Consider the following 114,316-nt stretch of genomic DNA (forward strand, 5'->3'; position numbering starts at 1 on the left):
CCCGAGTACGTCCAGTACTCGGGCGCCCCTCCGCCTTGCGATGCACGGCACCGGACGACGCGGGCTTGACCGGCAAGATCCGAAAGAGACGACCTAGGAGCGTCCGTCAGAACTCCACGAGGAGTTCTTCCAGACCGCGGATGACGTACCCGTCCCGCCACCGAGGCTCCCGTACGAGCTTCAGGGGCGGGACCCCGTCTGCCAGCAGGGCCCCGAACGAGGCGGTCAGCTCGCGGCGCGCGAGCGGAGCACCCAGGCAGTAGTGGATCCCGGCCCCGAAGCTCAGATGCGGATTGTCGGCCCGTGCGAGGTCCAGGGCGTCGGGGTCGTCGAACCGGGCGGGATCCCGGTTGGCGGACCCGAAGAGCAGCGCGACCTCGGCTCCGCGGGGGACGACCGTGTCGCCGATCCGGATGTCGTCCAGCACCCACCGCTCGAACATCTGCAGGGGAGTGTCGTAGCGCATCAGTTCATCCACAGCTGTGGACAACTTTTCGGAATCGAGCGAGGCCCGCTGCTCGGGATGCCGGAAGAGGGTCCACCAGCCGTTGACGGTGGTGTTCACGGTCGCCTCGTGGCCGGCGTTCAGCAGCAGCACGCAGGTGGAGATCATCTCCTGCTCGCTGAGCCGGCCCTCCTCGTCGTGGGCGGCGATGAGACCGGAGATCAAATCCTCGCCGGGCTCCTTGCGCCGCTCCGCGATCAGCTCGCGCAGATAGGCGCTGAACTCCACGCTCGCCCGCACCGCCCGCTGCGCGGTCTCCTCGTCCGGCCGGAGCTCGTACATCCCGCAGATGTCCGCCGACCAGGGCCGCAGCAGCGCCCGGTCCGCCTCGGGCACCCCGAGCAGCTCGGCGATCACCGCCACGGGCAACGGCTCGGCGACGACGGTCAGCAGGTCCCCGCCCCCGTCGGCGAGGAGCTGCCCGACCAGCTCCCGGGCGAGCCGGTCCACCGCGGGTGCGAGCTGCTCCACGGTGCGCGGGGTGAACGCCTTGGACACCAGCCGCCGCACGCGTGCATGGGCGGGATCCTCCAGGTCCAGCAGGCCGTGCCCGTTGAGGACGTGGAAGGGCTCGTGCTCCGGGGGCGGGGCCTCGCGCCCGAACTCCTCGTGCGAGAACCGGTGGAGGTAGGTCCGGCCCAGCCGGCGGTCGCGCAGCAGCGCGCTCACATCGGCGTGGTGCGGCACCAGCCACTGCCCGGTGGCCTCGAACCACAGGGCACGGCCCTGCTCGCGCAGCTCCCGGTAGGCGGGGTACGGATCGGCGACGAACGCGGCGTCCCACGGATCAAAGCCCATCCCCGAAGCCTAGTGCCGTGACCGGGTGTGACGCATCGTCATGCCGCTCACGACGGAGTCACCAGACGGGTCTCGTAGGCGAAGACCGCGGCCTGGGTACGGTCGCGCAGGCCCAGTTTCACCAGGATCCGGCTCACGTGCGTCTTGATCGTGGACTCCGCGACGATGAGCCGGTCCGCTATCTCCGCGTTGGACAGCCCCTGCGCGATCAGCACCAGCACCTCCGTCTCCCGCTCCGTCAGCTCCCCGACCCCTGCCGGATCCGCGAGCTTCGGCGGGGTCGAGAGCTTGGAGAACTCCAGGATCAGCCGCTTGGTGACCGTGGGCGCCAGCAGCGCCTCACCGGACGCCACCACCCGCACCCCGTCGGCCAGCTGCCGGGCCGAGGCGTCCTTGAGCAGGAACCCGGAGGCCCCGGCCCGCAGGGCCTGGTACACGTACTCGTCGAGGTCGAAGGTCGTCAGGACCAGCACCTTCGCGTCCGTGTCCGAGGCCACGATCTCCCGTGTCGCCTCCAGCCCGTTCATCACCGGCATCCGGATGTCCATCAGCACCACGTCCGGCCGCAGCGCCGCGACCTGGGCAATGGCCTCGCGGCCGTCCACCGCCTCGCCGACCACCTCGATGCCGTCCATCGCGTTCAGCAGGACGGAGAAGCCCTCCCGGACCATCATCTGGTCGTCGACGATGAGGACCCTGATCGTCATGCCGACTTCCCCGATTCCTGTCCCGACCCCTGCGCCGGCTCCTGCGCCCCGTTCTGCCGCCCGCGCACCGGTATGAACACCGCCACCTCGTACCCGCCCGCCGCGGTCTCCCCGGCCGTCATCTCCCCCTCCAGCATGGCCACCCGCTCCTGCATCCCGGTGATGCCGTGCCCGGCGCCCGGCGAGGGCCGCACGTCCCCGGTGGCCACCGCATTGACGACCCGTATGCCCAACCCGCCCAGCACGTACGAGACCTCGACGGAGGCCGCCGCCCCCGGCGCATGGCGCAAGGTGTTGCTCAGCGCCTCCTGGATGATCCGGTACGCCGACAGCTCGACGCCCGGCGGCAGCTCCCGCACCGCACCCGTGACCGTCTTCTCCACGCTGAGCCCGGCCTCCCGCACATTGGCCAGCAGTCCGTCCAGCGAGGCCAGCGTCGGCTGCGGGGCGTCCGGCGCCTCGTAGTCCGCGGAGCGCACCACACCCAGCACCCGGCGCAGCTCCGTCAGCGCCGCCACCGCGTTCTCCCGGATGGTGACGAACGCCGCCTCCAGCTCCGGCGGCGGATTCTTCACCCGGTACGGCGCGGCCTCCGCCTGGATCGCCACCACCGACATGTGGTGGGCCACCACGTCGTGCAGCTCCCGCGCGATCGTCGTCCGCTCCTCCAACAGCGTCCGCCGGTCCCGCTCGACGGCCGTCACCTCCTGCTGCGCGCTGACCACCTGCTCCGCCTCCCGGCGGATGTTGCGGACCGTGACCACCAGCAGGGAAACCGCCAGGAGGAAGGCCATGGGCATGATTTCGACGGGCTCCCCCCGGCCGAGCACGGCCGGTACCGCGAGCCCGACCCCCAGGGTGATCACCCACATCCAGCCGGCCGCCCGGGGCCTGGTCCGCATCGCCGCGATGGTCACCGTGACGAAGTACGAGGCGAAGGCACCCGGCGACCAGGGCCACACGTCGTTGCTGGAGCCGACCACCGCGAGCACCCCGGTGGCGGCCCCGGCCGCCCAGAACGCCCCCACGGGCCGCACCAGGGTCATCAGCACCGGCGTGGCCGCGATCAGCCCCATGATGAGCGAGTTGCTCGGTGCGGTGAACTCGCCGGTGTCGGTGGCCGTGAGCATCGCCACGAGGAACGCCAGGAAACCCACGACCGCATGCGGCAGATGGGCCAGCGTCGGCCGTATCCGCTCCGGCAGCCGCCGCGTCACCGGCCCGTCGGTGCGCATCGGCGCCAGCGGCCGGTACGCGAGGGCGTCCGTGATCAGATCCCGGCGCACGCTCTGCACCAGGCCGGAGGCCATCCGGAACTCGGGTGTCCGGGGGGTCGCCCGGGAGGTCGTCTCGCTCATGCACACACCGTAGGTCTGCCGCCCCCTCGTCCGCGTCGCCGCTGAAGGGGATATCCCGGCCTCCCTCTCAGGTACTACACGGGTTCCTCAGTACCCCGTCGGACGGACCAGCCCGGTCTCGTACGCGAACACCGCAGCCTGGGTGCGGTCCCGCAGGCCCAGCTTCACGAGGATCCGCCCCACATGGGTCTTCACGGTCTGCTCGGCCACCACCAGGTGCGCGGCGATCTCCGCGTTGGACAGGCCCTGGGCGATCAGCGACAGCACCTCGGTCTCCCGCTCGGTCAGCTCGTCGATCCTCGCCTTCGAGGGCGCCCTCGGCGCCCCCATCCGGGAGAACTCCGTGATCAGCCGCTTGGTGATGTTCGGCGAGAGCAGCGCCTCGCCGGCCGCCACCACCCGGACCGCCTCCGCGAGCTGGTCGGCCGACGCATCCTTCAGGAGGAACCCGGAGGCCCCGGCGCGCAGCGCCTCGTACACGTACTCGTCGAGGTCGAAGGTGGTCAGCACCAGCACCTTGACCGTGGCGTCCGGAGCGGCGGTGATGACGGAGGTGGCCTCGATGCCACCCATCCCGGGCATGCGGATGTCCATCAGGACCACGTCCGGGCCGAGTTCTGCCACCTTCGCCACCGCGTCGGCGCCGTCCACGGCCTGGCCGACGACCTCGATGTCGGGCTGGGCGTTGAGGAGGACGGTGAAGCCCTGCCGGACCATCATCTGGTCGTCGGCGATCATCACCCTGATCGGGTCGGCCGGAGTGCTCATGCTTCCTCTTCGTCCTTCTTCGTCCCGGGATCCATGGGGAGCACGGCGCTCACCTCGTACCCGCCGCCGGGCCGTGGACCGGCGGCGAGCTCGCCCCCCAGCATGCCCGCCCGCTCCCGCATCCCCAGCAGCCCGTGCCCGGTCCCGTGCGAGGGCGGGGCCGGCCGGGTCGGAGCGCTGTTGGCGATGCACAGGTGCAGCTCCCGCGGCCCGTACGCGATGCCGACCTCCACCCGCGAACCGGGCGCATGGCGCAGACAGTTGCTCAGCGCCTCCTGCACGATCCGGTACGCGGTGAGTTCGACGCCCGGGGCGAGCGGCCGCCGGATGCCCGCGATCTCGGTGGTGACGTCCAGCCCGGCACCGCGCACGTTGTCCACGAGGCCGTCCAGTTCGGCGAGGGTGGGCTGCGGATGGTGAAGGTTCGCCGGATCGTCCGGCTGCTCGGAACGCAGTACGCCCAGCACCCGGCGCAGCTCCGTCAGGGCATCCAGGGCGTTCCCCCGGATGCCGGCCAGGTTCTCCTTGAGCTCCTCGGAGGGGTTGTCCACCAGGTGCGGGGCGACCTGCGCCTGGATGGAGATCACCGACATGTGGTGGGCGACGACGTCGTGCAGCTCGCGGGCGATCCGGTTGCGCTCCTCCAGCAGGGTGCGCTGGGCCCGCTCCTCCTCGGTGAGCGTCTCCTGCTCGACGAGCTGGCCGCGGGCCAGGCGGGTGGCCCGCAGGGCGTACCCGAGCAGGCCCACGAACCCGTAGAGGAGGAGCGCCACCAGGACGCTGCTCTGGCCGTGCTCCGGCTTCCAGAACACCTCGGCCAGACCGGTGAGGACGACGGGGACACCGACGACCGCGACGGTCACCCGCGGCGGCACGCGCAGGGCGACCAGCAGCAGCACCGGTGCGAAGGCGATCAGCCCTCCGCCCGTCCAGGGCCAGGTCTGTCCCGCACCGACGTCGGCGTGGATCAGCCAGGCGCTCAGCCCGCCTGCCAGCAGACCGAGCCACCAGCCGGCGATCGGCCGGAACATCGCGAGCATGATGGAGGCGCCGGTCAGGAGCGCCGCCACCAGCGGTGGACCGCCGGTGACGTCGTAGTGGTCGCCCAGCTGCTCCGTGGTGAGGAAGCCGAAGAAGAGGGCGGCATAGCCGACCGCGACGTGCGGCAGCCGGTTCAGCCAACGCGGCCGGGACATCTTGGGCAGCGGGTCCCACTCCAGGGTGAGCAGGTCCTGACCCACGGCTCGCAGCAACCCGCCCCGAGGCGCGGGGACTCGGCCGGGCTGCGGGTCCCGCGCCAGGGCTTTGACCGCGCCCGGACCGAGGCCCTGTCCTGCGGACTCGGCCGACGGCTCGCTGTGCTCGTTCACGCCGTCCACCCTAGGCATGGTGGATCACCTCGTCGGGTGCCATCCGGGCGCGGGGCGCCGTCCGGGAGGCCGTGACCGGGCGGGAGGGTGTGGTCCGCTTCGGCCGCCTGGTCTGCTCGTACGTGCGAAACGCGGCCCAGCAGACGCCCAGCGCGGCGGCGAACACCGGCAGCCACAGCAGCCGGGCGGCCATCCACTGCGCGGAGTCGGGCACGGTGTGCAGTCCGGGCAGATCGGCGGGGGCCAGCAGCCCGAGGGCGGTGACGGCCATCATCGCGGTCTGGTGCCACAGGAAGATGGTCATCGCGGACAGGTTCACCAGGGCCACCTTCGCCCAGGCCCGGGGCCGGCGCACGGCCCGCTCCAGCGGCCCGCGGAGCAGCAGGGCCAGCCCGCACTGGGCCAGGCCGAACGCGACGGCGGCCAGCGTCGGCGGGTTCAGGTTCGATATCGGGGCCCCGGGGACACCGACCATGGACGCCGGATACCCGCCCCACACAAGGAGCCCGAAGGTGGCGGCCGCGCCCCCGGCCACCAGCAGCGCGGCCGGGGTGCGCCGGGCGAACGCCCCGCGGGACCAGGCGGCGCCCAGGGTGTATGGGACGAGCCAGCCGGCGGCCACGTTGACCCAGCCGATCCACTCGGGCCCGCCGAGGCCGAACCGCCACACGTCCACGCCCGCCACCACCGCCAGCGGCCACAGCGGATTGAGCCGGGCCACGAGCGGGGTGGCGGCGGTGAGCACGGCGAAGACGAGGAGGAACCAGAGGGGGGAGAGGACGAGCTTGACCAGGGTCTGGACGGTGCCCAGTTCGGCCCCGCCGAGCAGCATCCCGCCCGCCGTGACGGCCCAGAGGGCGAGCACCGCGGCGACCGGCCGGAACAGCCGCGACAGCCGCTGCCCGACCCACGCCCCGTACGGGATCCCCCGCTCGCGGGCCGAGGCGTGGCCGCGGGCGGCCACATGGCCGCCGACCAGGAAGAACACGGCCAGCGTCTGGAACAGCCAGGACACCGGCGCCAGCCAGGGCATATGGGCCAGTGGACTCGTGGTGCTCAGGCCGCCGTCGGCGGTGGTCAGGGCGGTCACCAGCCAGTGGCCCAACACCACGCCGAGGATGGCGAAGGCCCGCAGCGCATCCACCGTCCGGTCCCGGTCGGGCGGTGTGGCGGCGTCGATGCGGTCCGCGAGGACGGACCAGCGGGCGCGGAGCTTACGCACGGGGTGCCTCCGGGGTGGTCGGGGCGGTGGTGGCCAGGGCGATTCGGGTCAGGCTGTCGAGGGACGCGGTGCCGGGCTTGAGGTAGTCGCTGTGCCCGCCGGGGCCGGCGTCGAAGGGCCGGGCTCCGAAGGCGGGGTCGACGGGGTCGGTGCCGAAGCCGATCCCGCCCAGGCGGACATGGGGGACATGGCCGATCCAGTCGGCGCCGCCCCGCCCGGCCCAGACCCGGGCGCCGGTCGGCAGCTCGGCGGCGGTTGCGGCGCCCGTGCCCGGACTGCCGAACAGGGCGATGTCGGTGACCTGGGGGCCGGTGCCGGTCCGGGCGCACACCACGGAGCCGTACGAGTGGCACAGCAGCGAGAGCCGGGCACCGGGAGCGGCGGCCTGCCCCAAGCGCTCGAGGAAGGGCCCCAGTTCGGCGGCGGCCGCATCCGCCCGGTCCGCGGTCAGGACGGTCGCGCTGACCGTGCCGGGGGTGTCGTACCCGAGCCAGGCGACCACGGCGGAGCGCGGGTGCTCGGCCCGCAGGCGCTGCTGCAGGGCGACCGCCCCGGCACGGAACCTCTGGTAGGTGTCCAGCGTGGTGTCGGAGCCGGGCACCAGGACGGCGACCCGGTCGGCGCTCTCCAGATCGCCGATCACCTCGACGGCCCGCCCCTTGCCGCGGCCGTCGAAGGCGAGGAACCGGGCCGCCCCGTCGGCCTCCATGGCGCGCAGCTTCGCGGCACGGCCCGTGCGGCCGGCGTCCTGCGCCATGCGGGCCGCCTCCGCGAGGTTGGCGCGGTTGGCGGCGTACCGGTCCGGGAGCGCGGTGCGTTCGGCGAAGGCGACGGGCGCGGGTGCGGGGACGTCGGGAGAGGCGGCGGCGGACACGGGCAGCACGACGGCCGCGGCGACGAGGCCGGCCAGCAGGGTGCGACGCAGACGGCCGCGGGGGCGTCCGGCGCGGCCGCCTTCGGGGCGGCCTGCTGTGCGTCCTGAGAGGCGTCCTGAGAGGCGTCCTTCGAGGCGGGTCATGGCGGGTCCCTGTTCCTTCGCTCGATCCGGAGGGGCTGAACGCGCGAGGGGCTGACCCCGCGTCTTCTCCGGTTCCGAAGTTAGGAATTGAGGGGCATCGTCGGCGTCCCGCTGGGGAGCGGCCTTTGCGCATGGCTCTCAGGTATGACAGGGGAAACCTGAGAGCCACGCGCGCAGCGGGCGGTCATCCCCCGGCAGCCATCCCGCAGATGGTCGACTAGGGTCCCGGGATGACCAACGGCAACAACGGCAACAACGGCAACAACGGCACCAACGGCACCAACGGCAACAACGGGAACCGCAGCGCCGGTGGCCCCGCCGACTGGCGGGGCGACCGCATAGGCAGCGCGCACCGGGGCGAGAACCCGACCGTCCTGCGCCGCCTCGACCAGGGATTCGCCGTGATCGGCGACCGGCAGTTCCTCCCCGGGTACACGGTGCTGCTGACCGACGATCCCTCGGTGACCCGGCTCTCGGACCTGCCCCGGGCGCGCAGGACGGCATACCTCGCCGACATGGACCGGCTCGCCGAAGCGGTCGAACGGGCCTGCCGCCGGCTCGACCCGGCCTTCCGCCGGGTGAACATCGAGATCCTGGGCAACACCGACCCGTACCTCCACGCCCACATCTGGCCGCGCTACGCGTGGGAGCCCGCCGACATGGTCCGGATGCCGGTGTGGCTGTACCAGCAGGAGGAGTACTGGAGGGGGAGCCGGTACCAGCTGGCGGACCGGCACGACGCGCTGCGCGTCGCCATCGGGGAGGAGCTGGATCGGCTGGCCGGCAGCTGACGCCCCCAAGGTGCGCGGGCCCGTGGCTCAGTCCGCCGCCAGGGGCTCCGCGAGCGGTTCGACGAGGGCCGCGCGCCAGCGGGGAGCCGGGTCCTGGCCGGGGCTGGTCCAGTACTCGCGGGCACCGACGATCTCTCCGTCCCGGACGGTCCACAGGGACACGGCGCGGTACACGACGTGCTCCAGGGGGATCTCCACTTCGGTGACGACGAGGTCGCCGTCCGCGAGGATGCGCAGGAGTTCGACGGATCTCTCGTCGGTGTAGGCCTCGTCGCTGTTCACGGCGATGAAGTTGTCCCGGCCGACGATGCGTTCGCCGCTGACGGGCCATTCGATGACTGCGTCCTCGGCGATGAGGCGGGCCACGGCGGGCCAGTCGCGGGCGTCGATCCGCTCCCACAGTTGAGTTATGACGGTCAGCGGCTCCATGGGGGGCAGTGTGCGATGGGGGCGGCCGGGCCAACAAGCTTTGCCTGCAGGATTATTGACCTCGACACAATCCGGTGCGGCGGCCGTGGGCCGCCCCGCGTTCACGTCACGCGTCGGCCAGCAGCGTGTCCACGGCCTCGGCGAGCCGGTCCAGGACCCGGACCGTTTCCGCGAAGGCGGCCTCGCCCAGTTCGTCGGCCAGGCGGGCGGCCAGGGCGGCGTGGGCCGGGGTGATGCGGGCGACCGCGGCGCGGCCCTCCTCCGTCGGGCGGAGCAGCTTCGCGCGCCGGTGGGCCGGGTTCGGGACGTACTCCGCGAGGCCCTTGGCCGCCAGCAGGTCCGCGATGCGCTGGACGCTCTGCCGGGTGATGCCCATGACCCGGGCGATGCCCGCCACCGGCAGGGGCTCCCGGAGCACCGCGCCCAGTACCTGCCACCAGGCCGCGGTCAGCCCGGCCGGCCGGGCCAGTTCCTCCGAGAGCGCGAGGAACCGGCCGTTCAGCCCGAACACCCCGAGCGCGGTGCGGCTCAGCAGGTCCTGCCGGGCCCGTACCGACAGGGGTTCCGGCGGGGAATCAGGCATCGCCGCGCTCCGCAGCCGCCATCAGGACCGGGAACGCGCTCGCGTCCGAGTCGTGGAACAGGCGGTACCAGGCGTCCAGGACGTCCGGCCCGTAGACGTCCAGCCGGGCGAAGACCTCCCGGGCGAAGGCCACCGGTTCCGTCGGGCCGGCCGTGATCAGGTCGCCGTCCGTCACCGCGTCGGCCTCGACGTACCGCCCGGCGCCCGCGTAGCCCCGCTGGTGCGCCAGGTAGACGGGGGCCGCGCTGGTGTGGGCGCGGGCGTCGAGCAGGCCCTCGCGGGCGAGCCCGGCCGTGGCCCCGCAGATCGCCGCGACCGGGACCCCGGCCGCGAGGAACTCGCGCGCCTTCGCCGCGAAGGGGGCCAGGTCGTCGCCGGAGTCCCAGAGCGAGGCGCCGGTCAGGATGAGGAGGGAGGAGTCCTCGGGGGAGAGGTCCGCGAGGGCCACGTCGGGCTGGATGCGGACGCCGCCCATGGTGGTGACCGGTGCTTCGGCGGCGAAGCCGACCGTACGGATCCGGTGGCCGCGCTGGGCCAGGTGCGCGGTGGTGTGCCCGGTCTCCCAGTCCGCGTACGTGTCGTAGACCGCCAGGTGGACCGGCTTGGTGGTGGGAGTGGTCATCTCGTCGCCTCCTCCGTCTGCACTTCATCGGGTATGACAGCAGGCTGTCATATGGGCAGTGTGCTGTCAATCACTCCCGTCGTCACCGCCGCGGATCGCCGCTGTCAATCAGTGCCTTCCTCGCAGACATGTGCAGACACGTGCAGACAGACTGCCGAGACCCGGCCCCCACGCGCAGACAGTCCGCCGATATCCCTTCCCACCTGCGCACTTCTAGCGTGGCCGCATGACCCCTCACGTCGCCTCCGACGCCGCCGGCGCCTCCCGTGCCGACGGCGCGGCCGTCAAGGCCGCCGACCGCGCCCACGTCTTCCACTCCTGGTCCGCCCAGGCCCTGATCGACCCGCTCGCCGTCGCCGGGGCGGAGGGGTCGTACTTCTGGGACTACGACGGCAACCGCTTCCTCGACTTCTCCTCCCAGCTGGTGAACACCAACATCGGCCACCAGCACCCCAAGGTCGTCGCCGCGATCCAGGAGCAGGCGGCCCGGCTCTGCACCCTCGCGCCCGGCTTCGCCGTCGACGTCCGCTCCGAGGCCGCACGCCTCATCGCCGAGCGGACCCCGGGCGACCTGGACAAGGTCTTCTTCACCAACGGCGGCGCCGAGGCCGTCGAGAACGCCGTCCGCATGGCCCGGCTGCACACCGGCCGCCAGAAGGTGCTCTCGACGTACCGCTCGTACCACGGGGCCACCGCCGCCGCGATCAACCTGACCGGCGACCCGCGCCGCTGGCCCTCCGACACGGCCGCCGCCGGGGTCGTGCACTTCTGGGGCCCGTTCCTCTACCGCTCGCCGTTCCACGCCACCACCGAGGCCGAGGAGTGCGAGCGCGCCCTCGCGCACCTCGCCGACACCATCGCCTTCGAGGGGCCGGCGACCATCGCCGCGATCATCCTGGAGAGCGTGCCCGGCACCGCCGGGATCATGACCCCGCCGGCCGGCTACCTCGCGGGCGTACGCGAGCTCTGCGACCGCCACGGCATCGTCTTCGTCCTCGACGAGGTCATGTCCGGCTTCGGCCGGACCGGCAGGTGGTTCGCCGCCGAGAACTGGGACGTCACCCCCGACCTGATCACCTTCGCCAAGGGCGTGAACAGCGGTTACGTGCCGCTCGGCGGCGTCGCCATCTCCGGCGCCATCGCCGAGACGTTCGCCACGCGCCCCTACCCCGGCGGCCTGACGTACTCCGGCCACCCCCTGGCCTGCGCGGCCGCCGTGGCGACGATCAACGCCATGGAGGAGGAGGGCGTCGTCCAGCACGCCGCCCACCTCGGCGAGAACGTGATCGGCCCGGCGCTCGCCGAGATCGCCGAGCGGCACCCCTCGGTCGGCGAGGTCCGCGGCCTGGGCGCCTTCTGGGCCCTGGAGCTCGTCCGGGACAAGGAGACGCGCGAGCCGCTCGTCCCCTACAACGCGGCCGGTGCAGACAACGCGCCGATGGCCGAGTTCGCGGCGGCCTGCAAGGCCTCCGGCCTGTGGCCCTTCGTGAACATGAACCGGACGCACGTCGTCCCGCCGTGCACCATCACGGAGGCGGAGGCCAAGGAGGGCCTGGCCCTGCTGGACGAGGCGCTGACGGTCGCGGACCGGCACACCACCTCGGCCTGACGGAAAACCGTCCGCCTTCGATCGGTTTCGGCCGCGCTGCCTGGCCTAAGGTGTCCGAAGTTCACTTAAGGAGACGGACCCCTATGTCAGGCAGCGGCGCTGTCACCCGCAACACACTTCGCCAGCAGATCGCGGACGCGCTGCGTGACGAGGTGCTCGCGGGACGCCTGCCACCGGGCACCGAGTTCACGGTCAAGCAGATCGCCGAGCAGTACGAGGTCTCCGCGACCCCCGTACGCGAGGCACTGGTCGACCTCGCGGCCCAGGGGCTGCTGGAATCGGTCCAGCACCGGGGCTTCCGCGTGCGTGTCTACACCGTGGACGACTACCGGGGGATGATCGAGGCCCGTACGCTCATCGTGGACGGGATCTTCCGGCGGCTCGTCGAGCGCGGCACCGCGCCCGGCTCCGGCGAAATGCTGGTGTCGGTGCGCCGTCGTGCCGAGGAGGCGTGCCGGGCCGCGCAGAGCGGCTCGCTCGAAGTGCTGATCGGCTACGACCTGCGCTTCTGGAGGGAGCTGAGCGGGCTGGTCGGCAACACGTACATCTCGGAGTTCCTGCACCGGATCCGGGTGCAGTGCTGGGTCTTCGCCGTACCGCACCTGAAGGCGGCGCCCGATCTCCACACCGGACTGTGGTCCGGCCACAACGAACTGGTCGACGCGGTGACCCGCGCCGACGCCGACGAGGTGCGCAGCCTCGTGTACGCGTACAACCAGCACGGGCTGGACTGGGCCGCGGGCCTGAAGGCGGTCGGCGCATGACCGGCCGGGCAGCGCCCGACGCGACCGCCGGCACCGGCGCGACCGGCAGCGGAGCAGCCCCGGCCTGGCTGGGCGCCGTCGGGCTCTCCGTCGTCATCCCCGTCCACGACGACGGGCACCGGATCGGCGCGACCCTCGACGCCGTCCGCGAGTACTTCGACGCCCGCCTCGGCACCGGACCCGGCGACTGGGAACTCCTCGTCGCCGTCGACGGCTCCGCCGACGAGACGGCCGCCGTCGTCGAGGCCGCGGCCGCCGACGAGCCCCGGATCCGACTGGTCCGCTCCGAGCACCACCGCGGCAGGGGCGCCGCGCTGCGCGCCGGAGTACTGGCCTGCGCCGGGGAGCGGGTGCTGCTGACCGACGCCGGGCTCAGCACGCCCCTGACCGAGCTGGACCGGCTGGAGCGGGCCCTCGGCCAGGAGAGCCGAGAGAGCCGGGAGAGCCGGGAGAACCAGGAGAACCACGAGAGCCAGGAGGGCCGGGAGAACCGGAACGGCGGCGAGCCCGCGGCCGCCGCCCTCGGCCGGACGGGAAACCGCCTGGTCCGCGCCCTGGGCATCCCCGGGATACCCGGTTTCCGCACCGACACCTGCGGCTTCGCGCTCTTCGACGGGGACCGGGCGCGCGCCGCTTTCGCTGCCTCCGTACTCGACGGCCCGGCCATCGACGCCGAGGTGCTGCGCTGGGTGCGCCGCCAGGGCTGGCCCGTGGCGGAGGTACCGGTGCGCCGCACCGCGCAGCCGGCTCCCGGGCCCAAGCCCCGCCGGGCCCCCGGGGACCGGCGGCGCGCGCTCGCGGAGCTGTTCCGGCTGAACGCCGGCGGCCTCGCCGTCGCCGCCGTCTTCCTCGTGCTCTCCGGCTACGTTTTCCACGGCCTGTGGGCGGACCTCGACGGCCGTTACCTGAAGGACGCGCTCCAGGACCAGAACCAGTGGGAGTGGTTCGTCGGCGTCGCCACCGACAACATCACCCACCTGCGCAATCCGCTCTTCACCACCGCCCAGGGCATGCCCGACGGCGTGAACCTGATGGCCAACGCGACCATGCTCGGCCTGACCGTCCCGCTGATCCCGGTCACGCTCCTGTTCGGGGAGACCGTCACCTTCGCGCTGGTCCTCACGCTCGGCATGGCCGCCAGCGCCTGGACCTGGTACTGGCTGATCCGCCGCCGCTTCGTGCACAGCCGCTGGGCCGCCGCCGCGGGCGGGGCGCTCGCCGCGTTCGCGCCGCCGATGGTCTCGCACGCGAACGGCCACCCGAACTTCGTCGTCCTCTTCATGATCCCGCTGATCATCGACCGGGCCCTGCGCCTGTGCGAGGGCCGCCGCGTGGTCCGGGACGGCGTCCTGCTCGGCCTGTTCGCCACGTACCAGATCTTCCTGGGCGAGGAGCCGCTGCTCATCGCCGCGCTCGGCATGCTGGTCTTCTCGCTCGCGTACCTGCTGGTCGACCGCCGGCGCGCCCTCGAGGCCGCGCGGCCGCTGGGACTGGGCTTGGCCGTCGCCGCCGGCGTCTGCGTGCCGCTGCTGGCCTTCCCGCTGTACTGGCAGTTCTTCGGCCCGCAGAGCTACCACTCGGTCCTGCACGGGGACAACGCCGGGAACAGCCCGCGCGCCCTGGTCGAGTACGCCGCCCGCTCCCTCTTCGGTGACGCCGAGACCGCGGGCCGGCTCTCGCTGAACACCACCGAGCAGAACGCCTTCTACGGGTGGCCCCTGCTGGCCTTCGGCGTGGCCGTGTCCGTGTGGATGTGGCGGCGTACGGTCGTCCGGGCCCTCGCGATCACCGGCGCCGTGGCGCTGCTGCTGTCCCTGGGGCCGTGGGTGCCCGTGCCGCGGACGGACGTGGTGCTGCCGGGGCCCTGGCGGCTGATGGTGAAGCTGCCGCTGTTCGAGTCGGTGATCGAGGGGCGCGTGGCGATGGTGTGCGCCCCCGTACTGGGCGTGCTGCTCGCGCTCGCGCTGGACCGGATCGTACGGGTCCGGACGCGCGAGCTGCGCACGCTCGGCCTGCTCGGGGTGGCGGCCGCGCTGATCCCCGTGCTGCCGCTGCCGCTGGCCGTACGGGAGCGGGCGCCGGTGCCGGCGTTCATCGCCTCGGGCGCGTGGAAGGGCTACGTCAAGGACGGCGAAGCGCTCGTTCCGGTACCGCTGCCGGACCCGGGCCAGGCGGACGCGCTGCACTGGCAGGTCGAGGCGGACTTCGGCTTCCGGCTGGCCGGCGGCTACTTCAACGGCCCGTGGGGACCTGACCGGATCGGCATCTACGGGGCCACCCCGCGGCACCTCTCGAACCTCCTGCGGGACGTCCGGTACGGGGCGCAGCCGCCGGAGATCACCCCGCAGTGGCGGGAGCAGGCCCGGCTGGACCTGGAGTTCTGGAAGGCGGGTGCGGTCGTGCTGCCGTTCCAGGACCGGGACGCGGAGCTGCGGGGCATGATCAGCGAGCTGCTGGGGCGGCAGCCGGAGAAGGTGCAGGACGTCTGGGTCTGGAGGGTGGGGCCGGGGCAGGTGTAGCGGGCGGCTCCGGAGCGTGTTCTGCCTGTTCGGGGCACGTGTGCCGCCGAAGGTTCGCCCGGGGTTCCGCCACAGGTTCTGCGCAGCCCTTCGCGGAGGGTGTTCGGCGCACTACGCTGGCCGAATCGGCGACACCGACTGATCGGAGCCCGCGTGGCCTGTGACCTGTGGCTGGTCCCCCTTGTCGACGTGCTGTGCCACAGCCCCGACAACCCCTTCGCGGAAGAGATCGCCTCGTACGACAAGGCGCTGGGCGAGGCGGGGCTGCCGTCCGTGCCCGTGTTCGCGTACATGCCGGGTCTGAGCGGGGACGTGGCCCCCGTCGCCGGCTTCGACTACGACGCCCTGCACTTCCTGCGGCGGGCCTACCTGCTGCAGATCTGCGGCCTGCCGGTGACGCCGGTGGACGAGCTGGGCGGGGACTACGAGCAGCTGCTGGAGATGTTCGAGCCGACGGCACAGCAGTCGCATCTGGTGTGGCACTACGACCATGCCGGGGCGTACGTGCCGGTGGACTTTGCGGTTCCGCTGGCCAACGAGGAGCTGTTGGCCGGGGGCGGGCCGCTGGGGTCGGCGCAGGGGTTGCTGCGGGAGCTGATGGTGGTCGCGCCGGCGATCGGGATCGACCCGGGCAATCCGCCGGTGGCTCCGGTGGCGCCGGGGCGGGCCACGTCCTTGGAGGAGCCGGCCGGGCCGATCCCCTACGACGAGAGTCCCTTCGCGCGGGAGCGGCACGTCTGGCTGGGGCTGCATGCCGCTGCGACGCGGAGCCTGGGCCAGGGGTCGATGATCATCTTCAGCTGAGCGCTGCATGTGCCGGGGCGGGGGTGCCGGGTTCCGCTGCGCGGAGCCTTCTCCCCGCCCCGCCCTTTCTCCGTGTCCCGGGGCAGGGCCCCGGACCCCGCGTCCGGGTGCGGCGCCGTTGCGGGGGCGCTGCCCCCGCACCCCCGCGCCTCAAACGCCGGCGGGGCTGGATTCGGGTGCGGCGCCCTTGCCCCCGCGCCCCTGCGCCTCAAGCGCCGGCGGGGCTGGATTCGGGTCAGCGGGGCTGTTCCGGGGGGCGTTGGCGGGGCATGTTGGGGCGGGTGCCCGGGGGGAGCGGGAAGCGGGCCGGGGGCAGGCCCGCATCCGCCCGGGACGACGGGGCGCCGAGCGACTGCATGACCAGGGGCGCCGGACCCGAGGAGAACTCCACCATCCACTCCGCCGTCTCGGAGCGCACCAGCTCCGTCACGTCCTCCGAGAACCGCCGCAGGACGGTGAGGCAGCGCTCCGCCGCCTCGCTCGCCGTGCCCTCCGTGGGGCCCAGGACCTCCCGTACGTTCTCCGAGGCCCAGTCGAACTGGAGCGTCTGGAGGCGGCGCTGCACCGCCTGCGCCGTCGCCACGTCCCGCATCCAGCCCGAGGTCAGGCCGAAGAAGCGGTCGCAGGCCAGGCAGGCCGCGGCCAGCAGCAGCGACAGGTAGCCGTACGGCAGCGCGCCCGTGGCGGCTCCCGTGAGCTCCAGCAGCGGCATCGAGGCACCCGTGATCGCCCCCACCGCCGCACCGACCCGCAGGACCCGCGCGCCCCGGCGCTTCCACGCCCGGTCGGACAGATACCACTCCGCGGTGCGCAGCGCATCGGCCTCGACCCGCCGGTAGAGCTCGTCCAGCCGCTCGGCCGGCTCGCCCCAGTCCCCGAGGGGGAACGGCCCGCCGGTCAGATCGCCCGCCGCCATCGGTCCGCTGCCCTCCTCCCGGGAGTCCCGGGGCTCCCGGGGATCCCGGGGTGGCCCCTCGGGCTGCATCTCCGGCTGGCTCACCCGGCACTCCCTCTGCCTGCGCTGACGTGTGGTGGTGCGCGTGTGCGCAATGATGCGCATGCTCTTCCTACCTTCGAATGGCGGTCGATGGGCGGCGAATCCCCGGTTTTCCGCCCGCAAGGAGGTCTCCATCAGGTACGCGCACGCCCCGTCTCTCACTCGAAAGAGTTGGTCCTCACGGCGTAGGGCGCGCCGCGCGGTGAGCACGTAGGCTCGGATTGACCAAGCTGCCCCAGGCTTGGACGACGCTACGGAGTGAGTGACCTGTGATTCCCGGTGGTGGCCAGCCCAACATGCAGCAGCTGCTCCAGCAGGCCCAGAAGATGCAGCAGGACCTCGCCGCGGCGCAGGAAGCACTTGCGCAGGCCGAGGTCGAGGGTCAGGCCGGCGGCGGCCTGGTGAAGGCGACCGTCACCGGTTCCGGTGAGCTGCGTGCACTGGTGATCGACCCGAAGGCCGTGGACCCGGCGGACACGGAAACCCTCGCCGACCTGGTCGTCGCGGCGGTCCAGGCGGCCAACGAGAACGCCCAGGCGCTGCAGCAGGAGAAGCTGGGCCCGCTGGCCCAGGGCCTGGGCGGCGGCAGCGGCATCCCCGGTCTCCCGTTCTAGTTCCCCTACCCCTACCCCTACCGAAAGAAGGCAGTCCGTGTACGAAGGCGTGGTCCAGGACCTGATCGACGAACTGGGCAGGCTGCCCGGCGTCGGGCCCAAGAGCGCGCAGCGGATCGCCTTCCACATCCTGCAGGCGGAGCCCACCGACGTCCGGCGCCTCGCGCACGCGCTGCTGGAGGTCAAGGACAAGGTCCGGTTCTGCGCCGTGTGCGGGAACGTGGCGCAGGAGGAGCGGTGCAACATCTGCCGCGACCCGCGCCGCGACACCACGGTCATCTGCGTGGTCGAGGAGCCGAAGGACGTCGTCGCGATCGAGCGGACCCGCGAGTTCCGTGGCCGGTACCACGTCCTCGGCGGCGCGATCAGCCCGATCGAGGGCGTCGGCCCGGACGACCTGCGCATCCGCGAGCTGCTGGCGCGCCTCGCGGACGGCGAGGTGACCGAGCTGATCCTCGCCACCGACCCGAACCTGGAGGGCGAGGCGACCGCCACGTACCTCGCCCGCATGATCAAGCCCATGGGCCTGAAGGTCACCCGCCTGGCCAGCGGGCTCCCCGTCGGGGGAGACCTGGAGTACGCGGACGAGGTCACGCTCGGGCGGGCCTTTGAAGGAAGGCGACTTCTCGATGTCTGACGCAACGCTGCACGCCCTGGGCCAGGATCCGGACGACTTCGCCGTCCAGATCGCGGACCAGATCGAGTCCTTCATCGTCGCGGTCACCGAGGTGGCCAAGGGTGAGGACCCGGACAGCGCGGTGCCCTTCCTCCTCCTGGAGGTGTCCCAGCTGCTGCTGGCGGGCGGTCGGCTGGGCGCGTACCAGGACGTCCTGCCCGACGAGCGCTACGAGCCCGACCTCGGCCCGGAGCCGGACGTGGAGGAGCTGCGCGAGCGGTTCGCGTACATGCTGGACCCGGTCGACGTGTACTCCGAGGTCTTCGACCCCTACGAGCCGCGCAAGGCGCCCGTCGCGCACCGGATCTCCGACGACCTGGCCGACGTGGTGGCGGACCTCCGGCACGGCCTGGGGCACTACCGGGCGGGCCGGACGACCGAGGCGCTGTGGTGGTGGCAGTTCTCGTACTTCTCCAACTGGGGCCAGACGGCCTCGGCGACCCTGCGGGCCCTGCAGTCGCTGGTGGCGCACGTACGCCTGAACCAGCCGCTGGAGGCCCTGGACGGTCTGGACACGGACGAGGACCTGGCCGAGGACGACCTCGCCGAGCAGGCCGGACGGGTGATGGCCGAGGAAATCGGTGCGCGGCTGGGTGTGCACGGGAAGTAGGGCCACGGCGGGCGGTCGGCCCGTCGCGAACCAGCCGTGCGGGGAACCCGGGCTTTGATCTTTTCGTCTCATGATGCGGTACGAAGCGGTCGGATCGCGGCCGCTCGTTACACTGCACCAGCAATGAGACGGACTGAGCGAGGAGCGCACGTGGGCCTTGTCGTGCAGAAGTACGGAGGCTCCTCCGTAGCCGATGCCGAAGGCATCAAGCGCGTCGCCAAGCGGATCGTGGACGCCAAGAAGAACGGCCACCAGGTGGTCGTCGTGGTTTCCGCGATGGGCGACACGACGGACGAGCTGATCGATCTCGCCGAGCAGGTATCCCCGATGCCTGCCGGGCGCGAATTCGACATGCTGCTGACCGCCGGAGAGCGTATCTCCATGGCCCTGCTGGCCATGGCGATCAAAAACCTGGGCCACGAGGCCCAGTCGTTCACCGGTAGCCAGGCAGGCGTCATCACCGACTCGGTCCACAACAAAGCGCGCATCATCGATGTCACGCCGGGCCGGATCCGCACTGCGCTGGACGAGGGCAACATCGCCATCGTCGCCGGCTTCCAGGGCGTGTCGGCGGACAGCAAGGACATCACCACCCTCGGGCGGGGCGGCTCGGACACGACCGCCGTCGCGCTCGCCGCGGCGCTGGACGCCGAGGTCTGCGAGATCTACACCGATGTCGACGGCGTCTTCACCGCGGACCCCCGCGTCGTGAAGAAGGCCCGGAAGATCGACTGGATCTCCTCCGAGGACATGCTGGAGCTCGCCGCCTCCGGTTCCAAGGTGCTGCTGCACCGCTGTGTCGAGTACGCACGCCGATACAACATCCCGATCCACGTCCGCTCGTCCTTCTCGGGACTGCCGGGCACGTGGGTCAGCAACGAGAATCCGCAAGGGGACGAGCAGGTGGAGCACGCCATCATCTCCGGAGTCGCTCACGACGTCTCCGAAGCCAAGATCACGGTCGTCGGCGTCCCGGACAAGCCGGGCGAGGCCGCGGCGATCTTCCGCGCCATCGCGGACGCCGAGATCAACATCGACATGATCGTGCAGAACGTGTCCGCCGCGTCCACGGGCCTGACGGACATCTCCTTCACCCTCCCCAAGACCGAGGGCCACAAGGCCATCGAGGCCCTGGAGAAGGCGAAGGGCAAGATCGGCTTCGACTCCCTGCGCTACGACGACCAGATCGGCAAGATCTCCCTGGTCGGCGCGGGCATGAAGACGAACCCGGGCGTCACCGCCTCGTTCTTCCAGGCGCTGTCCGACGCGGGCGTGAACATCGAGCTGATCTCGACCTCCGAGATCCGCATCTCGGTCGTGACCCGCCAGGACGACGTCAACGAGGCCGTCCGCGCCGTGCACACGGCCTTCGGCCTCGACTCCGACAGCGACGAGGCCGTCGTCTACGGAGGCACCGGACGATGACCGCGACCCGGTCGACCCCGGCTCCGGCGCTCGCCGTGGTCGGGGCGACCGGAGCAGTCGGCTCCGTCGTGCTCCAGATCCTGTCCCAGCGGGCGGACGTCTGGGGCGACATACGCCTGATCGCCTCCCCGCGCTCGGCCGGCCGCATGCTGGCCGTGCGCGGCGAGGAGAGCGAGGTGCTCGCCCTCACCGAGGACGCCTTCGAGGGCTTCGGGCAGGGCGACGTGGCGCTGTTCCTGACCCCGGCCGAGGTCTCGGCCCGCTGGGCCCCCGTCGTCGTCACGCGCGGAGCCGTCGCCGTCGACCAGTCCGCGGCCTTCCGGGAGGACCCCGAGGTGCCGCTCGTGGTGCCCGAGGTCAATGCGCAGGCCGTACGGATGCGGCCGCGCGGGATCGTCGCGAGCCCGGACTGCGTCACCGCCTCGATGATCGCGGCCCTGGGCGCGCTGCACGCCGAGTACGCGCTGGCCGATCTGACCGTGTCCTCCTACCAGGCCGCGAGCGCCGCCGGCCGGGCCGGCTCCGAGGCGCTGCGCCGCCAGCTGTCGCTGGTCGCCGGGACCTCCCTGGGGGAGCAGACCGGGGACGTGCGGCGCGCCGTCGGCGAGGATGCCGGCCCCTTCGCGGCCCCCCTCGCCCTGAACGTGGTCCCGTGGTCCGGTGAGCTGCGGGGCGGCGGCTGGTCCTCGCACGAGCTGGCCGTACGGGCGCAGACCCGCCGGGTCCTGCACCTGGACGCGCTGCCGGTGTCGGTGACCTGCGTACAGGTGCCGGTGCTGACCGGGCATTCGCTGAGCGTACGGGCGCGGTTCGAGGCCGAGGTGGACGCCTCGCACGCCCGGGAGATCCTGGAGGCCGCGCCCGGCGTGGTGGTCGTGGACGACCCGGCGGCGGGGGAGTTCCCGACTCCGGTGGACGCGGCCGGGACGGATCCGGCCTGGGTGGGGCGGCTGCGGGCCTCGCTCGACGATCCGCGCTCCCTGGAGTTCTTCGTGTGCGCCGACAATCTCCGCAACGGGGCCGCCCTGAATGCCACTCAGATCGCGGAACTGATCGCTGGTGAATTCGCGTAATTCACTTTGTAGGATCAGTGCTGATCCCTTGATCAAGGTGATGGCCTGACTGCCGCCTGGGGACGGGCGGGGCAATCAGGAAGAGCGGGTACGCATGAGGGCAACAGGGATTTTGCTGGCGAGGCTGCCTCACGCGTACAACCCTGGTGGGGGGACGCGTGTCCAACTGGCGTGGCAGAGGCACTTCTCGACTTCGCCGTCGTACCGGCGCGCAGCGCAATCAGTGCGCCGCGCCGGCCTTCCCGTGTGCCCGCGTCCGGCGGCTTCCCGGTGATCGTTCCCGTCCCTCCGGCCGTGCCGTCCGCGGCGGCGCCGATCGCCGCGCCCTCCGCCGTACCGACCCGGGGCGGCCGCGTGCCCGCGCCCCGCGATAGCGCGGAGGCCGCGGGAAGCGGGGAGGAGGCGTCCGCCGCTGCCGAGCCGGTCACCGCCGAGCCGGCCGCTGCCGAGCCGGCCGCTGCAGAGCCGGCCGCTGCAGAGCCGGCCGCTGCAGAGCCGGCCGCTGCCGAGCCGGCCGTCGTCGCCGGCACCACGGTCGACCACCTCACCGAGACCTACCAGGCCCACTACCGCTCGCTGCTCGGCCTGGCCGCGCTGCTCCTCGACGACACCGCCTCCTGCGAGGACGTCGTCCAGGAGGCGTTCATCCGCGTCCACTCGGCCCGCAACCGGGTTCGCGATCGGGACAAGACACTGGCGTATCTGCGCCAGACCGTCGTGAACCTCTCGCGCTCCGCGCTGCGCCGCCGCATCCTCGGCCTCAAGCTGCTCTCGAAGCCGATGCCGGACATGGCCAGTGCCGAAGAGGGCGCGTACGACCAGCTGGAACGGGACGATCTCATCAAGGCGATGCGCGGACTCCAGCGGCGTCAGCGCGAGGTGCTGGTGCTGCGGTACTTCGCGGACATGACGGAGGTCCAGGTCGCCGAGACGCTCGGCGTCTCGCTCGGCTCGGTCAAGGCGTACGGATCGCGGGGCATTGCCGCGCTGCGGGTGGCGATGGAGGCTGCGCAGTCATGATGGACGACCACACTCCGCCGGGCGGCGCGGACGAGGAGCAGGCGCTGCGGAGCCTGCTGCGCGGGGCCGTCGAGGGCCTGGAGCCCTCCGAGGGCGCGCTCGAGCGGCTGCGGTACGCCGTCCCCGTGCGCAGGACCCGCAAGCGCCAGGCCCTCGTCGCGGCGGCGGCGGCCGTGCTGCTGGCCGGGACGGCGATCCCGGCGGCCCTGCACCTGCACATCACCGGCGGCGAGGGCGGCGCGGCCGACAACTCCGCCATGGCCGGGCACGGCGAGGAGCCCGGCACCACGGTGGGCGGCAGCACCTCCGACCCGCACCAGAACGGCTCGGGCTCCCCGTCCAAGTCCGCCGAGGCCGCCGGCAAGGGCGTGGAGACGGGCGGCTCCGGCGCGCAACGGGAACCGGAGCACGGCGGATCCCCGACCGGCGGCGGTACGGCCGGCCCGGCCACCGCGGGAGCCTCGGCGGGCGCCTCGGCCGGCACCGGCCCGATGCCCCCGGCAGCGGCGTCCGGACTGCCCGGGTGCAGCGCGGAGCAGCTCGGAGTGCAGGGCACCGCCAAGGCCCCGGAGGCCGACGGCAAGGTGTACGGCAGCTTCAAGGTCACCAACGTCTCGGCGCGCGGCTGCACCGTCATCGGCCCGGACACCGTGACCGCGGCCTCGGTGACGGCCTCGGCGCCCGGCCAGGGCTCGGGGGTCACCGTGGTCGGCCACATGGCGGGGGACCCGGCGGCCGGGCTGCCCGACCCGTCGGCGGAGACGCCGCTGCTGCTGCTCCAGCCGCACACGGCGTACGAGGTCCGCTTCGCGTGGGTGCCCTCGGCGCAGTCCTGCCCGGCGGCCTCGCCCGACCCGGGGCCCAAGCCCCCTGTGGACGGCACCCAGGACACCGGGCAGCGCGCGTCGGGCGCCGCTGCGACGGGCCCGGAGCCGGACAGCGGCAGTCCGGCCCGGGACCGCAGCGGGGTGGAGGTGACCCACACGCCGAACACGGCGCTGCCGGGGGCGCCGACCACGCAGACGACGATCCCCGCGGCGTGCGGGGGGACGGTCTACCGGACGGGCGTCATTCCGCTGGACGCGCCGAAGCCGTAGCCGGGGCGGCGGCCGACTCCCGTACGGCAGGCTCCGCCAGCAGCCCCGCCTCGGCGTCGCGCAGGGTCTCCACCTCGCGGCGGTAGAGCCGGAACCACATGAACAGCACGAAGGCGGCGAAGACGAACCACTCGCCGGTGTAGCCGAGGTTCTGGAAGGCCTTCAGGTCGAGCCCGGTGTTGCTCGGCGCCTGCGCGGGCACCGGGGTCAGCCCGTCCGCCGGGGTCTGCACCGTCAGCCAGGCGTCGTACAGCCCGTACGGCACGAGGTTGACCAGCGAGGCCGCCCCGATCACCCCGAGCTGCCCGGCCGGGAGCCCGCCCGAGGCGTACACGCCCTTGCTGCCGCCGCTCTCGGACGCCTGGAGCGCGCCGGTCACCTCGACCCGCCCGGTCGGTGCGGCCGGAGCCCGGGCCGCGTCCGCCGCGCCCGGCAGCCAGCCCCGGACCACCGGGACGGCCTTGCCGGTGTCGGTGCGCAGCAGGGTCAGCACGTAGAAGCCGGACTTCCCGTCGAGCCGCCGCTCGGGGACGAGCAGCTGGTCGGCGTACTCGCCGGAGACCGAGGCGAGGCGCCCGGAGGTCTTCCTGTCCACCGGGAGCAACGAGTCCAGCGGGGCGGCCACCTGGTCGGCGGGGCGTGCGCCGGCCGCCTCCTTGTGGCTGTCGACGCGGTCCTCGAACCGGCCGAGCTGCCAGGTCCCCATGAACAGGCAGACGGGAACGGCGAGCGCGACGAAGACGTTGATCCCCCACCAGCGCGGGGTCAGGAGAAACCGGTGCACCCCACCACCGTACGGGGGGTGCACCGGATCACCGGGGCCGGGGCCGCCGCTCCGGCTGCGTCAGGGGCTACTGCGGCAGGTGCTTCTGCACGAACTCGAGCTCCATCCGGACCTGCTTGATCCGCTCCTCCACGACGAGCGAGCCGTGCCCGGCGTCGTAGCGGTACACCTCGTGCACCGCCCCGCGCGCGGCCAGCCGGTCGACGTAGTTCTCGATCTGCCGGATCGGGCAGCGCGGGTCGTTCACGCCCGCCGCGATGTGGACGGGGGCCTTCACCGCGTCGACGTACGTGAGGGGGGAGGACGCCTCGAACCGCTCCGGGACCTCCTCCGGCGTACCGCCGAAGAGGGTGCGGTCCAGGGACTTCAGCGCCTCCATCTCGTCGTGGTACGCCGTGACGTAGTCGGCGACCGGTACGGCGGCCAGGCCCACGGCCCAGGCCCCGGGGTGCCTGCCCAGGCCCAGCAGGGTCAGGTAGCCGCCCCAGGAGCCGCCGGAAAGCACGAGGCGCTCCGGGTCGGCGAGGCCGGAGGCCACCGCCCACGCGCGGACGGCCTCGATGTCCTCGAGCTCGATCAGGCCGACGCGGTGCTTGAGGGCGTCGGTCCACTCGCGGCCGTACCCCGTCGAGCCCCGGTAGTTGACCCGGACGACCGCGAAGCCGTGGTCCAGCCAGGCCGCGGGGGTCGCCGCGAAGGCGTCGCTGTCGTGCCAGGTCGGCCCGCCGTGCACCTCGAAGACGGTCGGGAAGGGGCCGTCGCCGTGGCCCTCGGGCCGCTGCGCCAGTGCGTGGATCCGCCCGCCCGGGCCGTCCACCCACACGTCCTCCACCGGCACCGAGCCGGGCGGCCGGAACCCCGGGGGATCCAGGACGACCCCGCCCGCGGTGGACCGTACGGAAGAGGGCTCGGCCGCCGAGGACCACTGGTACTCGACCGTGCCGTCGGGCCGGGCCGTCGCGCCGGAGACCGTACCGGGCGGGGTGTCCACCCTGGTGAGCTCCTGCGCGGCAAGGTCGTAGCGCCAGAGCTCGCTGCGCGCCTCGAAGCCGTGCGCGATCAGCAGGGCGGAACCGTCCGGGTACCACTCGGCGCTCACATCGCCCGGCAGCTCGATCGCCAGGTCCTGCTCGGCGCCGGTGGCCACGTCCCACACCATCGGCTCCCAGCGGCCGCGCCGCTGGTGGCCGACGAGCAGCCGGGTGTCGCCCGAGACCGGCGCGAAGCCGAGCACCTCGAGGCCCAGCTCCACCGTGCCGCCGCGGGAGTCGTCGAGCTCGGCGACCGTGGCGCCGTCGAGGGTGACCACGCGCAGGGCCGAGTGCATGGCGTCCCCGTGCTCGGTGTGCTCGATCGCGATCAGGGTGCCGTCGTGCGAGAGGTCGCCGACGCCGGCCGACTCCCGGTGCCGGTAGATCACCACGGGCTCGGTGCCGTCCGGCCGCACCACGTGGATGGTCGAGCCGTCCTCGTCGGTGGAGCGGCCGACGACCGAGGTCCCGTCGCGGCCGATGGCGAGCCCGCCGGGGTAGGAGGGCTCCAGCCCGGGGGTGGCGGGCTCGTCGGGGCCGCCCGCGAAGGGCTGGCGCACCCAGGTGCCGAACTCGTCGCCGTCGGTGTCGGAGAACCACCAGATCCACTCGCCGTCGGGGGAGAGGGTTCCGTCGGTGGTCCCGTTGGGCCGCTCGGTCGCCTGCCGCTGCGTGCCGGTGGCGCGGTCCCAGGCGTAGAGCTCGTACGTCCCGGTCGCGTTCGAGACGAAGAGCGAGCGGTCCGGGGCGTCCTCGGCCCAGTCGGGCAGCCCGACGCGCGGCGCCCGGAAGCGCTTCTCCCAGTCCGGCATGGCCGTGTTGTCAGTCATACCCCCCATGTAACCCGATTGGCGCTGTCGGATGGTCGTGAAGGGCAGGAGGAGGCAGCGTGGGCGGGGTCCCACCCAGCCGTTTTCCAGTGAGGAGCGATCATGGCGAAGAAGCGCAAGGAGTCGACTCAGGAGAACCTTCGGTCGTCGGAGTCCGGGACCCCGCAGAAGCCGGCGCAGCTGATCGAGGACGTCCGACAGGCCCAGACGGAGGCCATGAAGGAAGACCGGATGCGCGAGCAGCGCCGCAAGGGCGGGCGCGGCTGACCCTGGCCCCCTGCCCCGGATGCCGCCTCCTGCGAACGGAGGGACAGTGGAGGGCGTAGGCCCTCCGGCGTGTCCCGAGGAGGAGTGATCATGGCCAGGAAGGCTCGTACCGGCACGGCGCAGGCCGCGGAGCGCGCGCACGAGCGGGCGAAGAACACCGCGGCCGAGGCGCGCGCCAAGGCCGCGGTCAGAGACGTGCAGTCCGTCTCGGCGAAGACGAGGGGCATGCAGCAGAAGGCCCAGGCCAAGCGTGGCTGAGCCGCTGCCGTTGCCGATTCACCGGTCGTGGCCTGTGGTTTCCCCGGGAAACCACAGGCCACGGTCGTAGGGTGGCCGCATGCGGATGATCGTCCGGGGTGCCCGGCTGCTGCACACTGACGGCCTGTACGACGTCGAGGTCGCCGAGGACGGCCGGATCGCCCGGGTGGTCCCGTACGACGACCAGAAGGAGCCGCCGGCCACCGGCGTGCTGATCGAGGCGCACGGCGGGCTGCTGTCGCCGCCCTACGTCGAGCCGCACATCCACCTGGACACGGCCCTGACCGCCGGCGAGCCGCGCCCGAACGCCTCCGGGACGCTGTGGGAGGGCATCGCCTGCTGGAGCGAGCGCAAGGCGACGCTGACCCGCGAGGACGTCGTCGCCCGGGCCACGGAGGTGCTGCGCTGGCAGGCGGCCCACGGCGTGCTGCACGTACGGACGCACTGCGACGTCACCGACCCGGCACTCACCGCGCTGGACGCGCTGCTGGAGGTCCGCGACCGGGTCAGGGAGTTCCTGACCCTGCAGATCGTGGCCTTCCCGCAGGAGGGCATCGTCTCCTTCCCGGACGGCGAGGCGCTGCTGCGCGAGGCGGTCGCACGCGGCGCGGACGTCGTCGGGGCGATCCCGCACTTCGAGGACACCCGCGAGGACGGGGTGGCGTCGCTGGGCATCGCCTTCGCCGTGGCCGAGGAACACGGGCTGCGCGTGGACGCCCACTGCGACGAGATCGACGACGAGCAGTCCCGGTTCGTGGAGGTGCTGGCCGCGCTCGCGCTGCGCACGGGGCTGCGGGAGCGGGCGACGGCCTCGCACACGACGGCGATGGGCTCCTACGGCGGCGCGTACAGCTTCAAACTCCAGCGGCTGCTGTCCCGTTCCGGGATCAACCTGGTCTCCAACCCCTTCGCGAACCTCAACCTCCAGGGGCGTTTCGACGGCTACCCCAGGCGGCGCGGCCTCACCCAGGTCAAGGAGATGCTGGCGGGCGGGGTCAACGTGGCCTTCGGCCACGACGACGTGATGGACCCGTGGAACGCGCTCGGCACCGCCGACCCGCTCCAGACCGCCCTCGTCGGGCTGTACGCGGCGCAGCTCACGGGAGCGGACGAGATCCCGGTGGCGTTCGACATGGTGACGGAGCGCGCGGCGCGGGTGCTGGGGCTGACGGCCTCGGAGTACGGCATCGCGCAGGGCGCGCCCGCCTCCTTCGTGCTGCTGCCGGCCGAGACCCCCGCCGAGGCGCTCCGCCGCCAGGTCCGGCCGCGGTACGTGGTCTCGCACGGGACGGTCCTCGCCGAGACGCGGCCGGCGCCGACCCGGCTGAACTGGCCGGGGGAGCCGCCGTCGGAGGTCGACTTCCGCCGGTCGTAGGCCCGCGCCCCCGGCGGCGGTAGCCTGCGCGCATGTCGTGGGACGAGGACGGAACACCGCACCCGCTCGCGCTGCGCCGCACCGGCCGCAGCGAGCAGGAGCCGGACCGGCTGCCCGAGGTCCGGGAGCTGGAGGTGCTCGGCTGGGAGCCCGCGCCCGAGGACATGCTGTGGGTGTTCCTCCCGTACGTGTGGCCCCCGGCCGCCCGGACCTGGATCCCGGACCGCTCCACCCACTGGGCGGTGGAGACCCGGCTGGACGGCCACGGGCACATCACCGACGTGGAGGCCGCCCCGCTCGCCGAGCCCGACCTGCACGACCTCGACTGGGAGGCGGAGGAGGTCCTCACGGAGCTCGGTCTTCCGCACCGGCCGCCGGGCCGCCTGTGGCTGCTGCGCCCGATCGGCTCCCTTCCCACGGTCGGGGCGGTCCTCGACCGCCTCCGGGCGGTGGCGCAGGAACGCGGGGTGGAGGTCCGGGCCTCGGCCGCCTTTCTCGCGCTGACCCGGGCCGAACTCGCCGCCCTGGCCGCCGGGTCCGGCAGCGGCACGTAGGCCAGGACCGGCCAACCCGCCGATTTCGCCCGCGGAATCCTCGTCACCGGTGGCGAGAACCCGTACTCGCCCGTACGCCGTCCGCGCCTGCGCGGGGCTCACCGCGGCGCCGTCGCAGGGCCCGGGGCGGGGCTGCGCCCGCCGTCCGCCCCCGGATCGCCGCGGGTCGCCGGGCCCCCACCGCATTCTTGATGCTCTCCTTACAGACCTCATGGTGCCTTCAATGTAAAGTCCAATTCTCGCCACGAGTTGCTTCTGGACGCATCTGAAGAAGCGTCAATATGCTGGCCTGCAAGGAAGTTCAAGAGTTGTGTAATGTGACTGACGTCGCATCATTCGGACTGCCGCGGCGTTAACGATCATTGCTAGAGTCCAAAAATGGCCAGCCGATTTTTCGGGTGTGCCGGAATTGGCCTCGGGATCGGAGATCACCTTTCCGAGGCGCGCCGCCCGTTCGGACTCCGTGGCGGCGACCCAAGTGGAACCAGAGCGCGCCGCCGGCCGATGATCTCGGCCGCGGCGGGCCGAGACGGGGAAGGGCCGTGCCTCATGACGTATGACACCTCCGGGGTAATCGCCGAGTTAGGGAGCCGCAACCTGCTCCCGGACGCGTACGAGACGGTGTTCGCGAGCGGCTCCCTGATCAGAGGCTGGGGCAACCCCACCAGCGACCTCGACGTCCACGTGGTCACCAGGGACGTCTGGGTCAGCACGATCGACGAGACCAACCACGTCGCGCTCGAACCGAACACGCTCCAGTACGAGGGAACGTTCGTCGACGGCCGTCGCTGGGACATCGAGTACTGGACCTCCTCCCAGCTCGAGCAGGTCCTCTCGAAGGTCTCCCAGGAGCAGTTCGCCGACGATCAGGGCGCCTGGCGCACCCTCAGCTACCACGAGATCGCCATGCTGGAGCGGCTCCCGTACGCCGCCGCAGCCGACGACGGCGCCTGGCTGGCGGCCACCCGCGAGCGGCTCGCGGCCTCGGCGCACCGGTCGGTGCTGATCGTGAACTCGCTCAAGCAGGCCGACAGCTACACCGAGGACGCGGCCGGCCAGATCGCCCGGGGCGACCTGTACAGCGCGGTCATCGCGACCAAGAACGCCTTCAACCACGCCGTCGACGCCCTGCAGGCGAGCCTCGGCCAGTTCGGCAGCCTGTGGCCGAAGTGGCGGGCCCGGCGGATGGAGATCCTGAACCCCGGGCTGCTGCCGTTCGACGCGTACTGGGCCATCGAGACGATGCGCACCTTCGACCCGGACAACCCGCAGAAGTGGGTCGAGGAGACCATCGCCGTCTGCCAGCGGATCTCCATGGAGGTGTCGGTCTGATGCCGCTCGACGAAAACATGCAGGTGGGACCCGGTTCGGTGGCCTCGCTGCCGCTGAACGTGAAGATCCGCAACCACCGCGGCACGACGGTGGTCGGCGGGTACGAGCACTTCTTCGAGCTGACCCCGTCCGCCGCCCACATCTGGCGGCAGATCGACGGAAAGCGGACCGTGCGGGACATCGCCGCGCTGATCGCCGAGGAATACGAGATCGATCAGGAATCCGTGGTGCAAGACATTGTCGAGCTCTTCACGGAACTCGCACAGCACGATGTCGTGAACATTGCGCAAGGCGATTCTCGGAGCTGAATTCCACCAGGGGTCACCGCCTCCTGCACATTTGCCCGTGGGTTTGAAATTTCGGGGGCATCACATGCTGGACGATCTCCAGTTCGATGTATTCGGTCCGCTGACCGTTCGACGGAACGGCGAGTTATTAGAGATTCCGCAGGCGAAACACCGGGTCGTGCTGGCGGCCCTGCTGCTCCGCGCCAACCGCACCCTCACCGCGGAGGAGCTCATCCAGCAGCTGTGGGGCGGCGAACCCCCGCTGACCGCACGCAAGACGCTCCAGGGGTACATCGCCCGCCTGCGCAAGGCGCTGGGCGCCGACGTGGTCGTCAGCCGGGCCTCCGGCTACGCGATCGCGATCGACGGCGAGCGGCTCGACCTCGACCGGTTCAATCTCCTCCTGCACAAGGCGGAACTCTGCACCGAACCGGCCGAACGCGCCCGGCTGTTCCGGTCGGCATTGGAGCAGACCAATGGCACCCCGCTCGTCGACATCCCCTCGGAATACCTCCACCAGGGCGACGGTGCAGCCTTGCTTGAACGCTGGTTGAATGCCACGGAAAGCTGGGCCGACGCCGAAATGGCGGTGGGGCGCTGCGCCGAGGTCCTGCCCCGGCTCAGGGCCCTGGTATCCGAACACCCCTTCAGGGAAAGCGCGTGGGGCCGTCTGATGACGGCCCTGTACAAGGCGGGCCGCCAGGGCGAGGCCCTCGCCACCTACCAGGAGGCCCGGCGCCTGCTGTCGCAGGAACTCGGCGTGGAACCCGGCGAGGAACTCCGCGCCGCCCACCGGCAGATCCTCGCCGGGCCCGCCGCCCGCTCCGACGGGGAGCCGGATCCGGCGCCGCGAGCCTTCGCCGCAGCCGGCAGCGGTGGCAACGGCGGCGGTGGCGGTGGCGGTGGCGGTGGCGCGAGCCTGCGCCCGGTCGCCGGCACCGCCGAGCATGCGGCCTCCCCGTACACCCTCCCGCCGCGCCTCGCGGAGTTCGCCCGGCCCGGCATCGAGGCCGAGCTGATCCAGCGGCTGCGGGACGTCGCCGGGGACGGCGCCGAGCGCACCGCCCCGCAGACGCTCAACCTGTACGGGGCCGCCGGGGTCGGCAAGACCACCATGGCGGTCCGGGTCGCCCACGCCGTCAGCGCGGTCTTCCCCGACGGCCAGCTGTACGTCGAACTCCAGCGCGGGGACGGCTTCCGCGAGCCGGCGGACGTGCTCGGCGAGCTGGTGCGCGCACTCGGGGTCGCCCCCGGCGCGGTGCCCGCGGAGTTCGCCGAACTGGTGGCCCTGTACCGGGGGCTGCTCTCCCACCGGCGGGTGCTGATCGTGCTCGACGGGGCGCGCGACGAGGCCCAGGTACGGCCGCTGCTGCCGGCCTCGCCGACCTGCGCGGCCGTGGTGACCAGCCTGGAGATGCTGTCCACCCTGGGCGGCACCCGGCACGTACGCCTCGGGCTGCTGTCCGCGGAGGAGTCCCGGGAGATCCTGGCCCGGATCATCGGCCGCGAGCGGGTGGCGGCCGAGGAGGGCGCCGCGCAGGACCTGGTGCGGTACTGCGGGCGGCTGCCCCTGGCCATCCGGATCGTCGGCGCGCGGCTGCTGGAGCGGCCCCACTGGCGCCTGGAGACCCTCGCCCGGAGGCTGGAGTCGGACCGCAGGAGGCTCGACGAGCTGGTGGTCGGCGACCTCGGCGTCCGCGAGAGCCTGGCGGTCGGCTACGCCGCCCTGGACGCCCCCGAGCGGCGGGCGTTCCGGCTGCTCAGCCTGCTGGAGATGGCCTCGTTCCCGGTACGGGTGGCCGCGGCCGCGCTGGGGCTGCCGGACGACCGTGCGGAGGAGACCCTCGAGCGGCTGACCGCGCAGCACCTGCTGGACGCCGACTTCGTCAAGGGCAGCGGGGTGCGCTTCTCGTACCACCCGCTGGTCCGGCTGTACGCCCGGGAGCTCACGTTCGACGTGGACTCCATGCAGAGCCGGCACGGCGCGGTGGAGAACGCGCTGGCCGCCTGGTACACGAGGCCGGCCGGAGCGCTGGTCCCGCTACGGGCCGCTGCGCCCGCGACCGGACCGGCCGTGCGCGCCGCAGCCGTTCCCGCCGCCCTGCCACCGGAGCTCGGCTTCACCGCCTGAGCCCCACGACCGCACGTCCCCACGACCGCACGACACGCCACGATCCCCACACCCCCCACGTCCCGTCCCCCGCCGTGCCGCCCGAGGTGTGTCCGCCCCTGGTTCCCGGCCCGCGGGGAGATCCGAGGAGAACCGACGTTGATCGAACGCTATTCCACTCCGGAGATGGCCGCGCTCTGGACCGAGGAGCACAAGTACGAGACCTGGACGCGCGTCGAAGTGCTCGCGACCACGGCCCAGGTCGAACTGGGCGTCGTGGACCAGGGCAGCCTGGACGACATCCGCCGCGCCCCCGTCCCCACCGTCGCCCGCATCCGGGAGCTGGAGCTCACCCGCGACCACGAGATCCTCGCGTTCCTCGCGGCCTACACGGAGACGATGCCGCCCGCTTCCGCGCGGTGGGTGCACCACGGGATGACGAGCTACGACCTCGTCGACACCTCCCTCGGGCACATCATGGCGCGCAGTTGCGACCTCGTGCTGAACGCCGCCCGTACGTTCGCCGAACTGCTCGTGGAGCGCGCCCTGGAGCACTGGGACACGGTGTGCATCGCCCGCACCCACGGCATCCACGCCGAGCCCACCACCTTCGGGCAGAAGCTCGCCGTGCACGCCTTCGCCCTCAACCGCAGCATCGCCCGGCTGACCGCGGCCCGCGCCGCCGTCGCCGTGGGCACCCTCTCCGGTCCCGTGGGCACGTACGCGCACATCTCCCCGTACGTCGAGGAGTGGGTCTGCGACCGGCTCGGGCTCGGCGTCGAGGCGATGCCGACCCAGGTCGTGGCGCGCGACCGGCACGCCGAGCTGCTCTCCGCGCTCGCCGTGACGGGGGCCGTCGTCGAGCAGTTCGCCCTCGAGATGCGCATGCTCCAGCGCACCGAGGTCGGGGAGGTCGACGAGCCGCGGACCAGCGCGTACCAGGGGTCGAGCGCGATGCCGCACAAGCGCAACCCGACGACGAGCGAGCGGCTGTGCGGCCTCGCCCGGATCCTGCGCTCCAACGCCGGGGCCGCCTACGAGAACGTCGCGCTGTGGCACGAACGGGACCTCGCGCACTCCTCGGTGGAGCGCGTCATCCTGCCCGACAGCCTGACCGTGGCCCACTACCAGCTCGTCTCGGCCGCCGGGCTGCTGCGCGGGCTGCGGGTGTTCCCCGAGCGCATGGCGCGCAACATCGACGCCACCCGGGGCCTGGTCTACAGCTCCGAGGTGTTCCTGGACCTGGTCGACCGGGGCCGGGACCGCGAGGAGGCCTACCGGCTGGTCCAGGCCGCGGCCACCGAGGCGTGGGAGACCGGCACGAGCCTCGCCGAGGGCCTCGGCTCCCGCGGTGTGGACGTCACCGGCGAGCACATGGACCCGCGGCGCTTCCTCGGCAACCGCGACCACCTGAAATCCCGACTGATCGAACTGAGCAAGGAGCTGCAAGACCATGTGGAAGTGTGAGCCCGTCGTCGGTGCCAGCCTCGACGTCACCGAAGTCACCGCCCTCTACCGCGCGTCCACCCTCGGCGAGCGCCGTCCCGTCGAGGACGTCGAGCGGTTCACCCGCATGCTCGCCGGTGCCAACCTCGTGATCACGGCCCGCCTCGACGGCCGGCTCATCGGCATCGCGCGCTCGATCACCGACGGCTCGTACGTCACGTACCTGAGCGACATCGCCGTGGACGCCGAGTTCCAGCGCAGGGGCGTGGGCCGGGACCTGATCCGGGCCACCCGGGAGGCCGCGCCGCAGGCCAAGCTCGTGCTGCTCTCGGCACCGGCGGCCGTCGCCTACTACCCGCACATCGGGTTCACCCGCCACGAGTCCGCATGGACCCTCGATGCGCTCGGCTGAAGCCGGGCCCCGCGGGGTCGGCCGTCCCTCCCCGATCCCGAACCGCCGTCGAATGACGTTCCGTAGGTGACGACAATGCAGCTGAAGACGCCCGGATTCGATGCCCAGGTCAAGGCGGCCGCCGAGCGGGCCCGTGCCTGCGGCCTGGCCGCCGACGCGATACGGATAGCGGCCACCCTCGACGGGATGGTCCCCGAGCAGGTCGGCCGAGCGGCCATGGGGCTCGGTGAGCGCGTGTACACGGAGATCGCCGAGTCCCAGGTGGCCGGTTTCGCCCCGACCGGCGGCCCCGAGGCCGAGGACGGGGCCGGTGCCCCGGCCCCGGCCGAAGCCGGCACCGGGGCCGACAGCGGCGCCGGAGACCTGCTGATGCTGACCGGGACCGGGCGGCTGCGCGTCGTCCCGGCCGGCACGCAGCCCGCCGGGACCGAGGACGGGGAGCCGCTCGGCACCCTCAAGTGGCAGTCGCGGCCCGAATCCCTGGGCAGGCTGTGGGCCCTGGCCCAGGACGTCCAGCGGCTGCAGTTCGAGGAGATCCACCGCTGGCTCGCGCAGCAGGGCGCCGAGCCGGTCCGCGAGCGGATCGACGCCGTCGCCCACGCGCTGGTCCACATGGCCCCCGTGCTGCTGTACGTCGGCGACCGCTTCTACAGCAACCTCGGCAAGTTCAGCAATCTGCCCGGGCGTTCGATGGCCCCCGGCGCCGAAGGGTCGGTGCTCACCGCGCTCCGCGACACCCCGGCCGCGCGCTGGTCCCCCGAGGACGCCACCTTCGTCGTGTGCATGTACGCGCTCATCAGCTCGGGCTCCCCGGTCCGGGCCGAGGAGTTCAACGGGGTACAGCTGGCCCCGGACAGGCTGGCGGACTTCCTCCGCGAGCGCATCGAGGCGTACGGGGCCGAGCTCCCGGACCTCGCCGGCGAGCCGACGGGCGCCGCGCTCGACGCCCTGGCCGCCGCCTGCTCCGGCGGACGGGCGGAGCTGTTACGCCGCGGCGCCGTGTTCTACCGCGAGATCAACGGCGCCTCCCTGCACAAACGGGAGCGGATCATGGCCGAGCCCCTCGGCTGGGACGAGCTCCCGGCGCCGGTGGCGGGCCTGCTCTCCGGCGTCGCGGGCCGGCACTTTCCCGTCGCGGCCACGCCCGGGACGGTGCGGGCGTACGCCGAGGAGGTCGTGGAGCGCGTCGTACGGCTGGCCCCGCCCGCCGGGTTCACCAGCGCGTACGAGGGGTTCCTCCACCGGTTCTTCGAGACGCTGGCCGACGCCCTGGACTGCGACGTCGTGATGGGCCGCGGCCCCAAGAGCGTCGCCGTGCTGCACAGCGACCACCCGGCCGAGGACCGGATGGCCCTGGCCACCCGCGACTTCTACTGCTGCGTCGCGCCCGGTACCGCCTTCGCGCAGAAGTTCACCGACGACCGGGCCGCCCTCGCCCGGACCCTCTCCGCGTACAGCGCGCGGATGCGCTACAACACCTGGCACTACCTGCCGCACAGCATGTCCTGGACCGAGGAGTCGCCGGGCCGCGACGACTGGTTCTTCGCGCCGATGACGGCCGACATCACCAACTGGTCCGACCAGCACCACACCGGGCACGTCGCCTTCGGCGTCCGGCACGCCCTGCGCGTCCCGCTCGGCATCGTGCTGGAGGGCGCGTACCGCCCCGGCCTGTACGACCTGCGCCTGCTGCGCACCGCCGGCGCCGAGTTCGAACTGCCCCACCTGCGGGCGGCCATGGTGACCGGACGGGTCCAGGCGCTGCTGCACCAGGCGGCCGCCGACCGGGGCCTTCAGATCGGCGACTTCGACAACAGCTGGTACCGGGCCTTCCATGGCGGCTGACCCGGCCCACGCCGACATCCGCACCCTCCGCGCGGCGTACGGGGACGGCAGCCTGCTGCCCTCGGAGCACCTGGCCGCCACCTTCGCTCGGCTGGACCGGTGGGAGCCGCGGATCGGGGCCTTCCTCACGCTCGCCCGCGAGCGCGCCACGGCCGAGGCCGAGGCCGCGGACCGGCTGCTCCACCGGTACGGAAAGGCCGTCTGGGAGGACCGGCCGCTGCTCGGCATGCCCGTCTCGGTCAAGGACCTGACGGCGACGGAGGGCATCCGGACCACCCGTGGCTCCCTGCTGCACGCCGACGCCGTGCCCGACCAGGACGCGCCGGCCGTGGCCCGGCTGAGGGCCGCGGGCGCCGTGGTCATCGGCAAGACCAACACCAGCGAGGGCGGGTGGAGCGCGGCCGGGCTGAACCGGCTGCAAGGGCCGACCCGCAATCCGTGGGATCCGGCCCGCACCCCCGGCGGCTCCAGCGCCGGTGCGGCCGCCTCGGTGGCCGTGGGCATCGGCGTGGGCGCCACCGGCACCGACGGCGCCGGGTCGATCCGCATCCCCGCGTCGTTCTGCGGGGTCGTCGGGTTCAAGCCCTCCCTGGGCCGGATCCCGTACGTGCCGCAGAGCCCGGAGGAGCTGTCCCATCTGGGGCCGCTGACCCGGACGGTGGCCGACGCGGCCCTGCTCACGCAGGTGATGTCCGGCTACGACCCGGGCGATCCGCTGTCCTTCGGCGTGCCCGGCGAGCCGACGGGGGACCCGGAGGCCGCCGCCGGGCGGCTCCCGCGGCTGCGCATCGGCTGGATCCCCTCGCTCGGGGATCCCGCGCCGCAGCCCGGCATCGCGGCCGCCGCCCGGCGGGCGGTGGAGGCGCTGGCCGCCCTGGGGCACACGGTCGAGGAGATCCCGCCGCCGTTCGAGGACCCGTACCCGGCGCTGGAGACGATCCTGGCGGGCTGGGAGGCGGCCGCCCACGCGGGCGACCTGGACGAGGTCGCCGGCCGCCTCGACCCGGGCCGCCTCGAGGTCATCCGGTACGGGCGCGGGCTCAGCGCCGCCCGGCTGGCCCGGGCGTACGAGGCGCGCGCCGTGCTGCGGGCCCGCAGCCAGGCCCTGATGGAGCGGTACGACCTGCTGGCCATGCCGACCGTGGCCATCGAGCCGTTCGCCGCCGAGCTGCACGAGCCGCCCGACCCGGTGCGCAAGGGCGCCCTGTCCTGGCTGGCGTGGGCGCCCGAGGCCTACACCTTCAACCTGACCGGCCAGCCCGCCGTGTCGGTCCCGGCGGGCCGCTCGCCCGGGGGCCTGCCCGTCGGCCTGCAACTCGTGGGCGGGCGCCACGACGACCTGCGGGTCCTGGCCGCCGCGTACCAGCTGGAGCAGGCGCACCCCTGGCACCACCAGTACGCAGCCCTCACCGCACGAAGCCCGGAAACCGAAGGGGAACCGACATGACGAAGCCCACCACCGCGCGGGAAGCCGGCGAGCGCCGCTACGCCCGCTTCGCCACCGGCAGCGTCGGCTTCGTCGAGCGGCACGGCCTGTGGAACGCGGACCAGCAGGCCGCGGCGGACGCCTTGGACGAGGTCCTGCCGGGGCTCGAGTTCGTCCGGGTCGGCTTCGGCGACCCGCACGGGCTGATGCGCTCCAAGACCCTGACGGTCGACGCCTTCCGCACGGCGCTGCGCAACGGCATCGACATGAGCCCGGGCCCGTTCGTCTTCGACACCGGGCACGCCGTGGGCGTCGACTTCTTCGCGCCCGGCGGCGGCATCGGCATCCCCGAGCTGACCGGCGCCGGCGACTTCCTGATCGTCCCCGACCCGCTCACCTTCAAGGTGCTGCCGTACACCGAGGCGGCCACCGGCTGGGTCATCGCCGACGAGTACCTGCGCGACGGCAGCGCCCACCCGCTCTCCAGCCGTGCCGTGCTGCGCCGCCAGTGCGCCCGCGCCGCCGAGCGCGGCCTGAGCTTCGTCGTCGGCCTGGAAGTGGAGTGGTACGTGACCCGGCTGGCCGGTGCCCGGGAGCACGGCCCGGCGGCCGCCCCGGGCACGGCCGCCGCGGCGGTCGGCGGGTTCGGCGTGCAGGGCGAACCGCCCGCCGTCGAACCGGTCAACAGCGGCTACCAGTTCAACCTCGACACCTTCACCGACGGCCTCATGCACGTCATCACCCCGCTGGCGCGCGCCCTGCGCGAGCTCGGCCTGCCGCTGCGCACCGTCGAGCACGAATCGGGGCCGGGCCAGCTGGAGTTCACCTTCAGCCCGATGGACGGCCTCGACGCCGCCGACGCCATGCTGCTGTTCCGTACGGTCGCCAAGCAGGTCTGCGCCCGCCTCGGCCACCACGCCTCCTTCATGGCGCTGCCCCGGCTGGAGCGCTTCGACCCGAGCGGCTGGCACCTGCACCAGTCGCTGTTCGACACGGCCGCCGACCGCAACGCCTTCGTACCGCAGCAGGGCACGGCCCTGCTGTCGGACGAGGGGCTCGGCTACGTCGCGGGGCTGCTCGAACACGCCGCGGACATCGCGCTGTTCGCCATCCCGACCGTCAACGGGTACCGGCGGCTCGACGAGCGGTTCTCGCTCTCCCCGGACCGGGTCGTGTGGAGCGCCGAGAACCGGGGCGCCCTGATCCGCGTGCTCGGCGGACCCGGCGAAGAGTCCACGCACCTCGAGAACCGGCTCGGCGAGCCCTGCGCCAATCCGTACCTCTACCTCGGCTCGCAGCTCGCCGCGGGCCTCGACGGCATCGAGCGCGGGCTGCGGCCGGGCGGTCTCGCACAGGACCCGCACGCCCCCACGGAGGCGGCCCTGCCGCGCGACCTGGCCGAGGCGGTGGCCGCGATGGAGGGCAGCGCCCTGGCCCGGGAACTGCTGGGCAAGCCGCTCCACGACTGCCTCGCGCAGCTCAAGCGCAGCGAGGTGTCCCGGTTCGGGGACTGGCTCGCCGCCGCGGGGCCCGCCGGGCCGGGGGAGACCACCGTATGGGAGCACCGTGAGTACTTCGGCGCCTACTGACGCCCGCCCGTCCGGGGACGGCTGGTGGACCGTCTGCATCGTCGGGTCCGGGCCCCGGGGGCTGTCCGTCCTCGAACGGCTCGCGGCCAACGCGGACGAGCTGCTGCCCGCCGGGGTGCGGCTGCGGGTCCACCTCGTGGACCCGCGGCCCGGCAGCGGGCAGGTGTGGCGCTCCGACCAGTCGGAGCTCCTGCTCATGAACACGGTCGCCTCCCAGGTGACCCTCTTCACCGACGACAGCGTGACGATGGACGGCCCCGTGCGGCCCGGTCCCAGCCTGGCCGCATGGGCCGCCGCCGCCGAGGAGGGGCCGGGCCCCGACGCCTATCCCACCCGGGCCCTGTACGGGCGCTACCTGGAGTGGGTGCTGCGCAGCGTGGTCCGGCGGGCCCCGGCGGACGTCCGTACGCACGCCGCGCGCGCCGTCCGGCTCGACGCGGATCCGGACGCCTGCGCGGACGGCCGGGACCGGGTGACCCTGGACGACGGCACGGTGCTGTCCGGGCTGGACGCGGTCGTGCTGGCCCAGGGGCACCTGCCGGTCTCCCCGACCCCTGCCGAGGCCGCCTTCGCGCGGTTCGCGGCCCGCCGGGGGCTGTTCTACCTGCCCCCGGGGAACCCGGCCGAGGCCGGGCTGGACGGGATCGGGGCGGGCGAGCCGGTCCTGCTGCGCGGTCTCGGACTCAACTTCTTCGACCACATGTCCCTGCTGACGGAGGGCCGCGGCGGGGTCTTCGAAGCCAAGGACACCGGGCTCGTCTACCACCGCTCCGGTCGCGAGCCCGTGCTGTACGCCGGATCGCGCCGCGGTGTGCCGTACCAGGCACGCGGGGAGAACCAGAAGGGCGCGCACGGCCGGCACGTCCCCCTCGCCCTGACCCCGGCCGTGCTGGACCGGCTGCGCCGCAGGCCCGGCCTGTCGTTCCGGCGCGACATCTGGCCGCTGGTGTCCCAGGAGGTGGAGAGCGTCTACTACGCGGCGCTGCTGCGGGCCGACGGCCGCCCCCGGGCCGCGGCGCGGCTGCTCGCGCTGAGCGCCTCCGGGCCCTGGACGGCGTACGCCCGCGACCGGCTGCTCGACGCGCTGGGCGTGCCGCCCGGGCGGCGCTGGGACTGGGAGCGCGTCGCCCGGCCCTGCGCGTACCGCTTCTTCGCCGACCGCGCCGAGTTCACCGGCTGGCTGCTGGAACACCTGCGCCGGGACGTCGCCGAGGCGCACGCGGGCAACGTCGACGGGCCGTACAAGGCGGCGCTCGACGTGCTGCGGGACCTGCGCAACGAGGTGCGGCTGCTGGTCGACCACGGGGGGATATCCGGTGCGGACTACCGCGACGAACTGACCGGCTCGTACGGGCCGTTGAACGCCTACCTGTCCATCGGCCCGCCGCCCCGCCGGATCCAGGAGGCGATCGCGCTGATCGAGGCCGGCGTACTGACCGTGCTCGGCCCCGGTGCCGAGTTCGCCGCGGACGAGGCCGCCGGCCGCTTCACGGCCCGCTCGCCCCGGGTGGGCGAAGGCGCGGTGCACGCCCGGGCGTTCATCGAGGCGAGACTGCCCGAACCCGATGTGGCGCGCACCGAGGATCCGCTGCTGGGGTACCTGTACGCGACGGGCCAGTGCACCCCGTACGTGATCGACGACGAGCGCGGACCGTACCGGACCGGCGGGATCGCGGTCACGCAGCGCCCCTACCGGATCATCGACGCGGCGGGCGTGCCGCACGAGCGGCGCTTCGCCTACGGGGTGCCCACGGAGGGCGTTCACTGGGTGACGGCCGCCGGGGCGCGGCCGGGCGTCGACTCGGTGATCCTCGGCGACTCCGACGCGATGGCCCGCAGCATCCTCGGCCTCGCCTCCGGGGCCGCCGACCGCGGCCGACCCTTCGACACCCTGACGAGGAGCACGTGATGGACGGCCTGAAGACGACCCCGGACCGCGGACCCGGCACCGGAAGGCAGGCCGGAGCGGACACCGGCCTGCTCTCGCCGGTCCGGGCCGGTACCGCCACCGAGGCGGCCCTGACCGACAGCGCCTGGGCGCAGGCGATGCTCGACGCGGAGGCCGCCCTGGCCCGGGCCCAGTCCCGGCTGGGCACGGTGCCCGCGAAGGCGGCCGAGACCATCACCGCGTGCGCCCGTGCCGAGGCGATCGACCTGCCCGCACTGGCCGTACGGGCGCGCGGCGCCGGAAATCCGGTGGTCGCCCTGGTCGAGGAGCTGACGGCGCTGGTCGCGGCCGAGGACCCCGCGGCGGCCGAGTACGTGCACCGCGGCTCCACCAGCCAGGACATCCTCGACACCGGCGCGATGCTGGTCACGGCCCGCACCCTGCGCCTGGTCCGCGGCGAGCTCGACCGGACCGCGGCGGCCCTGGCCCGGCTGGCCGACGAGCACCGCGGCACGCCGGCGGCGGCCCGCACGCTCGGCCAGCACGCCGTCCCCACCACGTTCGGCCTCAAGGCGGCGGGCTGGCTCGTCGCCGTGCTCGACGCACGGCGCCGGGTCGCGGCCCTCCTCGACGGGGGGCTGCCGGTCCAGCTCGGCGGGGCCGCGGGCACCCTCGCGGGCTACCTCGCCTACGCGCAACAGGCCCCCGCCGAAGCGGACGGCGGCGGCCGGCCCGGCGAGGACCCCGGCGCGTACACCGGGGAGCTGATCAGCCTCTTCGCCGCAGAGACGGGCCTCGCGGAGCCCGTCCTGCCCTGGCACACCCTGCGTACCCCGATCAGCGACACCGGGGCCGTCCTCGCGCACGCCGCGGTGGCGCTCGGCAAGTTTGCCACCGATGTGCAGACGCTGGCCCGCACCGAGCTCGCCGAGGTGGCCGAGCCCGCCGGGGTCGGCCGGGGCGTCTCCTCCGCCATGCCGCAGAAGCGCAACCCGGTGCTCGCCGCGATGATCCGCTCGGCCGCGCTCCAGGTGCCCTCGCTGGTCCTCACGCTGACGCACTGTGCGGCCGCCGCCGAGGACGAGCGGCCCGCCGGTGCCTGGCACGGCGAATGGCAGCCGCTGCGCGAGGCGCTGCGGCTGGTCGGCGGGGCCGCCTGCACGGCGGCGGAGCTGGCCGAGGGGCTGGAGGTGCACCCGGCCCGGATGGAGGCCAACCTGCGGCTCACCGGCGGGGCGGTGGTCACCGAGCGGCTGGCCGCCGTACTGGCCCCCGTGCTCGGCAAGGCCGGCGCCAAGCGGCTGGTGAGCCGGGTGGCCGTGGGCGCCGGGGCCGCGGACTCCCTCGTGGACAAGCTCCTCGCCGATGCGCCCGAGCTGGCCGCGGAGTTCACCGCCGGCGAGCTGGCGCGCCTGCTCAGCCCGGCCGAGTACACCGGCGCCGCCGAGGCGCTGATCGAGCGGGCCCTGGCGTACCACCGCAGTACGACCGGCACCCGCGGCACCACCGCATGACTTCCGTACGGCGATGGCCCGTGGCGGACCTTCCGAAGGGATTTGAACAGTGATCGTTGCGATGGACGGACCCGACGGCGCGGGCAAGAGCACGCAGGTCAAGCGGCTGCGGAGCTGGGCCGAGAGCCAGGGCCTGTCGTTCCGCGTCGTGGGCAAGTGGCAGGTCTTCGAGGAGGCGGAGGTACCGCAGGCCCGCTTCCTGCGCGGCACCACCCTCGACGAACTGCGGGTCTGCATCGCCGAGATGCCGAACCCGGCCCGGATGCTCTTCCTCGGCTGGCTCAACACCCTGGCCGCGGAACGCGCCCGCGCCGCCGAGGCGGACCTCGTCGTCCTCGACGGCTACTGGGTCAAGCACGCCGCCACCGAACTGCTGGCGGGCTGCCCCCAGGCGCTCGTGGACGCGATCGTCGACGCCATGGCCCCGGTGGACACCGTCGTCTTCTTCGACGTCACTCCCGAGGAGGCGCTGCGCCGCAAGAAGGGCGACATCACCCCGTACGAGTGCGGCCGTGACCCGCAGTGCCGCCCGGAGCGCTTCCTGGCCCACCAGGCCGCCACCCGGGAGGTCATGCTCGACTGGGCGGACCGGCGCGGCTGGGACGTCGTACGGGCGAACACGGCCGAGGCCGCGGCGCAGCAGCTGCGCAAGCTGCTCGCGCCCAAGCTGGGAGTCGAGGTCAACCCCCGTCCCGCGGCCGCCGACGCCCCGGCCGGACACTGATGCTGCGCGACGGGCAGGGCCTGCGGCGCGGTCTGGCGGCCGCGCTGTTCGTCCGCTACCTCGGGGCGGGCAGCTGGGCACCCCTCCAAGTCCTGTTCTTCGTCCGGTCCGTGGGCCTGTCCACCGGCAACGTCGTCATGGGGCTGACCGCGGCCGGGCTGGCGGGCCTGGTCGCCGGGCCCGTCGTCGGCCGGCTCGCCGACCGGTTCGGGCCGCGCGAGGTGGGCATCGCCGGACTGGTCGCCCAGGCGGGCGCCGCCGGCGCGCTGCTGCTGGTGGAGGGCATGCCGGGGTTCCTCGTGGTGATCACCCTGATCGCCCTGGGACGCGGCGCCTTCCCCGCGATCAGCGGGGCGCTGATCGCGTACGTCGGCGGCGAGGACCGGGTCGCGTACCGGGCCCGGATCTACTCCCTGCAGAACCTCGCCATGGTCTCCGGCTCGCTGCTCGGCGGGCTGGCGCTGCAGGCCGACACCCGGACCGCCTATGTGATCGCGATCTGCGCCGACGTCGTCTCGTACCTCGTCGCCGCGCTGCTGGTGGCCAGGCTTCCGCACCTGCCGCCGGTGCCCAAGGACCCGGGGGGCGGCCGGCGCTACGCCCTGGCCGACCGCCCGTTCCTCGCCGTCAGCATGCTCGCGGGGACCCTCGTCATGTTCGACGTCTTCATGACCGTGCTGATGCCGGTGTGGATCGCCGAGTACACGAACGCGCCGCGCTGGACGGTGTCGCTGGTCTTCGCACTCAGCTGCGCGCTCGTCGTCCTGCTGCAGACCAAGGTCGCCAAGGGGGTCGAGACCCCGCGCGACGGGGCGCTGGCCATGCGGCGCAGCGGTCCGGTCATCGCACTGGCCATGGGGCTGGTCTTCGCCGCCGCGCACGTCCCGATGTACGCGGCGATGGGGCTGGTCCTGATCGGCACGGCGGCGCTGACCTTCGGGGAGATGCTGTTCACGGCGGGGGAGTACGCGCTGTCGTTCGGGCTGGCCCCCGAGCACGCCCAGGGTGAGTACCAGGGCGTGTTCTCCGTCGGGGTCGGCATCGGCGGGGCCGTGGCGCCGGCCGTGCTGAACGCGCTGTGCCTGAGCGCGGGCCCGCTGGGGTGGGTCGCGCTCGTCGCCATCATGGTCACGGCCGGGGCGGCGGTGCCGCCGGTGGCGGCGATCGCCGAACGCGGCCGGGCCCTGCGGGAGCAGGACCGGGAGCCCAGACCGGCCGGGTGAGCGTCGCGGCCGGCCTGGGCCGTCTTCGGGCGGGTGCGCAAACCCCTGGGGAACGAACCCCTAGCGGCCGCGCGCGTCCACCAGCTGCGCCACCCGCGACTCGATCCCCGGGTCGTGGGAGGCGAACTCCGTGCGCCGGGCCTTCTCCTCGGCGCGTACGCGGTCCAGGACCGGCCCGGTCCACGGCGCGTCGAGGACGATGCCCCACAGGGGCCGGAGGCGGGCGGCCCGGGACACCTTGGCCTGGAAGGCGTCGCAGCTCAGGTCCACGGAGCGGTAGCCGTGGGCCGCCGCGTACTGCACGGCCTCGTAGTAGGTGAGGTTGAAGTAGAGCTTCGCCTCGCGGGCGATGGAGTCGTCCAGCCCGTGCGAGCGGGCGTACATGGTGTCCCCCCAGAAGAAGTACTGGGTGAAGCCCACCATCCGGTCGCCCTGGTAGGCCGCCAGGATCCGGCAGTTGTCGTCGAACAGGGTGGCCTGCTGGGCGAAGCGCTCCGACTCGCTCGCATCGGTGACGGGATGGCCGTAGCGGATCAGGACCTGCGCGGACAGCGGGCCGAGCAGCTGGTGGCACTCGGAGAGGCGCTTGACCTCGGTGTGGCAGCCGGCGTCCGTGTAGCGGCGCATCTCCCGGCGGATGGACGTGAACTGGCTGGAGGTGAACCGCCTGCGGTACCCCTCCAGGCCGTCGGGGTCGACGGGCAGGACCGCCGTCGCGTCCATCATCACCACCTGGTCCCGGGGGCCCAGCAGCGGCAGCAGCCGCTCCACCGACTCGTCGGTGAGGTAGAGCAGGGCGGCCAGCGCGCCGTCGGCGTCGCCCAGGGCGCGGAAGCGGTCGAGTACGGTGCGCACGCCCGCCGTGGCGAGCGGCTCGGCGGTGCCCGGGGCGACGATCACCTCGCTGGTGTAGCCGAGGCGGGTGCCGCCGAGGAGCAGCGGGCGCTCGGGCGTGGCGGGCTCGGCGGCGCCGGGGAACAGGACGGCGGGATCGTAGAAGTGCGGGACCTTCCCGGTGAAGCGGTGGGTGGGCAGGCCGGCGACGTACGAACCACCGGAGGAGGCGACCAGATGCCGCGAGCCGGAATCGTGCAGCTCCTCGCCGTAGAGCAGCCAGCGGTGGCTCGAATAGAGGGCGGAGTCACCGGCGAGTGCGTTCCACTCGTCGACGTCCGCGTCGCGTATCGAGGCGAGCTCGACGAGCTCCGGGCCCTGCGGGTCCTGCGTACCGTCGGCCACGCCGTCCGTCCCTGCCGTCACGCTGTGCGTCCTTCCCGATCGTGATCGAATGCGCTGGTCGTGCAGGTCAGCTTCACCCGGGCGCCCGGTCGAGGATGCGAAAGTCGGCCATTCCTTCGTCGATGCGCAGATAGGCGAGCCGGGCGGCGGTCGCGCCGCGGCATGCGTACATGCCGACGGCGGCGGCGGTGAGTTCCTCGGGGTCGGCCTGCGGGTCGGTCTCCAGGTGGTCCGACACGGTCGTCTGGACGAGGTCGGAGTCGGCGTCCACCGCCATGCGCTCGGTCAGCGTCACCGTGAGGCCGTAGCCGTTCTGCGCGGCCCAGGCGCGCAGTTCGCCGTCGATGACGAGCTCGTGGCCGGCCTGGAGGAGGAGCCCGGTCAGATGGGCCGTTCCCCCCGCTCCCAGGTGCCGGGGCAGTCCGGCGAGGACCCGGCGGCCGATGCTGAACCCGTCCTCGCCGCCTTCGTGGGCGGCCTCCTCGCCCCGGGCCGAGAGGGTCGGCAGGAAGGGGATGTTGGCGATGACCCGGTCGTACGGCTCCACCCCCGCCGGCAGCGGGTCGTACAGGTCGCCGACGAGGACCTCGATCCGGTCGCCCATCCCGTTGATCTCCGCGTTGAGCCGGGCCACTTCGGCCGTCTCGGGCAGCAGCTCCACCAGCGTGGCCCCGGCCCCCCGCTGCGCGGCCACCAGCCCCTGGAAGCCCGGCCCGGAGCACAGGTCGAGGACGCGGTCCCCCGCCCGGCAGCCGGTGCGCCGGGCCAGGGCGACGGAGTCCCGGCCGAAGTAGTGGCGTACGGGGAAGGGGCTCGGCGGCTCCGCGAACAGCCACACCCCGGCGGAGCGGAACAGGCTGACGTCGACCAGCCGGACCTCGTCCCCGCGCCGGACGGCGACACCGCTCTCGACCAGGGCGGGCAGCGACCCGGCGAGGGCGGGGGGCAGCCGGTCGGCGGCCAGGGGCTCCCCGAGCAGCAGGAACCCGGCGAGGGCGCGCAGCTCCCCGCCGAGGCCGCGGGCGGCGGCGGCCCACTGGAGGCGGTCCACCGAGTCGCCGGGGAAATCGGCCAGGAACTCGGCCAGTCCCGTCCGTTCGAGCGCGGTGACGAACCGCGTCACAGCGCGGCCCCGGCCCCGGCCTCGGCCCCGGCCGCGCCCTCGCCCGGTTCCGGGAGCCCGATCCAGGTGCGGAGCATCAGCCGGCCGCCGTCGACCGGCTTCTCGTCGTCGAACGCGGTCCGGCCGTGCACGATCGACCGGTTGTCGATGAAGATCATCTCGCCGGGCGCCAGCCGCCCGTGCGTCTGCAGGTCCCGCCGGTCCAGCAGCGAGTCCAGCAGGTCCAGCGCCTTGACCTGCTCGGGCGTCAACGGCGGTACGTGCGGGTGCCGGTGCCCGATCTCGATGTAGTCCCGCAGGTAGTACATGCGCTCCCGGCCGCCCCTGAACTCCAGGACGGGACGCTCGGTCGTCAGCGGCACCCCCGGGGTGTCGTCCCGGGTGTCGAAGTGGACGGGCAGCCGCAGGGCCGCGAGCTCCTCGGGGTGCGCCCGCAGGATCTCCAGGAGGTCGCTCACGTGCACCGTGACCAGCGCTCCGCCGCTGGAGGCCTGCCGGAAGCAGAACAGCGTGAAAATGTCCGGAAGCCGCCCCGGCCGGTGCGCCGCGTCCGTGTGCAGGCTGCCGCCCTGCCGGCTGTCCGAGTAGCGGCCCGTCGCACCCTCGCCGAGCCGCACCCCCCGGTCCCGTACGTCCCGCAGCAGGGCTCCCGCACCGTCCTGCGGCAGCAGGTCCCCGGCCAGCCGGGAGACGGCCACCGTGAACCGGCGCGCCTGCTCCTCGGTGAGGTGGTCCAGGCCGCCGAGCACGAAGTACCCGGGCCGGGCGTCGAGGTGGCGCCGTACGTACTGCCGTACGGTCTGCCCGAACTCCCGGTACCAGTCGGCGCGTACGTCGTCCTCGCCGCTCTCGGCGACGGCCGTCGCCAGCGCGCGGTCGACGGGGTGGCGGACGGTCGAGAACGGATCGTTGCTGTTCATTCAGACTCCCAAGGCCTGGCTGCCGAGACGTTCCGGGACCAGTCCCGAACCGCGCAGCCACACGGCTATCTCTTCCGCGCAGTGCGCGACCCCCGAAACCCCGCTCGCCCCGACCGCCCGGAGCACCGCCCCGGCAGCAGCGCCGCGGCTGTCACTGCAGGCCAGGACCTGGGTGACGATGTTGTCGAGCACGACCGGCCTGCGCACGTCGAGGGCGCAGTTGTACGTCACCCCCGGCTCCGGGGCCAGCTCCAGGGCGGTGATCAGGCCGGGCGCCCCGCCCGGAGCCGGCTCGATGAACAGGCGGGCCTCCAGACAGTGCGTGTCCCGGTCGACGCGGATGCGGCCGGGGGCGGGCACCGCGCCCTGCGCCAGCTCCATCTGGAGGGCCACCACGTCCAGGCCGGTCTGCGCCTCGCACATCCGGTAGGCCAGCGGCAGCCGGCCGTTGACCTCCAGGAAGTAGTGGCCCCGGGCGCCGACGATGAACTCGACGGTCGCCACGCCCCGCAGCCCCATCCCGGTGACGAGCCGGGCCGTGTCCCTGCGCATCCGCTCCAGCAGCTCGGGAGCCACGCCCTGGACCGGCGAGGCCTCCAGCAGCTTCATGCTGCCGTCGACCAGCAGGCTCTCCCGCTCGCCGAGCGGGTGCACGGTGCCGGCGTCGTCGACTGCGACGGTGACCCCGACCACCCGTCCCCGCTCCACGTACCGCTCGGCGTACCAGTCGGTGCCCTCGCCCTCGCCCGAACCGTCACCCGAACCCTCGCCCGCGTCCTCGGCGATCAGGGCGAGTGCCCGTTCCGCCTCGGCCTCCGTCTGCACGATGCGCACGCCGAGACCGCCGCAGCCGGTGACCGGCTTGAGGATGACGGGCAGCCCGATCTCCTCGACCAGCCCGGCTATCTGCCGGTGCCCCGTCGCGTGCGGCAGTACGGGCAGGCCGAGCCGGTCGGCGGTGGCGACCGCGTGGTCCTTGTCGCGGGCCGCCGCGAGCACCTCGGCCGTCGGCCCTATGAAGGCGATCCCGGCCGCGGCGAGCTGCCGGGGCAGCTCCGGGTCCTCGGCAAGAGCCCCGTAGCCCGGGTAGACCGCGTCGGCGCCGCAGCGCCGGGCCGCCTCGACGATCCGGCCCACGTGGTCGTACGTCTCCGCGAGCCCGGTGCCCTCGAGGTACTCGCACCCGTCCGCGGCGAGCGTGTGGAGCCGCTGGGGGTCCGACAGGGCGACGACGGCGATCGGTGACCATCCCAGCGTGCGGAAGGTGTCGACGGCCCGGGCCGCGATCGCACCACGGTTGGCGATCAGGACTCTTTTCATGGCCTTCTCTCAGTGGTCGGGATGCGGCCGGCCGAGCGCCCGGTAGTGCGTGACCAGCCGCCGCCGGTCGTCGAGCACGTGGAACGCCAGCGCCGGGGCCAGCTCGTAGTCCACGGCGGGCCGGCCCTCGAAGGGCAGCGGGACGGTCGAGGCCACCCCGGGCGCCACCAGCAGCGGAAGGCCCGCGAACGTCGTGGCCGCGGCGACGTGCGCATGACCGCACAGCAGGGCCACGACCTGCGGGTGCCGCTCCAGCACCGACGCGAGGCGCTCCTCGCCGAACTGGCGGACCCGGTCCACGTACGGGGTGTGCAGGTCGACGGGCGGGTGGTGGAAGCAGACGAAGACGGGCAGTTCGCCGCCCTCGGCGGTCAGCGTCTCGTCGAGCCACCGCAGGGTGAGGTCGCTGAGCAGGCCCTCGTCGCTGCCCGGGATCGTCGAGTCGCACAGGACGAAGACGGCTCCGGGCGTACGGACGACCTGGTTCAGCTCCTCGTCCCCGGGCTCGCCGTCGAGCAGGCCGGTACGGAACGCACCCCGCCTGTCGTGGTTGCCGGGCAGCACCAGCACCGGGTACGGCAGGTCGAACAGCTTGCGGGCCTGGGCGTACTCGTCCGCCGTCCCGTGGTCGGCGATGTCCCCGGAGACCAGGACGGCGTCGAGGGGGCCGGGGAGGTCGCGCAGGTAGTTCATGACCGTCAGCGCGCGCTCCGTGGCGCGTTCCGAGAGGTCCAGGTGCAGATCGCTGACATGGGCGATGACGGTGGTCACGGCAGGTCTTCCTTCCGGGTTGCGGTCGCCGCGGCCTGGAAGCGGGCCCTGACCTCGGCGTTGGTGTGCGCCGACGTTACCCGCGGAGGGGTGGCCCCACCCCTGCCGATGTGCAGGGCCACCAGGTGCGGGCCGGGCAGCCCCTCGATCTCGGCCAGATGCGCGGTGACTTCCTTGGCCGAACGGCAGACCCGTCCCGTGCGGTATCCGGCCGCGAGCGCCAACTCGTCCCAGCGCATGGCCACATCGCGGGTGCGCTGGCCGCCGGTGGAGTCGTACGCGCCGTTGTCGAGCACGAAGTGGGTCAGGTTCGCCGGTCGCCGCTCGCCGACGAGCGCGAGCCCGCCGAGGTGCATCACCGCCGCGCCGTCGCCGTCGATGACCACGACCTGCTGGTCGGGGCGGTTCAGGGCCGTGCCCAGGCCGAGGCCGATGGCGTGCCCCATGGAGCCCTGCATGTAGAAGTTCCGCGGGTTGTCGACGATCCCGAACAGCTCCCGGCTGATCATGCCGGTGGTGCTGTAGACCAGCGCGTCGCCCAGGTGCCCGGCGATCGCGGAGACCGCTTCCCGCCGGTCCATCTGCGCGTCCGGGGCGGCCGCCGGCACCGGGTGCGCGTCGACGGTCTTCGCCGGGACGAGGACGACGAACGACCGGTTCTCGCGGCGGGCCTCCTGCGCGCGGTCGAGGAGCCCGGCCAGGCTCTCCTCGGCCGGGTCGAGGATGCCGTGGGCGACCCCGACGGACTCCAGTACGCCGATGGTCCCGGCACCCATGGCCGCGTGGTGCGGCTCGTCGTCCTCGGCGTTCGGCCAGCCCCGCAGGCTGACGAAGAGCAGCAGCGGGATCTCGTACGCCATGGTGAGCGAGGTGAGCGGGTCGAGGAGGTTGCCCAGCCCCGAGTTCTGGGCCAGCACCACGGCCTTGGTCCCGCCCAGCTCGGCGCCGGCGGCCATGGACAGGGCGATGCCCTCGTTGGGCGCCGGCACGTAACTGCCGCGCTGCTCCAGCAACGCGAACGGGCCCTTGAGGAACGAGCACGGCACCCCGCTGAAGAACCCGTACCCGCGGCGGTCCAGCTCCGCGCAGAAGAACTCGGCGCTGATCATGCGCTCCACTCCTCCCACCGGTTGACCTGCGTGAGACCGAACAGCTCCTTCATCGGGGCGATGGTGTCCTCGACCCCGCCGGTCCCGCCCTGCAGCCGGATCTCCCCGAGGACGTCGCGCATGGCGGAGACCGAGGCGCGCAGCGCATGGTTCGCGTAGATCACCATCGAGACGCCCGCCGCCTCGGCCTCCGCGAGGTCCCAGTGCGGATAGGTCGTCGGTACGACGACGATGGGCGTACGGGCCTGCCAGGCCTGGAGGAACTCCAGGATCTCGGCCGGCGTGGACTCCTTGGAATGGATCAGGATGGCGTCGGCGCCCGCGTCCGCGTACAGGTGGGCGCGGCGCAGCGCCTCCTCGAGCCCGGCCCCGGCGATGAGCGCCTCGACCCGGGCGACGACGGTGAAGTCCCCGGTGGTCCGCGCCCGTACGGCGGCCTGGATCCGGCCGGCGAACTCGCCCGCGTCCTCCAGGTTCTGGCCGCCGCCGAGGAAGCTGTTCCGCTTGGGGAACACCTTGTCCTCGAGGCAGATGCCGCCGATGTCCGCCGCCTCGAACTGGCGGACCGTACGGACGACGTTGATGTTGCCGCCGAAGCCGGTGTCGCAGTCCGCCAGCAGCGGCAGCGAGGTCGCCTGGTTGACGTGCGAGGAGGCCTCGAGCAGCTCGGACATGGTCAGCAGGCCCAGGTCGGGCAGGGCCCGGGACGCGGAGATCTCGAAACTCGACGCCCACAGGCCGTCGAAGCCCGCCTCCTCGACGAGCAGGGCCGTCAGCGCGTCCCTGGACCCGACGATCCGCGCTATCTCTTTACGCTCCAGCAACTCGCGCAGTCGCGCCGCCTTCGACACTATTCCCCGGCCCTCTGCGCGAAGCGGCCGTGGTTGGTGCCGGCCACGTCCTCCCCGGGCAACTCGAAGACGCAGTGCCAGTGGAAGGAGCCCGCCTTGGCGTGCTCGGCGTCGGTGGCGCTGAGCAGACGGAATCCCGCGTGCAGGCGCAGCAGGTCGGCCGCGTCCACGTACATGTGCGGGTGCACCTTGTCGTCGGTGGCCCCGGGCTGGCGGAAGGTGTTCGGGCTCACCTCGTTGCCGCGCCCGTACTCGCCGTTGCGCTTGGAGAGCATCGTGGACTGGTAGACACCGCCGGGGCGCAGTACGCGCCGGACTTCGTCGAGCACCTTCGCGAGGCCGGCCTCGTCGTTGTGGTAGACCACGTTGAAGGCGAGGACGTAGTCGAAACTGTCGTCCGCGTACGGAAGTTCGCCGAAGTCGCCGACTTCGAGGCCGACCTGCACCCCGCGCTTGACGCTCTCGTCCCGGGCCGCCAGGACGGCCGCCTCGCTGGCGTCGGTGCCGGAGCTGGTGAACCCCGCCTCCGCGAACCACAGGGCGTGCCGGCCGACGCCGCAGCCGAGGTCCAGTACGTCCACGGCGCCGAGCTTCTGCAGCCGGGCGGCCTCGTCCACGACCCACGGGTGCGGCCGCGACCAGTCGCCTGTGCGCCCGCTGTCGGTGCGCCAGACCTCGTCCCAGTAGAGATGGGCTGTCATCGGGGTGACCTCACTCGTGATTACTTCCGTACATCCACATCCGGATGCCGATTTCCAATGGGGGGACCGAACGGCGCGGTGCCGGCACCGCGCCCTCAGGCGCTGTCGACGGTCTCCAGCAGGCCCGCCTCGAGCGACCCGTCCAGCAGCGGACGCATCGCGTCGAGCTCGCAGCCGGCGGCGGCGAGCGCCTCCGACAGCGGCCGGCGCCCGTCGAAACCACGCAGCAGCCGCAGCCAGTCCGCGTGGGTCAGGTGGTCGATGACGAACCGGATCCCGCCGTCGACCAGGACGTAGGAGGTGTTCGCCTCCTGCACGTCGTCGAGTACGAGCACGCCCTCGGCGAGGCGGAACACCGAGGTGTCCTCGATCCGTGCCTGCGGGAACAGCTCCTGGACCTCGGGGCCCTCGAAGTCCGTGACGCGCAGCTCGTACGGGGCGGGCCCGGACGGGGCCCGGCTGCCCGGGACGTCCACGGCCATCAGGTCGAGGATGCCCAGGTTGACCACGCGCAGCAGCAGTTCGACGTGCCCGGAGCTCTGGTCCCGCTCCAGCCTGCGCAGCGCGCGGTGGATGTTCGCGCCGTCGAGGTACTGGGCGGCGCGCGGCGAGGACAGGGCCTGCTCCACGAGCTCGTCGCCGTTCTGCGCGAGCATCCGGGTGAAGGTGCGGTGCGTGTGGCGCACGCCCTCGCCCTCGTAGAAGGCGAGCTTGGGCCGGCTGATCACCTCGGCGGGCAGGATGTCCCGTACGGCCTCGCGGATGACCTGCTTGTCCCAGAACAGCCGCTTGCGGTAGGCGCGCGGCACCGTCGCCAGCAGCTCGATGATCCGGTGGTCCAGGAAGGGAACGCGGGCCTCGACGCCGTTGCCGGAGGCGGTGCGGTCCTCTACCCAGAAGTTGTACTGCTGCATGTCCCGGAACTTCCAGGCCAGGTAGGAGCCGTACGGGTCGTCCACCGCGCCGGGGGCGTACGCGCCGACGGCGTCGTCGCTGAGCAGCGGCAGGTCGGTGCCCTCCCACCAGACGGAGACGGAGGACTGCGAGCCGAGGGCCTTGCGGCGGGCCATCGTCCGCAGGTTGCCCTCGAAGTCCTCCCAGTCGCCGCCGCCGGAGAGGGCGACGCTGTAGCCGCCGCTGAACTCGTCGGCGCCGGAGCCGAGCAGGATCGCCTTGAGGTCGGGCCGTTCGGCGCGGGCGAAACGATACATCTCGCTCTTGTAGAACTGCTCCGGGCCGCATTGCGGCGTCTCCATCAGCCACAGCAGGCGCCGCCACTCGTCGGGCGAGGGCACGCGGTCGGCCCCGAAGGCCACCTGGTGGTTGGGCAGTCCGAGCAGGTCGGCGGTGGCGCGGGCGTACTGCGCGTCCTTGTTGACGACGGTGGCGCCGGTCAGCGCGGAGAAGGTGTGCAGCCCGGTGTGCGCCGACAGGGCGGTGATGGCCGCGGAGTCGAGGCCGCCGCTGAGGAAGACGCCGATCTCGGCGTCGGCGATCAGGCACTCCCGTACGGAGGAGGCGAGCAGGTCGCCCATGCTCTGCACGAAGAAGCTCTCGGGCAGCGCGTCGGCCTCGGCGGGCGCGGGCAGCTCCCAGTACCGGTGCACGCGGGTCGCACCGTCCCGCAGGCTGATGTCGACGATCGCCCCCGAGGGCACGTGGTCCACGCCCTTGAACCAGGTCACGGGCTCGTCGTCGGTCATCACGGGCGCGGCACTGAGCCCCTGGTCGGCGAGGGCGCGCGCCCAGTCGAGCTCGCGCGGGCAGTCGGGGTGCGCGAAGAGCGCCTTGACCTCGGAGCCGAAGAGCACGGTGTCGCGGTTGCGGTGGACGAACAGCGGCTTGATGCCGAGCCGGTCACGGGCGAGCAGCAGCCGCTGCTCGCGCAGGTCGATGACGGCGATCCCGAACATCCCCCGCACGTCGTCGAGAAACGCGAGCCCCTTCTCCAAATACAGATGGAGCAGGACCTCACAGTCGGACTCGCTCCGAAAACGAACCCGCCCCTCGAACCCCTTGCGCAACTCCCGGTAGTTGTAGATCTCGCCGTTCGCCGCGAGGATGACGTTCCCGTCCTCGCTGATGAACGGCTGCCGACCGCCCTCGGGGTCGATCAGCGCGAGCCGGGTGAAGGACATGCACGCCTGCCCGGTGTGGTGGAACTGCATGTCGTCCGGTCCGCGCGGCCGCAGGGCATGGGCCATGTCGCGGAGAATCGCGTCGGCCGACCCCGCGAGGGCGCTTCCGTCGGTGTGGGCGAATCCTGCAATTCCGCACATATGGCTTCCGATTCCCCTGTGACGTGGTGACTGGAGCGGACATGCCACGCCCCCCGGTCCGGGAGGCGTGGCATGTGGGTCGCTACTAGCGGACAGCGGCGACGATGGTGCCCTGGTCGACCTTCTTGGCCTCCGGCTTGATGTAAACCTTCATTTCTTTCACCTCCGCTCGGCGTCAGTGGTCATTTGCTGTTGAAGAGCATCCACCGCCCCGGTGTTGCCCCGGTGGCGCGAGGGTGGCGCCCAGGCGTCCCGGCCCGCGCGGGCGGTCTCGGGGCCCGGCCGCAGGGGAGCGGGCCGCACGGTGCTCGCTCAGCACCGTGCAGCCCGCTCCGTTCGTCAGGAGTCGTTGTCACCCGGGTAGACAGGCCTTCACCCCGTCGCGCAGGCCTTGTGTGAAGAAGCCCATTCGCTGGGATGCGTCACCGTGGTCAGCAGGATTTGACCATGGAGTGGTATCGCCGAATTTTTGAAGCGCACTGACGATTTCTTCGGTGTCACCCGGCTCCCACACCAGGGTGCCGTCATCGGTGGCGCCTTGCAGCGTCGCGCCGGCAAGGCAATCGGCCTGCAACTCCTTTTCTATGGCCTGCAGGTTTGAATTCAGCCTGGCCTGGATTGCGTGACCCCATTCGTGAGATATTACGAGATAGACCCACGAGTCGCCGATCATGTTGAACCCCAAGTCCATGATCTGTGCACTCCAGGCGAGATAATCCCCATCGGGGCAATAATATGCGTTGTATTTATCCGGGTATTCGCCGTTGCATCTTTGGAAATCTCCGGTTTCCACATCATAGAAACCGAGAGGGCCGTAGATTTTGGGCGGCTGGTAGGTTTCGGTGAAGAAATCGGGCCAATGTTTTACCCAGAACCCATCGGTGACCTCGATGGCATCGCGGGTCTCCGCGGCCAGGTCGGCGCCGATGGCGGTCGGTAGGCCTGGTTGCGGGGCGGCACCCCCGGGGGCGAGGGGCGCACCCAGCGCCGTGCCGCTGAGGGATGCGCACACAAGAAAGGTGATCGAAAAGAGAAGACGCACAAGGCGGCGCATGGTTTCGCCCCTTATCTACTGCGCTGCACCCGAACTGACCTCTGGCAGTCCGGCGGCAGCTGCAAGAGGTGGCGGCCGGCAGAAGAATGTCGACGTGCTGCGACGCTCGTTGCCCCACGCTCAACGAGCCGGTGAAACTGTGGGCGCTCCACCCCCCGGACGCCGCCCAGAAATGACTGCTATTTCTTTCAGCGTACGCTCGCAACTCTTCGGTGTCCTGGCGAGGATGGCCGTGCGGTTCGTTGTCCGCTCCATCAAAAGGCCGAGGCGGACGCGGGTGATGAGACCGCAAATCCATCGACCAACTCGACTGGTTCCGCGCAGAATTTGAGGAACGGCGGTTCCGCGGGCCGGATTTGGCGAGCCGCCACGATGCCACGAACGGACCGGAGGTGCCGAGGGGCCTGCGAGCTGCGCTACCTGTTCAGCGCGCACGCCGTAGCGAACGGGGCGGCGCGCGGCCCGGGGGCGAAGCCGGTGGACGTCGCGCGCTGCGGGAGTCTCCGCTGGCGTCAGGCGCGTAGCCCGGCCGGCTCCCGTCGCGGTGCGGAGGGGTGTGCGGAGCAGTACCAGGTCAACCACGCGGACGTCCACGCGGCACCGTGGTGGCCGGCGGCGGGCTTCATCTCCCACGCGGGGGCCCCGGCGGACGGCGGTTGGCTCGTGGTCGACCTCTGGGAGACGAAGGCGGCTCTCGGGGCGTTCATGGAGAAGGCGGCGACGATCTTCGAGGCAAACGGTATGCCGAGGGCCAAGCCGAAGATCTACGAAGCGTCGAACGTGGACATCGGCTAGGCGGGCGCGGGTGTTGGGACCTCTTACAGCGACTCGCCTGCTGCCCTGTCCATGAATTTCCTCAACGCCGCCAGATGCTGTCGTACCGCCTCGAGGAACTCTTCGTGCGTCTTTTTGGCGTCGATGCCTTCGAGGCTGGTGGCGGCGTAGGTGTCATTCACCAGCTTTCCCGCATGGATGTAGTGGATGCCGATCTCATCCAGGTCGCGCTTGCCGGCCTCCGTGGTCACGAGGCGCACTGTCGTTACTGCCCGTGCGAGGTCGGCGTTGGCCGGTGCGTACTTCTCATCGAACAGGCGGGTCCTGTCCTTGTCTGTCTTGCTGGGGTCGAGGCTCATGATCAGCAGGTCGGAGGCCTGGATGATGAATCTGGTCGTGCTCGTGGAGAGGTCGACGTAGGCCCCCCGTCGGATGTCCGCCCGTCGTTCATCGGCTTCCGTTTGTCGCGCCTCGGCTTCATCCTGGCGTGCGTGCTTGGCTTCGGTGTAGACGAGCACGCTTCCTCCGAGACCGGCGAGGGCGCCGATCAGGGCTCCTCCGAGGGCGGCGAGGATGGTTGCCCGTTGTGTCTGCCGTTCGCGGGTTCCGTCGTTCGTTGTGTTGCTGTTTTCCGGCATGAGGGATGAGTACCGCGGCCTTGCGGGCTCGCCACCTGCAACCACCTGTAGGTATGAATGCGGCGAGGCGCCCGTGGCCTTGTTGTGGCTGCGGGCGGTCGTGGTCGGCGGGTGTGGATCCGGAGTTCGGCCGTGATGGTGGGCCGGGCGATGACGCGGGCCCATCCGCGTTCACGCTGATTCGGACGTCCGGTGCGGTGTGCCGGTGCAAGCCTGGAGCTCGGCCCAGCGCCAGGCGCATCGGGAAACGCGGCAGCGGCCGGACCTCGGCGTGATCGCTAGGCCGTCGTCATGGTCCCGAAGGCGGCCCGCTCCACCGGGGGCACCAAGACCAAGAAGCCGCGCCGCACGATCGCCCTGCCGGCGCGCCGCCGCTTCGAACCTGTAGTCGCTCAGTCAGTCACCCAGACGCAGAAAGAGCCGGTGCAGATTGCTCTGCACCGGCTCTCACCTGGTCTTACGAAGTCGGGGTGGCGGGATTTGAACCCACGACCTCTTCGTCCCGAACGAAGCGCGCTGCCAAGCTGCGCTACACCCCGATCGCCGCCTTGCAGCGTTTGCTGTCCTGGCGACATCGATTACTTTAGCGGACCCTCGGCCGGAGACGAAATCCGGTTTTCGCGAGGGGTGCGGCGCGGGCCGTCCGCCGTGACCCGGGGCGGGCCCCGGGCGGGGGCTAGGCCTTCGGGGTGAGGGTCAGGAGGGTGGCTTCCGGGGGGCAGGCGAAGCGGACCGGCGTGTAGCGGTTCGTGCCGCAGCCCGCCGAGACGTGGAGGTAGGCCCGCTTGCCGTCGGCCTCGTACGTGGAGAGCCCCTTCACCCGCTTCGTGTCCAGGTCGCAGTTGGTGACGAGCGCCCCGTAGAAGGGGATGCACAGCTGGCCGCCGTGCGTGTGCCCGGCCAGGATCAGCGGGTAGCGGTCCGCGGTGAAGGACTCGAGGACGCGCAGGTACGGGGCGTGCACGACGGCCATCGAGAAGTCGGCGTCGGCCTCCGGCCCGCCCGCCACCCGCTCGTAGCGGTCGCGCTTGATGTGCGGGTCGTCCAGGCCGGTGAAGGCCAGTTCCAGGTCGGGCAGTTTCAGGCGCCCGCGCGTGTTGGTGAGGTTCACCCAGCCCGCCGCGTCGAAGGCGTCCCGCATCTCCTCCCACGGGTTGTGCACGGCGCCGACGACCGGCTTGTTGCCGTTCAGCCCGTGCCGCCCCTGGACCTTCTCGATCAGGTAGCGCCCGGGGTTGCGCAGCCGCGGCCCGTAGTAGTCGTTCGACCCGAAGACGTACACGCCGGGGAAGGACATCAGCGGGCCCAGGGCGTCCAGTACCTCCGGGACGCCCTCGGTGTCGGAGAGGTTGTCGCCCGTGTTCACGACGAAGTCCGGGCGCAAGCCGGCCAGCGACTGGAGCCAGGCGCGTTTCTTGTGCTGCCCGCGGACCATGTGGATGTCCGAGACCTGGAGCACGCGCAGCGGGCGCATCCCGGCGGGGAGGACCGGCACGGTGATCCGGCGCAGCCGGAACGACCGCGCCTCGAAACCGGCGGCATAGGCCACACCGGCGGCCCCGACCGCCGCGATCGAAGCGGTGACCTTCAGGGGTACTCCGTAACGCGCACGCATGGCCCCATGGTCTCAGACCCGGAAAACCGGCGGGCGCCACTGCCGCTCCACCTGGCAGACTCAGGTCATGACCACGCTCAAGGCCAAGCTCCAGGAAGACCTCACCACCGCCATCAGGGCGCGCGACGAGCTGCACTCGTCCACGCTGCGCCTGACCCTCGCCGCCATCACCAAGGAGGAGGTCGCGGGCAAGGAGGCGCGCGTGCTCTCCGACGACGAGGTCCTCAAGGTGATCGCCAAGGAGGCGAAGAAGCGCCGCGAGGCCGCGGACGCCTTCGCGCAGGGCGGCCGTCCCGAGCAGGCCGCGCGCGAGACGGCGGAGGGCGAGTTCCTCGACACCTACCTGCCCAAGCAGCTCAGCGACGAGGAGCTCGGCGCGATCGTGGCGCAGGCCGTCGAGGAGGCCAGGGCCGCGGGTGCCGAGGGGCCGCGGGCCATGGGCGCCGTCATGAAGATCGTGAACCCGAAGGTGGCCGGGCTGGCGGAGGGCGGCCGCGTCGCCGCCGCCGTCAAGAAGCACCTCGCATAAGTCAGGACGGAAATGAGGGAGGGCCCCGCTCCGCGCGATGCGCGGAGCGGGGCCCTCCCTCTTGTCCGCGTCGCCTACGGTCCCTCGGGGCCGCCGACGAAGCCCGGTTCCAGGCTGATGTCCGGGAACGGGTTCGTCGGGGTGTTGCCGCCCGTCGCGCCGCCCGTGGCGCCGGCTGCCGTCTGGCCGCCGGGCCGGCCGCCCGGCTTGCCGTCGCCGCCCGGCTTGCCGGGCTTCCCGGGCTTGTTCGGGTTCGGGTTCGGGTTCGTCGGCGTGGGGCGGCCGCCGCCGGCCGGGATCCCGCTCTCCGGGATGGTCACCGTGGTGAAGTTCGGCGCCTCCCGGCCTTCCAGCGCGCCCGAGACCGCCTGCTTCCAGATCGGGCCGGGCAGCCCGCCGCCGTAGACCTTGTCGTAGTACTGGCCGCCGATGGTGATGTTCTCCATCGACACCTGCTTCGATCCGCCCGAGCCGACCCACGTCGCGCCCGCCATGTTCGGCGTGTATCCGACGAACCAGGCGTTGTAGCGGCTGTCGGTGGTGCCGGTCTTGCCCGCGTTCTGCCGGTCGGTCAGACCCGCGGCGGTACCCGTACCGGAGTCGATCACGCCGAGCAGCAGCGTGTTGACGGTGTCGGCGGTCTTCTCCGCCATCACGCGGTCGCACTGGGACTTCGGCACGGCCAGTGCCTTGCCGTGCGCGTCGGTGATGGACTCCAGGGCGACGGGGGTGCAGTACACGCCGCGGTTGGCGAAGGTCGCGTACGCGTTCGCCATGGTCAGCGGGGACATGCCCTCGGTGCCGAGCGCGATCGCCGGGACCTCGGGGAGCTTCGTGCCGTCGGCCGGGATCACGCCGAGCTTGGTGGTCATCTCGGTCACGGGGCAGAGCCCGAGCGCGTTGTCGGAGATCATCTCCACGAAGTACGTGTTGACCGACTTGGCCATCGCGTCCCGCATGCCGTACGGGCCGACCTCGGACTCCGACTCGTTCTCCACCCGGTCGTGCGAGGTGTTGACCCAGGGCTTGTCGCCGCAGGTCTGCACCGGGCTCGGGTACTCCATGTCGTGCGGGGACAGGTACGTCTTGCCCGCCGACACCCCCCGCTCCAGGGCCGCGGCCGCGACGAACGGCTTGAAGGTCGAACCGGTCGGGAAGCCGAAGTTCGATCCGCCCATCCGCTTGTCCACGGAGAAGTTGATCTGCGTCTCGTTCTTGCCGAAGCCGTACGGCTTGGACTGGCCCATGGCGAGCACCCGGCCGGTGCCCGGCTGCACCAGGGTGACGGCCGTGGCGACCTTGTCGTCCTGGTTGACGTGGTCCTTGATCGACTCGTTGACGGACTCCTGCGACTGCGGGTCCAGCGTCGTACGCACGGTCAGGCCGCCCTGGTTCCAGAGCTTGGCCCGCTCCTCGCGGGTCTTGCCGAACACCGGGTCGGTCAGGAACGTGTTGCGGACGTAGTCGCAGAAGAAGCCCGCGCCCTTGACCGCGGTGATGCAGCCGTTCTTCGGCCGCGTCACCTTCAGCGTCACCGGCTTCTTCTTCGCCTCGTCCGCCTCGGTCTGCGAGATGTCCTTCATGTCGGCCATCCGCTGGAGGACGACGTTGCGGCGCTTCATCGCCTCCTGCGCGTCGTTCACCGGGTCGAACCGGCTCGGCGACTGCACGACGCCCGCCAGCAGCGCCGACTCGTCCAGGGTCAGGTCCTTGGCCGGCTTGCTGAAGTAGCGCTGAGCGGCGGATTCGATTCCGTATGCCTGCTGGCCGAAGTAAGTGATGTTGAGGTAGTTCTCGAGGATCTTCTTCTTCCCGAGCTCCTCCTCGACCTGGATCGAGTACTTCAGCTCGCGGATCTTGCGGCCGAGGCTCTTCTCCTGGGCCTCGCGCACCTTGGTCTCGTCGTCGCCGGCCTCTTCGACGAACACGTTCTTCACGTACTGCTGCGTCAGCGTCGACGCGCCCTGCGCGGCTCCGCCTTCCTGCGCGTTGCGGTTGACCGCGCGCAGGATGCCCTTCAGGTCGATCGCGCCGTGCTCGTAGAAACGCGAGTCCTCGATCGCGACGATCGCCTTCTGCATGTACGGGGAGATGGCCGTCAGGGGCACGACCTGCCGGTCCCGTGAATAGACCGTGGCGATCAAGCCACCCTCGGCGTCCAGAATCGTCGTGCGCTGGCTCAGCGGCGGTGTCTTGAGATTGGCCGGGATCTCGTCGAATCCCTCGACCGTGCCCTTGGCGGCGAGCCCCAGGGCGCCTGCGCCCGGGATCGCGATGCCGGCCAGCACAACTCCGGAGAGAACGGACACCCCGAGGAACTTGGCGGCCTGCTGCGGCCCCGTGAGCCCGGCGCCCGAGCGCTTCTTTCCCATGGAGGGCAGCCTACGTTCTCATTCGCCGGACACGCGCGAATGCCTTGGCCTAAGCTGTCCCCAACTGTCACAGCAGTGCGGTGCGACATCAACCCCTCGGCTTGATTTTCACCCTTCCCGAATGGGGTGGACTTATGTCCGAATCTCACCCCTCACTCTGACGGTCGCTCGTCCATGGTCCGCCGATTCCACCCGAATTGCCGGAATGGTCGGGCATGTCGCCGGATCACTCCGTCGGGTGATCTGCCGCTTACCCATAGTCCGTTCGGACCATTCAAGATTGGGCCCGTCGGGGGTGTTGCACTGTCCCCGCCTTCCGTAACGTCCTCAACTGGCAGCGGTGAATATGCCGCTACCGCCGTGGGGGAGCCTCGATTCGGGAGAGGACGGCGCCGGGATGGGCTGGGTTACCGACTGGAGTGCGCAGGCAGCCTGCCGCACTACCGATCCGGATGAACTGTTCGTTCAAGGAGCGGCACAGAACAGGGCCAAGGCGGTGTGCACCGGATGTCCGGTGCGGACCGAGTGCCTGGCCGACGCGCTCGACAATCGTGTCGAGTTCGGAGTGTGGGGCGGAATGACCGAGCGGGAGCGTCGCGCATTGCTGCGCCGGCGTCCCACCGTCACCTCGTGGCGACGGCTGCTCGAAACCGCCCGCACTGAGTACGAGCGCAGTACGGGCATCCTCACCGTGGATGTCGATGCGGAGATCGACGTTCCGTACGAGACGTACGCGGCAGCCGGGTAGACCCACCCGCGCGGTCCCGCGTACGACTGCCCCCGCACCCGGAGGCATTCGTCGTACGAACGCCTACGCTCCGGCCGGAACCCCGGCCGCGAGTCGCTCTCCGATGGCCCGCAGCCCGGCGAGGTCGTGCACATCGCCGGGCAGGGCGGCCACCTCGGCCACCGCCACCTCGGGGTGCAGCGAGGTGAAGCGATCGCGTGTGCGCTGTTCGCGCGCGATCACCTGCATCCGTTCGGCGTGCAGGCGCAGCAGTCCTGCGGTGATCTCGTCCACGTCGGCATCGGCGTCGGGGTCGGCTTCGGGGTCTGAGTCTGCGTGGGCATGGGCGTCGGCACGGGCATCGGCATCGGGGGAGCCGGTCTCGGTCCCGCTCCCGGGAGTTTCCGTGGCGTCGGCGGCCTCCGCGGCCGAGTCACGAAGTCCAGCTTTCCCGGACTCCTGATCGACAATGCCGCCTTCTTCAAGATTCTCTGCGGCGGCCAACGCCCGCTCTGCGGACAGCTGGTCGGCACCGCTGCCGTGCACCCGGTTCAGTACCAGCCCGGCCAGCGGCATCTGCTCCGCGGCCAGCCGCTCCACGAAGTACGCCGCCTCCCGCAGCGCGTCCGGCTCGGGCGCCGCGACCACCAGGAAGGCCGTACCCGGAGCCTGCAGCAGCCGGAACGTCGCGTCCGCACGGGTGCGGAAACCGCCGAACATCGTGTCCATCGCCGCCACGAAGGTCTGCACGTCCTTCAGCAGCGAGGCCCCCATCAGCTTGCTGAGCGTGCCGGTCATCAGGGACATGCCGACGTTGAGGAACTTCATCCCCGCCCGGCCGCCCACCTTCGCCGGAGCCATCAGCACCCGGATGAACTTCCCGTCCAGGAAGGACCCCAGCCGCTTCGGTGCGTCGAGGAAGTCCAGCGCGGACCGGCTCGGCGGGGTGTCCACGACGATCAGGTCCCAGTCGTCCCGGGCCCGCAGCTGGCCCAGCTTCTCCATCGCCATGTACTCCTGCGTGCCCGCGAACCCGGCCGACAGGGACTGGTAGAAGGGATTGGCGAGGATGGCCTCCGCCCGCTCGGCGTCCGCGTGCCCCTCGACGATCTCGTCGAAGGTCCGCTTCATGTCGAGCATCATGGCGTGCAGTTCGCCGCCGTCGACCCCCCGCACCTTGCGCGGGGTGTTGTCCAGCGAGTCGATCCCCATCGACTGGGCGAGCCGCCGCGCCGGGTCGATGGTCAGCACGACCACCTTCCGCCCGCGCTCCGCCGCCCGCAGGCCCAGGGCCGCGGCGGTGGTCGTCTTGCCGACCCCGCCCGCACCGCAGCAGACGATGATCCGGGTCCCGGGGTCGTCCAGCAGCCGGTCCACGGCCAGCCGCGGCGGAGTGTCCATGCCGATGCCCCCCTTCACGCCCGCGCTCACGGCCGTACCCGTGCCCGCATCCGTACGCCTGGTGGCCCCGCTCATTCCTCGCCCGCCTGCTTCCGCAGCTCCGAGGCCAGCTCGTACAGCCCGGCCAGATCCATCCCCGCGCCGAGCAGGGGGAGTTCGTACGTCGGCACGTCCAGCTGCCCCAGTACGGTGCGCTGCGCGCGCTCCAGCTCCACGCGGCTCGCGTGCTCGGCGGCCTGCACGAGCAGCGGGTCCACCAGCCGCTCCGCGAGCCCGCCGCGGCGCGCGCCGCCCAGGCCCGCCCGGGACAGGGCCTTGGCCACTTCCGCGCGGCGCTCCCCGGCGGCGGCGCGCAGGGTGTCCTCGTCCAGGTGGTGCGGCCGCACCATGTTGACGACGACCCGCCCCACGGGCAGTCCGGCCTCCCGGAGTTCGGCGATCCCGTCCGCGGTCTCCTGGACGGGCATCTCCTCGAGCAGCGTGACCAGGTGGACGGCCGTCTCCGGGGACTTGAGCACCTTCATGACGGCCTGCGCCTGGTTGTGGATCGGCCCGAACCGGGCCAGCCCCGCCACCTCGTCGTTGACGTTCAGGAAACGAGTGATCCGCCCGGTCGGCGGAGCATCCATGATCACGTGGTCGTAGACGAACCGGCCGGCCTTGTCCTTGCGCCGGACCGCCTCGCACGCCTTGCCCGTCAGCAGTACGTCCCGCAGTCCGGGCGCGATGGTCGTCGCGAAGTCGATGGCGCCGAGCTTCTTCAGGGCGCGGCCCGCGGAGCCGAGCTTGTAGAACATCTGGAGGTAGTCCAGCAGGGCCCGCTCGGCATCGATGGCCAGGGCGAACACCTCCCCGCCACCCGAGGCGACGGCGATCTTCCGCTCCTCGTAGGGGAGCGCCTCCGCCCCGAAGAGCTGCGCGAGCCCCTGCCTGCCCTCGACCTCCACCAGAAGCGTCCGCCTGCCCTCGCGCGCGAGGGCGAGCGCGAGTGCCGCGGCGACCGTGGTCTTTCCGGTTCCGCCCTTGCCGCTGACCACCTGGAGCCTGCTCACAGCGTCTGAGCCTAACCACTCGCCCCTCGGGCTGTGCATGAGCCTCCCCCAAGCTTCGGCCGGGGGCACCCCCACGCCGTCAGGCGTTACGCTCGCCCCCATGACCAAGAAGTTCGAATACGCGACGGTCCCGCTGCTGGTCCACGCCACCAAGCAGATCCTGGACACCTGGGGCGAGGACGGCTGGGAGCTCGTCCAGGTCGTACCCGGCCCGAACAACCCCGAGCAGCTCGTGGCCTACCTCAAGCGGGAGAAGGCATGAGCGGCGCTGTCGAGGCGAAGCTGGCCGAGCTCGGCCTGACCCTGCCCGAGGTCGTCCCGCCGCTGGCCACGTACCAGCCGGCCGTGCGCTCGGGTGCGTACGTGTTCACCGCGGGACAGCTCCCGATGGTCAAGGGCAGCATGCCGGTCACCGGCAAGGTCGGCGCCGAGGTCTCGGCGGAGCAGGCCAAGGAGCTGGCCGCGATCTGTGCGCTGAACGCCCTGGCCGCGGTGAAGTCCGTGATCGGCGACCTCGACAAGATCGCGCGAGTCGTGAAGGTCGTCGGCTTCGTGGCCTCCGCCCCCGACTTCACCGGCCAGCCGGGCGTGCTGAACGGTGCGAGCGAGCTGCTGGGTGCCGTGCTCGGCGAGAAGGGCGTCCACGCCCGCAGCGCCGTCGGCGTGGCGGTCCTTCCGCTGGACGCCCCGGTCGAGGTCGAGATCCAGGTGGAGATCCTTCCCGCAGCCTGACCCGTACGACTCCCCGTGCAGCCCCCGCCGACTTCCGGCGGGGGCTGCACGCGCCTGCGGGTCCTCGGTTGCGGGCCCGGTCGGGCGGGACGCGGCCTCGGGCAGGGGAGTGGGCCTCGAACATCGGGCCGGATGGCCGTAGCATCCCGCCATGCCCAACGGTGAGCAGGGACAGCAGCAGACACCCGGAGTTTCCGGTGCGCACGGCGGCACCCCCGCCGGGGGCCAGTGGTACCCGCCCGAGTGGCCCGACCGGATCCGGGCGCTCATGGACGGCACCCTCACCCCGGTGGAGCCCAGACGCGCCGCCACCGTCATGCTGCTGCGCGACACCCCCGACGGCCCGGTCGTGCACATGCTGCGCCGCAAGGCCTCCATGGCCTTCGCGGGCGGCGCGTACGCCTACCCCGGCGGCGGGGTCGACCCCCGCGACGAGGACCACCAGGTCGGCTGGGCGGGCCCGAGCCGGGAGGAGTGGGCCGCTCGCCTCGACACCGACCCGCGGACCGCCCAGGCCATCGTCTGCGGCGCCGTCCGCGAGACCTTCGAGGAGGCGGGCGTCCTGCTCGCCGGCGAGACCGCCGACACCGTCGTCGGCGACACCACCGGCGACGACTGGGAGGCCGACCGTACGGCCCTCGTCGCCCGCGAGCTGTCCTTCGCCGAGTTCCTCGACCGCCGCGGCCTGCGGCTGCGCTCCGACCTGCTCGGCGCCTGGGCCCGCTGGATCACCCCGGAGTTCGAGCCCCGCCGCTACGACACCTGGTTCTTCGTCGCCGCCCTCCCGGAGGGCCAGCGCACCCGCAACGCCTCCACCGAGGCCGACCGGACCGTCTGGATCCGCCCCGCGGACGCCGCCGACGGCTACGACAAGGGCGAGCTGCTGATGATGCCGCCCACCATCTCCACCCTGCGCTCCCTCGAGCCGTACGGGAGCGCGGTCGACGCCCTCACCGCGGCCGCCGCCCAGGACCTGACCCCCGTACTCGCCCAGGCCTCGCTGGAGAACGGCGAACTGGTGCTCAGCTGGCCGGGCCACGACGAGTTCACCAAGCGCGTCCGCCCCGGAGGGACCCCGTGACGAATGCTGCCGCTCTGCCCGGACAGCCCCGCGGAATCGTCACCTCAGGGCCCGCCACCGCCCGCGCGGTCAACATCCTGGCCCCCAACGCCTCGGCGATGACCCTGGACGGCACCAACACCTGGCTCGTCTCGGAGCCGGACTCCGAGCTCGCCGTCGTCATCGATCCCGGCCCCCTCGACGACGTCCACCTGCGCACGGTCGTGGAGACCGCCGAGCAGGCGGGCAAGCGGATCGCCCTGACCCTCCTCACCCACGGCCATCCCGACCACGCCGAGGGCGCCGGCCGGTTCGCCGAGCTCACCGGCACCAAGGTCCGCGCCCTGGACCCCGCCCTGCGCCTCGGCGACGAGGGGCTGGCCTCCGGTGACGTGATCCGGACCGGCGGCCTCGAGCTGCGCGTCGTCCCGACCCCCGGCCACACCGCCGACTCGCTCAGCTTCCACCTGCCCGCCGACCGGGCCGTCCTGACCGGCGACACGATCCTCGGCCGCGGCACCACCGTCGTCGCGCACCCCGACGGCCGCCTCGGGGACTACCTGGACTCCCTGCGCCGGCTGCGCTCGCTGACGGTCGACGACGGCGTCCACACGGTGCTCCCGGGGCACGGACCGGTCCTGGACGACGCACAGGGTGCGGTGGAGTTCTACCTGGCCCACCGCGCGCACCGGCTCGCCCAGGTCGAGACCGCGGTGGAGAACGGCTTCGTCACCCCCGAGGCCGTCGTCGCCCAGGTCTACGCGGACGTGGACCGCTCGCTGTGGCCGGCGGCGGAGTGGTCCGTACGCGCGCAGCTCGAGTACCTTCAAGATCACGGACTGATCCCGGGAGGGCCCGAATGACCACGCTGTACCTGCTGCTCGCGCTCCTCGCCACGGCCGCGTGGATCACCTCGACGGTGACCCTGCGCATGAAGGCCCTCGAGCGGCGTTCGGAGCGCCTGGAGCGGCGGCTGGGCCTGGTCCTGGACCACTTCGGCATCGAGGAGCCGGAACCGGCCGGACTGGACGAGGTCCGGGCGCTGGTGCGCGACGGCCGCACGATCGAGGCCATCCGCGTCTACCGGCGTGTCACCGGGGCGGACCTGCTCGAGGCGAAGCAGGCGGTCGAGGCCCTGACGGGCGTCTGAGCCCGCCTTCAGCGGGGCGTCTTGGTGCCGTGCCGGGCCGTGTACTCGTCCGCGAGCCACGGGCCGAGGTCCTCCAGGTACGCGTGCAGCACGGCCGGGTCCCCGGCCGGATCCAGTGCCACCGCGGCCGCGGCCCGCATCTGCGCGGCGCGCTCCGGGTAGTAGCGCCCGAAGATCTCCGCGGACTCGGCGAGGTCGCTCGTCCAGCCGCCCCACCGGGGCATCACGAGGGTGAACCCGGTGCGCACCAGGTGCCGCGAGAAGTGCCGGCTGAGCCTGCGGTACTCGTCGGGGGTCGACGCGGCTTCCAGCCTGGCCCGCCAGCGGGGCAGTACGGCGGCCAGGTCGCCGTTGGTCTCACGGGCGAGCAGGCTGTCCGGGCGGTAGCGCGGGAGGTGCTCGGCCAGGTCGGCGCCGAGCAGCGGGGTGCACAGACAGGCGAGGAACCAGCCCAGGTCGCACCGTTCGCGCTCGCTCAGCAGGGTGTCCTTGCCGTAGAGCAGGATGCCGACGCCGTCGATCTCGGCGAAGTCCTGGTCGAGCCCGCGCGCCAGCACCTCGGCGGTGTCCCGGTCCTCGTCGGCGGCCTCGTGGTGCAGGGCGAGCAGCAGGTCGAGGTCGGAGCGCCCAGGGCGGGCCGTCCCGCGCGGCACGGACCCGTACAGGTACGCACTGTGCAGCCGCTGCCCGTACGCCTCGCCGATCCGCTCGCGCGCGGCGGCGACGACCGGCTCGAAAGCACCCTGCACCCGGCCGAGCGACCCCTCGCGCTCGAAGTACCCCTGGGCGTCCAGCCCTCTGCGCTCCATGACCGTCCCTCCACATCGAGCCGCGCCGCCGCACCCGGAAACGGCGGAGGGGCCCCGCCCGACCGGGCAGGACCCCTCCGCGAAGCCGAAGGCGTCAGCGGGACCGCTTCGCCAGCCGCTCCACGTCCAGCAGGATGACCGCACGCGCCTCCAGGCGCAGCCAGCCGCGGCCCGCGAAGTCGGCCAGGGCCTTGTTCACGGTCTCGCGGGAGGCGCCGACGAGCTGTGCGAGCTCCTCCTGCGTGAGGTCGTGCACCACGTGGATGCCCTCCTCCGACTGCACGCCGAAGCGGCGCGACAGGTCCAGGAGCGCCCGCGCCACACGGCCGGGAACGTCGGAGAAGACCAGGTCGGACATCTGGTCGTTGGTCTTGCGCAGGCGCCGGGCGACGGCGCGCAGCAGCGCGGTCGCGACCTCGGGCCGGGCGTTGAGCCAGGGCTGGAGGTCGCCGTGGCCGAGGCCGAGCAGCTTGACCTCGGTCAGGGCGGTGGCGGTGGCGGTGCGCGGGCCGGGGTCGAAGAGCGACAGCTCGCCGATCAGCTCGCCGGGGCCGAGGACGGCCAGCATGTTCTCGCGACCGTCGGGGGAGGTGCGGTGCAGCTTCACCTTGCCCTCGGTCACGACGTACAGCCGGTCGCCGGGGTCGCCCTCGTGGAACAGGGCGTCGCCGCGTGCGAGGGTCGCCTCGCCCATCGAGGCGCGGAGCTCCGCGGCCTGCTCGTCATCGAGCGCCGCGAAGAGCGGGGCGCGCCGCAGAACGTCGTCCACGAGTCTCTCTCCTATGTCGACCAGCTCAGGGGACCGTGCTCCCCATTTTGCCGGACGGCTCAAACAGTGCGATCAATCACAAGGATGCCGGACGTACGGGCGTGCTGTGCGGCGAGAGGCCAATCGGAGTGGTGTTACCTGAGGTCCAGGCGGGTGTCAGCGCCCGGCCTTAGGCTGGCCGGGTGTCCAATAAGCCGGTGAGAGCACAGGCCAAGGGGTCCGCAGGAGTGACGGGCGCCCCGAATTCAGCTGTGGGCGAACAAGCCCCCGAGAAGGCGCCCGGGAAGCCCCGGAAGGCCCCGCCGAGCCCCCAGGGCAAAGCTTCGGCCAAGAAAACGGAATCGCGCCTGGCGATGGTGCGCCGTGCCCGCCGCATCAACCGCGAGCTGGCCGAGCTCTACCCGTACGCCCATCCCGAGCTCGACTTCCGGAATCCCTTCGAGCTGCTGGTCGCCACGGTCCTCTCCGCCCAGACCACGGACCTGCGCGTGAACCAGACGACCCCGGCCCTGTTCGCCGCCTACCCGACCCCCGAGGACATGGCCGCGGCCGTCCCCGAGGATCTGGAGGAGCTCATCCGGCCGACCGGGTTCTTCCGGGCCAAGTCACGGTCCCTCCTCGGCCTCTCCCAGGCCCTGCGGGACAACTTCGCGGGTGAGGTCCCGGGCCGGATCGAGGACCTCGTGACGCTGCCCGGGGTCGGCCGCAAGACGGCCAACGTGGTGCTCGGCAATGCGTTCGGCGTCCCGGGGATCACCGTGGACACGCACTTCGGCCGGCTGGTCCGCCGCTGGAAGTGGACCGAGCAGGAGGACCCGGAGAAGGTCGAGGCGGAGATCTGCGCGATCTTCCCGAAGAGCGAGTGGACGATGCTCTCGCACCGCGTCGTCTTCCACGGCCGCCGGATCTGCCACGCCCGCAAGCCCGCCTGCGGCGCCTGCCCGATCGCCCCGCTCTGCCCGGCGTACGGGGAGGGCGAGACGGACCCGGAGAAGGCGAAGAAGCTGCTCAAGTACGAGAAGGGCGGCCAGCCCGGCCAGCGGCTGAGCCCGCCGCCGGACTACCCGGGCCTCCCGGCCCTGCCGCTGGGCGGTGGCCAGGAGGCCTCCACCGCCTCCTGAGCACGCAGTACGAGGACGCAGTACGAGCACGCAGCACGGCCGCGGGCCGCCACACAGCGGCCCGCGGGAGGAACGAATCCGGCCCGGGGCTGCGTTGTCCCGGTATCGGGACGGCAACGGTGTCGGCAACGGCAGGGAGCAGGGGTGCCTATGACGCGCGGAGCGCGGGACGAGAGCAGCGTGGCCCAGGCGGCCGCGCCGCCGCAGCAGGGCAAGCCGCACAGCACCCCGCCGGGCGCGTCGCAGGCCGCGCCCCGGGTCGGCCCGTACGAGGACCCCGGCGGCCCGCGCGTGAGCAGCCAGGGCATGCCCCGGTGGCTCGATCCCGTCGTGGAGGCCGTGCGGACGGTCCGGCCGACCCAGCTCAGCCGTTTCCTGCCGCCCGAGGACGGCAGGGGCCGCCAGTCCGCCGTGCTGATCCTGTTCGGCGAGGGCCCGCGCGGCCCCGAGCTGCTGCTCATGGAGCGCGCCGGGAGCCTGCGCTCGCACCCCGGCCAGCCCTCGTTCCCCGGCGGCGCCCTCGATCCGGAGGACGGCGATCCGCACACCACCGGCCCGCTGCGCGCCGCCCTGCGCGAGGCCGAGGAGGAGACCGGGCTCGACCCCGCCGGCGTCCAGCTCTTCGGCGTCCTGCCGCGCCTGTACATCCCTGTCAGCGAGTTCGTCGTGACCCCGGTGCTCGGCTGGTGGCGCGATCCCAGCCCGGTCGGCGCCGTGGACCCGGCCGAGACCGCCCGCGTCTTCACGGTTCCCGTGGCCGATCTCACGGATCCCGATCATCGGGTCACGGCCGTCCACCCGAGCGGCCACCTGGGCCCCGCCTTCACCGTCGAATCGGCTCTGGTCTGGGGTTTTACCGCCGGGGTGATCGACCGGCTGCTGCATTTCGCGGGGTGGGAGCGCCCCTGGGACCGATCCAGGCAGGTCCCGCTCGACTGGCGCGCATGAGACGGTGACCCTCGTGAACGTGCTGGACATCCTGTTGCTGGTCGCCGCCGTCTGGTTTGCGATCGTCGGCTACCGCCAGGGGTTCGTCGTCGGCGTCCTGTCGGTGATCGGCTTCCTCGGCGGTGGTCTCATCGCCGTGTCCCTGCTCCCGCTGATCTGGGACCGGGTGACCGACAACGGCACCCAGGTGTCCACCACGGTCGTCGTGATCGCCGTGGTCGTGATCATCGTCTGTGCCTCGATCGGGCAGGCCTTCACCACCCATCTGGGCAACCGGCTGCGCCGCCACATCACGTGGTCGCCGGCCCGCGTGGTCGACGCGACCGGCGGGGCCCTGGTCAACGTCGTCGCGATGCTGCTGGTGGCGTGGCTGATCGGCTCGGCGCTCGCCGGGACGTCACTTCCCACGCTGGGCAAGGAAGTCCGCAACTCCAAGGTGCTGCTGGGCGTCTCGCGGGTGCTGCCCGCGCAGGCCAACACCTGGTTCTCGGACTTCAGCTCCACCCTGGCGCGCAGCGGCTTCCCGCAGGTGTTCAGCCCGTTCTCCAACGAGCCGATCACCGAGGTGAAGGCGCCCGACCCGGCGCTCGCCCGCAGCCCCGTCGCCGAGGCGGCCAAGCGCTCGATCGTGAAGGTCGTCGGTACCGCGCCGAGCTGCAGCAAGGTCCTGGAGGGCACCGGCTTCGTCTTCGCGCCCGGCAAGGTGATGACCAACGCGCACGTCGTCGGCGGGGTCGGCGAGCCGACCGTGCAGATCGGCGGCGAGGGCAAGCTCTACGACGGCAAGGTCGTGCTCTACGACTGGGAACGCGACATCGCCGTCCTGGACGTGCCCAAGCTGAAGGCGCCCGCGCTGGAGTTCACCGACAAGGACGCGGCGAGCAGCAGCGACGCGATCGTCGCCGGCTTCCCGGAGAACGGCTCGTACGACGTCCGCGCGGCGCGCGTCCGCGGCCGGATCAACGCCAACGGCCCGGACATCTACCACCGCGGCACCGTCCGGCGCGACGTCTACTCGCTGTACGCGACGGTCCGCCAGGGCAACTCCGGCGGCCCGCTGCTCACGCCCGACGGCAAGGTGTACGGGGTCGTCTTCGCGAAGTCGCTCGACGACCCGAACACCGGGTACGCGCTGACGGCGGACGAGGTCCGCGACGACATCCGGATCGGCAAGGTCTCCGACCGGCGGGCCGACAGCCAGGGCTGCGCCCTCTGATCCGTCCGGGCACCTTGCCCGGACGGAACGGGGCGCCGCGCCGGCTACGTCCGTGGATGCCGCAGGCGGGCCGAGACCCAGCGGGCCCGGCGGCGCAGGATGCGTGGGATCCCGAGACGGGGGTCGTGGCCGTCCCGGCCCGACCTCCCGTGTGTGCCCGGCGTCGCTGCCGGGCGGCGTTCGCGTGCGGTGTCACCGTAGTCGTGCGTCCAGCCCATACAACGAGCTGTGCCCGGGCCCCAAGGTCGGTAACCCCGTCCAGGGCGGCCAATTGGCCTATGCGCCAGGCAATTGAATGGTCGTAAGACGGTCGTACCGGCCGTCGTGTTGACGGTCGGTCAGGCGGTTCGCGCGGTCAGCGGTCCGGCTCGGGGTCCTTGAGCCAGTTCACCAGCTCGGTGGAGAACGCGGCGGGATCCTCCTCGTGGGGGAAGTGCCCGAGGCCGTCGAACAGCCGCCACCGGTACGGGGCTTCGACGTACTCCCCGGAGCCGGCCGCGCTCCGGGTCCGCATCACGGGGTCGAGCGAGCCGTGCAGATGCAGCGTCGGAACCCGCACCGGCCGCTTCATCCGGCGGTTGAACTGGAGCCCGTCCGGCCGGGCCATCGACCGCATCATCCAGCGGTACGGCTCGATCGAGCAGTGCGCGGTGGACGGGATGCACATCGCCCGCCGGTACACGTCGAGGTCGGCCTCCTCGGGGGGCACGGGCCCGGACCAGTCCCGGATCAGCTCCCCCACGAGCGCCCCGTCGTCGGCGACGAGCTGCCGCTCGGGGATGAACGGCCGCTGGAAGCCCCAGATGTGCGAACTGGCCCGGGTCTGCCCGAAGTCGGACAGCATCGCCGAGCGCCAGCGCCGCGGGTGCGGCATCGAGGAGACCACGAGTCGGCGCACCAGCTTGGGCCGCATCACGGCCGCGGTCCAGGCGAGGTACCCGCCCAGGTCGTGTCCCACGAGGGCGGCGTCCGGCTCGCCGAGGGACCGTACGACTCCGGTGATGTCGAGCGCCAGGTTCGCGGGGTCGTAGCCGCGCGGGGTGCGGTCGCTGCCGCCCACCCCGCGCAGGTCCATCGCGACCGCCCGGTACCCGGCGTCGGCGAGCGCGGTCAGCTGGTGGCGCCACGTCCACCAGAACTGCGGGAAGCCGTGCAGCAGCAGCACCAGCGGTCCGTCACCGAGCTCGGCGACGTGGAACCGGGCCCCGTTGGCCGCGACGTCCCGGTGGGTCACCGCCCTCCCGCCGGGCACGTCGATCCGGACCGCCGTCGCGGCGGTGGGCGCAGTGCTGGAGTCCGGTGAGGGCGCTGTCATGAGGACGAGCGTGCCACACCCACGGCCTGGTCACTCACCGACCGCGGGTGCGGCTTGACGGTCCCGACGAGCGCGGCCGTCTCCTTGACCGAGGCGATGGTCCTCTCCGGCGGCTTGACCTTCTTGAACTTCGACACGGCGATCAGCGCCAGCAGGCCCGCGAGCAGCAGGAACGCCACGCCGACGATGAGGAAGGACCAGGCGAGCCCGAGCCCGAGGTTGTGGATCCCGTACGCCGCGGCGAAGCTCAGCACGGGCAGGGAGAACAGGGCGAACACTCCTGCGATCCCGATGGCGGTGCCGCCGATGCCCACGCGCTTGACGTCCTGGCGGATCTCCGCCTTGGCGAGGGCGATCTCGTCGTGCACCAGGGCGGACATCTCGGCGGTGGCCGAGGCGACCAGCTGGCCGAGTGTGCGCTCGGCTCCTTGCGCCCCTTGGTCCACTGCGCTCATCGCTCTCTCCCTCTGTCATCTGCCGTCGTCTGACGTCGTCTGCTGTCGACGCGGTGGGCGGCGGCTGTCCTGCGCCCGTCACAGCGTCAGTTCAGATCATGCCGGACGGTCGCCCTCGGCGCTGGACCCGGTGGCCGCTTCGAGCGCGGCGGCCGCGGCGGTCTCGGCCTTGCGGCGGTGCTCCGCGGCCTTCTCCTCGTAGATCTTCGCCATCCGCAGGTGGTACTCCGGCTTGTCCTGCTCGTAGACGTCCGGGATGCCGTCGCGGTCCTCGTCGCGCTCCTCGTCCTCGGTGAGCGCCCTGTACGTGCGGTTGCGCAGCTTGAGCATCACGCTCGCGACGACGGCGGCGATGAGGGAGCCGAACAGGACGGCGGCCTTGATCTCGTCGGTGAGGGTCTGATCGCCGGTGAAGGCGAGTTCGCCGATGAGGAGCGAGACGGTGAAGCCGATGCCGGCGAGGGAGGCCACGGCGAGTACGTCCGGCCAGGCCAGGTCCTCGTTGAGCTCCGCCCGGGTGAAGCGGGCGGCCAGCCAGGTGCCGCCGAAGATGCCCACGGCCTTGCCGACGACCAGGCCGAGGACGACGCCGAGGGTCTCGGGCCGGGTGAAGACCTGGGCGATCGCCTTGTCGGAGAGCGAGACCCCGGCGGAGAGCAGCGCGAAGAGCGGGACGGCGAGGCCGGCCGAGACGGGCCGGACGAGGTGCTCGATGTGCTCGCCGGGGGACGTGCGCTCGCCTTCCCTGCGGGAGCAGCGGAGCATCAGGCCCATGGCGACGCCGGCGATGGTGGCGTGGACGCCGCTGTTGTACATCAGGCTCCAGATGACCAGGGCGAGCGGGACGTAGACGTACCAGCCGTGGACGCCCTTGCGGAGCAGGAACCAGAAGAGGACCAGGCCCACGACCGCGCCGCCGAGGGCCAGGAAGTCGATCTCGCTGGTGAAGAACACCGCGATGATCATGATGGCGAAGAGGTCGTCGACGACCGCGAGGGTCAGCAGGAAGGCGCGCAGGGCGGACGGCAGCGAGGTGCCGATGACCGCGAGGACGGCGAGGGCGAAGGCGATGTCGGTGGCGGTCGGTACGGCCCAGCCGTCCATGGAGCCGCCGCCGACGGTGTTGACCAGTACGTAGACCAGCGCGGGCGCGGCCATGCCGCAGACGGCGGCGATCACCGGGAGGGCGGCGGCCTTGGGGTCGCGCAGATCGCCCGCGACGAGCTCGCGCTTGAGCTCGATGCCGGCGACGAAGAAGAAGATGGCCAGCAGGCCGTCGGCCGCCCAGTGCTGGAGCGAGAGGTCCAGGCCGAGGGAGGCGGGGCCGATGTGGAAGTTGCGGACGTCGGCGTAGCTGTCCGAGAGAGCGGGGATGTTGGCCCAGAGCAGGGCGGCGATGGCGGCCACGAGCAGGAGCACGCCGCCGACGGTCTCGGCGCGCAGGGCGTCGGCCACGAAACGCCGCTCGGGCAGCGAGAGCATGCCGAGGAACTTGCGGCTGTGGCGGTCGGTGGGGCTGGGCGTGGCCACGGTGGGACACCTCCGGGTGGTCGACGGCATGACGAACGCTGTTGCCGACCAGACTTCCCGGCGCACCCTGAGAGATTGAGTACGTCAAATATTGACGTTTCTCTTACTTTACAGGGTCCGCGCCGTCGTATCCGGTGATCTTCACCTTAAACGGGTGGAGGGTGTCCGGCGCGTCATGCGCCGGACACCCTCCACCACCCGGAACCGGGCCTGTCAGTCCTCGCTGGAAGCGCTGGGCAGCTTGCTCTGGATCAGGTCCATGACGGAGGAGTCCGCGAGCGTGGTGACATCGCCGACCGCCCGGTTCTCGGCGACATCGCGCAGCAGACGCCGCATGATCTTGCCGGATCGGGTCTTCGGCAGCTCCTGCACCGGCAGGATCCGCTTCGGCTTGGCGATGGGGCCGAGCGTGGCGCCCACGTGGTCGCGCAGCTCGGAGACCAGGCCGTTGGTCTCCGAGGCGCTGCCGCGCAGGATCACGAAGGCCACGATGGCCTGGCCGGTCGTCTCGTCGTTCGCGCCCACGACGGCCGCCTCGGCGACCGACGGGTGGGAGACGAGCGCCGACTCGACCTCGGTGGTCGAGATGTTGTGGCCGGAGACCAGCATCACGTCGTCCACCCGGCCCAGCAGCCAGATGTCGCCGTCCTCGTCCTTCTTGGCGCCGTCGCCCGCGAAGTACTTGCCCTCGAAGCGGGACCAGTAGGTGTCGATGAACCGCTGGTCGTCGCCCCAGATGGTGCGCAGCATCGACGGCCACGGCTCGGTGAGGACCAGGTAGCCGCCACCGCCGTTCGGGACCTCGTGGCCCTCGTCGTCCACGACCGTGGCGCCGATCCCGGGCAGTGCGCGCTGCGCCGAGCCCGGCTTGGTCTCGGTGACGCCGGGCAGCGGGGAGATCATCATCGCGCCGGTCTCGGTCTGCCACCAGGTGTCCACGATCGGGCAGCGGTCGCCGCCGATGTGCTTGCGGTACCAGATCCAGGCCTCGGGGTTGATCGGCTCGCCGACCGAGCCCAGCACGCGCAGGCTCGAGAGGTCGAACTTCGCGGGGATGTCGTCGCCCCACTTCATGAACGTACGGATCGCCGTGGGCGCGGTGTACAGGATGGTGACGCCGTACTTCTGCACGACCTCCCAGAACCGGCCCTGGTGCGGGGTGTCCGGCGTGCCCTCGTACATCACCTGGGTGGCGCCGTTGGCGAGGGGCCCGTAGACGATGTACGAGTGCCCGGTCACCCAGCCGATGTCGGCGGTGCACCAGTAGACGTCGCTCTCCGGCTTGAGGTCGAAGACCGCGTGGTGCGTGTACGCGGCCTGCGTGAGGTAGCCGCCGGAGGTGTGCAGGATGCCCTTGGGCTTACCCGTGGTCCCCGAGGTGTAGAGGATGAACAGCGGGTGCTCGGCGTCGAAGGCCTGCGGGGTGTGCTCGGCGGACTGGCGTCCGACGATCTCGTGCCACCAGACGTCGCGGCCCTCGGTGAAGGCGGTGTCCTGGCCGGTGCGCTGCACGACGAGCACGTGCTCGACCTGCGGGCACTTGGCGACGGCCTCGTCGATGGCGGGCTTGAGCGCGCTGGGCTTGCCGCGGCGGTAGCCGCCGTCGGCGGTGATGACCAGCTTGGCGTCGGCGTCCTGGATGCGGGAGGCGACGGCGTCGGCGGAGAAGCCGCCGAAGACCACCGAGTGCGCGGCGCCGATACGGGCGCAGGCGAGCATCGCCACGACCGCCTCGGGGATCATCGGCAGGTAGACCGCGACCCGGTCGCCGGCCTGGACGCCCAGCTCGGTCAGGGCGTTGGCGGCCTTGCAGACCTCGTCCTTGAGCTCGGCGTAGGTGATCGCGCGGCTGTCGCCGGGCTCGCCCTCGAAGTGGAGGGCGACGCGGTCGCCGTTGCCGGCCTCGACGTGGCGGTCCACGCAGTTGTACGCGACGTTCAGCTTGCCGTCGGCGAACCACTTGGCGAAGGGCGGGTTGGTCCAGTCGAGCGTCTCGGTCGGCTCGACGTCCCAGGTCAGGCGACGGGCCTGGGCGGCCCAGAAACCCAGCCGGTCCGCCTCGGCCTCGGTGTACGCAGCCTGTGTCACATTGGCGGCGGCGGCCAGATCGGCAGGCGGTGCGAACCGCCGCTCCTCCTTGAGCAGATTGGCCAGGCTTTCATTGCTCACGACATCTCCCTTTCCCAGGGTGTCCGTTGTGTCCCCGGGGCATAGCTCATCAGTCGGCGGCCCCGGTGACAAGGGGTAGCCGAAAATTGGTTTAGACCTATAGTGCGGCCGGGCCCGCGTCGGCCCACGCGCAGAGTGGCCCCTTCCCGCTGCAGGGTGCGGAAAGGGGCCACTCAGTGGCACGGATACCGGAGGGTACCGGTTCAGCCTCGACCTTGATCAGGATCTGTCGGCGACGGCGATTCGGTCATCATCCGGTCATCATTCAGACGTGCAGTCCGACGCTGTCGAACACCCGGCAGTCGAAGAAGTCCTCGCCTTCGGACAGCAGGTACGCCTGCGCCTCGCCCACGTGGAAGTACATCCCGTGCAGCTCCAGCGTGCCCTCGGCGAGCCGCCGGGCCACCGATTCGTGCGCCCGCAGGTGCTCCAGCTGCTGCACCACGTTGGTCAGGCACAGCTGCTCCACGGCATCCGCCGGGAGCCGGCCCGCGATCCGGGCCCAGGCGTGGTGGCGGCTCGCCATCCGCTCCAGGCTGGGCAGCCCGTGCCGCAGCCACCGGCGCAGGGGGGTCATCGGGGCCCCGGGAGTGGAGTTCAGCAGCGCCTGCATGGCCCCGCACCCGGAGTGCCCGCACACCGTGATGCTGTCCACCTTGAGGACGTCCACGGCGTACTCGATGGCCGCCGCGACCGAATCGTCCGTGGACTCGGCGCCCGGCAGGGGGACCAGATTGCCGACGTTGCGGACGGTGAACAGGTCGCCGGGGCCGCTGGCCGTGATCATGCTGGTCACCAGGCGTGAGTCCGCGCAGGTCAGGAAGAGCTGCGAAGGCCGCTGCCCCTCCCGGGCCAGCCGGGCCAGCTCGTCGCGGACGTGCGGCGCGGTGTCCCGCTGGAAGGCGCTGATCCCGCTCGCCAGTTGGCCGGCGCCGCGGCGGCGCGGGGCCCGCGGCGGCGCCGCCTCCACCACCTCCGCCGCATCGGGGGCCGTGGCCGCGCCGGGGATCGTAGGCTCGCCCTCCGGCCGGTGGTCGCAGTGGTTCTTCCACGGGGTCCAGGGGCGGCAGCAGTGGTGCCCGCCGCGCGGGGACCTCTCGGCGCGGTCCGCCCGGTCCGCCCGGTCGGCGCGGTCCGCCTCTTCGGCGTGGTCCGGCGCGCGGTCCGCCCGGGCGGCGAGGTCCGGCCGGTTCAGCCCGGCCGTCCTCGTGGTGGAGCGGCCGGTGACCTCCAGCGAGCCCCCGTGCACCAGATGGGAGTCCTGCCAGTCCTGGAGCGTCTCGTACGCCGCGTGGTCCATGAACGAGCCGTCCAGCTCGACCACCACGCGCCCGCCCGGCGGGATCTGGTTCAGCACCCGGCTCAGCCGCGGCACCGCGAGGAAGGTCAACTGCCCGCGCGCACACACCCGGTGGACCCCGCCGTGCACCTCGACCGTGATCCGGGTCCGGGCCAGCCGGTGCAGGGCCATCGCGACGGCCACGGCGATGCCGATGGCGACGCCCGCCAGCACCCCGCCGAGTACGACCGCCGCGATCGTCGTCGCGTAGACCAGGATCTCGCGGTGCCGGGTGACCGTCCGCAGATGCGTGGCGTTCACCATCTGCACGCCCACCGCCATCACCAGGGCCGCCAGCGCGGCGAGCGGGATCAGGTCGAGGACCGGGACGAGCAGCCCGGCCGCGAGCAGGATCCAGAGCCCGTGCAGCATGACCGACCGCCGGCCGGCGGCCCCGGACTTGACGTTCGCCATGCTGCGGACCGCGCCGCCCGCGATGGGCAGCCCGCCCAGCGCTCCGGAGAGGATGTTCGCCGCGCCCTGGCCGCGCAGCTCCCGGTCGAGGTCGGCGCGCGGAGGGCGGTTGCCCGTACGCCGCTGGGTGGCGATCAGCTTGTCGGTGGCGACCGCGGACAGCAGGGACTCCACGCTGCCGACCAGGGTGACCGTCAGGACGGCCGCGATGATGCCGAGAACGGGGCCCTCGGGCAGCTCGGGCAGGGCGTGGCTGCTCCAGGACGGCAGGTCCACCCGGGGCAGCGAGAGCCCGGCCAGTGCGGCGAAGGCCGTGGCGGTGGCGACGGCGGCGAGCGCTGCCGGCACCTTGCGCAGGGCGAGCCCCACCCGCCCGGGCAGCCGCGGCCAGCCGAGCAGGACGACGAGGGTCACGGCGCTGACGCCGAGCGCCGCCGGGTGCAGATGGGCCAACTGGCCCGGCAGCCCCGTGACGTTGGCGAGGGCGGAGCTCTGCGGGGTGCCGCCGAGGACGATGTGCAGCTGGGCGAGCGCGATCGTGACGCCCACGCCCGCGAGCATGCCGTGCACGATGGCCGGGCTGACCATGAGCGCCGAACGGGCGGTGCGCAGCGCGGCGAGCCCGAGCTGGCAGCAGCCGGCGAGCACGGTGACGGCGCAGGTGGTGCGCCAGCCGTAGCGCTGGATCAACTCGGCGGTGACGACAGTCAGTCCGGTCGCGGGCCCGCTCACCTGGAGGGGGGCTCCGCCCAGGCGCCCGGCCACGATCCCGCCGACGGCCGCGGCCACCAGGCCCGCCTGGAGGGGGGCACCGGTGGCCAGGGCGATGGCGAGGGAGAGCGGCAGGGCGATCAGGAAGACGGTCAGGGAGGCGGAGAGATCGGCGTGGAAGTCGGCGCGGTGGCCGCGGCGGGGCGCGCCGCCGGCCTTGGTGCCGACTGTGCTGCCGGCCGTGTCGCCGGCGTTGCCGCCGGGCGTGCTGCCGGGCGTGGCGTCGGGCGTGCCGGAGGGGTTGCCGCCGGGCGTGCTGTCGAGTTCTTCGGCTGCGGGCAGGGGGGAGGTGGCTGTCATAGGTCCCGTCTCCTCTACGGAGGGATGAAGCGGCGGGAGTCTCAACACTCAGTAAATGAAAGGTAATGGAGAGTAAAGGATCTCGGGCGGTAATGGGGGCAAACGGTCTACGAAATAGCACTCAAGGGTGATTAAGCATTTTGTCCGGCTTGTCACATCATCTTCACGGCGGACCGCATGGGACGTTGCGGCGCGGAAGACCCGCAATGGAACCGCGAGGAGAGGTGGACGGATGATCGCCGCCACGAAGAAGATCGCCGGCGGCCTGGTCGCCACGGCGCTGGTGCTGGGCGTCGCCGGGTGCAGCACCTCCGAAGGTGCCAAACCCCCGTCCCCCGGGGGTCCGAACGGCAAGAAGGGCGCCGCCGCCCCGGAGGCCGCCCCCGGCAGCCTCAACCGGCTCATCGGCGACGGCTCGACCGCGTACACGGGTGCGCAGCCGAACGTGCCGAAGCCGCAGAAACTGAAGCCCGGCGAGAAGCCGCCGCAGTTCGTGGTGTTCTCGTGGGACGGGGCCGGCGAGGACAGCCAAAAGCTCTTCTCGCACTTCCGCGAGGTCGGCAAGAAGTACAACGCCCGGATGACGTACTTCCTCAGCGGCGTGTACATGCTCCCTGAGGAGAAACGTTCCCTCTACACGGCCCCGCAGCACGAGTCGGGCCGCTCCGACATCGGCTTCGGCGATCCCCAGGGCATCAAGGACACGGCCACCCAGGTCCGTGCGGCCTGGCTCGAGGGCAACGAGATCGGCACCCACTTCAACGGCCACTTCTGCGGTCCCGACGGCGGCGTCGGCACCTGGTCCGTGCCGGAGTGGAAGAGCGAGATCAACCAGGCCAAGTCGTTCGTCAAGAACTGGAAGACCAACACGCCGGACCTCAAGGGCCTGGAGCCGCTCCCGTTCGACTACGACAAGGAGCTCATCGGCGCCCGCACCCCGTGCCTCGAAGGCCAGAAGAACTTCATGCTGGCGGCCAAGGACATGGGCTTCCGCTACGACTCCAGCGGCATCAGCAAGCAGATCTGGCCGAAGAAGACGGACGGGCTCTGGGACGTCCCGCTCCAGCTGGTGCCCATGCCGGGCCGCGCCTTCGACACCCTGAGCATGGACTACAACTACCTGGTCAACCAGTCCGGGACGACCACTCAGGGCGACCCCTCGCAGCACGCGTACTGGGGCGAGCAGATGCGCGAAGGCCTCCAGCAGGCCTTCGACCGGGTCTACCAGGGCAACCGCGCGCCGCTGATCATCGGCAACCACTTCGAGTCCTGGAACGGCGGCACGTACATGAAGGCCGTCGAGGACTCCATCCAGTCGATGTGCACGCAGAAGGAGGTCCGCTGCGTGCCGTTCCGCGAGCTGGTCGACTGGCTGGACGCGCAGGACCCGAAGGTCCTGGAGTGGATGCGCGGCCTCGACGTCGGCGAGGCGCCCAAGGAGGGCTGGACCAAGTTCCTGACGGCGGGGCCGCCGGCCAAGCCGGCCGCCCCCGCCGGGGTCAAGCCGGCTGCGGAGCCGGCCGAAGAGGGTGCGGACGAGGACTGACGAGGTCCGGGGCCGCCGGCGCACCGCCGGCGGTCTCCCGCAGGACGAAATCGGGGTCGACCTGGGCGGCCAGGTCGGCCCCGGTCTTGGCGTTGCCCCAGCTCTCCGCGTTCCGCAGGTGGAAGTGGACCATCTGCTCGGTGTACCGCTCCCAGTCGCGGTGGGCGTACGAGTCGTCGGCCGCGTCCTGGAGGGCCTGCAGGGCCAGCCGGTTGCTCGCCTCGAGCAGCTCGAACGCCGCCGGCCGGCCCTTCTCCATCGCCCGCACCCAGTCGGAGTGCCCGACGGTGACCAGCAGGTCCTCCCCGACCTCGTCCTGGAGGAACTCGATGTCCTCCGTGCCCTGCACCTTGTTGCCGATGACCTTGAGCGCGACGCCGAAGTCCCGGGCGTACTCCTTGTACTGGCGGTAGACCGAGATGCCCTTGCGGGTCGGCTCGGCGACCAGGAAGGTCACGTCGAAGCGGGTGAACATGCCCGAGGCGAAGGAGTCCGAGCCTGCGGTCATGTCGACCACGACGTACTCGTCCGGGCCGTCGACCAGGTGGTTGAGGCAGAGCTCGACCGCCCCGACCTTGGAGTGGTAGCAGGCGACGCCGAGGTCCGACTCGGTGAACGGCCCGGTCGCCATCAGCCGTACGGGCTCCCCGTCGAGCAGCAGCGTGCGCGCGCAGGCCTCGTACACCGGGTTGTCCTCGGTGACCCGCAGCAGGCGCGATCCGGCGCCGGGCGGAGTGGTCTTGATCATCGTGTCGGCGGAGGCGATGCGCGGGTTGGAGCCCCGCAGGTACTCCTTGATCAGGGGCAGGTGCGCGCCCAGGGCGGGCAGCGCGGCGGCCTCGTCCTCGCCGAGTCCGAGCGCGGCGCCCAGGTGCTGGTTGATGTCGGCGTCCACCGCGACGACGGGGGCCTCATTGGCTGCGAGGTGGCGGATGAAGAGGGAGGACAGGGTCGTCTTGCCGCTGCCGCCCTTTCCCACGAAAGCGATCTTCATGTTCACCAAGCGTAGTCTGTCGGTCGCTTTCCGTGGCCCTTGTAAGTGAAGAAGACCACTCCAAGGAGGGCTCGGTGACGAGGACGTCCAGTGCGTAGGCTCCTTACTTATGAGTAGCGCTTCTGACCCGCTGGCCGCCCTGGGTTCGCTCCCGGGCGTCGCCGAATCCGTGGATTCCGTACGCAAGGCCGTGGACCGCGTCTACGGGCACCGGGTGATGCGCCGGCGCAGCGGGGAGATCACCTCGGAGGCCGCGCTGCGCGGGGCCCGTGGGAGCGCCGCGCTGTCCGGGGCGGACTGGGCGCTGGAGGAGGTGCGCCGCCGGACCGACTTCGGGGCGGAGGCGCAGGCGCGCACGGTGGGCGCCGCCCTGCGCCTGACGGCGGAGGCCGGGCAGCTGCTGAGCATCTGGCGCCAGTCGCCGCTGCGGGTGCTGGCGCGCCTGCACCTGGTCGCGTCGGGGTCCACGGCCGAAGGCGACGTGGTGGGCCGCCCGCGGCTGGCGGGCGAACCGGTGGACGAACCCCTGATCACCGCTCCGCTCCCGAGCGCGGAGGAGGTGGCGGGCCGCCTGGACGGCCTGTCCCGGCTGATCATCGCGGGCGGCTCGGCTCCGGCGCTGGTCACGTCGGCGGTGGTGCACGGCGAACTGCTGGCGCTGCGTCCGTTCGGCTCGTACAACGGGCTGGTCGCGCGGGCGGCGGAACGGATCGTGCTGATCAACAGCGGTCTGGACCCGAAGGCGATCTGCCCGGCGGAGGTCGGTCACGCGGAGCAGGGTCGGGACGCGTACCTGGCGGCCTTCGAGGGCTACGTCTCCGGGACCGCGGAGGGAATGGCGGCCTGGATCGCGCACTGCGGCCGTGCGATCGAGCTCGGCGTCCGCGAGTCGACGGCGGTCTGCGAGGCCCTGCAGCGCGGCGCGGCGTAACGGCCCCGGGGCTGGCCTGTCCGGACACAGGGTTGCGGCGACACCGTCTTGCTCTGGTGTCGCCGCTGGCATTTACGCCCAGTTACCAAGCGTCCTCGATAGTTGCCCATCAGGTCGGGGACTTTGCCCGTCACCTGGTGCGGCTGGCCCGTAATCGACGGGTCGACGTCGCGTGGGTGCTCGGCGTTCATGCTTCGGTCCGTGGGCCTTACTGCGTTTTAAAGATGATCCTCTCGGATGTTCTTTGGTCTCGCGGGCCGTTGACTCCTTTGTACTCCGCTTCGGTGACAAGCGGAACCCCTACCCACTTTTTTTACTTTCCGGGACGTCTCGGAACGATCTGGACACCCCGCATCCCCGCAGCTCAACCCCGGTAAGCCACCCCGCCGCAGCCCCCGCCCCGGCCCCCGCGGGGCCTCCGCCCGGGGGTCTTTCAGCCCTCCCGGCGTTTGAGGGGCGAGTCCGGGCAGAGCCCGGTGAACGGGAGAAGGGCGGGGCGGGGAGAGAAGCCCCGCGCAGCGGCAGGCGGCACGCACCGGCAGCGTGCAAGGACGCGCCGCCCGCCGGGGTCCGGCCGCCACTCGGCCGGCACCTGCCGCCCTTGGCGGGGCTGTCGGGGACGGGGCCGGGGCAGCGCCCTGTTGACGACGGCCAGCGGGGCGGCGGGAACCTGCCGCCGCCTGGCGGGAACTGGCCACCCGCCGGGATCGGGGCGGCAGCCCCGGGGGCCCGGTCAGGCAGACGCGGCGGCAGCCAGGGCAGTCGCCCGTCGCCGGCTGGCGTACCAGACCAGCCCGGCGGTAGCCGCAGCCGCACCCACCGCCGCCGCAGCGACCAGCGCCGGCCGCGCCGGCATCGACAGCCCGGGCAGCCGCTGCTTCAACCGCACCGGCCGGTTGAACACCAGCACCGGCCACTCCCGCGCCACCGCCTCCTTGCGCAGCGCCCGGTCGGGATTGACGGCGTGCGGGTGCCCGACCGCTTCCAGCATCGGGATGTCCGTCACCGAGTCGCTGTACGCGTAGCACCGCGAGAGGTCGTACCCCTCGGACTCCGCGAGTTCCCGAACGGCCTCGGCCTTGGTGGGCCCGTAGGCGTAGTACTCGATCTCGCCGGTGAAGCAGCCGTCCTCGCCGATGACCATCCGCGTGGCGACGACCCGGTCCGCACCGAGCATCTCGCCGATCGGCTCGACGACTTCCGCGCCCGACGTCGACACGATCACCACATCGCGGCCCGCGGTGTGGTGCGCCTCGATCAGCGACGCGGCCTCGTCGTAGATCAGCGGGTCGATGAGGTCGTGCAGGGTCTCGGCGACGATCTCCCGCACCTGTTGGACGTTCCACCCCTTGCAGAGGGAGGACAGGTACTCACGCATCCGCTCCATCTGATCGTGGTCGGCGCCGCCGACCAGGTAGATGAACTGGGTATACGCAGTGCGCAGCACGGCTCGGCGGTTGATCAGGCCGCCCTGGTAGAAGGACTTGCTGAACGTCAGAGTGCTTGACTTCGCAATGACCGTCTTGTCCAGGTCGAAGAAGGCTGCGGTGCGGGGCGACGAGTGCGGCAAGGGCTGGATTTCCACGCCCCGAGCATATGCGCCCACCATTCGGCGTAAGGTGTGGCGCGTGGGTTTGCCTGAGAAGGCTCTCGGGTACACCATGGAAGTCACGGATCGTTCGCGACCGTGCTAACCCGGTCTGGCTCCTCCCCCCCCGAGTCGGACCGTGGGGACGACCCCCGCTCTCCCCCCCGGCGGGGGTCGTCGCATGTCCGGACGCGGTTCGCGTCCCTGCCTTCGGCCCCAAGTGACCATTCCTGCAGCCCTCCTTCCTCGGCGGGCCGTGCGTGGCGAAGGCCCTCACCCCCTCGGACGCGTGACGGAGCGTAGTCGTTCCGCCGCGCTCTGGAACTCACCTGTCGGGGTGATGGAGTTATTCACAGGGCGCCTGTTGTCCACAGTTTTGAGGCAAGATCCACTTCTTTTTCCGGATCGCTGCACGGTGATTCCAGCCGCGAAGTCCGCGGTGCTGGGATTTGCAGTGAGAAGGGGGCGGAGATCGTGGCTGGATCGAAGTCGTGTGAAGTGCCGGAGCGCGCGGAAGCAGGCGGAATCAGGCCATTGGGCGCTCCGGGCGGGCTGGTGCCCGCCGGCGGGCGGCCGCTGATCATCACCGAGGACCCGCTGCTGCTCGACGATCTGCTGCGGCTGTGCGCGGCTGCGGGCGCCGAGCCGCATGTGCACCATGCGGTGCCGGAGCAAAGCGGAGGGGGCGGTGGCGGAAGCGGCGGGAGGGGTGAAAGCGGTGACGGGGACGCCGTGGAGCCGCGCGGAAGCGTCGGATGGGAGTCCGCGCCGCTCGTGCTCGTCGGGGACGATGCCGCCCGCCGGGTGCGCGGTGCTCCGCGCCGCGGCGGGGTGCTGCTCGTCGGCAGGGATCTGGACGACCCCCTCGTATGGCAGCGGGCGGTGGAGATCGGCGCCGAGGAAGTGCTCCGGCTGCCCGACGCGGAGAGCCGGCTCGTCGACCGCATCGCCGATGTGGTGGAGGGAGCCGGGAAACCCGCCCTCGCCGTCGGGGTGATCGGCGGCAGCGGCGGGGCCGGGGCCTCCACCCTCGCGTGCGCCCTCGCCCTGCGGGCCGCCCGCGCCGGGGAGCGGACCATCCTCATCGACGGTGACCCGCTCGGCGGCGGCATGGATGTGCTGCTCGGCGGCGAGGGCGCCGAAGGGCTGCGCTGGCCGGACTTCGCGGCCTCGCGGGGCCGGGTGGCCGCCGGCGCGCTGGAGGAGTCCCTGCCGGAGCTGCATGCCCTGCGGGTGCTCAGCTGGGACCGCGGGGACCGGGTGGTGGTGCCGCCCGCGGCGATGCGCTCCGTACTGGCCGCCGCGCGCCGCCGGGGCGGGGTCGTGGTGGTCGACCTGCCCCGGCGGGTGGACGAGGCCGTGGCCGAGGCGCTGGCGCAGCTGGACCTGGTGCTGATGGTGGTGCCGGGCGAGTTGCGGGCCGTGGCCGCCGCGGGACGGGTCGCGGCCGGGGTGCGGATGGTGGCCCGGGATGTCCGCGTGGTCGTACGGGGCCGCTGTCCGGGCGGGCTCGATGCCGAGTCGGTGGCCGGGCTGTTGGGGGTCCCGCTGGCCGGCGAAGTGCCGGTCGAGGTGGGGCTGCCGGGGCGGGTCGCCGAGGGGGAACCGCCGGGCGGGCAGGGGCGGGGCGCGCTGGCCCGGTTCTGCGACGGCTTCTGGCGGCGGGCGCTCGGCCCCGCCCAGGGGGTGGCGGCATGAGCGCCGTGCTCCTGGACGCGGTGCGGCAGCGGCTCGCCGAGAGCGGGGCGGAGCCGACCCCGGCCCGGGTGGCGGCGGCCCTGCGGGCGCAGGGCCGGCTGCTCGGCGATGCGGAAGTGCTGGGTGTGGCGGCCGAGTTGCGGTCCGAACTGGTCGGAGCCGGCCCGCTGGAGCCGCTGCTCGCCGACCCGGAGGCCACCGATGTCCTGGTGGCCGCCCCGGACCGGGTGTGGGTGGACCGCGGCGGCGGGCTGGAGCTGACGGGGGTGACGTTCGCCGACGCCGATGCCGTGCGCAGGCTCGCCCAGCGGCTGGCGGCCGTCGCCGGCCGGCGACTGGACGACGCCCGGCCCTGGGTGGACGCCCGGATGCCGGACGGCACCCGGCTGCATGCCGTCCTGCCGCCGGTGGCGGTCGGCTCGGCCTGCCTGTCGCTGCGGGTGGTGAGGCCGCGGGCGTTCACGCTGGAGGAGCTGGTCGAGGCGGGCACGCTGCCGCCGGGCGGTCAGTCACTGCTCCGGGACATGGTCGAGGCCCGGCTGTCGTTCCTCGTCTCCGGCGGGACAGGCACCGGCAAGACCACCCTGCTCAGTGCCCTGTTGGGGCTGGTGGGCCCCGGCGAGCGGATCGTCCTCGCCGAGGATTCGGCCGAGCTGCGGCCCGACCATCCGCATGTGGTGCGGCTGGAGACCCGACCGGCCAACCAGGAGGGGGCGGGCCTGGTCACGCTGGCGGATCTGGTCCGCCAGGCGCTGCGCATGAGGCCGGACCGGCTCGTCGTCGGCGAGGTCCGGGGCGCCGAAGTGGCCGATCTCCTGGCGGCTTTGAACACGGGCCACGAAGGAGGCTGTGGCACGGTCCATGCGAATGCGGCCGCGCACGTGCCGGCCCGGCTGGAGGCGCTCGGGACGAGCGCCGGGCTCGACCGGGCCGCCCTGCACAGCCAGTTGGCGGCCGCGCTGACCCTGGTGGTCCATCTGGTCCGGGACCGGGCCGGGCGCCGCCGGGTGGCCGAGGTGCACGTACTGGAACGGGATGCCGCCGGGCTGGTGGTCACCGTACCGGCGCTGCGCTGGTCCGCCCGGGGGTTCGCGCGGGAGCGGGGCTGGGAGCGGCTGCGTCCGCTGCTGCGGGGTGCGCGGTGAACGGCGTGGCCGCGGTGCCGGTGCCGCTGTTCGCCGGAGTGCTGTGCGCCGGGACGGCCGCCTGGGCCCTGGGCGGGGGAGACCGGGTGTCCCGGCGGGCCCGGGTGGTGCTGGCCGGGGGCGGGCCCCTGGTGCCCAGCGGTCCGCTGCGCCGCGAGCGGCTGGTGATCGCCGTACGGGTGCGGGCCGCGCGGTGGCGGGAGTGGTCCTGCCTCGGGGCCGGGCTCGTGGTCGCGGTGTTGGGCGGGTCGGTGATCCCGCTGGCGGCGGGTGCGGCCGCGCTGCCGCTGGTGCGGCGGTGGCTGCGGGTCCGGCAGCGGGAGCGGGCGCGCAGTGCACGGGCCGCCGAGGTGATCGCGCTGTGCGGGGCCGCGGTGGGCGAGCTCCGGTCGGGCGCCCAGCCCGGGCAGGCGCTCACGGCGGCGATGCGGCGGACGGCCGCCGGCCCCGGCGGGCCGGGCGCGGCCGAGGCGGGGGTGCTGGCCGCCGCGGCGTTCGGCGGGGACGTGTCGGCAGCGCTGCGGCAGGCGTCGCGCGAGCCCGGTGCGGAAGGGCTGGCCGGGATGGCCGCCTGCTGGCGGATCTCGGTGGACGGGGGCGCGGGGCTCGCCGCCGGACTGGACCGGCTGGAGGGGGCGTTGCGGGCCGAGCGGGACCGGCAGGAGTCGCTGCGGGCCCAGCTGGCGGGGGCCAGATCGACGACGGCGGTGCTCGCCCTGCTGCCGCTGGTCGGCCTGCTGATCGGCACCGGGCTCGGAGCGGATCCGCTCCACGTGCTGCTCCACACCCCGGTCGGGTGGGGCTGCCTGCTGGCGGGCGGGGTGCTGGAGGCGCTGGGGCTGCTGTGGTGCCGGCGGATCGTACGGGCGGGGGAGCGGTGATGGGGGGCTTCGCGATCCACAGGCTGGGGATGGCGGTGTGCGTCGCGGCGGCGGTGCTGAGCACGGCCTCGGCGGTGGTGGCGCAGGTCCGGGCGCGGGCGGCCCGGCGCAGGATCGGCGCGCTGCTGTCGGCGGAACCGGAGAGGCGGGCGCCGGTGTTCGGGTCCGCGATACGGACGGCGGTGGCCGCATGGGCCGGCCCGACCGGGGCGCTGCTGGCGGCCTGGGTGCTGGTCGGCGGGGTGCCGGGGGTGCTGACCGGCTGCGGTGCGGCGATCGGGGTGTGGCGCTGGCTGCGGCGGGCGCGGCCGCCGGCCGGGGTGGATCCGCAGGAGGTGGAGCGTCAGCTGCCGTTCGCAGCCGATCTGTTGGCCGCCTGCCTCGCGGCCGGTGCCGCGCCGGTGGAGGCCGCGGAGGTGGTGGGCGAGTCGCTGGGCGGCCCGGTGGGCGAGCGGCTGGCGCTGGCCGGTGCGGAGCTGCGGCTCGGCGGCGAACCGGGGGATGCGTGGGGGAGGTTGGCGGAGATACCGGGTGCCCGGGTGCTCGCGGAGTGCCTGGAGCGGGCCGCCCGGACCGGGGCTCCGGCCGCGGAGCCGGTCTCCCGCCTGGCGACCGCCCTCCGCGAGGACCGGGCCCGGCAGGCCGGAGCCCGCGCCCAGCGAGCGGCGGTGCTCGTCACCGCTCCGGTGGGGCTGTGTTTCCTCCCCGCGTTCCTCGCGGTCGGAGTGGCCCCGGTGGTGATCGGAATGGCCTCCGGCCTCCTCTCGGGCACCTGAAGTCACTGCATGAACTCGGACCCCGACTTCGAACCTCAACTCCGAGCCTGAAATCACAACTGAGATCACGTCAAGAAGAAAATCAACGGGAGGTCGTCATGAGGATCATCTGGTTTCGCCTGCGGTCCGCGGTGAGCGGTCGGGCGAACGACGCGGGGATGTCCACTTCCGAATACGCCATGGGCACGATCGCGGCGTGTGCATTCGCCGCCGTTCTGTACAAGGTGGTGACGAGCGAGGTGGTCTCCACGGCACTTCAGTCGACCATCGGAAAGGCACTCGATGTGCCGTTCTGAGGAAAGACGAGGGGGCCCGGGCGACCGGGGATATGTGACGGCGGAGGCCGCCCTGGTGATCCCCGCGCTGGTGCTGTTCGCGGCCCTGCTGGTGTGGGCGCTGATGGCGGCGGCCGCGCAGATCCGGTGTGTGGACGCGGCCCGGGCGGGGGCCCGGGCGGCGGTCCGGTCGGAGCCGCAGGGCGTGGCGGTGGCCGCGGCCCGGGCGGCCGCCCCGCCGGGGGCGGAGGTCGGGGTGGAGCGCGAGGGGGACCTGTGGCGGGTCCGGGTGGCGGCGCCGGCGCCGGGCCCGGGCGGGCTGCCGGTGCGGCTCGGGGCGCAGGCGGTGGCTCTGGCCGAGGACAGCGTGGGGCCGCCGCCATGAGCCGGGACCGGGGTTCGGCGACGGTGTGGGCGGCGCTGGTGGTGACGGTGCTGGGGGCGGTGTTCGGCGGTGTGCTGCTGCTCGGGCAGGCCGTCGTAGCCCGGCACCGCGCGGCGGCGGCCGCCGATCTGGCGGCCCTCGCGGCGGCGGCGACCTGGACCCACGGCCCGGAGGCCGCCTGCGCCGCGGCCCGCCGGGTCGCCGGGGCCCAGAGCGCGGCCGTGACCGCCTGCACCGTCCAGGGCGAGGTGGCCGAGGTGTCGGCCGGCCCCGCCACGGGCCCGTTCGCCCCGACGATCAGCGCCCGAGCGGGGCCGCCGCTGCCGCCCGCCGACTGAGGACCGGCCACGGACGAGCCTCTGGCGGGCTTCCCGGCCGTGCACCTGCCAGGGCGGGAGGTTGAGCAGCGGCCACAGACGAGCCCCGGCGGGCTCTCCCGGCGGGCGCCCGCCGGGGCTCGGGAGGCTGAGGACCGGCCACGGACGAGCCTCTGGTGGGCTTCCCGGCCGGGCACCTGCCAAGGGGGGCGGGAGGCTGAGCGCCGGCCCCGTACGAGCCCCTGGCGGGCTTGCCGGGCGTGCCCCTGCCCCGGGGAGCGGGAGGGTGAGGGTCGGCCTCGTACGAGGCCCTGGCGGGCTCCCCGGGCGGGCACCTGCCAGGGGGTCGGGAGGGTGAGGGCCGGCCCCGTACGAGGCCCTCGCGGGCTTCCTGGGCCGCACCCCGCCCCGGGCTCAGGAGGGTGGGGCCTGCGCCAGGAGGCGGGTGAGCAGGCGGATCGCGCCGCGTTTGTGGAGGGGGTCGTTGCCGTTGCCGCACTTGGGGGACTGGATGCAGGAGGGGCAGCCCGCCTCGCATTCGCAGGCCGCGATCGCATCGCGGGTCGCCGTCAGCCAGGCGCGGGCCGTGTGGAAGGCGCGCTCCGCGAAGCCGGCGCCGCCGGGGTGGCCGTCGTACACGAACACGGTCGGGAGGAGGGTGTCGGGATGCAGCGGGACGGAGACCCCGCCGATGTCCCAGCGGTCGCAGGTGGCGAACAGCGGCAGCAGGCCGATGGAGGCGTGCTCGGCGGCGTGCAGGGCGCCGCCGAGGATCTCCGGGTTGATCCGGGCCTCGTCGAGCTGGTCCTCGGTCACGGTCCACCACACGGCCCGGGTGCGCAGGGTGCGGGGCGGCAGGTCCAGCTTGGCCTCGCCGAGCACCTCGCCGGTGATCAGTTTGCGGCGCAGGTACGAGACGACCTGGTTGGTCACCTCGACCGAACCGAAGCAGAGCCGGGCCGGTCCCCAGGGGATCTCGGTCTCGGTCTCGAGGACGGAGACGGAGGTGGTGTCACGGGCGGTGGTCGAGAAGGGCGGGCTGGACTCCTCGACCAGCGCGACCGAATCCTCCAGGTCCAGGTGCTTCACCAGGTAGGTGCGGCCCTGGTGGAGGTGGACGGCCCCGTCGTGGACGGCGGTGTGGGCCGCCGACTCGTCGACCGTGCCCAGCAGGCGCCCGGTGGCCGCCTCGACGATCTGCACCGGGCGGCCGCCCTCGCCCCGGATGTCGGTCAGGTCCGAGGCCCGCTCCCGGCGGGTCCAGTGCCAGGCCGTGGCCCGCCGGCGCAGCAGTTTCGCCGCCTCCAGCTGCGGGATCAGCTCCGCGGCCGCCGGGCCGAACAGGGCGAGGTCCGCCTCCGTCAGCGGGAGCTCGGCGGCGGCCGCGCACAGGTGCGGGGCCAGGACGTACGGGTTGTCCGGGTCGAGGACCGTGGCTTCCACCGGTTGGCGGAACAGGGCCTCCGGATGGTGGACCAGATAGGTGTCCAGGGGGTCGTCCCGGGCGATCAGTACGGCCAGGGCGCCCTGGCCCGAGCGCCCGGCGCGGCCCGCCTGCTGCCACAGGGAGGCCCGGGTGCCCGGGTACCCGGTGATCAGGACGGCGTCCAGGCCCGAGACGTCCACGCCCAGTTCCAGGGCCGTGGTGGCGGCCAGGCCGAGCAGCTCGCCGGAGTGCAGGGCCCGCTCCAGGGCCCGGCGCTCCTCGGGCAGGTAGCCGCCCCGGTAGGCCGCGACACGCCGGGGCAGGGACCGGTCCACCTCGGCGAGCCGCTCCTGGGCGATCACCGAGATCAGCTCGGCGCCGCGCCGGGAGCGGACGAAGGCGACCGTACGGACCCCCTGGACGACCAGGTCGGTCAGCAGGTCGGCGGTCTCGGCCGTGGCGGTGCGGCGTACCGGGGCGCCCTTCTCGCCCCGCAGATCGGTCAGCGGCGGCTCCCACAGGGCGAAGACCACCTCGCCGCGCGGGGAGGCGTCGTCGGCGACCTCGGTGACCGGCACGCCGGTCAGCCGGGACGCCGCGAGCGCCGGGTCGCTCGCCGTGGCGGAGGCCAGCAGGAAGACCGGATCGGCGCCGTAGCGGGCGCACAGCCGCCGCAGCCGGCGCAGCACCTGGGCGACGTGGGAGCCGAAGACGCCCCGGTAGGTGTGGCACTCGTCGATGACCACGTAGCGCAGCGAGCGCAGGAAGGAGGACCAGCGGGGATGGGCGGGCAGGATCCCCCGGTGGAGCATGTCGGGGTTGGTGAGGACGTAGTTCGCGTACTGGCGCACCCATTCGCGTTCCTCGACCGGCGTGTCGCCGTCGTAGACCGCGGGCCGCACGGCGTTGCCCAGGGGTGCGGCCAGCGCGCGTACGGCGCGCCGCTGGTCGGCTGCCAGAGCCTTGGTCGGGGCCAGGTAGAGGGCGGTCGCGCCCCGCCCGTTCGGCGCCGCAGCGCCGTCCACGAGGGCGGAGAGCACGGGCGCGAGGTACGCCAGCGACTTGCCCGAGGCGGTTCCGGTGGCGACGACCACCGACTCGCCGTCCAGGGCGTGCTCGGCCGCCGCGGCCTGGTGTTCCCACGGATGGTCGATCCCGGCGGCCTGAATTGCGGCTACGACATCCGTTCGGATGCGGTCGGGCCAGACTGCATGACGACCCGCCCGAGGGGGCAAGTGCTCCGTATGGGTGATGCGCGCAGCTCGAGAAGGCCCCCGTGAGAGGCGGTCCAGAACCGTGCCGGGGGTGGGTCGTGGGTCCTCGGGTGCCGTGGGCTGACCGGGACGGTGAGTATTGGCCATTGGAAGCGAGTGTGTCACCGGCGTGCGGGACAATGGTCCGAAGGCGTCGTGCGCGCCTGCCGGTAAGTGATTGAATGCCATCGCGGCAGCCAATCCCTCCTCTGCCTACGGGTGGGGAGGCCCCTGGGGGGCGCCGCTCGATAGCAAGGTGCTGGAGGATCCGTGGACCTGTCCCTGTCGACTCGCACTGTCGGCGACCGCACGGTCGTGGAAGTCGGTGGCGAGATTGATGTGTATACCGCGCCCAAGCTGCGCGAGCAGTTGGTCGAGTTGGTGAACGACGGCAGCTACCACCTGGTTGTCGACATGGAGCGAGTGGACTTCCTCGACTCCACCGGCCTTGGTGTGCTCGTGGGAGGTCTCAAGCGCGTCCGTGCGCACGAGGGCTCGCTGCGGCTGGTGTGCAACCAGGAGCGCATCCTGAAGATCTTCCGCATCACCGGTCTGACCAAGGTGTTCCCGATCCACACGACGGTGGAAGACGCCGTCGCCGCCACCGACTGACGGCTCGCCGTCCGCGGCGCCGCAGGGCGCCGCGGAGGGAGCCGAAGAGGAGCGGGGGCGCGGGCCGAAGCGGTCCGGGCCCCTGTAAGGCACGCCCGTAGTCCGAGGGGGACGCGCATGGCCATCGTTGAACTGCGCTTCAGCGCCCAGCCCGAACACGTCCGGACGGCCCGCCTGGTCGCGGCCGCCGTGGCACGGCGGGCCGGCGTGGACGAAGCCGTGCTCGACGAGGTCCGCCTCGCCGTGGGCGAGGCCTGCTCGCGCGCCGTCGGTCTGCATGTCAGCAACGGGCTGACCGCGCCCGTCCGGGTGGTCCTGACCGAGGAGGAGAAGCTGTTCTCCATCGAGGTCGGCGACGAGGTGCCCGGACCGGCCGGCGGCCCTACGGGCGCCGTGCCCGGCCTCGACGCCGCCCTGGACCCGGACACCGACACCGAGGACGAGATGGGTCTCGCGGTGATCAGCGGGCTCGTCGACGACGTCGAGGTGACGAGCGGGGAGTCGGGCGGGACCATCCGGATGAGCTGGCCGGTGTCCGGCGCGTCCGATCTTCCGTAGCCCGGCGGTCCCGCGGTCGGCCCGTCGCCCGTCGCCCGTCGCTCTGCGGTCCCGTAGCCAGCAGTCGGTGCCGCTGTAGCTGCCGCCGTGGGTGTCGCAGTCGGTGCGGGAGATTTTTCCGATCTTATTCAAGGCCCTGCTGAGCAGGGCCTTTTTTCATACCCCCACGGCATTTCCTAGATCAATGACCGGGCGTCAATGCCTTTGTCCCATTACCTCTTTCGGGGGTAATGGAGTGACGCGATCTATTGCTGAGGAGCAAGAGCAGGCCAATTCCGTTTCCCGCGCACTGTTTTGATCGGGAAGAGCTCCCTACAATCCGTCCACATCTTGAGCTCATCACGTCAAGGAGGACGAATGACGGGGCTCTTCACCCCCAACGCGCCGATCGGAAACTCCGATCTGGCAGCCGCAGTACTCACCGATGACAATCGGCTCATCGTCATGGTGATCGCGGCCGTGGCACTTGCCGCACTCGTCGTCGCGCAGATCCTGGTCCGCCAGGTCCTCGCCGCGGACGAGGGCACCGACAGCATGAAGAAGATCGCGGCAGCCGTTCAGGAAGGCGCCAACGCCTACCTCGGCCGGCAGCTGCGCACCCTCGCGGTCTTCGCTGTCGTCGTGTTCTTCCTGCTCTTCCTGCTGCCCGCCGACGACTGGACCCAGCGGGCGGGACGTTCCGCCTTCTTCCTCGTGGGCGCCATCTTCTCGGCGGCCACCGGCTACATCGGCATGCGGCTCGCGGTCCGCGCCAACGTCCGCGTCGCCGCCGCCGCACGCGAGGCCACCCCCGCCGAGGGCGAGCCCGCCAAGGACCTCACCGACGTCGCCCACAAGGCCATGCGGATCGCCTTCCGCACCGGCGGCGTCGTCGGCATGTTCACCGTCGGCCTCGGCCTTCTCGGCGCCTCCTGCGTCGTCCTGGTCTACGCCGCCGACGCCCCCAAGGTCCTGGAGGGCTTCGGCCTCGGCGCCGCCCTGATCGCGATGTTCATGCGCGTCGGCGGCGGCATCTTCACCAAGGCCGCCGACGTCGGCGCCGACCTGGTCGGCAAGGTCGAGCAGGGCATTCCGGAGGACGACCCGCGCAATGCCGCGACCATCGCCGACAATGTGGGCGACAACGTCGGCGACTGCGCCGGTATGGCGGCCGACCTCTTCGAGTCGTACGCCGTCACCCTGGTGGCCGCGCTCATCCTCGGCAAGGCCGCCTTCGGCGACCTGGGCCTGGCCTTCCCGCTGATCGTCCCCGCCATCGGCGTCATCACCGCCATGATCGGCATCTTCGCGGTCTCCCCGCGCCGCGCCGACCGCAGCGGAATGACCGCCATCAACCGCGGCTTCTTCATCTCGGCCGTGATCTCGCTGGCGCTGGTCGCCGTCGCCGTCTTCGTGTACCTGCCGGCGAGCTACAAGGACCTGGTCGGCGTCGAGGACGCCTCGATCACCAGCCACTCCGGCGACCCGCGCATCCTGGCCCTCGTCGCCGTCGCGATCGGCATCGTGCTCGCGGCCCTGATCCAGCAGCTGACCGGCTACTTCACCGAGACCAACCGCCGTCCCGTCCGGGACATCGGCAAGTCCTCCCTGACCGGCGCGGCCACCGTCGTCCTCGCCGGCATCTCCGTCGGCCTGGAGTCCGCCGTCTACACGGCGCTGCTCATCGGCCTCGGCGTGTACGGGGCGTTCCTGCTCGGCGGTACGTCGATCATGCTGGCGCTCTTCGCGGTGGCCCTGGCCGGCACCGGCCTGCTCACCACCGTCGGCGTCATCGTCGCCATGGACACCTTCGGGCCCGTCTCCGACAACGCCCAGGGCATCGCCGAGATGTCCGGCGACGTCGAGGGCGCCGGTGCACAGGTGCTGACCGACCTGGACGCCGTCGGCAACACCACCAAGGCCATCACCAAGGGCATCGCGATCGCCACCGCCGTGCTCGCCGCGGCCGCGCTGTTCGGCTCGTACAACGACGCCATCGCGGGCGCGATCAAGCAGGTCGGGGCCAAGGCCGGGGAGATGAACCTCAGCCTGGACATCGCCCAGCCCAACAACCTGGTCGGCCTGATCCTGGGCGCGGCGGTCGTGTTCCTGTTCTCCGGCCTCGCCATCAACGCCGTCTCCCGCTCCGCGGGCGCCGTCGTCTACGAGGTGCGCCGCCAGTTCCGCGAGCACCCCGGGATCATGGACTACACCGAGAAGCCCGAGTACGGGCGCGTCGTGGACATCTGCACCAAGGACGCGCTGCGCGAGCTCGCCACGCCCGGCCTGCTCGCCGTGCTCACCCCGATCGCCATCGGGTTCTCGCTCGGCGTCGGCGCGCTCGGCTCGTTCCTCGCGGGCGCCATCGGCACCGGCACCCTGATGGCCGTCTTCCTCGCCAACTCCGGTGGCGCGTGGGACAACGCCAAGAAGCTCGTCGAGGACGGCCACCACGGCGGCAAGGGCAGCGAGGCCCACGCCGCGACCGTCATCGGCGACACCGTCGGCGACCCGTTCAAGGACACCGCCGGTCCCGCGATCAACCCGCTGCTCAAGGTCATGAACCTGGTGGCGCTGCTGATCGCCCCGGCGGTCGTGCAGTTCAGCTACGGCGCCGACGCGAGCGCGACCGTGCGCGCGATCGTCGCCGTCATCGCCATCGCCGTCATCATCGGCGCGGTGTACATCTCCAAGCGCCGCGGCATCGCCGTCGGCGACGAGGGCGACGGCCCGGAGCCCGCGGAGCGGGTGGCCCAGCAGGCCGATCCCGCGGTGGTCTCCTGACCCGACGGGTGATCCGGGGGGCGACCCTCGGAGCAGCCGGAAGGCCGGACGGCCCGAAGTCGAAGGTACGACCGAACGGCGGACAGGCGGCGCGGACTGACGCGCCGTCTGTCCGCCTTTCTGCGTGCCCGGATGACGGACGTGTATCTTCCGGGCCGAGAACCTTCGAAGGGACCAATCCGGTGAACAAGAAGTTTGCGGCCGCGGTGTCCGGCGGTGCGGTACTGATGCTCGTGCTGTCCGGCTGCGGCGGCGACGAGACGGACAACAAGGCCAACGCCTGGGCCAAGAAGGTTTGCGACAAGTGGCAGCCCGAGCTGAAGAAGATCGAGACCGCCAACACCGACATCAAGCGCGTGGCGACCGAGACCAGCAAGCCCGACGAGGTGAAGACGACCGACTCGGCGGCGTTCGGGACGATGTCGGAGTCGTACAAGGCGATGGGCACCGCCCTGCAGGGGGCGGGAGTTCCGCCGGTCAAGGACGGCCAGACGACCCAGGCGGCGGCGATCAAGGGCTTCGAGGAGACGTCCAAGGGCTACGCCGACCTGAAGACGAAGATGGACGGCCTGGACCCGCAGGACCAGACCAAGTTCGCCGCCGGCCTCAAGGAGGTGGCCGGCGGACTCGAGGCGGCCACCCAGGGCGGCAAGAACGCGCTCAACACGCTCAAGTCCGGTGGCCTGGACAAGGCGATGAACACCCAGAAGGGCTGCCAGGTCGCGGCGCCGTCGCCGTCGGCGAAGTGAGCTAGCCGGCGCCCGCCCCCGCCGACGGAGGCAGCGGCACGCAGGCCGGGGCGGCAGCAGGCGGACCGGGGCGGGCGGTACGCGGAGCAGGGCGGCCGGGTTCGAGGAACCCGGCCGCCCTGCTCCGTGCCGGGCCACCGGCCGCGCGGGGCACGCATCTGCGGCGCCAGCCGACACAATGGACCGGTGAGTACCACCAGCCTTCCCTCGCCCGACCGCGCCGCCGAGCTCCGCACGGCCCTGCTCGCCGCCGGTTTCACCGCCGACGGCCTGCTCGACCTGCTCGGCGCCCCCGCCTACGCCGCACTGGCCCGCAGTGAGACGGTCCCCGCCCTGCGCGCCACCCGCGGCCGCGGCGACGGCCCGCTCGCGAGCCTGGTCCGGCTGTTCCTGCTCCAGCAGCCGGAGCCGTACGTGCACGCCGCCGAGGCGCTGCCCGTCGAGGCGGCGCTGGCCGACGGCTGGCTGCGCCGGGAGGGTGACGAGGTGCACGCCACCGTCGACGTGCGCCCGTACGGCGGCCCCGACGGCGAGGACTGGTTCATCGTCTCCGACCTCGGCTGCGCCGTCGGCGGGGCCGGCGGGATCGGCAGCCGCGAGGAGGGTGTGGTCCTCGGCGTCGGCGGGGCCTCCACCACCCTGGCCGGGATCACCGTCCGCACCCCGGTCGCCACCGCCCTCGACCTCGGCACCGGATCGGGCATCCAGGCGCTGCACGCCGCCCAGCACGCCACCCGGGTCACCGCCACCGACGTCAACCCGCGGGCCCTGGAGTTCACCCGGCTGACCCTGGCGCTGTCCGGCGCCCAGGAGGCCGAGCTGCTCCTCGGGTCGCTGTTCGCTCCGGTCGGCGAGGCCACGTACGACCTGATCGTCTCGAATCCGCCGTTCGTGATCTCTCCCGGCGCCCGGCTGACGTACCGCGACGGCGGGATGGGCGGAGACGACCTGTGCCGGACCCTCGTCGAGGAGGCAGGGGCGCACCTCAACCCGGGCGGGTACGCGCAGTTCCTCGGCAACTGGCAGCACGTGGAGGGCGAGGACTGGCACGACCGGGTCCGCGCCTGGGTGCCGCGCGGCTGCGACGCGTGGATCGTGCAGCGTGACGTGCAGGACGTCACGCAGTACGCGGAGCTGTGGCTGCGCGACGCGGGCGACCACCGCACCGACCCCGCCGAGTACGCGCGCCGCTACGAGGACTGGCTGGACGAGTTCGAGGCCCGCAAGACCAAGGCCGTCGGCTTCGGCTGGATCACGCTGCGGCGCAGCGACGCCGCGGAGCCGTCGATCGTGGTCGAGGAGTGGCCGCACTCGGTGGAGCAGCCGCTCGGCGACGCCGTGGTGGACCACTTCGCCCGGCAGGACTACCTGCGGGACCACGACGACGCGGCCCTGCTGGAGGCCCGCTTCGTCCTGGCGGCGGAGGTCGTCCAGGAGCAGGTCGGCGCGCCCGGCGCGGAGGACCCGGAGCACGTGGTGCTGCGGCAGAACCGCGGGATGCGGCGCGCGACCAAGGTCGACACGGTCGGGGCGGGCTTCGCCGGAGTGTGCGACGGCTCACTCACGGCGGGCCGGATCCTGGACGCGATCGCGCACCTGGTGCAGGAGGATCCCGTCGTCCTGCGGGACCGGACTCCGGGGTCCATCCGGATGCTGGTCGAGCAGGGATTCCTGGAGCCGGCGGACAGCTGACCGGACCCTCCCGGCGGCGCTGCCGGGGACCCGACGGCGGCGGGCAGGCCGTGGCCGGATCCGTGATGTAACCCGGGGTTCGCCTGCCGTTCCCCCTCGGCTGGCAGGCTCCCGCGCAGGGGGGCGGCCGGGGGGCCGGCCGGCGGATTCGGGGGGATCCGTCCGCACGCCGAGAGCGGCCCGAGGGTAAGGGGGGAACGGCATGGAGCGTGGTCCGGCGGTCTTCGCGGCGACCGTGTTCCTGCTGTTCGGGGCGGCTCTTCTGGGCTGGACGGGGGCGCGCGCCCTGCACCGCGCGCCGGTGGCCGAGGGTGTGCGCCCCGCCGTCGCCGTACCGCTGGCGCTCCTCGCCTCCGGGGCGTCCCTGGCGCTCGGCGTGTGGTGCCTCGCGAGGCTCTGATCGCGGGCCGGGTGACTGGCTGATCACAGGCTGGTGGCCGGCTGGTCGCCGACGCGCCGACCGACCCGGATCCGCGTCGGAAAACAGGACGTCAGACAGGGTGCGAGGGCGGGGCCAGACGGCCCCCTGGCCACTCGGCCCGGTGATCGCGACGGGTCCGGCGCGGTATCCGGGCGGCAGAAATGGCACTTGTCGGGTTACCGTTCGAGTGGCCGTTGCGGGCTTCTGCCGTTTGACACGGGGGCGGGTTGTACCGTCACACTCCGCAGCGTCGCCGTACCGCGACCGAGTGCCGACCGGAGAGAAGAGCCAAGTTGTCCCCGACTAGCGAGACCGCAAAGGGCGGCCGCCGACTCGTCATCGTCGAGTCCCCTGCCAAGGCGAAGACGATCAAGGGCTACCTCGGCCCGGGATACGTCGTCGAGGCGAGCGTCGGGCACATTCGCGACCTCCCGAACGGCGCCGCCGAGGTCCCCGACAAGTACACGGGCGAGGTCCGCCGCCTCGGCGTGGACGTCGAACACGACTTCGCGCCGATCTACGTCGTCAATGCCGACAAGAAGGCCCAGGTCAGGAAGCTCAAGGAGCTGCTGGCCGAGTCCGACGAACTCTTCCTCGCCACCGATGAGGACCGCGAGGGCGAAGCCATCGCGTGGCACCTGCAGGAAGTCCTCAAGCCCAAGGTCCCCGTCCACCGGATGGTCTTCCACGAGATCACCAAGGACGCGATCCGCGACGCCGTCGCCAACCCGCGCGAGCTGAACCAGCGCATGGTCGACGCCCAGGAGACCCGCCGCATCCTCGACCGCCTCTACGGCTACGAGGTCTCGCCGGTCCTGTGGAAGAAGGTCATGCCGCGGCTGTCGGCCGGCCGCGTCCAGTCGGTCGCCACCCGCCTCGTCGTCGAGCGGGAGCGCGAGCGCATCGCCTTCCGCTCCGCCGAGTACTGGGACCTGACCGGGACCTTCTCCACCGGCCGCGCCGGTGACGCCTCCGACCCGTCGACCCTGGTCGCCCGCCTGAACACGGTGGACGGCAAGCGGATCGCGCAGGGCCGCGACTTCGGCTCGAACGGGCAGCTCAAGAGCGAGGTGCTGCACCTCGACGAGGCGAACGCCCGGGCGCTTGCCGCCGCGCTGGCGGACACCTCGTTCGCCGTCCGGTCGGTCGAGTCCAAGCCGTACCGCCGCTCCCCGTACGCCCCGTTCCGTACGACGACGCTCCAGCAGGAGGCCTCGCGCAAGCTCGGCTTCGGTGCGAAGGCGACGATGCAGGTGGCGCAGAAGCTGTACGAGAACGGCTTCATCACCTACATGCGTACGGACTCCACCACGCTCTCCGACACCGCGGTGTCGGCGGCGCGCGCGCAGGTCACGCAGCTCTACGGGGCCGACTACCTGCCGGAGAAGCCGCGCGTCTACGCGGGCAAGGTCAAGAACGCGCAGGAGGCGCACGAGGCGATCCGTCCTTCGGGTGATCGTTTCCGCACCCCGGCCGAGACGGGCCTGACCGGCGACCAGTTCCGCCTGTACGAGCTGATCTGGAAGCGGACCGTCGCCTCCCAGATGAAGGACGCGGTCGGCAACTCGGTCACCGTCAAGATCGGCGGCCGGGCCTCGGACGGCCGGGACGCCGAGTTCACCGCGTCCGGCAAGACGATCACCTTCCACGGGTTCATGAAGGCGTACGTCGAGGGCGCGGACGACCCGAACGCCGAGCTCGACGACCGCGAGAAGCGGCTGCCGCAGGTCGCCGAGGGCGACGCACTGTCGGCCGAGGAGATCACGGCGGACGGCCACTCGACCAAGCCGCCGGCCCGCTACACCGAGGCCTCGCTGGTCAAGGAGCTCGAGGAGCGGGAGATCGGCCGCCCGTCGACGTACGCGTCGATCATCGGCACGATCCTGGACCGCGGGTACGTCTTCAAGAAGGGCACGGCGCTCGTGCCGTCCTTCCTGTCGTTCGCCGTGGTGAACCTGCTGGAGACGCACTTCGGCCGGCTCGTCGACTACGACTTCACGGCCAAGATGGAGGACGACCTCGACCGCATCGCGCGGGGCGAGGCCCAGTCCGTGCCGTGGCTGAAGCGGTTCTACTTCGGCTCCGAGGACGCGTCGGAGGTCGTGCCGGCCGACGGCGACCACCTCGGCGGCCTGAAGGAGCTGGTCACGGACCTCGGCGCGATCGACGCCCGGGAGATCTCCTCCTTCCCGGTCGGCGAGGGCATCGTGCTGCGCGTCGGCCGCTACGGGCCGTACGTCGAGCGCGGTGAGAAGGACGCGGAGGGCCACCAGCGGGCCGACGTGCCGGACGACCTCGCGCCGGACGAGCTGACGATCGGGTACGCGGAGGAGCTGTTCGCGAAGCCGAGCGGCGAGTTCGAGCTGGGCAAGGACCCGGTGAGCGGGAACGAGATCGTCGCGAAGGACGGCCGCTACGGGCCGTACGTGACGGAGATCCTGCCCGAGGGCACGCCGAAGACGGGCAAGAACGCGGTGAAGCCGCGGACGGCCTCGCTGTTCAAGTCGATGAGCCTGGACACGGTCACGCTGGACGAGGCACTGAAGCTGATGTCCCTGCCGCGGGTCGTCGGCGCGGACGCCGAGGGCGTGGAGATCACGGCCCAGAACGGCCGCTACGGCCCGTACCTGAAGAAGGGCACGGACTCGCGGTCGCTGGAGACCGAGGACCAGCTGTTCTCGATCACGCTGGACGAGGCACTGGCGATCTACGCGCAGCCGAAGCAGCGCGGCCGGGCCGCGGCCAAGCCGCCGCTGAAGGAGCTGGGCACGGACCCGGTCAGCGAGAAGCCGGTCGTGGTCAAGGACGGCCGCTTCGGGCCGTACGTGACGGACGGCGAGACGAACGCGACGCTGCGGCGGGACGACGACGTCGAGACGATCACGCCGGAGCGGGGCTACGAGCTGCTCGCGGAGAAGCGGGCGAAGGGCCCGGCGAAGAAGACGGCGAAGAAGGCCCCGGCCAAGAAGGCGCCGGCCAAGAAGGCCACGGCGACGAAGACGGCTGCGGCGAAGAAGACGACGGCGAAGAAGACGACGGCGAAGAAGACGACGACGGCGAAGAAGGCGACGACCGCGAAGAAGGCCGTCGCCAAGAAGACGGCGACGAAGAAGACGGCCGCGGCCGCCCCGGCGGCGTCGGACGACTAGCCTCCGGCTGCACACGGACAGGGCCCGCGCCCACGGCGCGGGCCCTGTCCGTTTTCGCGCAGCGGAGCGGCGGGGCGCAGACCCGGAACCATCCCGGCCGACCCGGGCGGCGGCAGTGGGGCCGGGGTCACACCGGATGGTTGTCCACAGGGCTCCGCACCCGCCAAGCACAGCGGATAGGCTGGGCGGATGACGCGAGCCGAGCAGCCAACGGTCGTGACCGCCCCCGCGAACCCCACCTACGACGAAGCCCTCGCCGCGGATTCCCGCGAGCGTGCGGTGCGCGCACTGCTGCGCACCCCCAGGCTGCGCCGGCTGTGGAGCGCCCAGCTGGTGAGCGGTATCGGCGATGCCCTCGCGCTGCTGGTGCTGGTGCTGCTGGCCTTCCAGGCGGCGGTCTCCGAGGAGACCTTCGGCGGCGGCTACCAGGGCTGGGCCCTCGCCGTCGCCGCCGTCTTCGCGGTCCGGATCCTCGCCACCCTGCTCTTCGGCGCCGTACTGCTCGGTCCGCTGGCGGGGCTCCTCGCGCCCAAGGAGGCCGGCGGCAAGCTGGACCGCCGCTGGACGATGGTCGGCGCGGACGGGATCCGGCTCGGCCTGTTCGTCGTCGCCCCGCTCTGGCTCGACTGGATCCCGGCCCATGCGCTGACCGCGCTGCTGGCCACCGTCTTCGTCTCCGGCGTCGCCGAGCGGCTGTGGACCCTGGCCAAGGACAGCGCGGCTCCCGCCCTGCTGCCCTCGCCGCCGCCGGAGGGGGCGACCGTACGCCCGCTGCCGGACCACCTCGACGCACTGCGCCGGCTGACCCTGCGGACGTCCTTCGCCGCGATGCCCGTCGCCGCCGCCGTGCTGCTCGCCGCGACCCTCGTCGGCAAGGCCCTCGGCCTCGGCGTGGACTGGTTCGCCGAGAACCAGGCCGCCCTCGGCTCGTACGTGGCCTCCGGCCTCTTCGCGGCGTCCGTCTCGCTGCTGCTGCCGCTGGTACTGCCCGCGGCGAAGACCCCGCGCCCGCGCTCCCCGCTGGAGGGCCTGCGGGCCCCCAAGGTGGGGGACCGCCCGGAGAAGGGCCGTACGGGGGCCATTGCGCTGCTCGTCCTGGCCTGCGCCGCGGTCGCCGGAGCCGTGTCCAGCGCCGCCGCCGTGGCCGTCCTGCACGCCTTCGACCTGGGCGGCGGTCCCGCCACCTTCGCCCTGCTCGTCCTGGCCCTGCTCGGCGGCACCGCGATCGGCATCCGCGCCGCCCAGGCCGGCAAGGTGCTCCCCGCGCTCTCCCGGCGCCGCCTGCTGGCCCTGGCCATCGCGGTGGCCGGCCTCGCGCTGCTGCTGACCGGGCTGGTCCCGGACACGGCGACCGTGCTGTTCCTGTCGCTGCTCGCCGGCACCGCCGCGGGCGTGGCCGCCAACACCGGGCACACCCTGCTGGACCAGGAGACCGAGGAGTTCCGCCGGGCCCGGGTCACCGAGCACCTGCAGGCCGTCGTACGGGTGGCCGTGGGCGTCGGAGCCGTCCTCGCCCCGGTCCTGGCCGCCGGGATCGGCCCGCACCGGCTGGCCGCCGGGGACATCGTCTTCGCGCACGGCGGGGCCGCCTTCACCCTGATGCTGGTCGGCGCCCTGCTGCTGCCCGTCGCCGTCGTGGTGCTCGCCAAGGCCGACGACCGCAGCGGCGTACCGCTGCGCCGCGACCTGCGCGAGGCGCTGCGCGGCGGGGAGCCGGTGCAGGCCGCGTCCGACGCCGGGTTCTTCATCGCCCTGGAGGGCGGCGACGGCGCCGGCAAGTCCACCCAGGTCGAGGCGCTGGCCGACTGGATACGGGGCAAGGGCCACGAGGTCGTCGTGACCCGCGAGCCCGGGGCCACCCCGGTCGGCAAGCGGCTCCGCTCGATCCTGCTCGACGTCTCCTCGGCCGGGCTGTCGAACCGCGCCGAGGCGCTGCTGTACGCCGCCGACCGCGCGGAGCACGTGGACACCGTCGTCCGGCCCGCCCTGGAGCGAGGGGCGGTCGTCCTCTCCGACCGCTACATCGACTCCTCCGTGGCCTACCAGGGCGCCGGGCGCGACCTGTCCCCGACCGAGATCGCCCGGATCTCGCGCTGGGCCACCGACGGGCTCGTCCCGAACCTGACCGTGCTGCTCGACGTGTCGCCCGAGGCGGCGCGCGAGCGGTTCACCGAGGCCCCGGACCGGCTGGAGTCGGAGCCGGCCGAGTTCCACCAGCGGGTACGGGCCGGCTTCCTGACGCTGGCCGCGGCCGACCCCGGGCGCTACCTGGTGGTCGACGCCGGCCAGGACCCGGAGTCCGTGACCACAGTCGTGCGCCACCGCCTGGACCGGATGCTTCCGCTCTCGGAGGCCGAGGTCGCGGCCCAGGCCGAGGCCCGGCGCAAGGCCGAGGAGGACGCCCGGCGCAGGGCCGAGGAAGAGGCGGCGCGCAAGGCGGAGGAGGAGCGGCTCCGGGCCGAGGAGGAAGCCCGGCTGAAGGCCGAGGCCGAAGCCGCCCGGATCAAGGCCGAGGCGGAGGCCGCCCGCAGGGCGGAGGAGGAGCGGCTGCGCGCCGAGGAGGAGGCCCGCGCCCGGGCCGAGGCCGAGCGGCTGCGCGTGGAGGCCGAGGAGAAGGCCCGCGAGGCGGAGCGCGAGCGGCTGCGCAAGCAGGCGGAGGAAGAGGCCCGGCTGCGTGCCGAGGCCGAGGAGCGGCGGCTGGAGAAGCAGCGGCGTGCCGAGGAGGCCCTGCTCAGGGCCGAGGAGGCGCGCCGGCTGGCGGAGGCCTCGGCGGCCGCGGCGGCTGCCCAGGCCGCAGCGGCTACGGCGGCTTCGGCCCCTGCCGTGGCTCCGGCGCCCGCGCCCTCCCCGGCTCCGGCGCCCTCCCCGGCTGCTCCTGCTGCGCCGCCCGCCCCCAAGGTGGCGATGACCAAGGCGCCGCTCCCGGACGATGCCGTGACGGTGGAGACCCCGCTGGTCAAGCGGGTCGTCCAGCCGGACGACGTGACCCAGACGGTTCCCGTCCCGAAGATCGACCCGGCGGCGGAGACCTCGGTGCTGCCCGCCGTCCCGGCGGCCGGCCCGGCCGACGAGACGGCGGTCCTGCCGCCCGTACGCCCGTCCCGTACGAGCCCGCAGGCCGGTCAGCAGGCCGGTCAGGCTCCGGCCGGTCCGGCCCGCTCCGCCACGCGGCCGACGGCCCGGCGCCCGGAGGAGAGCCCGGCCGACCGGGTGCCGCCGGGTATCTTCCGGGACTCCGGCGACGACGTGACCCGCGAGCTCCCGCTCCTCGGCGCCGACGGCGGCCCGAGCGGGCAGAGCGCGCAGGGCGGGCCGGGTCAGCCGCCGCGGTCGGGCCGGCCGCGGCCCGCCTGGGCCGAGGAGACCCCGCTGGACGATCTGCCGACCCTGGCGGACGAACTGCTGGGCCCGCGCCGGGACGACGAGGACGAAGAGGGCGGTCCGCGCCGCCGCCGCTGACGGGGATTGTCAGTGGCGCACGCCACACTGGGGGCGGGCACGAGCAGGACGAGCGGCACGGACGGCCGACGGAAGACGGCCGGTGAAAGGCGGTGGGCGGGATGCCCGTATGGGACGACCTGGTGGGGCAGGAGCGGGTTCAGGCGCAGCTGGCCGCCGCCGCCCGTGACGCCGACGCCCTGGTCACCGCCGTCGAGGCCGGGACGCCGCCGCCCGCCGCGTCCAAGATGACCCACGCCTGGCTGTTCACCGGACCGCCCGGATCCGGGCGGTCCACCGCCGCCCGGGCCTTCGCGGCCGCCCTGCAGTGCACCAGCCCCGACCGCGCCCTGGGGGGCGAGCCGGGCTGCGGGTTCTGCGACGGCTGCCACACCACCGTGGTCGGTACGCACGCCGATGTGGAGATCGTCCGTACCGATCTGCTGTCCATCGGCGTGAAGGAGACCCGCGAGCTGGTCCGCCGGGCGCAGCTCTCCCCGGCCGTGGGCCGCTGGCAGGTCATCGTCCTCGAGGACGCCGACCGGCTGACCGAGGGCGCGGGCAACGTGCTCCTGAAGGCCGTGGAGGAGCCCGCGCCGCGGACCGTGTGGCTGCTGTGCGCGCCCTCCCTCGAGGATGTGCTGCCCACCATCCGCTCCCGCTGCCGCCACCTGACGCTCCGTACCCCGCCCGTCTCCGCCGTCGCCGATGTGCTGGTCCGGCGCGACGGCATCGAGCCCGCCGTGGCAGCCGCCGCGGCGCGCGCGACGCAGGGCCACATCGGCCGGGCCCGCCGGCTCGCGCAGGACGAGGCCGCCCGGGCCCGCCGCGCCGCCGTCCTGAAGCTCCCGCTCCGCATCGACGACGTGGGCGGCTGCCTCAAGGCCGCCCAGGAGCTGGTCGACGCCGCCGCCGAGGACGCCAAGCAGGTCGCGGAGGAGGTCGACACCAAGGAGACCGAGGACCTGAGGGCCGCGCTCGGCGCCGGGGCCGGTACCGGCGGCCGGATGCCGCGCGGCACGGCGGGCGTGATGAAGGAGCTCGAGGACCGGCAGAAGCGCCGCCGCACCCGGACCCAGCGCGACACGCTCGACCTGGCGCTGACCGACCTCACCGGCTTCTACCGGGACGTGCTGGCCCTCCAGCTCGGCTCCTCGCTGGCGATCGCGAACGAGGAGATACGGCCCGACCTGGACCGGATCGCCCGCGCGTCCGGACCGGAGCGCACCCTGCGCCGGATCGAGGCGATCATCGCCTGCCGCGACGCCCTGGACCGCAACGTGGCCCCGCTCCTCGCGGTCGAGGCGATGACGATGTCCCTCCGCGCGGGCTGAGCCGCCTCGCACCGGGGCGGCCCCGCCCTCAACCGCCGTTGACCGTTTCACCCGTATGAGCGATCCGCCGAGGTCGGGCAGGGTACTGCGGGATCAGGGCGGGCCGCGGCGCGCCCCCGGGCGGCGGGCACCCGGTCGGCGCGAGCACGCCCGGGCCGGGTCGCCCGGCAGGACGTAGGCTCCGAGGATGGACACCAGGCGCCTGCTGCGTACCACCGGAACCGTGATCGCAGCTGCCGGGCTGCTGCTCTCCGGGTGCACCTCGGCCGGATCGGGGGGGCCCAGTGCCGCCGCGTCCTCGGCGGGGGGCCCTGCCCGGTCGGCGGCCCCGACCGCGGTCCCGGCCGCGCTGCGCCCGTACTACGAACAGAAGCTCAGCTGGCGCGACTGCGGTGTCCCCGGGTTCCAGTGCGCCACGATGAAGGCCCCGCTGGACTACGCGCACCCCGAGTCCGGCCAGGACGTGGACATCGCCGTGGCCCGCCGCCAGGCCACCGGCCCCGGCAAGCGGCTGGGCTCGCTCGTGGTCAACCCGGGCGGCCCCGGTGGCTCCGGCATCGGCTACCTCCAGGCGTACGCGGGCATCGGGTACCCGGCGCCCGTCCGCGCCCAGTACGACATGGTGTCCTTCGACCCGCGCGGGGTGGACCGCAGCAGCCCGGTCCAGTGCCTGACCGGGCCGCAGATGGACAAGTTTACGCAGGTGGACCAGACGCCGGACAACGCGGCGGAGCGGGCCGAGCTGGTGGCCGCGTTCAAGGAGTTCGCAGCCGGCTGCCAGACCCGCTCGCAGCGGGTCCTGCCGCACGTCTCCACCGTCGAGGCCGCCCGCGACATGGACATGCTCCGGGCGGTGCTGGGCGACGAGAAACTGACGTACGTCGGCGCCTCGTACGGCACCCTCCTCGGGGCGACGTACGCGGAGCTCTTCCCCGGCCGGGTCGGCCGGCTCGTCCTGGACGGCGCGATCGACCCCTCCCGTCCGGCGCTCGACCTGAACCGGGACCAGACCGGGGGCTTCGAGACGGCCCTGCGCTCCTTCACCCGGGACTGCGCGAAGCAGCCCGACTGCCCGCTCGGCAAGGGCGGGCCGGAGGCGATGGCGAAGCAGCTCCAGGAGTTCTTCCGCAAGGCCGACGCCCAGCCCGTGCCCAGCGGCGATCCGGCCCGCCCGCTGGGCGAGTCCCTCGCCACGACCGGGGTGATCGCGGCGCTGTACGACGAGACCGCGTGGCCGCAGCTGCGCGAGGCGCTGACGTCGGCGATGAACGGCGACGGGTCCGGCCTGCTCTCCCTCGCCGACAGCTATTACGAGCGGGAGCCGGACGGCAAGTACGCGAACCTGATGTTCGCGAACGCCGCGGTGAACTGCCTCGACCAGCCCCCCGCCTTCACGGGCCCGGAGGCGGTCGACGCAGCAGTGCCCTCCTTCGAGAAGGCCTCGCCGGTGTTCGGCGCCGGCCTCGCCTGGGCCTCGCTGAACTGCACGTACTGGCCGGTCAAGGCCACCGGAACGGCCCGCGCCCTGACCGCGAAGGGCGCCCCGCCGATCGTGGTGGTCGGCACCGTCCGGGACCCGGCGACCCCGTACAAGTGGGCCCAGGCGCTGGCGCAGCAGCTCGACTCGGGCGTCCTGCTCACGTACGACGGCGACGGACACACGGCGTACGGCCGCGGCAGTGCCTGCATCGACACGGCGATCAACACGTACCTGCTGACGGGAACCGCGCCGAAGGACGGCAAGAAGTGCACCTGAAGCCGTGCCCCGCCGATCGCCCGGGCGCGCCAGACCGCCGGACGCCACCGATTGATCCCGATATGAGCCACACGTCCCACCCCTCCACAACGTGGTTCAGGGCACCCCGTTTCAGCCTGTAGACTTGGCGCCGCTGCTGATGAGAGCTCCTCTCCGAGGGAACACTTGTCTGACCAGCGGTGCCGCCTTAGCTCAGTTGGCCAGAGCAACGCACTCGTAATGCGTAGGTCTCGGGTTCGAATCCCGAAGGCGGCTCTGTAGAAGCCCCAGGACTCACTCGCCGTGACCTGGGGCTTTTGCTTTGCCCTGATGCGGGTGGCTGGTGGTGGCCGTCTCGGGCCGGCGTGGCTGCCGGCGCCGTGGGATCGCGGGCCCGGCGGGTGCGGGCGTCGAAGTCGTCGCGGGTGTGTGACCTGGGGCTTCGGGGGGCCGGAGAAGGTCCGGTCGCTCGGGGGGGCGGGGCGGGGCTAGGTTGGGAAGGCTGGACCTGGGCGACGCGTGGCAGGAGGCCGGGATGTCGACACGGTTGCGCAAAGTGGCGGTGGGGATGGCCGCAGTGGGCCTGGTCGTGGTGCCTCTGGGGGCGGGGGCGGGGTACGCCCTGGACGGGTCGTCGGCCTCCGGTGCAGCGGCTTCGGCCCCCGTTGCTCCCGGCGCCTCCCCTTCGGGGCCGACCGCCGCCGACGGGGAGTTTCCGCAGCTCACCCCCGCCGTGGCGCGGCAGTTGGACGACGCCGTCCGGAAGGTGATGAGCGAGGCGAAGATACCCGGGGTGATGGTGTCGCTCTCGGCCCCCGGCAAGGGCGAGTACGTGCGGGCCTTCGGTGTCGCCGACAAGGCCACCGGCCAGTCGATCAGCACGAACATGTACATGCGCATCGGCAGCGTGACCAAGACCTTCACCGTGACCGCCCTGCTCCAGCTCGTCGACCAGGGCAAGGTCGGGCTGGACGACCCCATAGGCAAGTACGTGTCCGGGGTGCCCAACGGGGACCGGATCACGCTGCGCGAGCTCGCCGGGATGCGGAGCGGGCTGTTCAACTACTCCGCGGACGAGGGCTTCTTCAAGGCCCTGACGAGCAATCCCCGACGGCCCTTCACCCCGCAGGAGTTGCTCGCGTACTCCTTCAAGCACCCGGTGCTGTTCGAGCCCAACGCGAAGTTCTACTACTGCAACACCAACCTGATCCTGCTGGGGCTGGTGGTGGAGAAGCAGACCGGGCAGAGGCTCAACGACTACATCAACCAGAAGGTCGTCCGCCCGGCCGGCCTGCGGCACACGTTCTTCCCCGTCGGTGCGGAGTTCCCGAGTCCGCACTCGCAGGGGTACACGGACCAGACCGCCACCGGGAAGGTCGAGGACGCGGCCGACTGGAACCCCTCCTGGGGCTGGGCGGCCGGCGCCATGATCTCCGATCTCGGTGACCTGAAGACCTGGGCGAGGGTCCTGGCCACGGGCACGCTGCTGAAGCCCGCCACCCAGGCCGAGCGCCTGGACGTCGTCGACGCGCTGCCCGGCACCGGCTACGGCCTGGGCATCTTCAACGTCCAGGGCTGGATCGGCCACAACGGCTCGCTGCCCGGCTACCAGGCGCTGGTCGTGTACCTGCCGCAGGCGAAGGCCACGCTGACGCTGACGCTGAACACGGACATCTCCTACGAGGGTTCCGAGCCCAGCACCCTGTTCGGCGAGGCGATCACCAAGATCGTCACCCCGGACCACGTGTTCAGCCTGCCTGCCCAGCCCGTTACCGGACACTGAGTGCATGGATGATGTGAATGTGGTGGTGCGCGTTGCCGGGGACGGGGACATCGAGGTCGCGGGCGCGCTGTTCGGCGGGTACCTCGACTTCTACGAGGTGAAGGTCGAGGACCCCGAGCGGCCCCGCGCCTTCCTCGCGGAGCGGATCCGGGCCGGCGAGTCCCTGGTGCTGCTGGCCGACGTGCCGGAGGCCGGCACGGTCGGGTTCGCGCAGGTCTACCGGACCTTCTCGTCGCTCGCCCTGCGGCCCGTGTGGATCCTGAGCGACCTGTACGTGGACCCGTCCGGCCGCCGCAGCGGCGCCGGGCGGGCGCTGCTGCGCGACGTACTGCGCCGGGCCAGGGAGGCCGGGGTGGCCGGGGTGCAGCTGGAGACCGCGTACGACAATCACGTCGCGCAGGGCCTCTACGAGGCGGAGGGCTTCGAACGCGACGCGTTCCACGTCTACTTCCACGGATTGGGGTGAAACATTCCGGCACCTCCGTCGCGTCATTGGGGTGAGACGGACGCGAGGGGGAGCGAATGCGGGAGGGGCGCAGGGACGGGTTCCGCGAGTTCGCGGCGGGCCGGTCGGGGCATCTGTACCGGTCGGCCTGTCTGCTGACGAGCGGGGACACGCACCTCGCGGAGGACCTGGTGCAGGAGACCCTGGGGCGGATGTACCTGCTCTGGGGGCGGATCTCCCGTATCGACAACCCGGCGGCGTACGCGCAGACCGTGCTCGTACGGGCCTTCCTGACGCACCAGCGGCGCAGATCGGCGGGGGAGCGCCCGGTCGGGGAGTTCCCCGAGTCGGGCGCGCCGGCGGCCGGCGGCGGTGATCCGGCGCTGCGGCTGACGCTGCTGGAGGCGCTGGGGCGGCTGGCGCCCAAGGACCGGGCGGTGCTCGTGCTGCGGTACTGGGAGGACCGCAGCGTGGAGGAGACCGCCGACGCGATGAACGCCAGCTCGGCGGCGGTACGGACGCGCACCACGCGGGCGCTGGGCCGGCTGCGGGACCAACTGGGCGGATCTCTCAGCGAGTTCGCCGGTCTCTGACCCCCTCATCGCCACCTCGATCGTCTCTTGCCCTTGCCACTCGATGGAAGGTCTGGTTCCGCATGCCTTTTGAAGATGAGCTCAGCGAAGCCCTGCGGCGTACGGGGGACGGCTTCACGCCCGACCCGCAGGCCCTCGTCTCCGCCGGTGAACAGCGCGGACGGCGTCTGGTGGCGCGCCGCAGGGCCGCCGTGGTCGGCGGATCGGTGGTGGCCCTGGCGGTGATCGCCGCCGGCAGCGCCTACACCGGCGGCCTCTTCGACGGCGCGCGCGGCTCCGGCACGACGGTGGCCGCGCCTCCGGCCGTCCCGACGGCGCCGCCCGGGCCGAAGGAGAGGACCGGCGGCGGCGCCGTCTCCGCCGATCAGCTGATCGGCGTGTTCAGGCAGCTGCTGCCCGGCGGCACGGTGTCCGGGGCCAAGGCGCGCGGTACGGGCGAGACGGCGTCCCCGATCGTCTCCGGGCTCTACGACGACGGGGAGGGCCCGGCGGCCCTCGGAGTCGGCCTCTCGCGGGTCGACCCGAAGGGCCGGACCGCGGCCCAGTCGGTGACCTGCCCCGACAAGAACCTCCAGGACTTCGACGGCTGCACCGCCGAGACGCTCGCGGACGGCTCGAAGCTCATGGTCTTCCAGGGCTACGAATACCCCGACCGCCGGGAGCCCACGAAGCTGTGGCGGGCCGTGCTGGTGACCCCGCAGGGCCACCAGGTGGACGTACAGGAGTGGAACGCTCCGGCCGAGAAGGGGCAGCCCGTTTCACGGACCGAGCCGCCGCTGTCCCCGGCCAAGTTGAAGGCGTTCGCGACCTCGCCGCTGTGGCAGCCGGCGCTGAGCGACCTGCCGGCAGCCGAGCCGGACGCCGCGGCCGGGCCGACGGCCACGGCACCGGGCGCCGGCGCGGTACTGGAGTCCCTGCTGCCGAAGACCGGGATCACGGTCGACAGCAAGGGCGGCGGGGGGGAGTACGGCTATGCCGTGCT

100 protein-coding genes and 2 tRNA genes (1 of these 102 cut by a window edge) are annotated in these 114,316 nt (G+C 72.5%); 63 read left to right on the forward strand and 39 right to left on the reverse strand.

What is annotated here, in order from left to right:
- Positions 1-106: 106 nt before the first annotated feature.
- The 7 genes from ACFYXK_RS23090 to ACFYXK_RS23120 form a co-directional block, all read right to left on the reverse strand.
- Positions 107-1,303: a cytochrome P450 gene (locus tag ACFYXK_RS23090; protein ID WP_389412809.1), complete on the reverse strand. Its 1,197-nt coding sequence runs from the start codon at positions 1,301-1,303 to the stop codon at positions 107-109.
- A gap of 47 nt (positions 1,304-1,350) precedes the next feature.
- Positions 1,351-2,010 (reverse strand): response regulator transcription factor, encoded by a 660-nt coding sequence (locus ACFYXK_RS23095; protein WP_365951202.1) that lies wholly within the window; start codon positions 2,008-2,010, stop codon positions 1,351-1,353.
- Positions 2,007-3,368 (reverse strand): sensor histidine kinase, encoded by a 1,362-nt coding sequence (locus tag ACFYXK_RS23100; RefSeq protein ID WP_389412810.1) that lies wholly within the window; start codon positions 3,366-3,368, stop codon positions 2,007-2,009. The genes ACFYXK_RS23095 and ACFYXK_RS23100 overlap by 4 nt, the downstream gene beginning before the upstream one ends.
- An 87-nt stretch (positions 3,369-3,455) precedes the next feature.
- The gene (locus ACFYXK_RS23105) at positions 3,456-4,136 is read right to left on the reverse strand and encodes a response regulator (protein ID WP_389412811.1); all 681 of its coding nucleotides are present in this window, start codon (positions 4,134-4,136) and stop codon (positions 3,456-3,458) included.
- Positions 4,133-5,506 carry a sensor histidine kinase gene (locus ACFYXK_RS23110; RefSeq protein ID WP_389412812.1) on the reverse strand — a complete coding sequence of 458 codons (1,374 nt, stop codon included), beginning with the start codon at positions 5,504-5,506 and terminating at the stop codon, positions 4,133-4,135. The genes ACFYXK_RS23105 and ACFYXK_RS23110 overlap by 4 nt, the downstream gene beginning before the upstream one ends.
- 10 nt (positions 5,507-5,516) lie before the next feature.
- Complete coding sequence (locus ACFYXK_RS23115; RefSeq protein ID WP_389412813.1) at positions 5,517-6,728, reverse strand: acyltransferase; 1,212 nt, start codon at positions 6,726-6,728, stop codon at positions 5,517-5,519.
- The gene (locus tag ACFYXK_RS23120; RefSeq protein ID WP_389412814.1) at positions 6,721-7,746 is read right to left on the reverse strand and encodes an alpha/beta hydrolase; all 1,026 of its coding nucleotides are present in this window, start codon (positions 7,744-7,746) and stop codon (positions 6,721-6,723) included. The genes ACFYXK_RS23115 and ACFYXK_RS23120 overlap by 8 nt, the downstream gene beginning before the upstream one ends.
- A gap of 230 nt (positions 7,747-7,976) precedes the next feature.
- Here ACFYXK_RS23120 and ACFYXK_RS23125 point away from each other — a divergent pair, with 230 nt between their 5' ends.
- On the forward strand, positions 7,977-8,537 hold the full coding sequence (locus ACFYXK_RS23125; RefSeq protein ID WP_389412815.1) for an HIT family protein: 561 nt from the start codon (positions 7,977-7,979) through the stop codon (positions 8,535-8,537).
- A 27-nt stretch (positions 8,538-8,564) separates the two neighbouring features.
- Here ACFYXK_RS23125 and ACFYXK_RS23130 read toward each other — a convergent pair whose 3' ends face one another.
- From ACFYXK_RS23130 to ACFYXK_RS23140, 3 genes are all read right to left on the reverse strand, one after another.
- On the reverse strand, positions 8,565-8,966 hold the full coding sequence (locus ACFYXK_RS23130) for a nuclear transport factor 2 family protein (RefSeq protein WP_389412816.1): 402 nt from the start codon (positions 8,964-8,966) through the stop codon (positions 8,565-8,567).
- 106 nt (positions 8,967-9,072) lie between these two features.
- Positions 9,073-9,549, reverse strand: a complete 477-nt coding sequence (locus ACFYXK_RS23135) for a MarR family winged helix-turn-helix transcriptional regulator (protein ID WP_389412817.1) — start codon at positions 9,547-9,549, stop codon at positions 9,073-9,075.
- Complete coding sequence (locus ACFYXK_RS23140) at positions 9,542-10,171, reverse strand: DJ-1/PfpI family protein (RefSeq protein ID WP_389412818.1); 630 nt, start codon at positions 10,169-10,171, stop codon at positions 9,542-9,544. The genes ACFYXK_RS23135 and ACFYXK_RS23140 overlap by 8 nt, the downstream gene beginning before the upstream one ends.
- A 226-nt stretch (positions 10,172-10,397) precedes the next feature.
- Here ACFYXK_RS23140 and ACFYXK_RS23145 point away from each other — a divergent pair, with 226 nt between their 5' ends.
- The 4 genes from ACFYXK_RS23145 (at position 10,398) to ACFYXK_RS23160 (ending at position 15,867) form a co-directional block, all read left to right on the forward strand.
- Positions 10,398-11,780, forward strand: coding sequence for an aspartate aminotransferase family protein (locus ACFYXK_RS23145; protein ID WP_389412819.1), 1,383 nt, complete (start codon positions 10,398-10,400; stop codon positions 11,778-11,780).
- 83 nt (positions 11,781-11,863) lie between these two features.
- Entirely contained in the window at positions 11,864-12,544 is a 681-nt protein-coding gene (locus ACFYXK_RS23150) for a GntR family transcriptional regulator (protein WP_266665442.1), read from the forward strand.
- On the forward strand, positions 12,541-15,063 hold the full coding sequence (locus ACFYXK_RS23155; RefSeq protein WP_389412820.1) for a glycosyltransferase: 2,523 nt from the start codon (positions 12,541-12,543) through the stop codon (positions 15,061-15,063). The genes ACFYXK_RS23150 and ACFYXK_RS23155 overlap by 4 nt, the downstream gene beginning before the upstream one ends.
- Positions 15,064-15,216: 153 nt before the next feature.
- Entirely contained in the window at positions 15,217-15,867 is a 651-nt protein-coding gene (locus ACFYXK_RS23160; RefSeq protein WP_133897356.1) for a hypothetical protein, read from the forward strand.
- A gap of 235 nt (positions 15,868-16,102) precedes the next feature.
- On the opposite strand, the gene ACFYXK_RS23165 is transcribed toward ACFYXK_RS23160, so the two are convergent.
- Entirely contained in the window at positions 16,103-16,867 is a 765-nt protein-coding gene (locus ACFYXK_RS23165; RefSeq protein ID WP_389412821.1) for an SLATT domain-containing protein, read from the reverse strand.
- 266 nt (positions 16,868-17,133) lie between these two features.
- Here ACFYXK_RS23165 and ACFYXK_RS23170 point away from each other — a divergent pair, with 266 nt between their 5' ends.
- From ACFYXK_RS23170 to ACFYXK_RS23200, 7 genes are all read left to right on the forward strand, one after another.
- Positions 17,134-17,478, forward strand: a complete 345-nt coding sequence (locus ACFYXK_RS23170; protein WP_078621772.1) for a YbaB/EbfC family nucleoid-associated protein — start codon at positions 17,134-17,136, stop codon at positions 17,476-17,478.
- A 37-nt stretch (positions 17,479-17,515) separates the two neighbouring features.
- Positions 17,516-18,115: a recombination mediator RecR gene (recR, locus tag ACFYXK_RS23175; RefSeq protein WP_030152816.1), complete on the forward strand. Its 600-nt coding sequence runs from the start codon at positions 17,516-17,518 to the stop codon at positions 18,113-18,115.
- The gene (locus ACFYXK_RS23180) at positions 18,108-18,764 is read left to right on the forward strand and encodes a DUF5063 domain-containing protein (protein WP_389412822.1); all 657 of its coding nucleotides are present in this window, start codon (positions 18,108-18,110) and stop codon (positions 18,762-18,764) included. Before recR ends, ACFYXK_RS23180 begins: the two co-directional genes overlap by 8 nt.
- A 150-nt stretch (positions 18,765-18,914) precedes the next feature.
- Positions 18,915-20,189, forward strand: coding sequence for an aspartate kinase (locus ACFYXK_RS23185; RefSeq protein ID WP_389412823.1), 1,275 nt, complete (start codon positions 18,915-18,917; stop codon positions 20,187-20,189).
- Complete coding sequence (locus ACFYXK_RS23190; protein WP_389412824.1) at positions 20,186-21,262, forward strand: aspartate-semialdehyde dehydrogenase; 1,077 nt, start codon at positions 20,186-20,188, stop codon at positions 21,260-21,262. Before ACFYXK_RS23185 ends, ACFYXK_RS23190 begins: the two co-directional genes overlap by 4 nt.
- Positions 21,263-21,616: 354 nt before the next feature.
- Entirely contained in the window at positions 21,617-22,282 is a 666-nt protein-coding gene (locus ACFYXK_RS23195) for a SigE family RNA polymerase sigma factor (RefSeq protein WP_389412946.1), read from the forward strand.
- On the forward strand, positions 22,279-23,379 hold the full coding sequence (locus tag ACFYXK_RS23200) for a hypothetical protein (RefSeq protein ID WP_389412825.1): 1,101 nt from the start codon (positions 22,279-22,281) through the stop codon (positions 23,377-23,379). The genes ACFYXK_RS23195 and ACFYXK_RS23200 overlap by 4 nt, the downstream gene beginning before the upstream one ends.
- On the opposite strand, the gene ACFYXK_RS23205 is transcribed toward ACFYXK_RS23200, so the two are convergent.
- The gene (locus ACFYXK_RS23205; protein WP_389412826.1) at positions 23,351-24,163 is read right to left on the reverse strand and encodes an SURF1 family protein; all 813 of its coding nucleotides are present in this window, start codon (positions 24,161-24,163) and stop codon (positions 23,351-23,353) included. The two genes, ACFYXK_RS23200 and ACFYXK_RS23205, sit on opposite strands and share 29 nt — an antisense overlap.
- Before the next feature lie 67 nt (positions 24,164-24,230).
- Positions 24,231-26,024 (reverse strand): prolyl oligopeptidase family serine peptidase, encoded by a 1,794-nt coding sequence (locus tag ACFYXK_RS23210; RefSeq protein WP_389412827.1) that lies wholly within the window; start codon positions 26,022-26,024, stop codon positions 24,231-24,233.
- A gap of 102 nt (positions 26,025-26,126) precedes the next feature.
- On the opposite strand from ACFYXK_RS23210, the gene ACFYXK_RS23215 reads away from it, so the two are divergent.
- The 16 genes from ACFYXK_RS23215 to ACFYXK_RS23290 all read left to right on the forward strand — a co-directional run bounded on the left by ACFYXK_RS23215 (position 26,127) and on the right by ACFYXK_RS23290 (position 44,274).
- Positions 26,127-26,291, forward strand: a complete 165-nt coding sequence (locus tag ACFYXK_RS23215; protein WP_159047224.1) for a hypothetical protein — start codon at positions 26,127-26,129, stop codon at positions 26,289-26,291.
- A gap of 90 nt (positions 26,292-26,381) precedes the next feature.
- A complete protein-coding gene (locus ACFYXK_RS23220) occupies positions 26,382-26,549 on the forward strand; it encodes a hypothetical protein (RefSeq protein WP_266627081.1) in 168 nt (55 codons plus the stop codon).
- A gap of 79 nt (positions 26,550-26,628) precedes the next feature.
- Positions 26,629-27,924: a cytosine deaminase gene (gene codA / locus ACFYXK_RS23225; RefSeq protein ID WP_389412828.1), complete on the forward strand. Its 1,296-nt coding sequence runs from the start codon at positions 26,629-26,631 to the stop codon at positions 27,922-27,924.
- A 32-nt stretch (positions 27,925-27,956) separates the two neighbouring features.
- A complete protein-coding gene (locus ACFYXK_RS23230) occupies positions 27,957-28,478 on the forward strand; it encodes a DUF5956 family protein (RefSeq protein WP_389412829.1) in 522 nt (173 codons plus the stop codon).
- 549 nt (positions 28,479-29,027) lie between these two features.
- On the forward strand, positions 29,028-29,810 hold the full coding sequence (locus tag ACFYXK_RS23235) for a hypothetical protein (RefSeq protein ID WP_389412830.1): 783 nt from the start codon (positions 29,028-29,030) through the stop codon (positions 29,808-29,810).
- Positions 29,810-30,118, forward strand: coding sequence for a PqqD family protein (locus ACFYXK_RS23240; RefSeq protein ID WP_389412831.1), 309 nt, complete (start codon positions 29,810-29,812; stop codon positions 30,116-30,118). The genes ACFYXK_RS23235 and ACFYXK_RS23240 overlap by 1 nt, the downstream gene beginning before the upstream one ends.
- Before the next feature lie 64 nt (positions 30,119-30,182).
- Complete coding sequence (locus tag ACFYXK_RS23245) at positions 30,183-32,228, forward strand: BTAD domain-containing putative transcriptional regulator (RefSeq protein ID WP_389412832.1); 2,046 nt, start codon at positions 30,183-30,185, stop codon at positions 32,226-32,228.
- A gap of 138 nt (positions 32,229-32,366) precedes the next feature.
- Positions 32,367-33,674 carry an adenylosuccinate lyase gene (purB, locus tag ACFYXK_RS23250; protein WP_389412833.1) on the forward strand — a complete coding sequence of 436 codons (1,308 nt, stop codon included), beginning with the start codon at positions 32,367-32,369 and terminating at the stop codon, positions 33,672-33,674.
- Positions 33,661-34,065 carry a GNAT family N-acetyltransferase gene (locus ACFYXK_RS23255; protein WP_030299240.1) on the forward strand — a complete coding sequence of 135 codons (405 nt, stop codon included), beginning with the start codon at positions 33,661-33,663 and terminating at the stop codon, positions 34,063-34,065. The genes purB and ACFYXK_RS23255 overlap by 14 nt, the downstream gene beginning before the upstream one ends.
- A gap of 66 nt (positions 34,066-34,131) precedes the next feature.
- On the forward strand, positions 34,132-35,910 hold the full coding sequence (locus tag ACFYXK_RS23260; protein ID WP_389412834.1) for a hypothetical protein: 1,779 nt from the start codon (positions 34,132-34,134) through the stop codon (positions 35,908-35,910).
- Entirely contained in the window at positions 35,900-37,357 is a 1,458-nt protein-coding gene (locus tag ACFYXK_RS23265; protein WP_389412835.1) for an amidase, read from the forward strand. Before ACFYXK_RS23260 ends, ACFYXK_RS23265 begins: the two co-directional genes overlap by 11 nt.
- Positions 37,354-38,925: a glutamine synthetase family protein gene (locus ACFYXK_RS23270; protein ID WP_389412836.1), complete on the forward strand. Its 1,572-nt coding sequence runs from the start codon at positions 37,354-37,356 to the stop codon at positions 38,923-38,925. Before ACFYXK_RS23265 ends, ACFYXK_RS23270 begins: the two co-directional genes overlap by 4 nt.
- Entirely contained in the window at positions 38,903-40,834 is a 1,932-nt protein-coding gene (locus ACFYXK_RS23275; protein WP_389412837.1) for an FAD/NAD(P)-binding protein, read from the forward strand. The genes ACFYXK_RS23270 and ACFYXK_RS23275 overlap by 23 nt, the downstream gene beginning before the upstream one ends.
- On the forward strand, positions 40,834-42,327 hold the full coding sequence (locus tag ACFYXK_RS23280; RefSeq protein WP_389412838.1) for a lyase family protein: 1,494 nt from the start codon (positions 40,834-40,836) through the stop codon (positions 42,325-42,327). The genes ACFYXK_RS23275 and ACFYXK_RS23280 overlap by 1 nt, the downstream gene beginning before the upstream one ends.
- 49 nt (positions 42,328-42,376) lie before the next feature.
- Entirely contained in the window at positions 42,377-43,051 is a 675-nt protein-coding gene (locus ACFYXK_RS23285; protein WP_389412839.1) for a thymidylate kinase, read from the forward strand.
- Positions 43,051-44,274: an MFS transporter gene (locus ACFYXK_RS23290; RefSeq protein WP_389412840.1), complete on the forward strand. Its 1,224-nt coding sequence runs from the start codon at positions 43,051-43,053 to the stop codon at positions 44,272-44,274. Before ACFYXK_RS23285 ends, ACFYXK_RS23290 begins: the two co-directional genes overlap by 1 nt.
- Before the next feature lie 60 nt (positions 44,275-44,334).
- Here ACFYXK_RS23290 and ACFYXK_RS23295 read toward each other — a convergent pair whose 3' ends face one another.
- The 10 genes from ACFYXK_RS23295 to ACFYXK_RS23340 all read right to left on the reverse strand — a co-directional run bounded on the left by ACFYXK_RS23295 (position 44,335) and on the right by ACFYXK_RS23340 (position 55,641).
- Complete coding sequence (locus ACFYXK_RS23295) at positions 44,335-45,534, reverse strand: GNAT family N-acetyltransferase (RefSeq protein ID WP_389412841.1); 1,200 nt, start codon at positions 45,532-45,534, stop codon at positions 44,335-44,337.
- A 52-nt stretch (positions 45,535-45,586) separates the two neighbouring features.
- On the reverse strand, positions 45,587-46,636 hold the full coding sequence (locus ACFYXK_RS23300; protein ID WP_389412842.1) for a hypothetical protein: 1,050 nt from the start codon (positions 46,634-46,636) through the stop codon (positions 45,587-45,589).
- On the reverse strand, positions 46,633-47,556 hold the full coding sequence (locus ACFYXK_RS23305; protein ID WP_389412843.1) for a TauD/TfdA family dioxygenase: 924 nt from the start codon (positions 47,554-47,556) through the stop codon (positions 46,633-46,635). Before ACFYXK_RS23305 ends, ACFYXK_RS23300 begins: the two co-directional genes overlap by 4 nt.
- On the reverse strand, positions 47,557-48,876 hold the full coding sequence (locus ACFYXK_RS23310) for a biotin carboxylase N-terminal domain-containing protein (RefSeq protein ID WP_389412844.1): 1,320 nt from the start codon (positions 48,874-48,876) through the stop codon (positions 47,557-47,559).
- 9 nt (positions 48,877-48,885) lie between these two features.
- Positions 48,886-49,647, reverse strand: coding sequence for a metallophosphoesterase (locus ACFYXK_RS23315; protein ID WP_389412845.1), 762 nt, complete (start codon positions 49,645-49,647; stop codon positions 48,886-48,888).
- On the reverse strand, positions 49,644-50,756 hold the full coding sequence (gene aepY, locus ACFYXK_RS23320; RefSeq protein ID WP_389412846.1) for a phosphonopyruvate decarboxylase: 1,113 nt from the start codon (positions 50,754-50,756) through the stop codon (positions 49,644-49,646). The genes ACFYXK_RS23315 and aepY overlap by 4 nt, the downstream gene beginning before the upstream one ends.
- Complete coding sequence (locus ACFYXK_RS23325) at positions 50,753-51,580, reverse strand: isocitrate lyase/phosphoenolpyruvate mutase family protein (RefSeq protein WP_389412847.1); 828 nt, start codon at positions 51,578-51,580, stop codon at positions 50,753-50,755. Before ACFYXK_RS23325 ends, aepY begins: the two co-directional genes overlap by 4 nt.
- Positions 51,581-51,606: 26 nt before the next feature.
- Positions 51,607-52,308: a class I SAM-dependent methyltransferase gene (locus ACFYXK_RS23330; protein ID WP_389412848.1), complete on the reverse strand. Its 702-nt coding sequence runs from the start codon at positions 52,306-52,308 to the stop codon at positions 51,607-51,609.
- 95 nt (positions 52,309-52,403) lie between these two features.
- On the reverse strand, positions 52,404-54,587 hold the full coding sequence (gene asnB / locus ACFYXK_RS23335; RefSeq protein WP_389412849.1) for an asparagine synthase (glutamine-hydrolyzing): 2,184 nt from the start codon (positions 54,585-54,587) through the stop codon (positions 52,404-52,406).
- A 352-nt stretch (positions 54,588-54,939) separates the two neighbouring features.
- Positions 54,940-55,641: a neutral zinc metallopeptidase gene (locus ACFYXK_RS23340; RefSeq protein ID WP_389412850.1), complete on the reverse strand. Its 702-nt coding sequence runs from the start codon at positions 55,639-55,641 to the stop codon at positions 54,940-54,942.
- 372 nt (positions 55,642-56,013) lie between these two features.
- Between ACFYXK_RS23340 and ACFYXK_RS23345 the strand changes: the two genes are divergently transcribed.
- Complete coding sequence (locus ACFYXK_RS23345) at positions 56,014-56,436, forward strand: hypothetical protein (protein WP_389412851.1); 423 nt, start codon at positions 56,014-56,016, stop codon at positions 56,434-56,436.
- Positions 56,437-56,459: 23 nt separating this feature from the next.
- Here the strand turns inward: ACFYXK_RS23345 and ACFYXK_RS23350 are convergent, their stop codons facing one another.
- The 3 genes from ACFYXK_RS23350 to ACFYXK_RS23360 all read right to left on the reverse strand — a co-directional run bounded on the left by ACFYXK_RS23350 (position 56,460) and on the right by ACFYXK_RS23360 (position 58,668).
- Entirely contained in the window at positions 56,460-57,053 is a 594-nt protein-coding gene (locus tag ACFYXK_RS23350; protein ID WP_389412852.1) for a hypothetical protein, read from the reverse strand.
- Positions 57,054-57,518: 465 nt separating this feature from the next.
- Positions 57,519-57,592, reverse strand: a tRNA-Pro gene (locus ACFYXK_RS23355).
- 137 nt (positions 57,593-57,729) lie between these two features.
- Entirely contained in the window at positions 57,730-58,668 is a 939-nt protein-coding gene (locus ACFYXK_RS23360; protein WP_389412853.1) for a metallophosphoesterase, read from the reverse strand.
- A gap of 67 nt (positions 58,669-58,735) precedes the next feature.
- Between ACFYXK_RS23360 and ACFYXK_RS23365 the strand changes: the two genes are divergently transcribed.
- Positions 58,736-59,197, forward strand: coding sequence for a GatB/YqeY domain-containing protein (locus tag ACFYXK_RS23365; protein WP_053787825.1), 462 nt, complete (start codon positions 58,736-58,738; stop codon positions 59,195-59,197).
- Positions 59,198-59,271: 74 nt separating this feature from the next.
- Here the strand turns inward: ACFYXK_RS23365 and ACFYXK_RS23370 are convergent, their stop codons facing one another.
- Entirely contained in the window at positions 59,272-61,569 is a 2,298-nt protein-coding gene (locus ACFYXK_RS23370; RefSeq protein WP_389412854.1) for a transglycosylase domain-containing protein, read from the reverse strand.
- A gap of 397 nt (positions 61,570-61,966) precedes the next feature.
- Between ACFYXK_RS23370 and ACFYXK_RS23375 the strand changes: the two genes are divergently transcribed.
- Positions 61,967-62,317 (forward strand): WhiB family transcriptional regulator, encoded by a 351-nt coding sequence (locus tag ACFYXK_RS23375; protein ID WP_030299276.1) that lies wholly within the window; start codon positions 61,967-61,969, stop codon positions 62,315-62,317.
- A 63-nt stretch (positions 62,318-62,380) separates the two neighbouring features.
- Here the strand turns inward: ACFYXK_RS23375 and ACFYXK_RS23380 are convergent, their stop codons facing one another.
- Complete coding sequence (locus tag ACFYXK_RS23380; protein ID WP_389412855.1) at positions 62,381-63,697, reverse strand: ArsA family ATPase; 1,317 nt, start codon at positions 63,695-63,697, stop codon at positions 62,381-62,383.
- A gap of 71 nt (positions 63,698-63,768) precedes the next feature.
- The gene (locus ACFYXK_RS23385; protein ID WP_389412856.1) at positions 63,769-64,749 is read right to left on the reverse strand and encodes an ArsA family ATPase; all 981 of its coding nucleotides are present in this window, start codon (positions 64,747-64,749) and stop codon (positions 63,769-63,771) included.
- A 100-nt stretch (positions 64,750-64,849) separates the two neighbouring features.
- On the opposite strand from ACFYXK_RS23385, the gene ACFYXK_RS23390 reads away from it, so the two are divergent.
- The 5 genes from ACFYXK_RS23390 to ACFYXK_RS23410 all read left to right on the forward strand — a co-directional run bounded on the left by ACFYXK_RS23390 (position 64,850) and on the right by ACFYXK_RS23410 (position 67,691).
- The gene (locus tag ACFYXK_RS23390; protein WP_007264966.1) at positions 64,850-65,011 is read left to right on the forward strand and encodes a DUF4177 domain-containing protein; all 162 of its coding nucleotides are present in this window, start codon (positions 64,850-64,852) and stop codon (positions 65,009-65,011) included.
- Complete coding sequence (locus tag ACFYXK_RS23395; RefSeq protein ID WP_383506134.1) at positions 65,008-65,481, forward strand: RidA family protein; 474 nt, start codon at positions 65,008-65,010, stop codon at positions 65,479-65,481. The genes ACFYXK_RS23390 and ACFYXK_RS23395 overlap by 4 nt, the downstream gene beginning before the upstream one ends.
- Positions 65,482-65,749: 268 nt before the next feature.
- Positions 65,750-66,562 carry an NUDIX hydrolase gene (locus ACFYXK_RS23400; protein ID WP_383507467.1) on the forward strand — a complete coding sequence of 271 codons (813 nt, stop codon included), beginning with the start codon at positions 65,750-65,752 and terminating at the stop codon, positions 66,560-66,562.
- The gene (locus ACFYXK_RS23405) at positions 66,559-67,404 is read left to right on the forward strand and encodes an MBL fold metallo-hydrolase (RefSeq protein WP_389412857.1); all 846 of its coding nucleotides are present in this window, start codon (positions 66,559-66,561) and stop codon (positions 67,402-67,404) included. The genes ACFYXK_RS23400 and ACFYXK_RS23405 overlap by 4 nt, the downstream gene beginning before the upstream one ends.
- The gene (locus ACFYXK_RS23410; protein ID WP_389412858.1) at positions 67,401-67,691 is read left to right on the forward strand and encodes a hypothetical protein; all 291 of its coding nucleotides are present in this window, start codon (positions 67,401-67,403) and stop codon (positions 67,689-67,691) included. Before ACFYXK_RS23405 ends, ACFYXK_RS23410 begins: the two co-directional genes overlap by 4 nt.
- An 8-nt stretch (positions 67,692-67,699) precedes the next feature.
- On the opposite strand, the gene ACFYXK_RS23415 is transcribed toward ACFYXK_RS23410, so the two are convergent.
- Together ACFYXK_RS23415 and ACFYXK_RS23420 are read right to left on the reverse strand one after the other, a co-directional pair.
- Positions 67,700-68,500, reverse strand: a complete 801-nt coding sequence (locus ACFYXK_RS23415) for a nucleotidyltransferase domain-containing protein (protein ID WP_389412859.1) — start codon at positions 68,498-68,500, stop codon at positions 67,700-67,702.
- A 94-nt stretch (positions 68,501-68,594) separates the two neighbouring features.
- Positions 68,595-69,269, reverse strand: coding sequence for a Crp/Fnr family transcriptional regulator (locus ACFYXK_RS23420; RefSeq protein WP_389412860.1), 675 nt, complete (start codon positions 69,267-69,269; stop codon positions 68,595-68,597).
- Positions 69,270-69,622: 353 nt separating this feature from the next.
- Between ACFYXK_RS23420 and nth the strand changes: the two genes are divergently transcribed.
- From nth to ACFYXK_RS23435, 3 genes are all read left to right on the forward strand, one after another.
- The gene (nth, locus tag ACFYXK_RS23425; protein WP_389412861.1) at positions 69,623-70,390 is read left to right on the forward strand and encodes an endonuclease III; all 768 of its coding nucleotides are present in this window, start codon (positions 69,623-69,625) and stop codon (positions 70,388-70,390) included.
- A 306-nt stretch (positions 70,391-70,696) separates the two neighbouring features.
- Positions 70,697-71,338, forward strand: a complete 642-nt coding sequence (locus ACFYXK_RS23430) for an NUDIX hydrolase (RefSeq protein WP_389412947.1) — start codon at positions 70,697-70,699, stop codon at positions 71,336-71,338.
- 13 nt (positions 71,339-71,351) lie between these two features.
- Entirely contained in the window at positions 71,352-72,554 is a 1,203-nt protein-coding gene (locus ACFYXK_RS23435; RefSeq protein ID WP_389412862.1) for a MarP family serine protease, read from the forward strand.
- Positions 72,555-72,909: 355 nt separating this feature from the next.
- Here ACFYXK_RS23435 and ACFYXK_RS23440 read toward each other — a convergent pair whose 3' ends face one another.
- The 5 genes from ACFYXK_RS23440 to ACFYXK_RS23460 all read right to left on the reverse strand — a co-directional run bounded on the left by ACFYXK_RS23440 (position 72,910) and on the right by ACFYXK_RS23460 (position 80,847).
- Positions 72,910-73,869 carry an alpha/beta fold hydrolase gene (locus ACFYXK_RS23440; protein WP_383506123.1) on the reverse strand — a complete coding sequence of 320 codons (960 nt, stop codon included), beginning with the start codon at positions 73,867-73,869 and terminating at the stop codon, positions 72,910-72,912.
- Entirely contained in the window at positions 73,866-74,324 is a 459-nt protein-coding gene (locus ACFYXK_RS23445; RefSeq protein ID WP_383506120.1) for a phage holin family protein, read from the reverse strand. Before ACFYXK_RS23445 ends, ACFYXK_RS23440 begins: the two co-directional genes overlap by 4 nt.
- Positions 74,325-74,420: 96 nt before the next feature.
- Positions 74,421-75,854: a Na+/H+ antiporter NhaA gene (gene nhaA, locus ACFYXK_RS23450; RefSeq protein ID WP_389412863.1), complete on the reverse strand. Its 1,434-nt coding sequence runs from the start codon at positions 75,852-75,854 to the stop codon at positions 74,421-74,423.
- Between the two features lie 213 nt (positions 75,855-76,067).
- Positions 76,068-78,023 carry an acetate--CoA ligase gene (acs, locus tag ACFYXK_RS23455; protein ID WP_389412864.1) on the reverse strand — a complete coding sequence of 652 codons (1,956 nt, stop codon included), beginning with the start codon at positions 78,021-78,023 and terminating at the stop codon, positions 76,068-76,070.
- A 265-nt stretch (positions 78,024-78,288) separates the two neighbouring features.
- Positions 78,289-80,847 (reverse strand): SulP family inorganic anion transporter, encoded by a 2,559-nt coding sequence (locus tag ACFYXK_RS23460; RefSeq protein WP_389412865.1) that lies wholly within the window; start codon positions 80,845-80,847, stop codon positions 78,289-78,291.
- Positions 80,848-81,079: 232 nt separating this feature from the next.
- Between ACFYXK_RS23460 and ACFYXK_RS23465 the strand changes: the two genes are divergently transcribed.
- A complete protein-coding gene (locus ACFYXK_RS23465) occupies positions 81,080-82,393 on the forward strand; it encodes a hypothetical protein (protein ID WP_389412866.1) in 1,314 nt (437 codons plus the stop codon).
- Here the strand turns inward: ACFYXK_RS23465 and ACFYXK_RS23470 are convergent.
- Positions 82,347-83,387, reverse strand: a complete 1,041-nt coding sequence (locus ACFYXK_RS23470) for an ATP-binding protein (RefSeq protein WP_389412867.1) — start codon at positions 83,385-83,387, stop codon at positions 82,347-82,349. The two genes, ACFYXK_RS23465 and ACFYXK_RS23470, sit on opposite strands and share 47 nt — an antisense overlap.
- Positions 83,388-83,496: 109 nt before the next feature.
- Between ACFYXK_RS23470 and ACFYXK_RS23475 the strand changes: the two genes are divergently transcribed.
- Positions 83,497-84,318: an oxidoreductase gene (locus ACFYXK_RS23475; RefSeq protein WP_383506103.1), complete on the forward strand. Its 822-nt coding sequence runs from the start codon at positions 83,497-83,499 to the stop codon at positions 84,316-84,318.
- 733 nt (positions 84,319-85,051) lie between these two features.
- On the opposite strand, the gene ACFYXK_RS23480 is transcribed toward ACFYXK_RS23475, so the two are convergent.
- A complete protein-coding gene (locus ACFYXK_RS23480; RefSeq protein WP_389412948.1) occupies positions 85,052-85,888 on the reverse strand; it encodes an HAD family hydrolase in 837 nt (278 codons plus the stop codon).
- Between the two features lie 543 nt (positions 85,889-86,431).
- On the opposite strand from ACFYXK_RS23480, the gene ssd reads away from it, so the two are divergent.
- The 7 genes from ssd to ACFYXK_RS23515 all read left to right on the forward strand — a co-directional run bounded on the left by ssd (position 86,432) and on the right by ACFYXK_RS23515 (position 91,404).
- Positions 86,432-87,604, forward strand: a complete 1,173-nt coding sequence (gene ssd, locus ACFYXK_RS23485; RefSeq protein ID WP_389412949.1) for a septum site-determining protein Ssd — start codon at positions 86,432-86,434, stop codon at positions 87,602-87,604.
- Complete coding sequence (locus ACFYXK_RS23490; protein ID WP_383506100.1) at positions 87,601-88,749, forward strand: TadA family conjugal transfer-associated ATPase; 1,149 nt, start codon at positions 87,601-87,603, stop codon at positions 88,747-88,749. The genes ssd and ACFYXK_RS23490 overlap by 4 nt, the downstream gene beginning before the upstream one ends.
- Before the next feature lie 5 nt (positions 88,750-88,754).
- A complete protein-coding gene (locus ACFYXK_RS23495; protein ID WP_389412868.1) occupies positions 88,755-89,630 on the forward strand; it encodes a type II secretion system F family protein in 876 nt (291 codons plus the stop codon).
- Positions 89,630-90,406, forward strand: coding sequence for a type II secretion system F family protein (locus tag ACFYXK_RS23500; protein ID WP_389412869.1), 777 nt, complete (start codon positions 89,630-89,632; stop codon positions 90,404-90,406). Before ACFYXK_RS23495 ends, ACFYXK_RS23500 begins: the two co-directional genes overlap by 1 nt.
- Before the next feature lie 98 nt (positions 90,407-90,504).
- Entirely contained in the window at positions 90,505-90,702 is a 198-nt protein-coding gene (locus tag ACFYXK_RS23505; RefSeq protein WP_389412870.1) for a DUF4244 domain-containing protein, read from the forward strand.
- 34 nt (positions 90,703-90,736) lie between these two features.
- Positions 90,737-91,066: a TadE family type IV pilus minor pilin gene (locus tag ACFYXK_RS23510; protein WP_389412871.1), complete on the forward strand. Its 330-nt coding sequence runs from the start codon at positions 90,737-90,739 to the stop codon at positions 91,064-91,066.
- A complete protein-coding gene (locus ACFYXK_RS23515; protein ID WP_389412872.1) occupies positions 91,063-91,404 on the forward strand; it encodes an Rv3654c family TadE-like protein in 342 nt (113 codons plus the stop codon). The genes ACFYXK_RS23510 and ACFYXK_RS23515 overlap by 4 nt, the downstream gene beginning before the upstream one ends.
- A gap of 393 nt (positions 91,405-91,797) precedes the next feature.
- On the opposite strand, the gene ACFYXK_RS23520 is transcribed toward ACFYXK_RS23515, so the two are convergent.
- A complete protein-coding gene (locus ACFYXK_RS23520) occupies positions 91,798-94,251 on the reverse strand; it encodes a DEAD/DEAH box helicase (protein ID WP_389412873.1) in 2,454 nt (817 codons plus the stop codon).
- 81 nt (positions 94,252-94,332) lie between these two features.
- Between ACFYXK_RS23520 and bldG the strand changes: the two genes are divergently transcribed.
- The 15 genes from bldG to ACFYXK_RS23595 form a co-directional block, all read left to right on the forward strand.
- A complete protein-coding gene (bldG, locus tag ACFYXK_RS23525) occupies positions 94,333-94,674 on the forward strand; it encodes an anti-sigma factor antagonist BldG (RefSeq protein ID WP_030152678.1) in 342 nt (113 codons plus the stop codon).
- Positions 94,675-94,791: 117 nt separating this feature from the next.
- On the forward strand, positions 94,792-95,232 hold the full coding sequence (locus ACFYXK_RS23530; RefSeq protein ID WP_383506080.1) for an ATP-binding protein: 441 nt from the start codon (positions 94,792-94,794) through the stop codon (positions 95,230-95,232).
- Between the two features lie 357 nt (positions 95,233-95,589).
- The gene (locus tag ACFYXK_RS23535; protein WP_389412874.1) at positions 95,590-97,995 is read left to right on the forward strand and encodes a sodium-translocating pyrophosphatase; all 2,406 of its coding nucleotides are present in this window, start codon (positions 95,590-95,592) and stop codon (positions 97,993-97,995) included.
- 182 nt (positions 97,996-98,177) lie between these two features.
- The gene (locus ACFYXK_RS23540) at positions 98,178-98,744 is read left to right on the forward strand and encodes a small secreted protein (RefSeq protein WP_389412875.1); all 567 of its coding nucleotides are present in this window, start codon (positions 98,178-98,180) and stop codon (positions 98,742-98,744) included.
- A gap of 186 nt (positions 98,745-98,930) precedes the next feature.
- A complete protein-coding gene (locus ACFYXK_RS23545; protein ID WP_389412876.1) occupies positions 98,931-100,436 on the forward strand; it encodes a methyltransferase in 1,506 nt (501 codons plus the stop codon).
- A gap of 202 nt (positions 100,437-100,638) precedes the next feature.
- Entirely contained in the window at positions 100,639-100,836 is a 198-nt protein-coding gene (locus ACFYXK_RS23550; protein ID WP_389412877.1) for a hypothetical protein, read from the forward strand.
- Between the two features lie 314 nt (positions 100,837-101,150).
- Positions 101,151-104,006: a type I DNA topoisomerase gene (topA, locus tag ACFYXK_RS23555; RefSeq protein WP_389412878.1), complete on the forward strand. Its 2,856-nt coding sequence runs from the start codon at positions 101,151-101,153 to the stop codon at positions 104,004-104,006.
- Positions 104,007-104,195: 189 nt separating this feature from the next.
- Entirely contained in the window at positions 104,196-107,465 is a 3,270-nt protein-coding gene (gene tmk / locus ACFYXK_RS23560; RefSeq protein WP_389412879.1) for a dTMP kinase, read from the forward strand.
- Positions 107,466-107,566: 101 nt separating this feature from the next.
- Positions 107,567-108,778 (forward strand): DNA polymerase III subunit delta', encoded by a 1,212-nt coding sequence (locus tag ACFYXK_RS23565; RefSeq protein ID WP_389412880.1) that lies wholly within the window; start codon positions 107,567-107,569, stop codon positions 108,776-108,778.
- Between the two features lie 187 nt (positions 108,779-108,965).
- Positions 108,966-110,534 (forward strand): alpha/beta hydrolase, encoded by a 1,569-nt coding sequence (locus ACFYXK_RS23570; RefSeq protein ID WP_389412881.1) that lies wholly within the window; start codon positions 108,966-108,968, stop codon positions 110,532-110,534.
- Between the two features lie 181 nt (positions 110,535-110,715).
- Positions 110,716-110,789: transfer RNA gene (locus tag ACFYXK_RS23575), tRNA-Thr, on the forward strand.
- Positions 110,790-111,048: 259 nt separating this feature from the next.
- Complete coding sequence (locus tag ACFYXK_RS23580) at positions 111,049-112,296, forward strand: serine hydrolase domain-containing protein (RefSeq protein WP_389412882.1); 1,248 nt, start codon at positions 111,049-111,051, stop codon at positions 112,294-112,296.
- 4 nt (positions 112,297-112,300) lie between these two features.
- The gene (locus ACFYXK_RS23585) at positions 112,301-112,762 is read left to right on the forward strand and encodes a GNAT family N-acetyltransferase (RefSeq protein WP_389412883.1); all 462 of its coding nucleotides are present in this window, start codon (positions 112,301-112,303) and stop codon (positions 112,760-112,762) included.
- A 56-nt stretch (positions 112,763-112,818) separates the two neighbouring features.
- On the forward strand, positions 112,819-113,334 hold the full coding sequence (locus ACFYXK_RS23590) for a SigE family RNA polymerase sigma factor (RefSeq protein WP_266665248.1): 516 nt from the start codon (positions 112,819-112,821) through the stop codon (positions 113,332-113,334).
- A 62-nt stretch (positions 113,335-113,396) separates the two neighbouring features.
- Positions 113,397-114,316 carry the 5' portion of a hypothetical protein gene (locus ACFYXK_RS23595; RefSeq protein ID WP_389412884.1) on the forward strand. 316 nt of this gene lie beyond the right edge of the window, so only the first 920 of its 1,236 coding nucleotides appear in the window; the start codon lies at positions 113,397-113,399; the stop codon falls past the right edge of the window.

This window comes from Streptomyces sp. NPDC002209, assembly GCF_042890265.1.
GTDB lineage: Bacteria > Actinomycetota > Actinomycetes > Streptomycetales > Streptomycetaceae > Streptomyces.

Bases quoted from the DNA above. Each gene is read 5' to 3' on its own strand.
- ACFYXK_RS23155 (WP_389412820.1), top strand. From the start codon at position 12,541: ATGACCGGCCGGGCAGCGCCCGACGCGACCGCCGGCACCGGCGCGACC.
- ACFYXK_RS23215 (WP_159047224.1), top strand. From the start codon at position 26,127: ATGGCGAAGAAGCGCAAGGAGTCGACTCAGGAGAACCTTCGGTCGTCG.
- ACFYXK_RS23590 (WP_266665248.1), top strand. From the start codon at position 112,819: ATGCGGGAGGGGCGCAGGGACGGGTTCCGCGAGTTCGCGGCGGGCCGG.
- ACFYXK_RS23410 (WP_389412858.1), top strand. From the start codon at position 67,401: ATGACCACGCTGTACCTGCTGCTCGCGCTCCTCGCCACGGCCGCGTGG.
- ACFYXK_RS23095 (WP_365951202.1), bottom strand. From the start codon at position 2,010: ATGACGATCAGGGTCCTCATCGTCGACGACCAGATGATGGTCCGGGAG.
- ACFYXK_RS23270 (WP_389412836.1), top strand. From the start codon at position 37,354: ATGACGAAGCCCACCACCGCGCGGGAAGCCGGCGAGCGCCGCTACGCC.
- ACFYXK_RS23375 (WP_030299276.1), top strand. From the start codon at position 61,967: ATGGGCTGGGTTACCGACTGGAGTGCGCAGGCAGCCTGCCGCACTACC.
- ACFYXK_RS23330 (WP_389412848.1), bottom strand. From the start codon at position 52,308: ATGACAGCCCATCTCTACTGGGACGAGGTCTGGCGCACCGACAGCGGG.
- ACFYXK_RS23400 (WP_383507467.1), top strand. From the start codon at position 65,750: ATGGACGGCACCCTCACCCCGGTGGAGCCCAGACGCGCCGCCACCGTC.
- nth (WP_389412861.1), top strand. From the start codon at position 69,623: ATGGTGCGCCGTGCCCGCCGCATCAACCGCGAGCTGGCCGAGCTCTAC.
- ACFYXK_RS23460 (WP_389412865.1), bottom strand. From the start codon at position 80,847: ATGACAGCCACCTCCCCCCTGCCCGCAGCCGAAGAACTCGACAGCACG.
- ACFYXK_RS23255 (WP_030299240.1), top strand. From the start codon at position 33,661: ATGTGGAAGTGTGAGCCCGTCGTCGGTGCCAGCCTCGACGTCACCGAA.
- ACFYXK_RS23240 (WP_389412831.1), top strand. From the start codon at position 29,810: ATGCCGCTCGACGAAAACATGCAGGTGGGACCCGGTTCGGTGGCCTCG.
- ACFYXK_RS23565 (WP_389412880.1), top strand. From the start codon at position 107,567: ATGCCCGTATGGGACGACCTGGTGGGGCAGGAGCGGGTTCAGGCGCAG.
- ACFYXK_RS23265 (WP_389412835.1), top strand. From the start codon at position 35,900: ATGGCGGCTGACCCGGCCCACGCCGACATCCGCACCCTCCGCGCGGCG.
- ACFYXK_RS23130 (WP_389412816.1), bottom strand. From the start codon at position 8,966: ATGGAGCCGCTGACCGTCATAACTCAACTGTGGGAGCGGATCGACGCC.
- ACFYXK_RS23520 (WP_389412873.1), bottom strand. From the start codon at position 94,251: ATGGCATTCAATCACTTACCGGCAGGCGCGCACGACGCCTTCGGACCA.
- ACFYXK_RS23585 (WP_389412883.1), top strand. From the start codon at position 112,301: ATGGATGATGTGAATGTGGTGGTGCGCGTTGCCGGGGACGGGGACATC.
- ACFYXK_RS23135 (WP_389412817.1), bottom strand. From the start codon at position 9,549: ATGCCTGATTCCCCGCCGGAACCCCTGTCGGTACGGGCCCGGCAGGAC.
- ACFYXK_RS23535 (WP_389412874.1), top strand. From the start codon at position 95,590: ATGACGGGGCTCTTCACCCCCAACGCGCCGATCGGAAACTCCGATCTG.
- ACFYXK_RS23515 (WP_389412872.1), top strand. From the start codon at position 91,063: ATGAGCCGGGACCGGGGTTCGGCGACGGTGTGGGCGGCGCTGGTGGTG.
- ACFYXK_RS23440 (WP_383506123.1), bottom strand. From the start codon at position 73,869: ATGACAGCGCCCTCACCGGACTCCAGCACTGCGCCCACCGCCGCGACG.
- ACFYXK_RS23490 (WP_383506100.1), top strand. From the start codon at position 87,601: ATGAGCGCCGTGCTCCTGGACGCGGTGCGGCAGCGGCTCGCCGAGAGC.
- tmk (WP_389412879.1), top strand. From the start codon at position 104,196: ATGACGCGAGCCGAGCAGCCAACGGTCGTGACCGCCCCCGCGAACCCC.
- ACFYXK_RS23310 (WP_389412844.1), bottom strand. From the start codon at position 48,876: ATGAAAAGAGTCCTGATCGCCAACCGTGGTGCGATCGCGGCCCGGGCC.
- ACFYXK_RS23100 (WP_389412810.1), bottom strand. From the start codon at position 3,368: ATGAGCGAGACGACCTCCCGGGCGACCCCCCGGACACCCGAGTTCCGG.
- ACFYXK_RS23415 (WP_389412859.1), bottom strand. From the start codon at position 68,500: ATGGAGCGCAGAGGGCTGGACGCCCAGGGGTACTTCGAGCGCGAGGGG.
- ACFYXK_RS23235 (WP_389412830.1), top strand. From the start codon at position 29,028: ATGACGTATGACACCTCCGGGGTAATCGCCGAGTTAGGGAGCCGCAAC.
- ACFYXK_RS23475 (WP_383506103.1), top strand. From the start codon at position 83,497: ATGAGTAGCGCTTCTGACCCGCTGGCCGCCCTGGGTTCGCTCCCGGGC.
- ACFYXK_RS23390 (WP_007264966.1), top strand. From the start codon at position 64,850: ATGACCAAGAAGTTCGAATACGCGACGGTCCCGCTGCTGGTCCACGCC.
- ACFYXK_RS23200 (WP_389412825.1), top strand. From the start codon at position 22,279: ATGATGGACGACCACACTCCGCCGGGCGGCGCGGACGAGGAGCAGGCG.
- ACFYXK_RS23290 (WP_389412840.1), top strand. From the start codon at position 43,051: ATGCTGCGCGACGGGCAGGGCCTGCGGCGCGGTCTGGCGGCCGCGCTG.
- ACFYXK_RS23145 (WP_389412819.1), top strand. From the start codon at position 10,398: ATGACCCCTCACGTCGCCTCCGACGCCGCCGGCGCCTCCCGTGCCGAC.
- ACFYXK_RS23470 (WP_389412867.1), bottom strand. From the start codon at position 83,387: ATGAAGATCGCTTTCGTGGGAAAGGGCGGCAGCGGCAAGACGACCCTG.
- ACFYXK_RS23210 (WP_389412827.1), bottom strand. From the start codon at position 26,024: ATGACTGACAACACGGCCATGCCGGACTGGGAGAAGCGCTTCCGGGCG.
- asnB (WP_389412849.1), bottom strand. From the start codon at position 54,587: ATGTGCGGAATTGCAGGATTCGCCCACACCGACGGAAGCGCCCTCGCG.
- ACFYXK_RS23305 (WP_389412843.1), bottom strand. From the start codon at position 47,556: ATGAACAGCAACGATCCGTTCTCGACCGTCCGCCACCCCGTCGACCGC.
- ACFYXK_RS23150 (WP_266665442.1), top strand. From the start codon at position 11,864: ATGTCAGGCAGCGGCGCTGTCACCCGCAACACACTTCGCCAGCAGATC.
- ACFYXK_RS23370 (WP_389412854.1), bottom strand. From the start codon at position 61,569: ATGGGAAAGAAGCGCTCGGGCGCCGGGCTCACGGGGCCGCAGCAGGCC.
- ACFYXK_RS23580 (WP_389412882.1), top strand. From the start codon at position 111,049: ATGTCGACACGGTTGCGCAAAGTGGCGGTGGGGATGGCCGCAGTGGGC.
- ACFYXK_RS23245 (WP_389412832.1), top strand. From the start codon at position 30,183: ATGCTGGACGATCTCCAGTTCGATGTATTCGGTCCGCTGACCGTTCGA.
- ACFYXK_RS23360 (WP_389412853.1), bottom strand. From the start codon at position 58,668: ATGCGTGCGCGTTACGGAGTACCCCTGAAGGTCACCGCTTCGATCGCG.
- ACFYXK_RS23350 (WP_389412852.1), bottom strand. From the start codon at position 57,053: ATGCCGGAAAACAGCAACACAACGAACGACGGAACCCGCGAACGGCAG.
- aepY (WP_389412846.1), bottom strand. From the start codon at position 50,756: ATGATCAGCGCCGAGTTCTTCTGCGCGGAGCTGGACCGCCGCGGGTAC.
- ACFYXK_RS23500 (WP_389412869.1), top strand. From the start codon at position 89,630: ATGGGGGGCTTCGCGATCCACAGGCTGGGGATGGCGGTGTGCGTCGCG.
- ACFYXK_RS23345 (WP_389412851.1), top strand. From the start codon at position 56,014: ATGCCACGAACGGACCGGAGGTGCCGAGGGGCCTGCGAGCTGCGCTAC.
- ACFYXK_RS23505 (WP_389412870.1), top strand. From the start codon at position 90,505: ATGAGGATCATCTGGTTTCGCCTGCGGTCCGCGGTGAGCGGTCGGGCG.
- ACFYXK_RS23430 (WP_389412947.1), top strand. From the start codon at position 70,697: ATGCCCCGGTGGCTCGATCCCGTCGTGGAGGCCGTGCGGACGGTCCGG.
- codA (WP_389412828.1), top strand. From the start codon at position 26,629: ATGCGGATGATCGTCCGGGGTGCCCGGCTGCTGCACACTGACGGCCTG.
- ACFYXK_RS23465 (WP_389412866.1), top strand. From the start codon at position 81,080: ATGATCGCCGCCACGAAGAAGATCGCCGGCGGCCTGGTCGCCACGGCG.
- ACFYXK_RS23445 (WP_383506120.1), bottom strand. From the start codon at position 74,324: ATGAGCGCAGTGGACCAAGGGGCGCAAGGAGCCGAGCGCACACTCGGC.
- ACFYXK_RS23180 (WP_389412822.1), top strand. From the start codon at position 18,108: ATGTCTGACGCAACGCTGCACGCCCTGGGCCAGGATCCGGACGACTTC.
- ACFYXK_RS23230 (WP_389412829.1), top strand. From the start codon at position 27,957: ATGTCGTGGGACGAGGACGGAACACCGCACCCGCTCGCGCTGCGCCGC.
- ACFYXK_RS23365 (WP_053787825.1), top strand. From the start codon at position 58,736: ATGACCACGCTCAAGGCCAAGCTCCAGGAAGACCTCACCACCGCCATC.
- ACFYXK_RS23340 (WP_389412850.1), bottom strand. From the start codon at position 55,641: ATGCGCCGCCTTGTGCGTCTTCTCTTTTCGATCACCTTTCTTGTGTGC.
- ACFYXK_RS23280 (WP_389412838.1), top strand. From the start codon at position 40,834: ATGGACGGCCTGAAGACGACCCCGGACCGCGGACCCGGCACCGGAAGG.
- ACFYXK_RS23530 (WP_383506080.1), top strand. From the start codon at position 94,792: ATGGCCATCGTTGAACTGCGCTTCAGCGCCCAGCCCGAACACGTCCGG.
- ACFYXK_RS23380 (WP_389412855.1), bottom strand. From the start codon at position 63,697: ATGGACACTCCGCCGCGGCTGGCCGTGGACCGGCTGCTGGACGACCCC.
- ACFYXK_RS23090 (WP_389412809.1), bottom strand. From the start codon at position 1,303: ATGGGCTTTGATCCGTGGGACGCCGCGTTCGTCGCCGATCCGTACCCC.
- ACFYXK_RS23140 (WP_389412818.1), bottom strand. From the start codon at position 10,171: ATGACCACTCCCACCACCAAGCCGGTCCACCTGGCGGTCTACGACACG.
- ACFYXK_RS23220 (WP_266627081.1), top strand. From the start codon at position 26,382: ATGGCCAGGAAGGCTCGTACCGGCACGGCGCAGGCCGCGGAGCGCGCG.
- ACFYXK_RS23125 (WP_389412815.1), top strand. From the start codon at position 7,977: ATGACCAACGGCAACAACGGCAACAACGGCAACAACGGCACCAACGGC.
- ACFYXK_RS23105 (WP_389412811.1), bottom strand. From the start codon at position 4,136: ATGAGCACTCCGGCCGACCCGATCAGGGTGATGATCGCCGACGACCAG.
- ACFYXK_RS23570 (WP_389412881.1), top strand. From the start codon at position 108,966: ATGGACACCAGGCGCCTGCTGCGTACCACCGGAACCGTGATCGCAGCT.
- ACFYXK_RS23550 (WP_389412877.1), top strand. From the start codon at position 100,639: ATGGAGCGTGGTCCGGCGGTCTTCGCGGCGACCGTGTTCCTGCTGTTC.
- ACFYXK_RS23190 (WP_389412824.1), top strand. From the start codon at position 20,186: ATGACCGCGACCCGGTCGACCCCGGCTCCGGCGCTCGCCGTGGTCGGG.
- ACFYXK_RS23120 (WP_389412814.1), bottom strand. From the start codon at position 7,746: ATGACCCGCCTCGAAGGACGCCTCTCAGGACGCCTCTCAGGACGCACA.
- ACFYXK_RS23395 (WP_383506134.1), top strand. From the start codon at position 65,008: ATGAGCGGCGCTGTCGAGGCGAAGCTGGCCGAGCTCGGCCTGACCCTG.